The 115,343-nt window shown below is 63.0% G+C and carries 84 protein-coding genes, 1 tRNA gene and 3 riboswitches (2 of these 88 cut by a window edge); of the genes, 31 read left to right on the top strand and 54 right to left on the bottom strand.

The genetic code is table 11. The features are described from left to right. The 3 genes in view from treS to ACYVL5_RS02270 are tightly spaced (at most 43 nt apart) and all read left to right on the top strand, a layout consistent with a single transcriptional unit that may run on beyond the window. Nucleotides 1-576 carry the 3' portion of a maltose alpha-D-glucosyltransferase gene (gene treS / locus ACYVL5_RS02260; protein ID WP_460593925.1) on the top strand. Its footprint begins 1,176 nt before the window's first position, so 576 of the gene's 1,752 nt are visible here — the last part of the coding sequence; its start codon lies off the left edge, out of view; it ends in the stop codon at nucleotides 574-576. 3 nt (nucleotides 577-579) lie between these two features. Continuing rightward, on the top strand, nucleotides 580-2,163 hold the full coding sequence (locus ACYVL5_RS02265; protein WP_460593926.1) for a putative maltokinase: 1,584 nt from the start codon (nucleotides 580-582) through the stop codon (nucleotides 2,161-2,163). Nucleotides 2,164-2,206: 43 nt separating this feature from the next. Further along, a complete protein-coding gene (locus ACYVL5_RS02270; protein WP_460593927.1) occupies nucleotides 2,207-2,722 on the top strand; it encodes a CHRD domain-containing protein in 516 nt (171 codons plus the stop codon). 1 nt (nucleotide 2,723) lies between these two features. Here the strand turns inward: ACYVL5_RS02270 and ACYVL5_RS02275 are convergent, their stop codons facing one another. Beyond that, nucleotides 2,724-3,665 (bottom strand): YihY/virulence factor BrkB family protein, encoded by a 942-nt coding sequence (locus ACYVL5_RS02275; protein ID WP_460593928.1) that lies wholly within the window; start codon nucleotides 3,663-3,665, stop codon nucleotides 2,724-2,726. A gap of 267 nt (nucleotides 3,666-3,932) precedes the next feature. Here ACYVL5_RS02275 and ACYVL5_RS02280 point away from each other — a divergent pair, with 267 nt between their 5' ends. After that, entirely contained in the window at nucleotides 3,933-5,303 is a 1,371-nt protein-coding gene (locus tag ACYVL5_RS02280; protein ID WP_460593929.1) for an OmpA family protein, read from the top strand. 241 nt (nucleotides 5,304-5,544) lie between these two features. Here ACYVL5_RS02280 and ACYVL5_RS02285 read toward each other — a convergent pair whose 3' ends face one another. The 5 genes from ACYVL5_RS02285 to ku form a co-directional block, all read right to left on the bottom strand. Then, the gene (locus ACYVL5_RS02285; protein ID WP_460593930.1) at nucleotides 5,545-6,585 is read right to left on the bottom strand and encodes an SDR family NAD(P)-dependent oxidoreductase; all 1,041 of its coding nucleotides are present in this window, start codon (nucleotides 6,583-6,585) and stop codon (nucleotides 5,545-5,547) included. Between the two features lie 21 nt (nucleotides 6,586-6,606). Continuing rightward, complete coding sequence (locus tag ACYVL5_RS02290) at nucleotides 6,607-7,449, bottom strand: SDR family oxidoreductase (RefSeq protein ID WP_460593931.1); 843 nt, start codon at nucleotides 7,447-7,449, stop codon at nucleotides 6,607-6,609. Nucleotides 7,450-7,467: 18 nt separating this feature from the next. Then, a complete protein-coding gene (locus ACYVL5_RS02295) occupies nucleotides 7,468-8,658 on the bottom strand; it encodes a zinc-dependent alcohol dehydrogenase (RefSeq protein ID WP_460593932.1) in 1,191 nt (396 codons plus the stop codon). Nucleotides 8,659-8,715: 57 nt separating this feature from the next. Beyond that, the gene (locus tag ACYVL5_RS02300) at nucleotides 8,716-9,450 is read right to left on the bottom strand and encodes an SRPBCC family protein (protein ID WP_460593933.1); all 735 of its coding nucleotides are present in this window, start codon (nucleotides 9,448-9,450) and stop codon (nucleotides 8,716-8,718) included. A 239-nt stretch (nucleotides 9,451-9,689) separates the two neighbouring features. Further along, the gene (ku, locus tag ACYVL5_RS02305) at nucleotides 9,690-10,469 is read right to left on the bottom strand and encodes a Ku protein (protein ID WP_460593934.1); all 780 of its coding nucleotides are present in this window, start codon (nucleotides 10,467-10,469) and stop codon (nucleotides 9,690-9,692) included. Nucleotides 10,470-10,746: 277 nt separating this feature from the next. Here ku and ACYVL5_RS02310 point away from each other — a divergent pair, with 277 nt between their 5' ends. From ACYVL5_RS02310 to ACYVL5_RS02335, 6 genes are all read left to right on the top strand, one after another. Further along, nucleotides 10,747-12,369, top strand: a complete 1,623-nt coding sequence (locus ACYVL5_RS02310; RefSeq protein ID WP_460593935.1) for a DUF748 domain-containing protein — start codon at nucleotides 10,747-10,749, stop codon at nucleotides 12,367-12,369. Nucleotides 12,370-12,482: 113 nt separating this feature from the next. Continuing rightward, a complete protein-coding gene (locus ACYVL5_RS02315) occupies nucleotides 12,483-12,635 on the top strand; it encodes a DUF3309 family protein (protein WP_460593936.1) in 153 nt (50 codons plus the stop codon). A 70-nt stretch (nucleotides 12,636-12,705) separates the two neighbouring features. Next, nucleotides 12,706-12,888, top strand: coding sequence for a DUF6496 domain-containing protein (locus ACYVL5_RS02320; RefSeq protein WP_460593937.1), 183 nt, complete (start codon nucleotides 12,706-12,708; stop codon nucleotides 12,886-12,888). Nucleotides 12,889-12,922: 34 nt separating this feature from the next. Further along, entirely contained in the window at nucleotides 12,923-13,501 is a 579-nt protein-coding gene (locus tag ACYVL5_RS02325) for a DUF3341 domain-containing protein (protein ID WP_460593938.1), read from the top strand. A gap of 34 nt (nucleotides 13,502-13,535) precedes the next feature. Beyond that, a complete protein-coding gene (locus ACYVL5_RS02330; protein WP_460593939.1) occupies nucleotides 13,536-14,045 on the top strand; it encodes a hemerythrin domain-containing protein in 510 nt (169 codons plus the stop codon). Nucleotides 14,046-14,206: 161 nt separating this feature from the next. Beyond that, on the top strand, nucleotides 14,207-14,404 hold the full coding sequence (locus ACYVL5_RS02335) for a hypothetical protein (RefSeq protein WP_460593940.1): 198 nt from the start codon (nucleotides 14,207-14,209) through the stop codon (nucleotides 14,402-14,404). A gap of 170 nt (nucleotides 14,405-14,574) precedes the next feature. Here the strand turns inward: ACYVL5_RS02335 and ACYVL5_RS02340 are convergent, their stop codons facing one another. The 8 genes from ACYVL5_RS02340 to ACYVL5_RS02375 form a co-directional block, all read right to left on the bottom strand. After that, nucleotides 14,575-15,441: a response regulator gene (locus ACYVL5_RS02340; RefSeq protein ID WP_460593941.1), complete on the bottom strand. Its 867-nt coding sequence runs from the start codon at nucleotides 15,439-15,441 to the stop codon at nucleotides 14,575-14,577. A gap of 136 nt (nucleotides 15,442-15,577) precedes the next feature. Continuing rightward, nucleotides 15,578-16,276: a pirin family protein gene (locus tag ACYVL5_RS02345; RefSeq protein ID WP_460593942.1), complete on the bottom strand. Its 699-nt coding sequence runs from the start codon at nucleotides 16,274-16,276 to the stop codon at nucleotides 15,578-15,580. 169 nt (nucleotides 16,277-16,445) lie between these two features. After that, the gene (locus ACYVL5_RS02350; protein ID WP_460593943.1) at nucleotides 16,446-20,279 is read right to left on the bottom strand and encodes a CxxxxCH/CxxCH domain c-type cytochrome; all 3,834 of its coding nucleotides are present in this window, start codon (nucleotides 20,277-20,279) and stop codon (nucleotides 16,446-16,448) included. A 149-nt stretch (nucleotides 20,280-20,428) separates the two neighbouring features. Further along, nucleotides 20,429-23,086 carry a CxxxxCH/CxxCH domain c-type cytochrome gene (locus ACYVL5_RS02355; RefSeq protein WP_460593944.1) on the bottom strand — a complete coding sequence of 886 codons (2,658 nt, stop codon included), beginning with the start codon at nucleotides 23,084-23,086 and terminating at the stop codon, nucleotides 20,429-20,431. A gap of 59 nt (nucleotides 23,087-23,145) precedes the next feature. Next, on the bottom strand, nucleotides 23,146-26,175 hold the full coding sequence (locus tag ACYVL5_RS02360; protein ID WP_460593945.1) for a cytochrome c3 family protein: 3,030 nt from the start codon (nucleotides 26,173-26,175) through the stop codon (nucleotides 23,146-23,148). A gap of 214 nt (nucleotides 26,176-26,389) precedes the next feature. Beyond that, nucleotides 26,390-27,601, bottom strand: coding sequence for a hypothetical protein (locus ACYVL5_RS02365; protein WP_460593946.1), 1,212 nt, complete (start codon nucleotides 27,599-27,601; stop codon nucleotides 26,390-26,392). Between the two features lie 187 nt (nucleotides 27,602-27,788). After that, nucleotides 27,789-30,530 carry an Ig-like domain-containing protein gene (locus ACYVL5_RS02370; RefSeq protein ID WP_460594109.1) on the bottom strand — a complete coding sequence of 914 codons (2,742 nt, stop codon included), beginning with the start codon at nucleotides 30,528-30,530 and terminating at the stop codon, nucleotides 27,789-27,791. A gap of 103 nt (nucleotides 30,531-30,633) precedes the next feature. Continuing rightward, nucleotides 30,634-30,708, bottom strand: a riboswitch (cyclic di-GMP riboswitch). 131 nt (nucleotides 30,709-30,839) lie between these two features. Next, nucleotides 30,840-30,914, bottom strand: a riboswitch (cyclic di-GMP riboswitch). Between the two features lie 181 nt (nucleotides 30,915-31,095). Continuing rightward, nucleotides 31,096-32,382: a CxxxxCH/CxxCH domain c-type cytochrome gene (locus ACYVL5_RS02375; protein ID WP_460593947.1), complete on the bottom strand. Its 1,287-nt coding sequence runs from the start codon at nucleotides 32,380-32,382 to the stop codon at nucleotides 31,096-31,098. 440 nt (nucleotides 32,383-32,822) lie between these two features. Between ACYVL5_RS02375 and ACYVL5_RS02380 the strand changes: the two genes are divergently transcribed. Both ACYVL5_RS02380 and ACYVL5_RS02385 read left to right on the top strand, forming a co-directional pair. Further along, complete coding sequence (locus ACYVL5_RS02380) at nucleotides 32,823-34,127, top strand: hypothetical protein (protein ID WP_460593948.1); 1,305 nt, start codon at nucleotides 32,823-32,825, stop codon at nucleotides 34,125-34,127. After that, on the top strand, nucleotides 34,124-34,594 hold the full coding sequence (locus ACYVL5_RS02385; protein ID WP_460593949.1) for a cytochrome C: 471 nt from the start codon (nucleotides 34,124-34,126) through the stop codon (nucleotides 34,592-34,594). Before ACYVL5_RS02380 ends, ACYVL5_RS02385 begins: the two co-directional genes overlap by 4 nt. Nucleotides 34,595-34,814: 220 nt before the next feature. Here the strand turns inward: ACYVL5_RS02385 and ACYVL5_RS02390 are convergent, their stop codons facing one another. The 7 genes from ACYVL5_RS02390 to ACYVL5_RS02420 form a co-directional block, all read right to left on the bottom strand. After that, nucleotides 34,815-35,090, bottom strand: a complete 276-nt coding sequence (locus ACYVL5_RS02390) for a cytochrome c3 family protein (protein WP_460593950.1) — start codon at nucleotides 35,088-35,090, stop codon at nucleotides 34,815-34,817. Between the two features lie 229 nt (nucleotides 35,091-35,319). Further along, nucleotides 35,320-36,522 (bottom strand): RCC1 domain-containing protein, encoded by a 1,203-nt coding sequence (locus tag ACYVL5_RS02395; RefSeq protein ID WP_460593951.1) that lies wholly within the window; start codon nucleotides 36,520-36,522, stop codon nucleotides 35,320-35,322. An 81-nt stretch (nucleotides 36,523-36,603) separates the two neighbouring features. Continuing rightward, a riboswitch (cyclic di-GMP riboswitch) is annotated at nucleotides 36,604-36,680 on the bottom strand. A 551-nt stretch (nucleotides 36,681-37,231) separates the two neighbouring features. Next, on the bottom strand, nucleotides 37,232-40,948 hold the full coding sequence (gene nifJ / locus ACYVL5_RS02400; protein ID WP_460593952.1) for a pyruvate:ferredoxin (flavodoxin) oxidoreductase: 3,717 nt from the start codon (nucleotides 40,946-40,948) through the stop codon (nucleotides 37,232-37,234). A gap of 364 nt (nucleotides 40,949-41,312) precedes the next feature. Next, the gene (locus ACYVL5_RS02405; protein ID WP_460593953.1) at nucleotides 41,313-41,837 is read right to left on the bottom strand and encodes an HPP family protein; all 525 of its coding nucleotides are present in this window, start codon (nucleotides 41,835-41,837) and stop codon (nucleotides 41,313-41,315) included. A gap of 283 nt (nucleotides 41,838-42,120) precedes the next feature. Then, nucleotides 42,121-44,349 (bottom strand): hybrid sensor histidine kinase/response regulator, encoded by a 2,229-nt coding sequence (locus ACYVL5_RS02410; RefSeq protein ID WP_460593954.1) that lies wholly within the window; start codon nucleotides 44,347-44,349, stop codon nucleotides 42,121-42,123. Continuing rightward, nucleotides 44,346-44,534, bottom strand: coding sequence for a hypothetical protein (locus tag ACYVL5_RS02415; RefSeq protein ID WP_460593955.1), 189 nt, complete (start codon nucleotides 44,532-44,534; stop codon nucleotides 44,346-44,348). Before ACYVL5_RS02415 ends, ACYVL5_RS02410 begins: the two co-directional genes overlap by 4 nt. Before the next feature lie 11 nt (nucleotides 44,535-44,545). Then, entirely contained in the window at nucleotides 44,546-45,334 is a 789-nt protein-coding gene (locus tag ACYVL5_RS02420) for a substrate-binding periplasmic protein (RefSeq protein ID WP_460593956.1), read from the bottom strand. A gap of 297 nt (nucleotides 45,335-45,631) precedes the next feature. Between ACYVL5_RS02420 and ACYVL5_RS02425 the strand changes: the two genes are divergently transcribed. The 4 genes from ACYVL5_RS02425 (at nucleotide 45,632) to ACYVL5_RS02440 (ending at nucleotide 51,487) form a co-directional block, all read left to right on the top strand. Next, nucleotides 45,632-45,973, top strand: coding sequence for a hypothetical protein (locus ACYVL5_RS02425; protein WP_460593957.1), 342 nt, complete (start codon nucleotides 45,632-45,634; stop codon nucleotides 45,971-45,973). After that, nucleotides 45,963-46,838 carry an HDOD domain-containing protein gene (locus tag ACYVL5_RS02430; protein WP_460593958.1) on the top strand — a complete coding sequence of 292 codons (876 nt, stop codon included), beginning with the start codon at nucleotides 45,963-45,965 and terminating at the stop codon, nucleotides 46,836-46,838. Before ACYVL5_RS02425 ends, ACYVL5_RS02430 begins: the two co-directional genes overlap by 11 nt. Beyond that, nucleotides 46,828-49,128 carry an ATP-binding protein gene (locus ACYVL5_RS02435; protein WP_460593959.1) on the top strand — a complete coding sequence of 767 codons (2,301 nt, stop codon included), beginning with the start codon at nucleotides 46,828-46,830 and terminating at the stop codon, nucleotides 49,126-49,128. Before ACYVL5_RS02430 ends, ACYVL5_RS02435 begins: the two co-directional genes overlap by 11 nt. Nucleotides 49,129-49,387: 259 nt before the next feature. Then, nucleotides 49,388-51,487 (top strand): hybrid sensor histidine kinase/response regulator, encoded by a 2,100-nt coding sequence (locus tag ACYVL5_RS02440; RefSeq protein WP_460593960.1) that lies wholly within the window; start codon nucleotides 49,388-49,390, stop codon nucleotides 51,485-51,487. A 225-nt stretch (nucleotides 51,488-51,712) separates the two neighbouring features. Here the strand turns inward: ACYVL5_RS02440 and ACYVL5_RS02445 are convergent, their stop codons facing one another. The 4 genes from ACYVL5_RS02445 to ACYVL5_RS02460 all read right to left on the bottom strand — a co-directional run bounded on the left by ACYVL5_RS02445 (nucleotide 51,713) and on the right by ACYVL5_RS02460 (nucleotide 63,213). Continuing rightward, nucleotides 51,713-54,304 (bottom strand): hybrid sensor histidine kinase/response regulator, encoded by a 2,592-nt coding sequence (locus ACYVL5_RS02445; protein ID WP_460593961.1) that lies wholly within the window; start codon nucleotides 54,302-54,304, stop codon nucleotides 51,713-51,715. 282 nt (nucleotides 54,305-54,586) lie between these two features. Continuing rightward, nucleotides 54,587-55,324: an alpha/beta hydrolase gene (locus ACYVL5_RS02450; RefSeq protein WP_460593962.1), complete on the bottom strand. Its 738-nt coding sequence runs from the start codon at nucleotides 55,322-55,324 to the stop codon at nucleotides 54,587-54,589. A 67-nt stretch (nucleotides 55,325-55,391) separates the two neighbouring features. Next, entirely contained in the window at nucleotides 55,392-58,364 is a 2,973-nt protein-coding gene (locus tag ACYVL5_RS02455; RefSeq protein WP_460593963.1) for an ATP-binding protein, read from the bottom strand. After that, complete coding sequence (locus ACYVL5_RS02460) at nucleotides 58,345-63,213, bottom strand: chemotaxis protein CheB (RefSeq protein ID WP_460593964.1); 4,869 nt, start codon at nucleotides 63,211-63,213, stop codon at nucleotides 58,345-58,347. The genes ACYVL5_RS02455 and ACYVL5_RS02460 overlap by 20 nt, the downstream gene beginning before the upstream one ends. Before the next feature lie 336 nt (nucleotides 63,214-63,549). On the opposite strand from ACYVL5_RS02460, the gene ACYVL5_RS02465 reads away from it, so the two are divergent. Next, on the top strand, nucleotides 63,550-63,753 hold the full coding sequence (locus tag ACYVL5_RS02465) for a hypothetical protein (protein ID WP_460593965.1): 204 nt from the start codon (nucleotides 63,550-63,552) through the stop codon (nucleotides 63,751-63,753). 97 nt (nucleotides 63,754-63,850) lie between these two features. Here ACYVL5_RS02465 and hgcB read toward each other — a convergent pair whose 3' ends face one another. The 9 genes from hgcB to radA form a co-directional block, all read right to left on the bottom strand. After that, on the bottom strand, nucleotides 63,851-64,141 hold the full coding sequence (hgcB, locus tag ACYVL5_RS02470; protein ID WP_460593966.1) for a mercury methylation ferredoxin HgcB: 291 nt from the start codon (nucleotides 64,139-64,141) through the stop codon (nucleotides 63,851-63,853). 10 nt (nucleotides 64,142-64,151) lie between these two features. Then, nucleotides 64,152-65,291 carry a mercury methylation corrinoid protein HgcA gene (gene hgcA / locus ACYVL5_RS02475; protein WP_460593967.1) on the bottom strand — a complete coding sequence of 380 codons (1,140 nt, stop codon included), beginning with the start codon at nucleotides 65,289-65,291 and terminating at the stop codon, nucleotides 64,152-64,154. Next, nucleotides 65,288-66,367, bottom strand: a complete 1,080-nt coding sequence (arsB, locus tag ACYVL5_RS02480) for an arsenic resistance protein (RefSeq protein ID WP_460593968.1) — start codon at nucleotides 66,365-66,367, stop codon at nucleotides 65,288-65,290. The genes hgcA and arsB overlap by 4 nt, the downstream gene beginning before the upstream one ends. Continuing rightward, nucleotides 66,364-66,783, bottom strand: a complete 420-nt coding sequence (locus ACYVL5_RS02485) for an arsenate reductase ArsC (RefSeq protein ID WP_460593969.1) — start codon at nucleotides 66,781-66,783, stop codon at nucleotides 66,364-66,366. Before ACYVL5_RS02485 ends, arsB begins: the two co-directional genes overlap by 4 nt. Nucleotides 66,784-66,831: 48 nt before the next feature. Next, nucleotides 66,832-67,170: an ArsR/SmtB family transcription factor gene (locus tag ACYVL5_RS02490; protein ID WP_460593970.1), complete on the bottom strand. Its 339-nt coding sequence runs from the start codon at nucleotides 67,168-67,170 to the stop codon at nucleotides 66,832-66,834. A 96-nt stretch (nucleotides 67,171-67,266) separates the two neighbouring features. Next, nucleotides 67,267-67,342: transfer RNA gene (locus tag ACYVL5_RS02495), tRNA-Ala, on the bottom strand. Between the two features lie 92 nt (nucleotides 67,343-67,434). Beyond that, complete coding sequence (locus tag ACYVL5_RS02500) at nucleotides 67,435-69,732, bottom strand: ATP-binding protein (protein ID WP_460593971.1); 2,298 nt, start codon at nucleotides 69,730-69,732, stop codon at nucleotides 67,435-67,437. A gap of 37 nt (nucleotides 69,733-69,769) precedes the next feature. Next, nucleotides 69,770-70,126, bottom strand: a complete 357-nt coding sequence (dksA, locus tag ACYVL5_RS02505) for an RNA polymerase-binding protein DksA (protein WP_460593972.1) — start codon at nucleotides 70,124-70,126, stop codon at nucleotides 69,770-69,772. Nucleotides 70,127-70,222: 96 nt separating this feature from the next. After that, complete coding sequence (gene radA / locus ACYVL5_RS02510; RefSeq protein ID WP_460593973.1) at nucleotides 70,223-71,575, bottom strand: DNA repair protein RadA; 1,353 nt, start codon at nucleotides 71,573-71,575, stop codon at nucleotides 70,223-70,225. A gap of 145 nt (nucleotides 71,576-71,720) precedes the next feature. Between radA and ACYVL5_RS02515 the strand changes: the two genes are divergently transcribed. Next, a complete protein-coding gene (locus ACYVL5_RS02515; RefSeq protein ID WP_460593974.1) occupies nucleotides 71,721-73,337 on the top strand; it encodes a HEAT repeat domain-containing protein in 1,617 nt (538 codons plus the stop codon). Further along, nucleotides 73,330-74,646, top strand: a complete 1,317-nt coding sequence (locus tag ACYVL5_RS02520; RefSeq protein ID WP_460593975.1) for an HD-GYP domain-containing protein — start codon at nucleotides 73,330-73,332, stop codon at nucleotides 74,644-74,646. The genes ACYVL5_RS02515 and ACYVL5_RS02520 overlap by 8 nt, the downstream gene beginning before the upstream one ends. Here ACYVL5_RS02520 and ACYVL5_RS02525 read toward each other — a convergent pair. Next, entirely contained in the window at nucleotides 74,643-75,227 is a 585-nt protein-coding gene (locus ACYVL5_RS02525; RefSeq protein ID WP_460593976.1) for a HEAT repeat domain-containing protein, read from the bottom strand. The genes ACYVL5_RS02520 and ACYVL5_RS02525 overlap by 4 nt on opposite strands. A gap of 177 nt (nucleotides 75,228-75,404) precedes the next feature. Between ACYVL5_RS02525 and ACYVL5_RS02530 the strand changes: the two genes are divergently transcribed. Beyond that, on the top strand, nucleotides 75,405-75,716 hold the full coding sequence (locus tag ACYVL5_RS02530; protein WP_460593977.1) for a hypothetical protein: 312 nt from the start codon (nucleotides 75,405-75,407) through the stop codon (nucleotides 75,714-75,716). Nucleotides 75,717-75,792: 76 nt separating this feature from the next. Further along, nucleotides 75,793-76,773, top strand: coding sequence for a 3-oxoacyl-ACP synthase III family protein (locus ACYVL5_RS02535; protein WP_460593978.1), 981 nt, complete (start codon nucleotides 75,793-75,795; stop codon nucleotides 76,771-76,773). Nucleotides 76,774-76,794: 21 nt separating this feature from the next. On the opposite strand, the gene ACYVL5_RS02540 is transcribed toward ACYVL5_RS02535, so the two are convergent. From ACYVL5_RS02540 to ACYVL5_RS02570, 7 genes are all read right to left on the bottom strand, one after another. Beyond that, nucleotides 76,795-78,054, bottom strand: a complete 1,260-nt coding sequence (locus ACYVL5_RS02540) for a methyltransferase domain-containing protein (RefSeq protein WP_460593979.1) — start codon at nucleotides 78,052-78,054, stop codon at nucleotides 76,795-76,797. Nucleotides 78,055-78,056: 2 nt separating this feature from the next. Continuing rightward, nucleotides 78,057-79,403 (bottom strand): MATE family efflux transporter, encoded by a 1,347-nt coding sequence (locus tag ACYVL5_RS02545; RefSeq protein WP_460593980.1) that lies wholly within the window; start codon nucleotides 79,401-79,403, stop codon nucleotides 78,057-78,059. A 28-nt stretch (nucleotides 79,404-79,431) separates the two neighbouring features. Then, nucleotides 79,432-79,683 carry a GSU3128 family (seleno)protein gene (locus ACYVL5_RS02550; RefSeq protein ID WP_460593981.1) on the bottom strand — a complete coding sequence of 84 codons (252 nt, stop codon included), beginning with the start codon at nucleotides 79,681-79,683 and terminating at the stop codon, nucleotides 79,432-79,434. Between the two features lie 235 nt (nucleotides 79,684-79,918). Further along, nucleotides 79,919-80,290, bottom strand: a complete 372-nt coding sequence (locus tag ACYVL5_RS02555) for a Rossmann-fold NAD(P)-binding domain-containing protein (protein WP_460593982.1) — start codon at nucleotides 80,288-80,290, stop codon at nucleotides 79,919-79,921. A gap of 341 nt (nucleotides 80,291-80,631) precedes the next feature. Next, on the bottom strand, nucleotides 80,632-81,489 hold the full coding sequence (locus ACYVL5_RS02560) for an undecaprenyl-diphosphate phosphatase (protein WP_460593983.1): 858 nt from the start codon (nucleotides 81,487-81,489) through the stop codon (nucleotides 80,632-80,634). Between the two features lie 208 nt (nucleotides 81,490-81,697). Next, nucleotides 81,698-82,972 carry a B12-binding domain-containing radical SAM protein gene (locus tag ACYVL5_RS02565; protein WP_460593984.1) on the bottom strand — a complete coding sequence of 425 codons (1,275 nt, stop codon included), beginning with the start codon at nucleotides 82,970-82,972 and terminating at the stop codon, nucleotides 81,698-81,700. A gap of 207 nt (nucleotides 82,973-83,179) precedes the next feature. Beyond that, complete coding sequence (locus ACYVL5_RS02570) at nucleotides 83,180-83,869, bottom strand: MgtC/SapB family protein (RefSeq protein ID WP_460593985.1); 690 nt, start codon at nucleotides 83,867-83,869, stop codon at nucleotides 83,180-83,182. 345 nt (nucleotides 83,870-84,214) lie between these two features. Here ACYVL5_RS02570 and ACYVL5_RS02575 point away from each other — a divergent pair, with 345 nt between their 5' ends. The 6 genes from ACYVL5_RS02575 (at nucleotide 84,215) to ACYVL5_RS02600 (ending at nucleotide 90,383) form a co-directional block, all read left to right on the top strand. Further along, nucleotides 84,215-84,901 carry a PEP-CTERM sorting domain-containing protein gene (locus ACYVL5_RS02575; RefSeq protein WP_460593986.1) on the top strand — a complete coding sequence of 229 codons (687 nt, stop codon included), beginning with the start codon at nucleotides 84,215-84,217 and terminating at the stop codon, nucleotides 84,899-84,901. A 433-nt stretch (nucleotides 84,902-85,334) separates the two neighbouring features. Continuing rightward, nucleotides 85,335-86,027: a PEP-CTERM sorting domain-containing protein gene (locus ACYVL5_RS02580; RefSeq protein WP_460593987.1), complete on the top strand. Its 693-nt coding sequence runs from the start codon at nucleotides 85,335-85,337 to the stop codon at nucleotides 86,025-86,027. 358 nt (nucleotides 86,028-86,385) lie between these two features. Continuing rightward, nucleotides 86,386-87,444 (top strand): NAD(P)-dependent alcohol dehydrogenase, encoded by a 1,059-nt coding sequence (locus ACYVL5_RS02585; protein WP_460593988.1) that lies wholly within the window; start codon nucleotides 86,386-86,388, stop codon nucleotides 87,442-87,444. Nucleotides 87,445-87,874: 430 nt separating this feature from the next. Then, nucleotides 87,875-88,309, top strand: a complete 435-nt coding sequence (locus tag ACYVL5_RS02590; protein WP_460593989.1) for a DNA adenine methylase — start codon at nucleotides 87,875-87,877, stop codon at nucleotides 88,307-88,309. A gap of 22 nt (nucleotides 88,310-88,331) precedes the next feature. Further along, entirely contained in the window at nucleotides 88,332-89,732 is a 1,401-nt protein-coding gene (locus ACYVL5_RS02595) for an MFS transporter (RefSeq protein ID WP_460593990.1), read from the top strand. A 162-nt stretch (nucleotides 89,733-89,894) separates the two neighbouring features. Then, entirely contained in the window at nucleotides 89,895-90,383 is a 489-nt protein-coding gene (locus ACYVL5_RS02600) for a GNAT family N-acetyltransferase (RefSeq protein ID WP_460593991.1), read from the top strand. Between the two features lie 102 nt (nucleotides 90,384-90,485). On the opposite strand, the gene ACYVL5_RS02605 is transcribed toward ACYVL5_RS02600, so the two are convergent. From ACYVL5_RS02605 to ACYVL5_RS02625, 5 genes are all read right to left on the bottom strand, one after another. Continuing rightward, nucleotides 90,486-91,607 (bottom strand): ABC transporter permease, encoded by a 1,122-nt coding sequence (locus ACYVL5_RS02605; RefSeq protein WP_460593992.1) that lies wholly within the window; start codon nucleotides 91,605-91,607, stop codon nucleotides 90,486-90,488. Between the two features lies 1 nt (nucleotide 91,608). Further along, the gene (gene rbbA / locus ACYVL5_RS02610) at nucleotides 91,609-94,332 is read right to left on the bottom strand and encodes a ribosome-associated ATPase/putative transporter RbbA (protein ID WP_460593993.1); all 2,724 of its coding nucleotides are present in this window, start codon (nucleotides 94,330-94,332) and stop codon (nucleotides 91,609-91,611) included. A gap of 41 nt (nucleotides 94,333-94,373) precedes the next feature. Beyond that, nucleotides 94,374-95,447: an HlyD family secretion protein gene (locus ACYVL5_RS02615; protein WP_460593994.1), complete on the bottom strand. Its 1,074-nt coding sequence runs from the start codon at nucleotides 95,445-95,447 to the stop codon at nucleotides 94,374-94,376. Between the two features lie 2,088 nt (nucleotides 95,448-97,535). Then, entirely contained in the window at nucleotides 97,536-98,084 is a 549-nt protein-coding gene (locus tag ACYVL5_RS02620; protein ID WP_460593995.1) for a hypothetical protein, read from the bottom strand. A 116-nt stretch (nucleotides 98,085-98,200) separates the two neighbouring features. After that, nucleotides 98,201-98,806: a hypothetical protein gene (locus ACYVL5_RS02625; RefSeq protein ID WP_460593996.1), complete on the bottom strand. Its 606-nt coding sequence runs from the start codon at nucleotides 98,804-98,806 to the stop codon at nucleotides 98,201-98,203. Nucleotides 98,807-98,998: 192 nt separating this feature from the next. Here ACYVL5_RS02625 and ACYVL5_RS02630 point away from each other — a divergent pair, with 192 nt between their 5' ends. After that, nucleotides 98,999-100,045, top strand: a complete 1,047-nt coding sequence (locus tag ACYVL5_RS02630) for an IS110 family RNA-guided transposase (RefSeq protein WP_460593997.1) — start codon at nucleotides 98,999-99,001, stop codon at nucleotides 100,043-100,045. Nucleotides 100,046-101,000: 955 nt separating this feature from the next. Here the strand turns inward: ACYVL5_RS02630 and ACYVL5_RS02635 are convergent. The 7 genes from ACYVL5_RS02635 to ACYVL5_RS02665 form a co-directional block, all read right to left on the bottom strand. After that, nucleotides 101,001-103,130 (bottom strand): AAA family ATPase, encoded by a 2,130-nt coding sequence (locus ACYVL5_RS02635; protein WP_460593998.1) that lies wholly within the window; start codon nucleotides 103,128-103,130, stop codon nucleotides 101,001-101,003. Then, nucleotides 103,130-103,567, bottom strand: coding sequence for a hypothetical protein (locus ACYVL5_RS02640; protein ID WP_460593999.1), 438 nt, complete (start codon nucleotides 103,565-103,567; stop codon nucleotides 103,130-103,132). Before ACYVL5_RS02640 ends, ACYVL5_RS02635 begins: the two co-directional genes overlap by 1 nt. 44 nt (nucleotides 103,568-103,611) lie before the next feature. Further along, entirely contained in the window at nucleotides 103,612-104,094 is a 483-nt protein-coding gene (locus tag ACYVL5_RS02645) for a hypothetical protein (protein ID WP_460594000.1), read from the bottom strand. Between the two features lie 14 nt (nucleotides 104,095-104,108). After that, nucleotides 104,109-106,235: a hypothetical protein gene (locus ACYVL5_RS02650; RefSeq protein ID WP_460594001.1), complete on the bottom strand. Its 2,127-nt coding sequence runs from the start codon at nucleotides 106,233-106,235 to the stop codon at nucleotides 104,109-104,111. Then, entirely contained in the window at nucleotides 106,235-107,752 is a 1,518-nt protein-coding gene (locus tag ACYVL5_RS02655) for a site-specific integrase (RefSeq protein WP_460594002.1), read from the bottom strand. Before ACYVL5_RS02655 ends, ACYVL5_RS02650 begins: the two co-directional genes overlap by 1 nt. A 19-nt stretch (nucleotides 107,753-107,771) precedes the next feature. Continuing rightward, on the bottom strand, nucleotides 107,772-109,121 hold the full coding sequence (locus ACYVL5_RS02660; RefSeq protein WP_460594003.1) for a tyrosine-type recombinase/integrase: 1,350 nt from the start codon (nucleotides 109,119-109,121) through the stop codon (nucleotides 107,772-107,774). A 540-nt stretch (nucleotides 109,122-109,661) separates the two neighbouring features. Beyond that, nucleotides 109,662-110,111, bottom strand: coding sequence for a single-stranded DNA-binding protein (locus tag ACYVL5_RS02665; RefSeq protein WP_460594004.1), 450 nt, complete (start codon nucleotides 110,109-110,111; stop codon nucleotides 109,662-109,664). Nucleotides 110,112-110,390: 279 nt separating this feature from the next. Between ACYVL5_RS02665 and ACYVL5_RS02670 the strand changes: the two genes are divergently transcribed. The 3 genes from ACYVL5_RS02670 to ACYVL5_RS02680 all read left to right on the top strand — a co-directional run. Then, complete coding sequence (locus ACYVL5_RS02670; RefSeq protein ID WP_460594005.1) at nucleotides 110,391-112,199, top strand: transporter substrate-binding domain-containing protein; 1,809 nt, start codon at nucleotides 110,391-110,393, stop codon at nucleotides 112,197-112,199. A gap of 60 nt (nucleotides 112,200-112,259) precedes the next feature. After that, nucleotides 112,260-113,669 (top strand): sigma-54-dependent transcriptional regulator, encoded by a 1,410-nt coding sequence (locus tag ACYVL5_RS02675; RefSeq protein ID WP_460594006.1) that lies wholly within the window; start codon nucleotides 112,260-112,262, stop codon nucleotides 113,667-113,669. Nucleotides 113,670-113,918: 249 nt separating this feature from the next. Next, nucleotides 113,919-115,343 carry the start of an NAD-glutamate dehydrogenase gene (locus ACYVL5_RS02680; protein ID WP_460594007.1) on the top strand. 1,587 nt of this gene lie beyond the right edge of the window, so the window shows 1,425 of its 3,012 coding nt (coding positions 1-1,425); the start codon lies at nucleotides 113,919-113,921; the stop codon falls past the right edge of the window.

Consider the following 115,343-nt stretch of genomic DNA (forward strand, 5'->3'; position numbering starts at 1 on the left):
GACCGTAACGGCGTGCGCACCCCGATGCAGTGGAGCCCGGACCGTAACGCCGGCTTTTCGCCCTGCAACCCGCAGCGCCTCTACCTGCCGGTCATCATCGACCCCGAATACCACTACGAGGCGCTCAACGTCGAGCTGCAGGCCAGAAACCCCTCGTCCCTTCTTTGGTGGATGAAGCGGATCATCGACGTCCGCAAGCGCTACAAGGCCTTCGGCTGGGGGAGCGTGGAGTTCCTCCCGATGGAAAACCCCAAGATCCTCGCCCTCTTGCGCTCGTACGAGGAGGAGACCATCCTGGTTTTGGCCAACCTCTCACGCACCACCCAGTTCGTGCAGATCAACCACCCCCGCTTCATCGGGATGTACCTGGAGGACCTCTTCAGCCGTAACCGTTTCCCGGCCATCAAGGACTCCCCTTACGTGGTGCTGCTCGGACCCTACCAGTACCACCTGCTCCAGCTCACCGAGGGGGGGGAGAAGCTCAAGCCGCAGGAGGAGGGGGTGCTCGCCACGGTGCCGGTGGCCGGCCAGTGGGAGAACATCTTCAAGGGGAACGCCCTGAGGATGTTCGAGTAGTCCGTGCTCCCGGAGTACCTCCGGAAGGCCCGCTGGTTCCAGTCCAAAAGCCGCACCATCATGCGGACCGCGATCGCCGAGAGCTTCGAAATTCCCATCGACGCGGCCTCGGTGGTGCTGACCCTGGTCGAGGTCAGTTACAGCGAAGGAGCCCCCGAGACCTACGTGCTGCCGCTGCACTTCGTGGCCACCGAAGGGGCCGGCTCCGACCCGACCCTCGAGTTCCCGGAGGCGGTCGTCTGCCGGCTGAAGGTGGGGGAGAAGGAGGGGATTATCTACGACGGCCTCTACAATGCCCGTTTCCGCCAGACCATGCTGGACATGATCGCCCGCAGAAAGGGAATCAAGGGGGACGGCAGCCGGATCTACGGCCGCCCCGGCCCGGGATTCCAGGCGCTGCTCGGGGACCGGGAGCTGCCCCAGTCGTCGCAGGTGGGAAGGGCCGAGCAAAGCAACAGCTCCGTCGCCTACGAAAAGGCCTTCTTCCTGAAACTCTACCGTCGCATGGAGGAGGGGATACACCCGGAGCTGGAGCTCGGCCGCTTCCTCTCCGACCGCATCCACTTCAAGCACGTGGCACCGTTGGCGGGCGCGCTGGAGTATCGCCGCAGCGGTTACGAGCCGGTGGCGCTGGCCCTTCTCCAAGGCTTCGTTCCCAGCCAGGGCGATGCCTGGATCTTCACCTTGAGCGAGGTGCGGCAGTTCATGGACCGGGCCCTGGCGGGGCGGGAAGAGAACAAGGAGAACCCGCAGGTCCAGCCGGTCCCCCACGAGGCACCGGAGCTCTCCCCCGAGCTGGTGGAGATGATGACCGGCTTCTATCCGGAGATGGTGGCCCTTTTGGGGCGGCGCACGGCGGAGTTCCACCTGGCGCTGGCCTCCCGCAACGACGATCCCTCCTTCGCGCCGGAACCGTTCACCCTTCTCTACCAGCGATCGCTCTATCAGTCCATGCGCAGCCGGGCGAAGAAGGTGCTCGATCTGCTGCGCCGCAGCCTCCCGGCGCTCTCCGAACAGCACAAGGGAGAGGCCGAAAGCCTCCTGACCATGGAGCCGGAACTGCTCGCGGTCTTGCAGAAGGTCATGATCCGCAAGTTCTCCGCCATGAAGACCCGCGTTCACGGCGACTATCACCTCGGCCAGCTCCTTTTCACCGGCAACGACTTCGTCATCATCGACCTGGAAGGGGAGCCGGTCAAATCGCTCAGCGAACGGCGGCTCAAGCAGTCCCCCTTGAAGGACGTGGCGGGGATGGTCCGCTCCTTCTACTACGCGGCCAATGTGGTTCTCATGCAGCGGACCCACGTGCGGGCGGAGGATATCCCGTACCTGGTCCCGTGGGCCCGCGCCTGGTACCGGTACCACTCCAAGATATTTGTCACCTCCTACTTAAAGTGCGCGGCCGAAGCCCCCTTCATGCCGGGGGATGCCGAGGAGATCGAGATTCTCCTCCAGGCCTTCGTGCTCGACAAGGCGTTGTACGAACTCGGATACGAGCTCAACAACCGGCCGGATTGGATCTCGGTTCCGCTGAAGAGCGTCATCGAGCTGCTGGCTGAGGAGAAGAAAAAGGGGAAACCGGAATAACGGGGTCGAGACTGGGGAATCGAATAAAACGTGGAGGTGCGGAATGAGACTGCTTCAGCGTTTGGTGCTCACCGGCTTATTGATTCTCTCTTTGACCTCTTCGGCTGCGGCGGTCGACCTGGTCTTCAGGGCGGAGCTCTCGGGAAACAGCGAGATTCCGGCCGTGAAGACGCCGGCGACCGGCGCCGTCATGCTGCGGGTTTCCGATTCCGTCCTGAGCTTCGAGCTTCGGGTGGAGGATCTGGCCGCCCCCACCGCCGCCTACATTCATCTCGGCAGCCGAGGGGAGGACGGTCCCCCCATCGCCGGCCTTTTTGGCGGTCCCGCCAAGTACACCCGCTTCAGCGGTACCCTGGCCGGCGGCGAGATCACCGACCGCAACCTGCTCGGCGACCTGCAGGGAAAGAAGGTCGCCGACCTCATCAGCCTCATCAAGTCCGGCAAGACCTACGTTAACGTCATGACCGAGACCTTCCCCGCCGGCGAGATCCGCGGCCAGATCGAGCCGAGCTCCGGGGCCCCCCTCGCCAAAGGGGAGCTCGCCCGGAAAGAACGTTAGATCAGGCTGCGGCGCGGTGCTCGCCCGGTTCGGGAGCCTTCGCCGCCTTATCCTTCTCTCCCGGTACCTTTTCCCCCGGCGCCTTCCCCTCATTGGATGTGTGCTCGATCACCGAGTTGATCACGGCTCCTATCAGGATGATGAACCCGCTGAAATAAAGCCACAGGAGCAAGACGATCACTGCCCCGATGCTTCCGTAGGTCTTGTCGTAGGAGCCGAAGTTGTTGATGTAGTAGGAAAAGGCCAGCGACATCACGATCCACGCTGGAATGGCCACCACCGCACCCGGGGAGATCCATTTCCAGTTCTGCTTCACATCGGGCGTCAGGTAGTAGATGACCGCCACCGCCAGCATCAACAGGAACAGGATCACCGGCACCAGCAGGATGTCCCAGGTAACCCGGAAGACCTGCCCGAAGTCGATCTTGTCCGCCACCATGTTGCCAAGCTTGGTCCCGAACATCAAAAGCGCCAGCGCCGCCAGGAACAGGAAGGAAAGTGTTACCACCAAAAACAGGGCGACCAGCCGCTGTTTCCAGAAGGGGCGTCCTTCCTTCACCTCGTAGAGCTTGTTCATGGCGTCCATGATGGAGATGATGGCGTTGGACGAGGACCAGAGGGCGAGTGCGATGCCCAGGGAGAGCAGCCCCTCCTTCTTGTTCATGAACAGCGCGCGGATGTTGTCCTTGATCAGGTTGAAGGCCTCGCCCGGCATCATCCTCTCTGCACTGGTCAAGAGGTAGTCCAAAAGGTGGGGAATGGGAAGGTACCCGATGACAGTGGTGATAAAGAGGAAGAAGGGGAACAGGGCGAACAGGAAGTAGTACGCCATGGCCGCGGAATGTTCTGAACAATCATCGTCGACGATTCTTCGATAGGCCCTCTTTCCCAGTTCCAGATAGCTCGTGTTATCCAATCCGAAAAATCTTCGTAACGCTGACATATCAGTTTCTCCTGCCCGGCAAGTTTCAGCCAAGCTCCACGCTGAAGCAGATTCAATGCACACCCACATTATCAGGCCTGCCCGCCGCAGGTAGCCAGCCATTTTTTTCCCATCATTAGAAGCGTCGCCCCATGTCTATCACGAAGACCAGTAATGAACTCCGCTCATAGATTGACAATCATGAGAGGACTGATACTATTAAATTTGTTTAATAGTATCAGTGGGGCTGTCGAGACCGACAATAACTTACACAAAGGAGGCTGCCAGATGAGAAAGATGGCCGGCATCATCGTATTTGCCTTGGGGCTGCTGACATTAGCAGGCATAGCCCAGGCCGGAGAGAGAGCAGGCGCGTTTTCAGTCTCTCCCTATGTAGGGGGATACATCTTCGATGAGCATGACAGCTTCGGGCAGGTGACCTTGAAAAGGAACCGCCCGGTATTCGGTCTGCGCCTTGGCTATGATTTCACCGACAGTCTCGAGGCCGAGCTGGTCGGTACCTACATCCGGGCCCGCTATCGTGCGACCGACCAGCACTTCAACACCTGGGGGTACCGCGCCGACTTCCTCTACAACTTCATGCCGCACTCGGCGGTGGTTCCCTACCTGGCGGCAGGGGGCGGCGGTCTCTCCATCGAGTACCCGACCAACCGCAGCGTCACCGACGGGGTGGTCGATGCAGGCCTGGGGGTCAAGTTCTTCATGGGGGACTCGGTCGCCCTCAGGCTGGATGGCCGCCACATCTTCGACATCAGCTACAAGACCCTCCACAACTGGGAGTACTCCCTCGGTCTTACCTTCGTGATGGGGGGGAGGGAGGCGAGAGCGGAAAGGGCGGAGACCGCTGCCGAAGCCGGCGGCGAGCCTCAGCCGCAGGAGGTTCCCGCTACCGAACCGGAACAGGGGCACTACAAGTACTGCATTACGCTACGGACCCACTTCGACATCGACCGCGCCGTCATCCGGCCGGAGGACCGCGAGGAAGTGGCCAAGGTGGGTGACTTCATGAAACGCTTCCCGACCACCACCGCCATCATCGAGGGGCACACCGACAACGTCGGCAGCGCCGACCACAACATGGATCTCTCGCTGCGCCGGGCCCAGGCGGTGGTGAACTACCTGGTAGAAAACTACGGCATCAACCGCTCCCGGCTGACCGCCCGGGGGCACGGCTTCACCCGCCCGGTGGCCGACAACGCCACCGACGAAGGGAGGCAGCAAAACCGCCGCATCGAGGCCATCATCGACTGCGCCTTCGACGTCAAGCAGGTCACCCCGCCAGAACGGCTCTGCATGGGGCTGATCATCGACTTCGCCAGCGGCAGCGCGGACATACGTCCGGAATACCGGAACGAGATCGCCAAGGTGGCGGATTACATGAAGGCGTACCCCTCCACCACGGCGGTGATCGAGGGGCACACCGACAACATTGGGGGCTTCGACGAGAACATGCGGCTCTCCCAGCGGCGGGCCGAGAGCGTGGTCGACTACCTGGTCAACAACTTCGGCATCGATCGCTCGCGGCTGAGCGCCAAGGGGTACGGGTACACGAGGCGGGTCGCCTACGACGACACCTCGGAAGGGAGAAGGAAAAACCGCAGGATCAACGCCGTCATCGACTGTGTCATCAAGAAGTGACGGTGCCGTGAAGAGCTGACGGGAACCCCCGTCGCCAAGAACCACTTTAAAGCCCACTGCTTCGGCAGCTGGGCTTTTTTTGCAGTTTGGCGATCATCTTCCGCTGGGACCAACTCTCCCTCTCCTTGAAGGGGAAGGGACGTAGAGCGGAAGACCGTCGCTAACCTGCTTTTTTATGGTTACCGTTACGGTGGTTGGTGAAAGGACGTTGGACGGGGCGGCGAGCCGAGCGGCTGACGTATTACTCCTCGTTGTTCACCGAGACCATGCTATCGCTTGGCTTCGTGAGGAGGGAAGGTGCGAGTCGGGAGCTGCTCTGGCGGCCGGTGTGGCGCGCGTTGTCGCAGGCCGGGGCCGGGGGGGGGAGGAGACGGGCGGCCACGCCGGTGCCGAAGGCGACCAGCCCGGGGAAGAGCGCGTTGGCAAAATGGAGCAGTACGGCGGGAAGGGTGATGATCAGCCGGGCATCGCCGTAGCGGCAGGCTTCGACGATGCGGTGGGCCGCGCGGGCGGCGCTCGTGGAGAGAAGCGGGTTGGCTCCCGAAATGGCGAACCAGGCGAATTCCTTGCGGTGCTGCCCTTTGAAGACGGCGTTCACGTGGGAGCCGGTCCGCATGAGGCCGGGGATCACGGTGGTGACCAGCACGCCGTCCTTGGCGAGCTCGGCGCGGAAGCCTTCGGAGAGACCGGTGAGGGCGAACTTACCCATGCTGTAGGGGATGATGAGGTGGGGGACGCCGACTGCCCCGCCGATGGAGGAGATGTTGACGATCCTTCCACGTTTTCGCCCCTGCATGTGCGGTGCGACGGCGCGGCTCAGGTGCAGGGGACCCCAGGCGTGGATGTCGACCGACTCCTGGTAGTCGAAAAGGTCGAGGTTCTCGAAGGGGGCCACCTGGATGACCCCGGCGTTGTTGATCAGCACGTCGATGCTCCGGCGCTTCTCAAGGATAGTGGAGACCGTCTGCTCCACCATCTCCTTGTTGCGGACGTCGCAGACCAGGGTGAGCGGGGAAAGACCGAGGCGGGAGAGCTGGGCCGCGGCGCGGGAAAGCTCGTCGGCGTCGCGGGCGAGCAGCGTTACCCGGGCCCCTTCCTGGGTGAACAGGCGGGCGATCTCCAGTCCCAACCCGCGGGAACCGCCGGTGATGACGACGGAAAGCCCGCGGAAGTCGAGGCGCCGCAGCCGGCGCCTCGCTCCGCACAGCATCGCGATCCCGCCGATGGCGAGTAAAAGGAAGGGAAGCGTTCTGCTACGCTTTTCACCGTCTGCTCGATTCATGGCCATGGCTCCCCGCTTTCGTCAGCTCCCCACGATGGTGCCCCCGTTGGGGTGGAGCACCTGCCCGGTCATGTACGATCCCCCCTCGGAGGCAAGGAATACGTAGCTGTGGGAGACCTCGACCGGCTGGCCTGCCCTTTTCAAAAGGACCTGCTGGCCGAACTCCTCGACTTTTTCTTCCGGGAAGGTGGCGGGGATGAGGGGGGGCCAGATGGGGCCGGGGGCGACGGCGTTGACCAGGATGCCGCGCTCGGCCAGGGAGAGGGTGAAGGCGACGATGGCCCCCTTGGTGGAGGAGTAGTCCAGCAGGTTCGGGTTCCCCTTGAAGGCGGTCACCGAGGCGGTGTTGATGATGCGCGCCCCCTCCTTGAGGTGCTTGAGGGCGGCCTTCACCAGGAAGAACTGGGAGAAGATGTTGGTCCGGAAGGTCCTCTCCAGCTGCTCGGCCGAGATCTCCTCGATGGAATCCCGGTAGTGCTGTTCGCCGGCGTTGTTGACCAGGATGTCGAGCCTGCCGAAGGCACCGGCCGTCTTCTCGACGATGTCGCGGCAGAACTGCTCCTTGCCGACGTCCCCCTTGAAGGCCAGGCAGCGGACCCCTTCACGCTCGACCAGGTCGCGGGTCTCCCGGGCGTCCTGGTCCTCCTCGAGATAGGCGATGGCGACGTTGGCGCCTTCCTTGGCGAAGGCGAGCGCCACCGCCCTCCCTATCCCGCTGTCGCCGCCGGTGATGAGGGCAGCCTGCCCCTGCAGCCGCGCGGCCCCGTGGTACTCGAACTCCCCGCTTTGCGGCTTGGGTTTCATCTGGCTTTCCTTCCCGGGCTGCGACTGGCGCTGCGGGGGAAACTTGGATTTTTCGGGCATCTCATCCCTCCTGGGGCACTACGGGGTGTAGGCCGCCATCCGCGGCTTCATGACCACCTTGATGCAGCCGTTTTGCTTCTCCTTGAACATCTTGTAGGCGGCGGGCGCCTCGTCGAGGCCGATCCGGTGGCTGATGATAAAGGTGGCGTCGAGCTCGCGCTGCTCGATCAGGTTCAAGAGCTGGGGGATGTACTTCTGCACGTGGGTCTGCCCGGCACGCATGGTGAGCCCCTTGGCGAAGAAGGCACCGAGCGGCATCTTGTCGACGAAGCCGCCGTAGACACCGGGAACCGAGACCGTCCCCCCCTTGCGGCAGGCCTGGATCAGCTGGCGAAGTGCCATCGGGCGGTCGGTCTCCAGCCGCAGGGTCTGCTTCACCGCGTCGTAAGCCCCTTCCAGCCCCGGGGCGTGGGCCTCCATGCCTACCGCGTCGATGCAGGAGTCCGGGCCGCGTCCCCCGGTCAGGTTGTGGAGCCTTTCCACCACGCCCCCCTCCTCGTAGTTCACGATCTCCGCCCCGCACTCCTTCTTGGCCATGGCGAGCCGGTCCGGGAAGCGGTCGATGCCGATCACCTGCCCGGCCCCCATGTGGAGGGCGCATTTCATGGCCAAAAGACCCACCGGACCGCATCCCCAGACCGCCACGGTGTCGTCGGGCTGGATGTTGCAGTTGTCGGCCGCCTGGTAGCCGGTGGGGAGGATGTCGGTAAGGAAGATCACCTGCTCGTCGGTGAGATGGCTCGGGATCTTGTGGAGACCCACGTCCGCGTAGGGGACCCGCACGAATTCCGCCTGGCCGCCGGAGTAGCCGCCGTAGAGGTGGGAGTAGCCGAAGATCCCGGCACCGCTGTCGCCGTAGATCTTCTCCAGCATCCAGGAGTTCGGGTTCGAGTTGTCGCACAGGGCGTAGAGCTGTTTCTTGCAGTACCAGCACTCCCCGCAGGCGATCGGGAAGGGGACGATCACCCGATCGCCGGCGCTCAGGTTGGTGATCTTGCTCCCCACCTCGACTACCTCGCCGACGAATTCGTGGCCGAGGATGTCCCCCTTCTGCATGGTGGGGATCAGGCCGTCGTAGAGGTGGAGGTCGGAACCGCAGAGTCCGGTCAGGGTGACCCGGACGATGGCGTCCTGCGGGTTGAGGATGCGCGGGGCGGGTACCTCGTCGACCCGGACGTCATGTTTTCCATGCCAGACAACCGCCTTCATAGTTCCTCCTTTGCCGCCCGCGCTGCGGACGGTGGCAATGGCTGATCGGGGCGCCGTTTAGTGCAGGGTCCGCTCGGCGGTGGCCACCTCGCCGGTTTCCAGAAGCTGCTTCAGGCGTTTCAGATCCTCTTCCACCTGCTGGGCGGTGACCGCCCGCGCAAGCCTCGCGGCGGTGCGGCCGGCGACTCCGCCCGGGGGGTAGAGGTCGATGGAGATCTTCACCTCGGTGCCGCGGTCGCCCGGGGCGTCGCTGAACTCGACCAGGCCGCGGTTGGGGAGGTCGGCGTCGCCGGTGGAATGCCAGCTGATCTGCTGGCCGGGGTAATCGGCGGTCATCTCGGCGTCCCACTCCACGGTCAGGCCGCCGGGGCCCCGCGCCTTCCAGTGGGAGGTCCGGTCACCGGTGACCCGCACCGCGTCGAGGTGGCGCATGAAGCGGGGGAGATTTTCGAAGTTGCGCCAGAACTCGTAGACCTCCTGGCGGGGGCGGTTGATGGTCAGCACCTTCTCGAGCCTGATCCCCCCCTCGGAGTGGGCGGTGTCGACCCCCATGGCCTGGTAGAGGTCGCAGTGGCCGGTGGCCCCGCGGTAGAGAAACATCCCTCCCGCCGCCATCATGGCGAGCCCCGGGAGGTAGTGCTTCTTGGTGAGCGATCTGAGGCCCGACAGGGCGAGCGCCGCTCCCCCCATGACCGAGGCGGTCCGCTCCTTGTCGTTGACGTTCACTTCGGTTTGCCGCTGTTGTCTGCCGGGCCGGGATCTCTCTTCCCGCGCGGTCTGCGTGGTCTCCATAGCCGTCCTCCTTGCCGAAGTTAAATATTAAAAAACCATAATAAACTATCATGGGATGCCGGGATTGCAACAACGGGTGGGGTAGTTAGGCGGACCAAAGGAGGATGGAAAGCCAAAGCGCAGGAGGACGCGGGTCCCCCCTGCCAACGTGAAGCCGTGGGGGAGAAAAACGGGGAGGGGTGAAGGGAAGCGTGATGAGGCCGGTTGCAAAGGGGAGATGCCCCCGGCCTCGGTCCGGGTCAGGCGGCTTCTTTGCGCTTTTGCTTCAGGCTCTCCTTCAAAAGCGCCATCATGTCGGTCACCTTGGTCGGCTGGGGCGCCTTGCCCTCGGGTTTGGGCGCGAGTCCGTGCGCCTTGTCGTCGATGATCCGCCTGAGGTCGTCGATGTACTCGTCGTGGTACTTCCCCGGGTCGAAGGAAGTGGTCAGCTGGTCGATCAGCGACAGCGCGAGGGTGACCTCCTGCTCCCGCAGGTTCTCGTGGGAGGGGAGCTTCAGGTCCGAGGCGGCCCGTATCTCTTCGCTGTAGCGGATCTGGTTGAGGATCAGCAGATCGTCGAGCGGCTTGACGATCCCCATCGACCCGCGGTTTCTAAGCACGTAGCTCGCCACCCCGACCTTTCCGGACCTCTTGAGCGCCTCCCGCAAGAGGGCGTAGGCCTTGGCGCCGGTCTTGTCCGGTTCCAGGTAGTAGGGCTTTTCGAAGTACCTGGTATCGATCTCGCTCTCCTGCACGAAGTCGATGATGTCGATCAGGTGGGTTTTCTCGAGGCTCGCGTTTTCGAAATCCTTGTCGGTCAGCACGACGTACTCGCCGTCGCTGTACTCGTACCCCTTGACGATCTCCTCGTAGGGGACCTCCTTGTTGTCGCGCTTGCAGACCCGCAGGTACTTGATGGGACAGAGGTCCCCCTTGCGCAGCATGTCCAGGTCCAGCGAATCGCTCTGGGAACCGCTGAACAGTTTCACGGGGATGTTCACCAGCCCGAAGCTGATGGACCCCGACCAGATCGCTCTCATGCCTCAAACCTCCCGGTTCCCCGGCGGCCGCCGGGGAAAAAATGAAACCCGCCGCCACGCGCCCCTCATGTCCTCATGCTTGCATGGTAGCACATTAGAGGCGCGAACGGGGGGGGCGGCGGCGAAGCGACGTTGCCACCCCGGGAGGAAAGGTAGCACATCTGGTAGGTTAGCCGGGGGGGTGGCGGGATAAAATGGCGCGCGGGAGATTGACAACGGCCGGAGGGACCATACATTCTTAACATGCCCTAATAAATATGCCGTATCGGAGTCCTTCATGGTCGAAGAAAGTCGGGATGCCGCCGGGAGGGCGCCCAGGAAACTGCCGGTCCCGAGGTGGCTTATCTGGGTGCTGGGGATCTGCGTCGGGCTAGCGCTGGTCCTGTACATCGTCTCTTTCTTCATCGACGAACCGCTCAGGAGGCTGACCGAGAAGAAGGTCAACCGCGACCTGAAGGGGGCGTACATCGTCCACCTGAAGAAGATGCACCTGGCCCTCATCGGCCTCTCGGTCACCTTGAAGGACCTCACCGTCGTCCAGCAGGCCCACCCCGATCCGCCGGTGGCGCGCATCCCCTACCTCAAGGCGAGCGTCCACTGGCGGGAGATCCTCTCCGGCAAGCTGGTGGGTGAGCTCGACATCGACGACCCCAAGCTCCACGTCAACCTCTCCCAGCTAAAGAGCGAGGCGCAGAACAAGACCCCCGTGAAACAGAGGGGATGGCAGCAGGCGGTGGAGGACATCTACCCCTTGAAGATCAACCTCCTCTCCATCAAAAACGCCAGCATCACCTATATCGACCAGGATCCCAACCGGCCGCTGACCTTGACCCACCTGACCATCAGCGCCGACAATATCCGCAACATCCACCTCCCCGACAAGGTGTTCCCGTCCCCCTTCCGCCTGGAGACCGACGTCTTCGGTACCGGCCACGGCGTGGTCGAGGGAAAGGCCAACTTCCTGGCCGAGCCGACCCCGGCGGTGAAGGCCCATCTCGACTTCCGGAAGGTGCCGCTCGACTATGTCAAGCCGGTGCTCGCCCGCGAGAACGTCGCCATCGCCGGAGGGGTCATGCGGGCCACCGGCGACCTCGAGTACACGGCCAAGACCCAGATCGCCCACCTGAAGGAGGTCACGGTGAGCGGGCTGAAGGCGGATTACCTCCACACCGACCGGACGGCGGCCCAGGAGAAGGAGCGGGCGCAGAAGGTGAAGAAGACGGCCAAGGAAGTGAGCAACAAGCCCCAGGTCCTCATCTCGGTGGACCGCTTCAGCCTGACCGGGAGCAATCTCGGCATGGTCAACGATACCGGCGGCAAGCGCTACCGGGTCTTTCTCTCGGACCTTGACTTCGAGCTCACCAACTTCTCCAACCAGTTCTCCCGCGGTCCGGCTAAGGCGACCCTGCGCGGCAAATTCATGGGGAGCGGGGACACCTCGGCCACCGGGGACTTCCGGGCCGAGAAGAAGGCCCCCGACTTCGACCTCTACCTGAAGATCGACAACACCCAGCTCACCTCCATGAACGACCTCTTGCGGGCCTACGGCAACTTCGACGTGGCGGCGGGGACTTTCTCGCTGGTGACCGAGCTCCACGCGAAGCACAACCAGCTGACCGGCTACATCAAGCCCTTTTTCAAGGACATGAAGGTCTACGACAAGCGCAAGGACAAGGAGAAGAGCCTCTTTCACAAGCTGTACGAGATGCTGATCGGCGGGGTCGCCAAGCTTTTGGAGAACCGGCAGCGACAGCAGGTGGCCACCAAGGCGGAGCTTTCCGGCCCGCTGTCGAGCCCCCAGACGAGTACCCTGCAGATCATCGTCCAACTGGTGAAAAACGCCTTCTTCAAGGCCATCCTCCCCACCTTCGAGCGGCAGGTGACCACGGGGAGGCCTTGACCGGCTCGCCGTGACCGGGCGTATAATGGCCTAGGGTACGGGTAGGGTAGCGAAGCCCGGTCCGACATTAACACGCCTGTCACGACACACTCACGACCAGGAGGAACGACGCAATGAGGCTCATACTGTTCATCATTGTGATTCTGCTGCTGGTGGGAGCCCTCCCAACCTGGCCCTACAGTTCGGGCTGGGGATACTATCCGAGCGGAGGTCTCGGGCTGGTCCTGCTCATCCTGCTCATACTGGCCCTGATGGGGGTCTTCTAGCGACTCCCGAAAACCCTGCGATGAGTCCCGCGCCGCTCAACGGCAGGGGCAAGGGGGGAGAGGAGAGGTCATGGCCAAGTACGGCAAGAAGGCTCAGGACACCGTTCATGAGGTGATGGAAAAGTTCAAGCAGGGGGAGTTGAAAAGCGGAGGGAGCGGAAAGAAGGTTACCGACCGCAGGCAGGCAGTGGCCATCGGCCTGTCGGAGGCCCGTGAAAAGGGCGCCAAGGTGCCGGAACCTCCCAAGAAGTAGCGGATCAACTCTGTGAGGACAAGGAGAACACGTCATGGCAAAAAACATTGCTGTTTTTGGGATCTATCGCAGCCGTCAAAACGTGGAGGAGGCGGTGCAGGCCCTGAAAAACGCCGACTTCAGGAACACTGACATCTCGGTCCTCTTTTCGGAAAACGTGGGGACCAAGGACTTCGCCCACGAGAAACACACCAAGGCGCCGGAAGGGACCGCCACCGGTGCGGGAACCGGCGTGGTGATCGGCGGCATTCTCGGCTGGCTGACCGGGATCGGAGCCCTCGCCATTCCGGGAATCGGTCCTTTCATCGCCGCGGGACCGATCGTCTCGCTGTTGGCGGGTGCGGGAGCCGTCGGGGTATTGGGCGGTATCGCGGGCGCCCTGGTCGGCATGGGAATTCCTGAGTACGAGGCAAAGCGTTACGAAGGTCGCATCAAGGAGGGGGGGATCCTTATCTCGGTGCACTGCGACAACGCGGACTGGAAAAAACGCGCCATGGAGATTTTCCGGCAGACCGGCGCAAGCGACATAGGTTCGGAAGGTGAAGCCAAGGCGGATTTCGCCAGTTCGGAGAAACCCAGACCGAGGTCCACGGACGACGACCTGAACCGCTGATCAGGTGGTCGACGGCCTCAAAGGAGACGCGTCTATGCCCACACATGAAAAGACCGGCGAGAAGGGAAGCTCTGAAAGGAACATACTCGACCTCCTGAAACAGGACCATGAGAAGACCCGCTACCTCTTCGACCGCATCGAGAAGAGCGGTCGCAAGGCCACGGCTTCGCTGCAGAACCTGTACGCCGAGCTGGAAGAGGAGTTGATGCTCCACATGGAAGGCGAGGAGCGCTTCTTCTACACCGCCCTCGAGAAGCACGAGGAGGCCCGGGACAAGGTGCTCGAGGCCTACGAGGAGCACGAGGTCGCCAAGACGATGATCGGCACCTTCAAGGGACTGGCGGTCGACGACGAGCGGTGGGGCGCCAAGCTCAAAGTGCTCCACGAGATCGTCGAACATCACCTCAAGGAAGAGGAGAGCGAGGTCTTCAAGCTGGCCCGCAAGGCGCTCGAGAAAAACGAGATGGTCGAGATCGCGGTTCAATTCATGCGCAGCAAGCGCGAGGGGCGCAAGCCGTCACGGGGCGCTTCAGTGGAAGGATAGGGTGTGCCCCAACGAGAAAAAGGCACCGGGAACGGCAGGATCCCCGCCGGGGGAGCCTTTCCGCTACCGGTGCCTTTCCTACGGGCGGGGGGGTGCCCCCTGAATAGTTGGCAGGAAGAAGGAAACGGATTGCTTGGCGCGACCCTCGGAAGGAGGAAGTCATGCAAAAAAGCAAGACCTCTCAGCCCAGTGCGGGCAAACAGCAGCAGCAACAGCAACAACGCCCCGGCCAGGAACAGGTCCAGAGCGGAACCCACCTGCAGAAAGGACAACAGCAAGGTGAGAAGATCCAGCAACCCGGTGAGCAACTGAAGCAGAAACAACAGGGGCAAGCCGGCCAAGGCAAGAGCAAAAAGTAACCAACTGCAGCTAGCCAATGAGGGTCGCGCCCTCCCATAGCGGCCGGGACCCTGCCGCTTCCCTCCTCCCCCCTCCAGGGGGGGAGAGGGAGCCCGGCATCCCGGCCAGCAGTAAGCCTTCCAACGAGAGGCGGAAGGCGTTAAACCCACCACTGGAGCACCGGTTCAGGTCAAGCAAGGGGGATTTTAGGCCCCCCGTGCGAACTCCTCACCCGGTGCTCCAGTTCTTCTATCAGCGAGCGGATCTTCTCCTCCGCCCGTTTTCTCTCCGAGATGTCCTCCATCACGGCCACGAAGTTGCAAATGGCCCCCTCCGTCGTGGTGAGGGGCGAGACGATGACTTCCTCGTAGTAGCGTTCCCCCCCTTTTTTCAGGTTGACCAGTTCCCCACGCCATTCCTTTCCCTGGGTTATCTCCCCCCAGACGGTATCCGCATACTCGGAACCGGCCTCCCCGGCCAGCCGGGCGCGCATGTTCTGGCCGATGACGTCGCCCGGCAGGAAACCGGTGACCGCCGAGAATCGGGAATTGACGTACTGGATGTTGCCCGAGGCGTCGGAGATGATCACCATCCCCGGCCCCTGCTCGACCGCGTGGGAGAGCTGGCGGATCAGCCCGGTCTGCCGCTCCAGCCGGCGGCCCAGGGTGACCTGGGAGAGGATCTCCCCGATGGTGGCGAAGAGGAGCTTGAAGTCGAAAGGCTTCAGCACGTAGCGGCTCACTCCGGCCTGGATGGCGTCCAGCATGAAATGGGTGTCGCTGATGGCGGTGGCGGCGACGATCTTGGCGTCGGGATCGAGGCCCAGGATCTTCTCGGCCATCTTGATCCCGTCCATGATGGGCATGCAGATGTCCGTCAGCACCAGGTCAAAATGCTGATCCTGGTAAAGCCTCAACCCTTCTTCGCCATTTTCGGCAGTCACCAGTTGCAGGTGGGGCCACTTGCGGGCCAGGGCGGTGCAGACGAGTTCTCTGCTCAAAGGATCGTCTTCGACGTACAGCAGCGAGGCGGACAACGGGGTAAGCCAACTCTCCATCGAGGGTACCTCCGCAGGCGTGTAGTAGCAGGCGAAACGGATCGAAATACCCTAACAGAATACCTCAACATTGGCGTCTTCCAATGTTGAACGGCACTGACAAACCCAGTGGCCCGCCTCGGCGGTTCCTCAGCTGTCAAGCCAGGTCGAAAAGGAGCAGCTCGGCGCTCGTTAGCCCCTCCAGAGCCACCGTCGGCTCGTCGCTGATGGCGGCGCCGTCCCCGGCTGCGAGCTGCTGGCCGTTCAGGGTTACTTCGCCCCTCACTACCTGGAGCCAGGCGTGGCGCCCGGGGCGCAGTGAATGGCTGACCCTCTCCCCTTTTTCCAATAAGGAGGCGAAAAGGTGGGCATCCTGGTGGATGGTGACCGATCCCTCTCTCCCGTCCGGCGACGCGATCAGCCTCAGGCACCCTCGCTTCTCATCGGGAGCGAAGTACTTCTGCTGGTATCCCGGGGTGAGCCCGTTGTGGGCCGGGAGGATCCAGATCTGGAGAAAGTGCAGCCCCTCGCTCGCCGAGTGGTTGAACTCACTGTGGGTGATCCCGGTTCCCGCGGTCATCTGCTGCACTTCGCCGGGGCGGATGGTGGAGCCGTTATCCATGGAGTCCCGATGCTCCAGGGCACCCTCCAGCACGTAGGAGATGATCTCCATGTCGCGGTGGGGATGGGTCGGGAAGCCCATGGCGGGTTGCACCCGGTCCTCGTTGATGACCCTCAGGGCCCTGAACCCCATGTGGGCGGGGTCGTAGTAGTCGGCGAACGAAAAGGTGTGATAGGTGTTCAGCCAGCCGTGATCGGCATGGCCGCGCTGGCTTGCCTTGCGGATGCGTACCATGATGTTTCTCCTCGCGCCTTTGGGGGGCGCGCAATCGTCGATACCGATTGACGTCAGATGATTTAATATTAAATTAATATCTGCGAGGGAGATTGTCAAGGGGGGTAAGAGGTAGAAAAAAGGGGCAGGGCCTGAAGGCCCTGCCCCTTACGGGTGGAGGTGGTGACGGCTACCAGGTCTCGGAGCCGCCGGTGTGCTCGCTGCAGCCGACCCCGGTCCAGGAGCCGCGGCGGTTGGAGGTCTGGGTCCCCTTGGTGAACTTGCTGATCACCTGGGTGGTGGAGGTCCCCACCTCGTTGCCGTTGCCGTCCGGTGCGTAGCGGCCGAGCACCGCGGCGGTGCCGGGACGCATCAGGCGGGAGACCTTGCCGCCGTGGGGGATCCTGATGTGGCAGGAGACGCAGGCCGCTCGGGCGGTGGAGGCCCAGCTCGTGTGCTGGCCGGAGGTGGCCACCGCCTGGTGGACGCCGTTGGTGCCGACCACCTTGTGGCAGTTGAGGCAGAAGAGCTTGTTGGGGGCGGTGCCGGTCGAGGCGGTCCCGAGCATCCAGGGGGTCCCCGAGCTGGTGCCGTTGCCGGCCACGGTGGTGAACGGCCAGGCCTGGTTGGTGCCGGTCAGCATCCACTTAACGGTGGAGCCGTGCGGCCCCATGGCGCCGGTGCCGTTATTCCCGTGGCAGTCGGAGCAGGTCATGGTCTGGGTGCCGATGGCGGTCCAGGGGGCGACCATGTCGGTGGCCAAAAGCGCCTTGGGCGCCGTGCTCCCCGCGTAGTTGTTGAGGCTTGCCACCACCGGGTGCCCCGACTTGTTGTTGGGGTTGAATTCCAGCCCGAGGTCGGTCATCCGCAGCGCGCCGGTGGTGTAGCCGGTGGGGGCCGGGACGCTCCCGGCGTGGCACTTGAAGCAGATCTCGAACTCGTTGGTGGCGGCGGGTTTCGCGGTGTAGGTGACCGCCAGGGTGCCGGTGCCGTTCCAGGTGGTGGCGATGGCCGGGCTGGTGGCCGGCCAGCTCCCCACCCCGGCCACACCGTTCAATACCGGCGCGATCGGGGAGCTCGGTCCGATCACGTGGGTGCCGGGCTTGGCGGAGTGCTGGTCGTGGCAGGCCGAGCAGTTGGCGCTCTTGTGGCCGATGCTGGCCGAGAGGTTGACGGCTGCCTGGATGGACGGCGATACCACGCCGCCCGCCGTGGTGGTGCCGTGGCAGTTGTAGCAGAAGTTGGTGGTGGCCGTCATGGTGTCGGTGGCCGAGTAGGCGTGCTGGAGCATCTTGGCGGTGGCCGAGCCGTGAGCGTTGAAGGTCGGGTTCAGCGTGTTCCCCGCCACCCCGGCCGAGTTCCCGTGGCAGTTGAAGCAGGCCATCTGGGCGCTGTGCGCCTGTTTCCCGGTCGACCAGTCGATGAAGGGGGGCGCGGTGTTGTCGCCGGAGTCGGCGAACGGCTTCATGGCGTTGGCCCCCAGCCGCGGGGCGCCGTTGGCGTCGTGGCAGCTGTTGCAGGAGGTCTCCAGGTTGGAGGCGGTGGCGGTGGTGCCGTCGTAGGTGAGCGCCGCCCCGGTGTCCTGGTTGAACATCCCGACCGCCACGTCGCCCGCCACCTGGTGCCCGAAGGTCGCCTGCTCGTGGCAGACCGTGCAGGAGGCGGGATTCAGCGTGGTCCCGACCTGGATGTGGTGCGAGGCGAGCACGGTGTCGGTCCCCACCACCTGGCGGGTGCCGGTCCCCTGCTGGGATGCATGGCAGGTGGTGCAGTCGCCGCCGGTCGGGGTGAAGCCGGTGGCCGCCGTGCTGGTGGTATGCAGGTGGCACGAGGTGCAGACCGTGCCGGAGTTATGCCCGTCGCCTGCCGCGATCGTGTAGTGGCTCGTGGTGGTGTGGCAGACGTTGCAGATCCCGTTGAAGGGGGCCGCACTCTTGGCGAAGTCGGTGCCGGTCGGGGTGGCCGACAGGGTGAAGACCGCCGCGGTGGCGCTCAGGCTGGTGAGGGCCCCGGTGGTGGGATCGGAGGCGAGCGCCGGGTAGGGGCGCATCATGTACTGGTTGGTGGTGCCGGTCCCGTGCGGGTCGTGGCAGTCCCAGCAGAACTGGCCGCCGGAGAGCGAGGTCGAGTGCTTGGCTCCGTAGTGGTAGGAGCCGACCTTCTTGGCGCCGTTTCTGAGCTGCCCCCCCACGGTGACCCCGGCGGAAGCGGTCCCATGGCAGAGCATGCAGTTGCCGTTTTTACCCCAGGTGGCGTCCGCCCAGTTCCTGAGCCGGAACGGGTTGGTGGAGACGTTGTGGCCGATGGTCGAGTCGTGGCACCACTCGCAGTAGTTGGTGATCCCGGCAAAGTTGGCCGGCGGGTTGGCACTCCCCGGGTAGTTTCCGGAGGCGGTGGGACGGCCGTGGCCGGTGTCGGCGAAGGAGCCGGTGCCGGTCAGCTGGAACTTCGACATGGTCCCGTTGTTCCAGAAGGTGGCGCCGAAGTCCGCCACCGAGACGGAGGCGCCGTTGCCGTGGCAGTCCTGGCAGTTAAGGGTGGAGCCCCAGGTGACGCTGCTCCCGGTGCCGCCGTGGCAGGCGACGTTCGAGCAGGTGGCGCTCGCCTGGGTCCAGGTGGCGGTGGTGCCGGCCTTGGTGGCGTCGAAGTAGACGTTGGGGGTCCGGTTCAGGTGGTGCAGCGAGGCGGAGTAGTCCTTGAACCGGCCGCCCACGGTGGCGCTGGCGGTCCGCTGGTGGCAGGTCGCGCAGATGGTGGTGTCGGTGGCGCCGGAGACGTGCTTGGGGTGGCTGTTGGCGGTGGTGGTCCCGGCCCCGCCGTTCGCGTAGTCGGGGGCGCCGGTGGTGGCGTTGCTAGTCCCGTGGCAGCCGTTGCAGGCGAGGGTCGCCGTGGAGTTCCAGGCGGGGGGGGCCACGTAGACGAGTGAGGCCGCGTTGCCGTTGGAGTGGCAGTAGATGTTCGAGCAGACCTTGGTGGTGGCCGAGTAGCGCGCGCTTCCCCCGGCGCGGGCCCCGGAGTAGTCGACCATGCCGTTCACGTGGTTGGCCATGGTGGCGACCGCCCGGTTGGCCGATACGGTCTTGGCGTGGCACTCGATGCAGCCGAAGTTGTTGCCGGTGCCGAAGACGGCGGCGTTGTTGATGTGGGCGGTATGCTTGCCGCTGGCGATCACCGAGGCGGAGGTGGAGTCGTTGCCGTGGCAGCCGGTGCAGTCGGCCGCCAGGGTGCTCCCCCAGACCGGGACGGTGGTGGGAGCGCCTCCGGCGCCGTTACTGTGGCAGTAGAGCGAGCTGCAGCTCCCGTTACGGGTGGGATTCTGGCTCGGGAGGTAGTTCGGGTAGGCGACGTTCCCGGAGTAACTCCCCCCCGCGTTGGGGGCCGCGGTAAAGCGCACGACCAGCGAGCGCTTGCCGGCGCTGGTGGCGTGGGCGAAGGGCGCCGCCTCGGCGGTGTGGTCCGAGTGGCATTTCACGCAGGAGGCGGTCCCGGTCCCGTAGTAGTCGCCGTGTTTCTTGCCAGCCCCGGTGAGGGCCGGGTGGTTGCCGTCGGAAGGAGGCGCACCGTGGCAGGCGCCGCAGCTGGCCGGCGAGGTGAACGGGCTGTTCCCCCAGGCCGGCGTCACCGCCTCGAAGTGGCAGTTGACGTTGGAGCAGCTCCCCATTACCGGGATCGAGGTCTGGTTGAAGAAGGTCCCCTTGCTGTAGACCGCCGCCACCGGCGAGTTGTTCAGGTTGGAGGCGATCTTGACCACCCCGTCGCGATGGTCCACCGCGTAGCTGCTCGCCCCGGTGTGGCACGGCTCGCAGTTCCCGGCGGCGGCGGTGGCCGGGTTGTGGGTCATATGGCTCCCCTTGAAGCCACCGCTCGTGATGTTGCGGTAGGCGGCGTCGATCGGGGGCATCCCGTGGCAGTCCGAGCAGGTGGCGCCCTGCGCTCCCGAGGCGGCCAATACCATGACCAGCAGGGCCGGCAGAACCGTTACCCAGTGCCTCTCTGCATAATCCCTCAGTTTCGCCGTCGTCATTCGACACTCCTTCCTTTTCATTTCGGGGTCCGGTTCGCGGAGGTTCCCGTATCCAATCCAGTCTCTGTCTGCCGCGCCGGTACTTCGGGCGCCCCACCGGCGGTGGGAAAGCGGGAAAAGGGGGCTGCCTGGGCAGCCCCCTGGTCAGGTTACTTCTCGGTGCTCCACTTCTTGGAGGCCTTGAAGTGGCAGGCCACGTTCAGGCAGCTGCCGGTTGCGTTGGCGCCGCCGTCCACCAGCACGCCGTTGTACCACTGCGGCCCGGTGTGCAGCCCCGGGTTGAAGCGGAGCCGGTCGGAGACGTCCACGGTGATCTTGCTCGGGGAGACCGGGGTCACCATGGTGTGGGTGGCCGGGGAGAGCGAGCCGTGGCTGTGGCAGATCGCGCAGTTGGCCCAGCCGTCGGACGGCTTGGCGTTCGGGTTGATGTGGGCCGCGATCAGGTGGGCACCGGCGCCGCCCAGGTAGTCCTCGTTGCGGGCGCTCGAGTAGTTGCCGTGGGTCCCGACGAAGCCGGTCGGGGCCGGCGGGTAGCCGTGGCAGCTGTCGCAGTTGTTGGTCGGCTTGAAGGCGGTGGAGGCCGCGTCGCCGGTATGGTTGTGGCAGCTCGTGCAGCGCAGCCCCGCGTTGTGGGAATCCCCCGCCGTGGTGGTGTAGTGGCTGGTGGTGGTATGACAGACGTTGCAGATCCCGTTGAAGGGAGCGGTGCTCTTCGCGTAGTCGGTGCCGGTCGGGGTGGCCGACAGGGCGAAGACGACCGCGACCGCGCTCTGGCTGGTCGGCTGGCCGGTCACCGTGTCGGAGGTGAGCGCCGGGTACTGGCGGATCATGAACTGGTTGGCGGAGCCCGCCCCGTGCGGGTCGTGGCAGTCCCAGCAGAACTGGCCGCCGGCCAGGAGCGCGGTGTGCTTCGCGCCGTAGTGGAAGGAGCCGACCTTGCTCGTGGAGGAGCCGTTCCTGGTCACCCCGGAGACGGTGACCCCGGCCGAGCCGGTGGCGTGGCAGACCATGCAGGGGCCGTTAAGCCCCCAGGTCGGGTCGGCGAAGTTCCTGAGCCGGAAGGGGTTGGTTGCGGTGCCGTGGGCAATGGTGGAGTCGTGGCACCACTCGCAGTAGTTCGCGATGCCGGTGAAATCGGCCGCCGGGTTGCCGCTTCCCGGGTAGTTCCCCGAGGCGGCCGGGCGGCCGTGGCCGGTGTCGGCCCAGGAGCCGGTCCCGGTCATCTGGATGGTCGAGAGGGTCCCGTTATTCCAGAAGGTGCCGGAGAAGTCGGCCACCGAGGCGCTGGCGCCGCCGCCGTGGCAGTCCTGGCAGTTGGGGGCCGGGGCACCCCACTGGATGGAGCTCCCGCCGTGGCAGTAGATGTTCGAGCAGGTGGTGGTGGACTGGTTCCAGCTCGCGGTGGCGCCGGCGCGGGAGGCGAGGAAGGTGACGTCGGTCTTGCCGTTCAAGTGGTAGTTGGCCGCGGTGTAGTCCTTGAAGGCGAGCGAGTTGGTGGCGCTCACCGTTTTCGCGTGGCACGGGGCGCAGGCGGTGGTGGAGGTGGCGCCGGCCAGGTGCTTCGCGTGGCTGTTGGGGGTGGCCGAGGCGGACCCGCCGCTTGCGTAGTCGGGAGCGCCCACCGCCGAGCTCGTGCCGTGGCAGCCGTTGCAGGAAAGGGTGGCGGTCGAATTCCAGGCCGGCGGGTTCACGTAGACGAGCGAGGTCCGGTTGCCGTTGGAGTGGCAGTAGATGGAGGAGCAGCTCTTGGTGGCGGCATTGTAGCGGGCGCTCCCCCCCCCTTTGGCCGAGGAGTAATCCACCAGGCCGTTAATGTGGCGGCTCAGGGTGCCGATGGTCGTGTTGGAGCTCACCGTCTTCGCGTGGCAGTCGATGCAGTTGAACCCGTTGTTGACCCCGATCAGGGCGTTGTTGGCCGGGTTCATGTGGCGGTCGTGCTTCCCGGAGAGGGTGGTGGCCACCGCGGTGGTCCGCTTGGTGTCGTGGCAGCCGGAGCAGTCGGCCGGCAGCGTGCTCCCCCAGACCGGGGTGACCTTGGCCGCCCCCCCTGCACCGTTACTGTGGCAGTAGAGCGCCGTGCAGCTCCCGTTTCTGGGCGGGTTCTGGCTCGGGAGGTAGGCCGGGTAGGCGAGGTTCCCGGAGTAGGCCCCGCCGGAGTTGGGGGCGCTCAGGAAGCCGACCATGAGGGGGCGCTTGCCGGCGCTGGTCGCGTGGGCGAAGGGGGTGGCCTCCAGCGTGTGGTCGGAGTGGCACTTGACACAGGAGGCGGTGCCGGTCCCGTAGTAATCGCCATGCTTCTTGCCGGCGCCGAGGAGGGAGGGGTGGTTCCCGTCCGAGGGGGGCGCGCCGTGGCAGGTCCCGCACCCGGTGGGGGAGGTGAGCTTGGCGCTCCCCCAGCTGGGGGTGACCGCCTCGAAGTGGCAGTTGACGTTGGAGCAGCTCCCCATCACCGGGATGGAGGTCTGGTTGAAGAAGGTCCCCTTGCTGTAGGTGGCGGCGACCGGGGAGGCGTTCACGTTGGAGGAGATCTGGATCACCCCGTCGCGGTGACCGGTCAGGTAGCTGCTCGCGCCGCTGTGGCACGGCTCGCAGCTGGTAGCGGTGGCGACGGCGGGGTTGTGGGTGCTGTGGCTCCCGACGAACCCGCCGCTGGTGAGGTTACGATACGCCGCGTCGATGGGTGGCATGTTGTGACAGTCGGAGCACGTGGAGGAGGCGAAAGCCCTCCCCCCATTGAGACAGGCCAGGGCGGTGAGCGAGACCGCCAGGGCTAAACGACGAACTTTGACATGATTCAATCCAAACATTCATTTTCCTCGTGCTGATTAAAACAAGAGCCGACCGGCGCGCTCCAAGCCGCACCGTACTACCTAACCGTGCTCCACCTCTTGGAGGGTTTGAAATGACAACTCACGTTATTGCAGCTTCCCGTGGTATTGGCGCCGTTATCGAGCAGCTGTCCGCTGTAGGAGCCGGCTCCCAGCGGGAGGCCGGGGTTGAAGCGGAACCGGTCCGCCGGGTCGATGGTGATCTTGCTCGGGGTGACCGGGAGCACCATGGTGTGGGTGGCCGGTGAGAGCGAGCCGTTGCCGTGGCAGCCGGTGCAGTTGACCCAGCCGTCGGCGGGGCGGATGCCGGGCTTCAAGTGGAAGAGGTGGGCGCCGCCGCCGCCGGGGTAGTCCTCGGTACGGGCGCTCGAGTAGTTGCCGGAGGTCCCCGTGAAGCCGGCCGGGACCGGCGGATAGCCGTGGCAGGAGTCGCAGGCGGTGCTCGGCCGGAAGGCCGCGGAAGCCTTGTGGTTGTGGCAGTTGAGGCAGAATTTGGTCGGGTGGCCGTCGGGGGCGTTGCCGCTTCTCCAGTGGTTGGTCTGGGTGTGGCAGACCTGGCAAAGCCCCTGGTACGGTGCCTGAGTCTGGACGAAGCCCGAGGAGATGTTGGTGAAGGAGACCGCGACCCCGTTGATGGTGGTCTTGATCATGTGCAGGTTGACCGAGCCGTGTACGTCATGGCAGGACTTGCAGTCGCTGGTGGCGGCCCCACCCTTGACGGTCACGTGGGAGACCATGTTCTGGCGCGCCACCGTGGTCACCTTGGTCGGATCGTTGTGGCAGGAGGCGCAGAGGTTGTTGTCGTTGGTCAAGAGGAGCCTGGTGTTGACCCCGAGCGTCCCGGCGATGTGGGGGGCGTTCTGGTCGTGGCAGGCGGTGCATGCGCTGGACGCGGCGAACTGGCCGTGGCCGGCGCCGGCGAAGGAGGCGAAGTAGGGGGCCTGTACCCCGTTGGGAAGCTGCGACGGGGTGGCCGCGTGGCACGAGGTGCAGGCAAGCCGCCCGCTACCCCAGGTGGGGATGGTCCCCGGGTGGCAGAGGGCGCAGGCGGAGCCGGCGGCGCTCACGACGTCCACCGTCCCGTTCACGTGGGTGGCGGCGGTGTCGGTGGTGTAGACGTGGCAGCTCTGGCAGGCGTTCACCGCGCTCCCGAGCTGGGGGCCGTAGACGCCGTTGAAATGGGTCGGGTGCGAGAGGGTGGCCGGGGCCTGGGCGTGGCACGACCCGCAGGCGCCGGTGGTGGGATCCAGCCAGTTGGGGACGGTGGCCGGGGCGCCGCCGCGGCCGTCCGAGTGGCACTTGCCGCCCAGGCAGGTGGCGCTCCCCTGGATCCAGGCGAGCGAAGCGGTGAGCGGCTGGGTGCTGGCGAAGGAGACCGTCTTCACCCCGTCGGCGTGCTGGGTGGGGTCGAGGATGGCGGTATCGGAGCTGACCGTGGCGGCGTGGCAGGTCGCGCAGGCGTAGCCGCGGGTCAGGTGCTTGCCGTGGGCGTTGGTGGTGGGGCGTGCGTCGTGGCAGGCCGAGCATTCCCCGGCGCTCCCCACGATGGTCCCCCTGCCGTTGGTCCAGGTGACGGGCTTGTAGACGGTGCTCCCGTTTCTGGGCGCGCCGTTGGAGTGGCAGTAGACCGAGTTGCAGGTGGCGCCCGCCGCGCTGTAGGAGGCGGCGCTCCCGGCCAAAAGGCCGGTGGTGTCGACGAAGACGTCCTGGAAGGTGCCGGTGGCGTGGCTGTTACCCTGGTGGCACTGGCCGCAGGCGTAGTTCCCGGGGGCCCCCCCGGCGTGGGAGACGTGCGGGGTAAGCGACTCGTCCTTGAAGGCGGGGGAGTTCGCGTAGTTGGCCGCGTAGCCGTCCGGGCCGCCCGCGTGGTTCGCCCGCGGGGGATAGCCGTGGCAGGCCGAGCAGCCGGCGGTGGAGAAGGTGAAGGCGCCCGCCGGGTTCGCGTGCGAGTGGCACGGGTTGCAGGTCGCCGCGGTGGCGGTGGCGAGCGTGTGCTCGGGCGGATAGTTGGGGCCGGTGGGGACCTGGTGGCACCCCTGGCAGACCCCGGTGCCGTTGGCGTCCTTGTAGTTGCCGACCGGCTGGGTGTACCCCTGGAAGATGACCTTGGCACCCCGGACCGCGCCGGCCGCCGTGGAGACGTTCATGTAGCGGCGGATGAGGAAGGTGTTGGGGGCGCTCCCGTCGCCGACATCCACGTGGGCGCCGTGGCAGTCCACGCACTGTACGTTCTGGTTCTTGCCGTTGTGGTTTTTCTTCACGTGGCAGTTGGTGCAGATGTTGAGCGAGGCCGCGGTCGCCCCCTTCAGGTCGGTCCGCAGGAGGTACCCAGCGGACGGGGTGAGGGTGCGGTACGAGGAGAAGCCGTCGAAGGTGGCGCTATTGGAGTCGGCGAAGTGGACCCCGTGGCAGCTCGAGCAAAGGAGCGTTCCCCCCTTGAACTGGATGGCCGAGGTCGGGTTGGCCGGGTTGGCGTTCAGGGGCGGGTTGTTGTACAGGGCCGGGTAGAGCTTGGCCTTGGAGGTGGCGCTCGTGTAGTTGAAGTTGATCGGGTGGCTCCCCAGCCGGTGGTCCTGGACGTTTCTCGCGCGGTGGCAGTCCAGGCAGAGCTGGTCGCGGTCGTTGGGAAGCCTCAGGTACGGGGGATTGGCCTGGGTGTGGGGATCGTGGCAGCGGGTGCAGGCAAGCATCCCGGTCGCCTTGCTGGCGTTGAGCTCGGGGGAAGAGGGGGCCTGCGCCCCGGCCGCCGGGACGTTGTCCGGTCCCGACCAGGAGTGGGAGATCTGGTAGGCGGTGCCGGCGAAGGTGGTGGTCAGGTTCCCGAAGGGATTGGCCTGGTCGCTCGGCGCGAACGGCAGCCTCCCCCCGCGCGGCATCCCCAGCCGGTGACAGCTCAGGCAGACGTTGACGTAGGAGTCCGCCCCGGTGATCCCCTGGGCGGTATGGCAGTTCACGCACTGGATGCCGTTGCTCGCGTCATGGGGAGGATCGTTGGCCAGCGCCACGCCGATCCCCAGCATGGTGAGGATGACGCCCCCCAGAATACCTGCCGCTACTCGCTTCTTCATTCCCCCTCCCGGTTCGTCCGCCGCGCGGACCTCACAGCTTTGATGCTTTTCAAACCGCCCTCTCGGGCCCGGTCCCGGCCGTAGCCGCGGGTTTCCGGATAGCGGGCCGGCCTCCGCGCTGTCGCGAAAGGCGGCCGTTTGATCGGGGAGAGCCCTCCCTGGCGGGAGGGGACCCCGTTGGTGTCGATGTTGCGGTCGAAGGTCTGCTCCCGCGCTACTGCACCTGGAGCGAGATACCGATGACGTTCTGGTTCTTGTTGAGGTCGGCAGTGTTCGTATCGACCACCTTGAAGCTCTGGATCGCGAACTGGTCAGCGGTCGGCGGCGTCGCCCCCGCCGGATAGTCGCAGACCAAGGTGGCGAACTGGCCGGCTGCGAAGCCGGTGGCCTGCTCCACCAGTACCGTTACCGTCGCCGGCGCGCTCCCCTGGGCGGCCACGTACCTCCCGGTCTCGAGGAGGTTCCCGCTGGCGCTTAAGACCCCCGAAGGGGTGAGGACGCCTGACAAGATCGCGCCGTTGGAAGGGTCGGCCTTGACGGTGACCCCGGCAGGAAGCGCCAGGGTGAGCGATATCCCGCCGATCAGCGATCTTGCCGGGAGAGTCCCGGTGGTGGAGAGTTTGACGGAGACGATTTCTCCCCCGACGTTGACCAGGTTGGTCTGGGTGATGCTGGTCACCGGGGTGGTGTTGTTCGCGGAAGCGAGATAGTTGGAGAGGGCGCCGGTCACCTGCTGGGCGGTGGCTGGCGGGAGGGTGGTCCCGGCCCCGAGGGCCGAGGCGAGCGTGCTGACGGTCTGGTTGACCCCGCCGGAGGTGGTGGCCATCTCGGAGAGGGCGGCCAGCGCCAGCGCGTAGTCACGCTGCGGTTGGGTGGTGCCCTGTGCGGTGAAGGCGGCCTGGGTGGGGGCCACCGGCTGGACGCCGATGATGTCCACCTTGAAGAGCTCGCTGACCAGTTGGTTGGCGGCCGTGATGTTGACCGGGGTGAGGGTGGCGGCCTTTTGCACCGCGAGGTCGGTGAGCGGGGTCACCGCTACCGCCACGGTTCCGGTGGCCGAGGCCAGGGCCGCCCGCAGTGGGGTGGCCGGGTCGATGGTCTTGGTGAGCCCGGTCGCCTCGTCGAGGTAGCTTCCGCTCGCCTCCAGGTAGATGGGGCCCGTGTAGTTGATGGTGGCGCTGTAAGAGCCGTCCGCCCCGGTGGAAACGGAGGCCAGAAGGCCCTTGGAGCCGTCGGGATTGATGGCGAAGATCTTCACCGTGCCGTTGGCGATCGGCCCCTTGGAGGCGACGCCGGTCACCGTCGTGGTGACGCCGGAGGCCGGGGCTGCGCCGGAGCCTCCTCCGCCGCAGCCGGCCAAGGCTAAAAGGGAAATGGTCAGCCCGCAGAAGGCAATCAGTTTGTTGGGGAACAGTCTCTTGCTCATTGGTGTCCTCTCACAAGCATCTTGTCTCAACCCGCTTTCTCTCAGGACGGGGTCGGACAAGAGAGGGGATTATCAAAATGCTAACATGGATTTTAAATCTGTCAGCCGAGGTCAATAATTTCAGTGGACTAGGTCACCTTGATCCAGTGGCCCCGGCACCTGTTACAGTGCCGGGGGCGTCTAGTAGTTACCAGGTGACGAGCCCGACCGCCTTCCTGAGGATGGCGACCACGTCGGCGATGTCGATGACGCCGTCCGGCGACGGCTTGCCGTTGGCCAGCGGGGCCACGTCGCCGTGGGCGATGTCGCGGGTTGTCGGGGTGATGAAGCCGGCGGCGATCTGCATCGCCCTCATGGCGTCGGCGATGTCGACCTTGCCGTCGCCGGTCAGGTCGCCGTCGGGGACGCTCTGGACGAGGCTCGGGCTCTTGGTGGTCACGTTCCCGGCGGCGTCGCGGGCGCTCACCGTGATGGTGGCGCTGTCGTAGCCGGCCGAGAGGTCGAGCGTCCAGCTTCCGTCCGCGGCGACCGTCATGATCCCCACCGGGCCGTTCTTGTCCGAGGCGGAGAGTAACGCCCCCGGCTCGGCGGTTCCGGAGAGCTGGGTGGCCGCTGCCGAGGCGACCGGGTCGATGGTGAGCTGGGGCGCCACGGTGTCCACCACGATGGTGCGGACCGAGCTGGCGGTCAGGCCGGTTGAGTCGGTGGCAGTCACCATCACGCGGTAGCTGCCGTCGGCCAGCCCGCTCAGGGCGAGGCTGTAGCTTCCGTTGGCCAGGGTGAGCGGAGTGCTCGTTCCGTTCACGGTGGCGGTCATGGAGGCCGCGGCCGTCGAGCTCGCGCTCACCGTCAGGGCGGTCTGGTTGGTGGCGGTATCCTGGCCCGGCTGCCCGACGGAGAGATCCGGCCCCTGCTGCTGGTAGTCGATCGAGCGCTTGAGGGCGGTCAGCTTTCCATTGGCGTCGGTGCCGGCCACCACGATGGTGTTCAGCCCGGGCTGGAGGGCGACCGTGGTCGAGAAGCTCCCGTTGGAGAGCTGGACCGGGGTCCCCGCCACGGTGACCGTGGTCCCCGCGGAGGCGGCGCCGGTGACGGTGAGCGAGGAGGCGGTGACCACCGCGTTGTCGGCCGGCGCGGTCAGCGCGAGCTGGGGAGCCAGCGCGGCGAGCTTGACGCTGCGCAGGTCGCGGCTCTGGTTCCCGGCCAGGTCGTTGGCCGTCACGGTGACGTTGTTGGTGCCGGCCACCAGCGGGAGCTGGCAGGTGAAGATCCCGTTCACAACCGGGACGGCGGTTCCGTTGACGGTCACCTTGTCGAGGTTCGGATCGGATACGGTTCCTTCCACGTTCTGCATCGGGATACCGGTGACGCTGCCGTCGGTGAGGGCCGAGACCGCGAGGGCCGGCGGGATGCTGTCGACCACCACGTTCTCGCTAGCCTGCGAGGAGGCACCGTTGGCGGCGGTGGCGGTGGCCACTACCTGGTTGCTTCCCTGGGCGAGCGAGACGAGGTCGCAGGCCCAGCTGGAGGCGGTCGGGTAGCGGACCGGGCCGGCCAGCACGTTACCCGAGACGGTCACCGTGACGGTGGCCCCCTGCGACATGGTGCCGGAGATGGTCTGGCTGGTCTGGTTGATGAGGACGGTGGCCTTGGCGACGGTGATGACCGGCGCGGCCGGGTTGTAGGAGACGGTAGCCCCCTGCGCCACGTGGTTGCCGGCGCTGTCGGAGGCGGTCACCGTCAGCTGGTTGCTCCCGGTGGCGAGCCCGAAGAGGGTCGCGCTCCAGTTCCCGCCGGTGACGGTGGCGCTGACGGGGGCGCCGTTCCCCACGGTGACCTGGACGGTGGCGCCGGCGGTGACGGTGCCGGAGATGGTGAGCGTGGAGCTGGCGGTGGTGGACGGGACCGGGGTGAGGGTCAGTACGAGCGCCCCCGGCGTGGTCGAGCCGCCGCCCGTCGAGGTCGGAGGATCGGTGATGGAGAATACCGCCAGCTTGGCGGTGGAGTTGACTACGAAGAGCTTGCCGCTGGCGGGATCGAAGACGGCGTCCGAGGGGGAGGTCACCTTGCCGGTGCCCGAGCCGTAGCTTCCGAGCGTGCTCAGGAAGCTGCCGTTCCCGGCGGGATCGATGGCCTGCAGGTTGTTCTGGAAGCAGTCGACCACGTACATCCGCTTGAGGTTGCCGCCGCCGTACTCGAAGACGGTGGCCTGGGGGGCGGTGAAGCGTAGCGGACCGGACCCGAGGGTGCCGATGGTCTTTTGGTAGGTGCCGGAGAGATCGAAGAACTGGACCCGCCCGTTTAAGGTGTCGGCCACCGCCAGCTGCTTCGAGCTCTTCTCGTAGCTGATGCCGGTCGGGGTGGCGAACTGCCCGTTGCCGTTGCCGGAGCTTCCGAAGCTGTTGGCGGGCTTGCCGGGGGAGGCGTTGGGCTGGGTGATGGGGGTACCCTGGGAGGAGAAGACCTGGACGCAGTCGTTGAGGCTGTCGACCACGTAGATGAGGCCGTCGGCGTCGACCGCCACCCCGTTGGCCATCTTGAACTGGCCGGTGGCGGCCCCGAGCCTGGCGACCTCCTGGCCGCTTAAGTCGACGATGCTTGCGTGGTCGCCGACGGTGACCACCAGGTTTCCGGAGAGGGTGACGGCGATCCCCTGGGGGTTGCCGGCGGTGGGGATGACCTTCACCAGCGCCCCGGCGGCGGAGAACTCCAGCACCCCTCCCCCCCGCGGATCGGTGAGGAAGAGGTTACCGTTGCCGTCGGTCGCCACCTTCACCGGGGTGGAGAGCCCTCCCGAAAGCGAGGGGAGCGGGGTCACCACCGGGACGGGGACCGCACCGGCCACTACCGCCAGCCCAAACAGCTGAAAAAGGACGCTGAAGAAGGTGGCCACCGCTCGGGCGCCGCCGCATTTCCTGCCGAATACCATTGTCTGCAAACCTCCCGCCCGACTGGAACCGGACGTCTCTGAAACTCTCAAACTGCCGACATTGAGACAAAAAAAGAATTGACGAAAAAATATCAAACGATATTTCGGCAACCCGGCTGTCTCGTGGAGACCCTAGGCTTTCCGCCCCATTCTCGCGAATGGTTGAGTATTGTCGTCTATCGAATTGTGAGTTTCGAGCCGGACTGGAGGTCGCGACACGAATCGGTTTCTGCACCGATTTAAAACGCTATTATGTCATTTTGTCGTGGGCAACAAAAAACCGGGTTGCCTGCAAATATCCTGCGATATTTCGGCAACCCGGCTGTCTCGTGGAGACCCTAGGCTTTCCGTCCCACCCTCGCGGATGGTTTAGTATTGTCGTGTATCAGCTGCGTTTTTTTCGATGCTAACTGAAGTCGCCGAAAAATGTCAAAACTTTTTTTGTCAAGGATCGACGAGTTCTACCGAAAGTCTCGGAATTATTTTCTGTTGTCACAGCAGGAGTTAGCCCGGCTGCCCCTTTGGCATAAGGCTCTCGCTGTGAGTGTGAGCCGTTTCGTCTATGTCATTGCCACGTCCTCGTGCCATGGCAGGCTGTGAATGAGAAGTTCGTCCCGTTGTTCTGCGGTGAGCAGGTATGCTGGACCGCGTTGTAGTTGACGACGCTCCTGATGGTCGCCGACGGTGCCAGTTCGAAGGCGGCGGTCTTCAGCCCGCTGAAGTGCCCAGGCGTAGTCGGCGCCGTGAGGATGGCGGCGTCGTGGCAGTCGGTGCAGACGAGCCCAACCTGCTGCGGGCTGAGGTGGAAATTATGGAGCCCGGAGAAGTAGCTGTTGTTCTGCGGCACCCCCTGCGAGGTCCCGGCCGCGTGGCAGCTCGTGCACTGGGTGGCGACGTCGATCTGCCCGCTCTGCCAGTTGGGGGTCTGGATGCCGCCGTGGCAGCTGATATTTGCGCAGGTCCCGCTGGCGGCGATGTAGGTGGCGGTTCCCCCGTTCGCGTTATAGGTGGCGAGTACCGCCAGGGTGACCGTCCCGGAGCCGTGGTTGGCGGTGCCGCTCCCCCCGCCGGTATGGCAGCTGCTGCAGACGTTGGCGACCTCCGCCAGCGCGTTGTGCGCGAGGTGGGCTCCCGCCACGTTGGGGGACGAGCTCCCGCTGGGGGGCGCGCTGTGGCAGGAGACGCATGCTCCGAGCACCGGGACCGCCCCGGCCGTGAGCGAGGTATGGCAGCTCGCGCAGGCCGGACCCGCCCCGCCCGCCAGCGCCACCCCGTGGCAAAGCGTGCAGGCGTTGGCCAGGTTCCCGGCGGTGGCGTGCCCCTTGCTGTTGGCGACCGCCCCGAGCTGCCACGGCTTGGGATGGGCCATGTTGGGGAGGTGGCAGCCGGAACCCTCGCACCCGGTGGTGAGCGAGCCGATCGGGAGGTTGAAGCGGGGGTTGGTCCCCGGTCCGGTCTGGGCGGCATGGCAGACCTGGCAGAAAGTCAGGTCCTGCTTGGCCAAGGGGCCGTGCTGGGTCGGGTCGGTGAAGGGGACCGGGTGGGGGGCCAACCGGGGGGCGTGCCCTCCGGCATGGCAGGTGAGCGCCCCGAAACTGGTGGAGAAGCAGCTGACCTGCGCGATCCCGCCGCTTACCGCGGGGGAGGTGTCGAATCCAGGTCCTCCGTGGCACTGGCCGCAGCTGCTCGGGGACGCCTGGTAGGCGGCGCGGTGTGCCACCACCCAGTTGGCCGGATGCTGCCCCGATTCGGTCAGGGCGGGGGCGCTGGCGTTGTCACTGGCGCAGCCGCCGAAGACGAGCAGGGATACGAAGAGGGCAGACCAGTAAAGGCGCAGGTTTGTCTTGGGCATGTTCAACTCCATCAGGGCAAGGATTTGACCGGTTCGTCCGGGCCTTAGGCGATGCTGGACAGTCTCAGACTGCACCTTATCCGGTGCCGATGGGGACATTATACGGTATGTCCTGAATCCCGCAAATTTCGTGCACTTTCAGCGCCTGCTGGTGCAGTCATAACCTACCGATAAGACAGTTACTTTATTAAATAGTCAAAGAACAAGGGTGGACCTGATACTGTAATTATATTAATGATATCTAACAGTATCGGCTAGCCTTCGAAAACAAGCCCGACAGGTATGTCAAATCCTGTTTCCACTCCTGCAACTGCATTTTTCCCTTTGAATCAAGCATGTTATAGATCCAGCTAACCCCAATTTTTTGACAGTCGCTGTTTGTCCGTTACAATTTCTCAAACCCTTCCAACCGCGATTCCTTCAGTCCAAGGAGCAACAAGATGAAGAAAAAGGGGCTAACCTCGGCGCTGGCACTCACTACGCTTGTACCCTCGCTTGCCTTCGCGGTCGACTTCCAGGCCGACGGCACCTCCATCTTCCGCCTCGAGCAGCGGGCCACCCCCGGCTTCGAGAAACAGACCGTGGCACCGTTCACCCAGTTCGCCGGGATTGACGTCGACAAGCTCGCCGACGGCAACCTTTCCCTGCACCTGTACGGGTGGGAGCGGGTGGACCTGGGCGATCCGAGCACCGGCGAAAAGAGAAACGACGGCGAGCTCTCCTATGGCTATCTCCGCTACCGCTTCGCCAAGGCCAACGGCGACCTCAAGGCGGGGCGCTTCGTGGTCAACGAGGGGATCGCCTCCGAACAGTTGGACGGGGTGGCGGGGCGCACCGACCTCGCCAAGGGGTTCGCCCTCTCCGCCTTTGCCGGGGCGCCGGTGAAGCTCGATCGTGGGAGTAACACCAAGGGGAGCTTCATCGCCGGCGGCAGGGGGAGCTACGCGTACGGCTCGCTTTTGGAGGTCGGGATCTCCGGCGTGCACGAGAAGGGTGGCATCTACGAGCCCCTTACCGGCAACAAGTACGACCGCGAGCTCGTGGGAGGAGACTTCTGGCTCCGCCCGGAGAAGCACGTGGAGGTGAACGGCCGCGGCTCCTATGACGTCTCCACCGACGGTATGGCCGAGCAGAGCTACCAGCTGAAGATCTTCCCGATGAAGAGCGTTACCGTGTCGGGGCTTTACAACGACGCCGATCTCACCCATTATTTCTCCGCCTCCAACCTGCGGTCGCTCTTCAACCCGGACCTCGGCGGGAAGGTGAAGTCCTACGGCGGGGCGGTTACCTGGAACGTGGCGGCACCCGTCGACGTCACCGGCGACTTCCGGCACATCAAGCGAAGCGACTCGATCGACCAGAACCTGAACGGCGACTCGAACCGTTACGGTGCCGACCTCCGGCTGAACTTCCTGGACAAGAAGGTCCGCCCCGGAGTTTCCTACCATCGCGTAGAGGGGGCCACCGGGTTCAACTCGTACCACGAGATCCGCGGATACTGCATGTACGACGACGGGCGCTACCAGGGGAGCGTGGACGGGATCGCCCAGCTCTTCAAGTCGAGCCTCTACCAGGTCAAGAACGCCTACGAAGCGATCGCCTCGGCCGGCTGGCGGATCATCCCGGCGCTGGCACTGTCCGGCGAAGTCAGCTACAGCAGGAACCCGTGGGTTACCGACGATGTCCGCGGGCTCGTGCGGTTGACCTTCAACTATATTTCAGAGAGCAAAGGAGCGAACAAATGACCGGCGCAAAGCTCTTCGGCATCGTAGTGGCGGTGAGCGGCATGCTCACCATCGGCGCCTGCGCCGTTGTCTCCAAGCAGGAAAGCCTCCCCGCCTGGCATCCCGAGGCCTTGGGCGAAGGGCGACCCGACTGCGTGGAGTGCCACGAGGACCAGATCAAGGGGGTGGCCAAGGGGCCTTCCACCTTCAAGCACACCACCGAGTTCATCCGCCAGCACCGGCTCTACGCGGCCCAGGACGAGAAGCTCTGCGAGATCTGTCACAAGGCCTCCTTCTGCAACGCCTGCCACGCCAACGAGCGCGAGATCAAGCCCTCCGTCTTCCTCGGGAACCGGCCGGACCGGGAGCTCATCCACCGGGGCGACTACCTTTCCGTCCACATGATCGACGGGAAAGTGGACCCGACCAGCTGCTACCGCTGCCACGGCCGGGCCAACAACGAGAAGTGCGTCAGGTGCCATAGGTAACGAAACAAGTAACGAAACAGGTTCTAGGTTCTAGGTTCTAGGTTCTACGTTGTGAAACCAGCGGATCTATCTGGCCCAGCTGGTTCAGACAACGGTTAAGGCCCCTCGTGACCACGCGGCTCTGCCAGGGACTGGTGGGCAGAGGGCTGCCCACCCTACGGAAACCAGGGTCGATTCAGTATTTAACCTAGAACCTAGAACCTAGAACCTAGAACGGTTTCTAGTCCTTATGGTGGCACCCGCCGCAGGCGGTCGGCCCTCTTCCGAGCTCCGTGTGGCATCCCCGGCAGGTCTTGTGGGCCCACTTCTGGCCAAGATCGGCAATCTTACCCGGCCCCTTCTCGTGGCACTTCGTGCAGTCCCTCAGCATCTCCTGGTGCTTCTTGTGCGGGAAGATCACCTTCCCCTTGGAGGCCGGGAATTCCATCACCTCCGCGGCGTGAGCCGCTCCTGCCATCACCAGCGCCGCTATCACCAAGAAAACTTCCCTTTTCATGTTCGCTTCTCCTTTTTTGGGTAACCGAGATTCGCAGACGGCTTGCCCTCGCGGCCGATTCCCTCACCCGGCCTTCGGCCACCCTCTCCCGGAGGGAGAGGGGGTAAGGGGGGTCACCCTCCCGGAGGAAGAGGGCATCGGGGCCATTCCCTCTCCCCCCGGGAGAGGGGGAGGAGTGAGGGAAGTTTCCCCCCTCCCGGTTGATACCGCTCCGGGAGGGGGCGCATCTTCACTTCGCTTCGATGGAGCCCAGGAACATGGCCACCAGGTCACCCTTGACGGTGGTATCTTCCTTGGCGAAGGCGGTGTCCGATTCCTGCTCCTGCAGGTGGGCGAGGAAGGTGGCGGAAGGGGCGGTGACGGTGGAGGGATTCACCACGGCGGCGACCTTGGTCGCCCCGCTCACGCCGTGCATCCGTACCGGGACGTCGCTGCCGCTCATCGAGTTGCCGTTCCCCCATTCGCCGGCCCCCCTGTCACCCCAGGCCCAGACCGAGCCGTCTTCGCGAAGCGCGATGGTGTGGTTGGCCTTGGCGGTAATGTCGACCACGTTGTCGATCCCGGCTACCACCACCGGGCGGGCGCTGGCCGTCACGGTCCCGGCTTCGCCGAGCTGGCTCGCCTCGTTGCTCCCCCAGGCATAGGCCCTGCCGTCCTTGGCGAGCGCCACGCTATGGTGCAGGCCTGCGGCGATCGACTTGATGCCGGAAAGGCCGCTCACCATGGTGGGGACGGCGGTGCCGCTGTCGGCCACCCGGCCGGTACCGAGGGCACCTTCGGCGCTGTAGCCCCAGCTCCAGACCGAGCCGTCCGCCTTGAGCGCCATGGTGTGGAACCCGCCGGCGGCGATGGCGATCACGTCATGGAGGCCGCTCGCCATCACCGGAACCCGCGACCGGTCCTTGGAGCCGTCGCCAAGCTGCCCGATCCGGTTGTTCCCGAGCGACCAGACGGTGCCGTCGTCTTTGAGGGCCACGATGTGGCTCTGGCCTGCGGCGATGGCCTTGACGTGGGAGAGTCCGAGCACCTGCACGGGGACGCTGCTGTTGCCTTCGCACCCCTGGCCGAGCTGGCCGGCGCCGTTATACCCCCAGCCCCAGACGGTCCCGTCTTTTTTGAGGGCCACCGAATGGCCGCCGCCAGCCGCCACGGCGACCACGTCCTTGAGCCCTTTCACCTGCTGCGGGTCCTGGGTCTTCCACCAGCTGGTGGTGCCGTTGCCGAGCTGGCCGTAGGTGTTCTTTCCGACCGCCCAGACGGTGCCGTCGGCTTTGAGTACCAGGGTGTGATTGCTCCCGGCGGCGTACCAGGCGGTTGCCGCACGGGCGTGGCCGGAGCCGGCCAAGAAGGCACCGGCGGTCAGGGCGACCATGGCCGCGAATTTGAGGAAACGGTTTCTTGCCTGCGGGGTTTTCCCATTGATTCTCAACATGACTCACTCCTTAATGATTGATTTAGGGGCTCGTGCACCAACGAAAAAGCCGGGTGCCGCAAAATCATCACAAGGCGATAATTCGGCATCCCGGCTGTCTCTGAGAGACCCAATGGGCTTTCCGTCCCATCCTCGCGGATGGTTTAGTAGTATCGTTATCACACTGCTTTCCCCGCCCTCCCACAGCCAGCGGGTTGCTTCCCTCTTAAGGAAGCGGAACAACTGGTCCTCTCTTCACCTCCTCATCGCTATTCTCCGGCTTGCCGGGGTGTTTGCCTGCCTTAGCCCGGGGTCCCTTGACAGTGGAAATAACGGTTGTCAGTTCGGGTGCCACCTGGTTGGCTCGTTACTGTCAAAACATGTTTCTACAAAAATCCTTTGACAGATAGGCAAGCTTTTCGGTTGTAGTTGCAAGACCTTTAACAGTTTTTCCCTGTTCTGGTTAGAGCAACTATGATGCCGGTTGAAAAATTTAAACAAGTGTTTGATTTTATTTGAGCGGGCGATGAGGAAAAATCGTGTCGATAATCAAGGAATGATCAGGCGCTGGGCAGGGGGTGTTCAAGGGGTGAACAGGGGGGCTGCGGGAACCCCATCCTCACCCCAGCCCTCCCCTTGAAGGGGAGGGGGGGCGGAAGGAAGGAGGTGGAAGGAGATGAACTGGCAACGGAAAGGAACGGGAAACGGGCAACGGGAAACGAACGGCAGGCTACTCTTCGAGCTTCTTGTCGATGCCGGCGCGGCCGTCGTCGCACATCTCTTCAGGCTCGGTGGGCCTGCTGTAGCGCGGGTCGCTGGTGGCGGTGACACAGACCGGTGCCGGCTCCTCGGTGGCGCCGGCGGCTGCCGGTACGTGCTCGTGGCTGCGCCCCCCCTTGGGAGGGTCGTCCCCCTTGGTCGGCTGCCAGTCGGCCATCTCCCTCAGGATGCGGAACCGCTCGTTGACCTCCCGCGCGAGTTGCCGGCGGTAGGCGGCCGCCCCCTCCGGGTTCATCTGGGCGAGCATGGAGTAGCGGACCTCGCCGGAGAGGAAATCCTCCAGCGACCCGTCCGGCTCCTTGGATTCCAGGATGAAGGGGTTTTTTCCCTGCTCGCGCAACTGCGGGTTGTAGCGGTAAAGCGGCCAGTAGCCGGATTTCACCGCCAGCAGGGACTCTTCGATCGATTTCCCCATGCCGCGGCGAAGCCCCTGGTTGATGCAGGTGGAATAGGCGATCACCAGCGACGGCCCCGGGTAGGCCTCCGCCTCCATGAGCGCCTTGAGGGTCTGGTTCTTGTCGGCGCCGATGGCCACCGAGGCGACGTAGACGTAGCCGTAGCTGATCGCCATCCTCCCGAGGTCCTTCTTGGCGGTCCTCTTCCCGGCGGCGGCGAAGCGGGCCACCGCGCCGGTCTGGGTCGCCTTCGAGCACTGGCCGCCGGTGTTGGAGTAGAGCTCCGTGTCCATCACGAGCAGGTTGACGTCCTCGCCCATGGCGAGCACGTGGTCGAGCCCGCCGAAACCGATGTCGTAGGCCCAGCCGTCCCCGCCGTACACCCAGATCGATTTCTTGGCGAGGAGGTCGGCCGCCTGGGCGATCTCCTCGAGCACCGGCTCCTTCGCCCCGGCCTTGGCGAGCAGCGGCTTGAGGGTCGCGGCATGGCCACGGGATAGCTCGAGGTCGTCCATGTGCTGAAGCCAGGCGTGAAAACCCTCTTTGAGCGGTTTGGGCAGGTCCTTCGACGATGCCGCCCGTATTAGCGACGCGAGCCTTTCCCTGCGCTGGGAGATCGCCATGTGGTAGCCGTAGCCGAATTCGGCGGCGTCCTCGAAGAGGGAGTTGTTCCAGGCCGGGCCGTGCCCCTCGTGATTGGTGCAGTAGGGGCTGACCGGCGCCGAGGCGCCCCAGATCGAGGTGCACCCGGTGGCGTTGGCGATCATCATCTGCGCCCCGAAGAGCTGGGTGACGAGACGCGCGTAGGGGGTCTCGCCGCACCCGGAACAGGCGCCGGAGAACTCGATCAGCGGCTGCTGGAACTGGCTCCCGATCACTGTCCCCCTCTTCACCAGGTGCCCCTTCGGGGAAAGCGCCTCGGCGAACTTGCGGTTATCCTCCTGGACCAGCTGGGTCTCGATCGGCTTCATGACCAGCGCGGACTGCTTGGCGGGGCAGATGTCCGCACAGTTGCCGCATCCCATGCAGTCCAGCGGATAGACCTGGATCCGGAACTGCTCCCCCCTCACCTCGCGGGCGATGGCGGCTATGGTCTGGTAGCTTTCCGGTGCGGCGGCCATCTCCTCGTCGGTGGCCAGGAATGGGCGGATGGTCGCGTGGGGGCAGATGTAGCTGCACTGGTTGCACTGGATGCAGTTCTCCTTGATCCACTCCGGCACGTTGATGGCCACCCCGCGCTTCTCGTAGCGGGCGGTGGAAACGGGGAAGGCGCCGTCCGGCTCGAAGGCGGAGACCGGGACGTCGTCACCCTTCTGGCGGAGGATCGGGAAGATCACCTTCCTCATGTACTCCGGCATCTCCTGCTCGAGCCGGAAGTCGAGCCCCCGCCGGTCGTCGGCCTTTTTCCAGGCATCGGGGTAGCGGATCTCGACCAGGCTTTCCACCGCCAGGTCCACCGCGTCGAGGTTCATCTGGACCACCTGTCCCCCCTTGCGGCCGTACTCCTTGCGGATGGAGTCCTTGAGGAGATCGACCGCCTGCTGGAAGGGGAGCACGCCGGAGAGCTTGAAGAAGGCGGTCTGCATGATCATGTTGATGCGCCCGCCGAGGCCGGCCTTGGCGGCGATGGCGATGGCGTCCACGTTGTAGAGGCGGATCTTGCCTGCGGCGATGGTGCGCCGCATGGCGGCCGGAAGGTTCTCCTCCAGCTGTTCCACCGTGTTCCACGGCGAGTTGAGCAGGAAGGTCCCCCCTTCCTTGATCCCCTCCAGGACGTCGTAGACCTGCACGTAGGGAGCTTTCTGGCAGGAGATGAAGTCGGCGGCGTCGACCAGGTAGGTGGACTGGATGGGATGCTTGCCGAAGCGCAGGTGGGAGACGGTGATCCCTCCCGATTTCTTGGAATCGTAGGCGAAGTAGGCCTGGGCGAAGAGGTCGGTGTTGTCGCCGATGATCTTGATGGCCGCCTTGTTGGCCCCCACCGTGCCGTCGGCCCCCATCCCCCAGAACCGGCACTGGATGGTCCCCTCCGGGGTGGTGGAGACGGTCCCTCGGACCGGCAGGGAGAGGTTGGTGACGTCGTCGTCGATGCCGACCGTGAAGTGCCGCTTACCGTCGGGGGCGGCCATGTTGTCGAAAACGCTCTTCACGTGCACGGGGCGGAACTCCTTCGACCCCAGCCCGTAGCGCCCCGCGTAGAGGTCGGGTATCTTCCCACCCCGCTCGAGAAACGCGGTGCAGACGTCGAGGTAGAGCGGCTCCGCGAGCGCACCGGGCTCCTTGGTCCGGTCGAGCACGGTGATCTTCCTGGCCGAGGCCGGGATGGCCTCCAGCAGGGCCTTGGCGTCGAAGGGGCGGTAGAGGCGCACCTTGACCAGCCCGATCTTCTCCCCCTGCCGCTGATAGAAGCGGACCACCTCCTCCACCGTCTCGCAGGAGGAGCCCATGGTGACGATCACCCGCTCGGCCTTGGGATCGCCGACGTAGTCGAAGAGGCGGTAGCGCCGCCCGGTCAGCTCCCCCACCTTCTCCATGCAGGCGGTCACCACCCCCGGGAGTGCCAGGTAGTACGGGTTGGAGCGCTCCCGTCCCTGGAAGTAGATGTCCGGGTTCTGGGCGGTACCCCTGAGCTCGGGATGCTCGGGGTTCATCGCCTTGGCGCGGAACTGGGCGATCTTCTCCCAGTCGACCAGCCCGGCCATCTGCTGGTAATCGATCACCTCGATCTTCTGCACCTCGTGCGAGGTACGGAAGCCGTCGAAGAAATGGACGAAGGGGACGCTCCCGTCCAGGGCGGCCAGGTGGGCCACCAGCCCGAGGTCCATGCATTCCTGGACCGAGGAGGAGCAGAGGAGGGCGAAGCCGGTGGCGCGGGCCGCCATCACGTCCTGGTGATCGCCGAAGATGGAGAGCGCGTGGGTGGCGAGCGCGCGGGCGGAGACGTGGAAGACGCCGGGGAGGAGCTCGCCGGCTATCTTGTACATGTTGGGGAGCATCAGCAAGAGCCCCTGGGAAGCGGTGAAGGTGGTGGTGAGCGCGCCCGCCACCAGCGAGCCGTGCACCGAACCGGCGGCACCCGCCTCCGACTGCATCTCCCGGATCAGGAGGGTCTGCCCGAAGATGTTCTTGCGCCCCTCGACCGCCCACTCGTCCGCCACCTCGGCCATGGTGGAGGATGGGGTGATGGGGTAGATGGCCGCCGTCTCGCTCATTGCGTAGGCTACGTGGGCCGCCGCGGTGTTGCCGTCCATCGTTTTTATTCTGGCTGTCATGGAACTCCCCCTTTGCAGGCATTAAAAGAAGGATTAATTATATTTAATATTTATTCGATGTCAACGCCCGGCTCGGGACCGCGGCCGCGCGTTCCGGGGGGGCGGCAGCGGTTGCCCGTAAGAAGGGATCCGGCGTGATATGGGGAGGACGCTCGGTGAACGGACAGACCGATAGCGCGCGGGCTCGGCTGGTTCAGCAGCGGGTTGGGGCCGGCGGAGGTCTTGGTCAACAAGAAGGTGTCGAAGCCGGTGAGAATGGAGACCGGCGCGGACTGATCCGGATGGTCGGTTGCCGGGAGATCGGGACCGGGCTGGGATGCCCGCCAGCTCCCCTGGGATCCGCTGGCGGGCGGCAAGCTGCCGGTTACAGCCAGTTCTTCGGGTACTGGCGGTGGTACACCACGTTGTTGGTGAAAAGGGCCACCGCCAGCAGCACTAGCGACCCGGAAAGAACCGGGACCAGGACGAAATGGGCGGTCGCGTGGCTCTGGACGCCGATGAGGGCGGTCGCCCCTCCCGGGGGATGGATGGTGCGGGTGAGATACATGACGAAGATGGCGACGCCGACCGCGAAGGCGATCGCCTCCGGAGTGGAGCCGAAGAGCGAGACGATGGCGACCGCGACCAGGGCCGAAAGGAGGTGGCCGCCCACCAGGTTCCGGGGCTGAGCCAGCGGCGACTCGACGGCACCGAACAAGAGGACGGCGGAGGCGCCGAAGGATCCGATCAGGAGCGGGTACCCGGCCATGCGGGTCATGGCGAAGATGGCCATGATGGAGCTCATCCCGCTCACCAGCCCCCAGACCGCGTATTTCATCGACACCGGTTCGGGAGCCCCCCGCAGACTCCCTTTCATCTTGATGGGAACGTTTATCAGCCGATTCTTCATCTTCCCTCCTCATTGCCACAAGTGAACCATTCCTGCCGTCCGGTGGCACCGGGGGGCCGCCCCCCAGATAATCGCCATCGGCTCGCGTATCCCCGCAGGGCGGGTATCACCCGTCCCGCCCGGCGCGCATGACGGAAGGACTCGGCGGGAGGTCGAGGAGAGCGCCATCCGTAACCGTTAGCTGGGGAAGGGGATCATACGGGAAGGAGAGGGGGGGAAACCTTGACTTTAGTCAAGGATTGGAGAAGGTCGGAAAGATTTCTTGAGTCGATGGTGCAAAAAACTACTGCAGCAATTCACGCAGTATCTCGCTCAGCTTTTGCAGGTCGAGCGGTTTCGATATGAAGTGCATCCCCTCCTCGATGATGCCGCGCTGGGCGACGAGGTCGGAGGTGTAGCCGGACATGAAGAGCACCTTCACCTCGGGCCTCATCTGCCTGATCCGCTCCGCCATCTCACGGCCGTTGATCCCCGGCATCACCACGTCGGTCAGCACGAGGTCGAAACCGATCCCTTCTTGGCAGAGCTTCAGCGCATCGCCAGGGGTGTTGGCCTGCAACACCAGGTAGCCGAGGTCCTCCAGCATCCTGGTGGTCGCCCACAAAAGCATCTCCTCGTCCTCCACCAGCAAGATGGTGCCGCTCCCGGTACGGGGGACCGGCAAGGGGGGGCGGTCGTCGACGACCTCCTGCCGCAGGCGGGGGAAGTACAGCTTGAAGACGCTCCCCTGCCCCGGTTCGCTGTAGCAGTTGATGAAGCCGTTGTTCTGGGTCACGATCCCGTACACCATGGCGAGTCCTAGGCCGGTCCCCTTCCCGACCCCCTTGGTGGTGAAGAACGGCTCGAAGATGTGCTTCCGGGTCTCCTCGTCCATCCCGCAGCCGGTGTCGCTGATGCTGAGCTGGATGTAGTCGCCGGGGGCGGCGTCGGGGTGGACGTGGCTGTAATCCCCGTCGATCCGGATGTTGGCGGTCTCCATGGTCAGGGTCCCCCCGTTGGGCATGGCGTCGCGGGCGTTGACCGAAAGGTTCATCAGGATCTGGTCCACCTGGGAGGGGTCGATCAGCACGTTCCAGAGATCCACCGAGGGGCGGAAGACGAGCTTGACGTCCTCGCCGATGAGCCGCCCCAGGTTCTTGACCGATTCCAGGATCAGTGCGTTCAGGTTGACCGGCTTGGGGACGATGACCTGCTTGCGGGAGAAGGCCAAAAGCTGCCTGGTGATGTTGCTCGAGCGTTCGGCGGCCTGCTGGATCATCATCAGGTTGTTCCTGATATCCCCCTCCGCCCCCTTGGCGAGCGAAAGGTGGACGGCACCGAGGATGACCCCGAGCATGTTGTTGAAGTCGTGGGCAACCCCTCCGGCGAGCCTCCCCACCGATTCCATCTTCTGGGCGTGCTGGAGCTGTTCTTCGAGCTGCTTCCTCTCGGTGACGTCGATCTCGATGCCGTCGAAGACGACATGGCCGCGCCGGTCGCGGTGCGGTGTGCTGGTGAGAAGAAGCCAGCGGCTCGCCCCGTCGGGGGAGTGCAACCGGATCTCCACCTTGAAGGTTTGCAGGGTGGCGATGGCCTCCGCCTCGGCCTTGGCGATCTTCTCCCGGTCTCCCTCGTGGATCTGGCGGTAGAGGATCCCGGGGTCGGCCATGACCGCCTCGGCGCTCACCCCGTGGAGTCGCTCGATCCCCGCGCTCAGGTAGGTGAACTGGCGCATCTCGCCCCCGACGCCGCAGTCTACCTGGTAGACCACGCTGTCCGATAGGTTGTCGCTCAACTGCTGAAGCCGGTTCTCGCTCTCCCTCAGGGCCTCTTCGGCGCGCTGCTTCTCGAGGTAACGGGTGGCGAGGGTGTCGACCATGGTGACCAGCGAGTTGCGCAGGTTCCCGAGCTCCCCATGGAACTTTCCCTGGGGGAGGACCGAGCGGTGGTCGCCGCCGGCGATGACGGTGCCGGCGAACTGGTCGAGCAGCGCCAGCGGGGTGAGGATCCATCGGGAGAGGATGATATAGAGGCTCGCGCAGATGGCGAGATCGAGGACGAGGATGGCCGCCAGCATGATGGCGGTGTTGCGAAAGAGCGCTTCCCGGATGTAGCGCCGGGTGTAGGCGATCCGGATGTGGCCGATCTCCTTCCCGCTGTAGACCACCGGCCGCCGCGCCTCGACGATGTGGTTGGCGGTGGCGGGGATGGCGCGGATCATCTCCCACCTTTCGCCGCGCCCCCGCACGAACCGCCGGTTTTCCGTTTCGAGCTCGAGGTAGGCCACGGTGGCATCGTGCATGAAACCGTCGAGGAAGACGTCGATCTGGTAGTCGTCGAAGTTCCAGACCGGCACCGCCAGCCCGGAAGCGAGCTGGTCGGCGGCCCCCTTGAGCTCCTTTTGGAGGCGCTCGTACTGGACGTCGCGCTCCCTCACGAAGTAGACGCAGCTGGCGGCGGTCATGGTGACGGTGACCACCGTGAGCACCATCATCATGATGGAGAACGATATGGATCGGGAGAAGCGGCTCATTTGATCTGGCGGTCACCCCCCCGCCCCTGGGGAGGAGTTTCCCCCGGGTAATTGACAGGGAGGACCCGGGGGGGGGCCGGATAGCCGAGGGTGGTGCAGGCGGGCGCGGGGCGCTCGGCGGCCCGGGAGGCGGGGGGGAGAAAGGCGAGCGTCAGCAAGGCGAAGAGGGGGGGCGTCCTGCGCATGTCCGTTGTCCTTACTTGAAGGTGGTGCCGGGCTGCATCCGGTACCGCTTGAGGTGCTTCTGGAGAAGCTTCTCGGGGACCCCCCTGCGGTCGAGCTCGGCGAGGCGCCTGCTGAAGTAGTCGAGCTGGGAGAGGCAGGCGGACTTCTTGCTGAACCCGAAGTGGATGTCCAGGGTGGAGATCGGCGGATCGAGGTGAACGACCGGATGCCTCATCGGCGTCTTGGCGACGTAGGCCTCGCCGAGGTAGTGGCTGGTGACGAAATAGTCGATCCTCCCCTCGTCCAGCTTGCGGAAGTTCTCCAGCATGCTCGGGGCCTCTTCCACCGACAGTTCCTGGCGCCAGTAGTTGTCGAACCCGGCTCCGAAGGTGTCCCCGAGGCTCACCCCGCCGCGGCGCCCCTTGAGGTCCTGCCACTGCCGGTAGGGGAAGGCGCGGTCCTTGCGGACGAAGATGACGATGGGGTTGGGGAAGGCCCGGTGGCTGGTGAAGGCGAGATACTGCGACCTTTCCGGGGTGATCCTCAGGCTGACCAGGAGGTCGATCTCGCCGCCCGCGGCCATCGACAGGGCGCGCTTCCAGGGGACCACCACCGGGGAGAGCTGCACCCCGGGAGGGGCGGCCATCCGCAGGAGCTCGATGCTGGCCCCGTCGAAGCCCGCGCCGGTTTCCCAGTCATAGGGGGGATACTGGGGGTTGGTGGAGTAGCGAATGGTGCCGCAGGTGGACGGAGGGGAGGCGGCGGCCGCCCCCGAACAAAGTATCAAGGCCGCGAGGAGCGCGCATGCCATCCCTCTCATAGATCCTCTTTTCTCCCCTTGGGCCCGGCGGTACTGTCACGGCCCGGCATCTTTGCCCTGCTTCACAGACATAAGGAGGAAATAATTATATCATGGGAGTCTCTGCCGGTTTAGGAATGAGAATTTCTCTTACCGCGGGTAGGAGTTTATCTTGGCCTGGCGACAGCCGTGCCGACCGCAGAGCCTGGAGCCCCTGCCCGGGAACCAGGGAGGAAGCCATCGGTTCCGGAATAACTACTCAAGCTCCACACCCGCCTGCCGATACGGTGACCAGAATACCAACAGGCATGAAACGGAGTGCACTTGGCCTTCATAGCCATTGACAAACTGCAGCCCGGCATGGTGCTCGGCGGAAACGTCTGCGACCGCAGCGGCAGGATCCTCCTCCCCGCCGGGGCCGAACTGGGGGAGAAGCATCTCTCCATCCTGCGCATGTGGGGGGTGATGGAGGCGGAGATCGTCTGCGAGCAGGAGGAGGAGCCGGAGGACGGCGAGCCGCTCGCGGAGTGCGACCCGGAGCTGGCCGCCGCCGCCCGCCAGGAGGTCGAGGCGCTCTTCGTCCACAACGACCACGCCCATCCGGCGATCAAGGAGCTGATGCGCGTCTGCATCCAGAGGAAGACCGACCATGTCGCGTGACCGCCAGCTGACGGTGGAGTACATGGTCCAGGACATCTCCACCATCCATTCCCTCCCCATGTTCTACACTAGGCTCTCCGAGGTGATCAGCCACCCCCGGAGCTCGATCGGGGACATCGGCAAGATCGTCTCCGAGGACCAGGGGCTGACCGCGCGCATCCTCAAGGTCGCCAACAGCCCCCTGTTCGGCTACTTCTCCAAGATCGACACCATCACCAAGGCGATCACCATCATCGGGGTGGACCAGGTGCGCGACCTGGCGCTGGCGCTCTCGGTGATGGACGTCTTCAAGGGGATCCCGGAAGACCTGGTCAACATGGAGCAGTTCTGGCGGCACTCGATCGCCACCGGGCTCGCCGCCCGCACCCTGGCCACCTCCCAGCGGGCCGCCAACCTCGAGCGCTTCTTCGTGGCCGGCATCCTCCACGACGTGGGGAGGCTCGTCATGTACGTGAGGATCCCGGAGATCTGCCGCGAGCTCCTGGAACAGTGCCAGCGCAGCGGGCAGCTTCTTTACCGCGCCGAACGCCACCGGCTGGGGTTCGACCACGCCGAGGTGGGGGGGTGCCTGATGAGGCACTGGAGGATCCCGTTGAGCATCGCCGAGCCGGTCGGCCTCCATCACGCCTGCCGCGGCGCCCACCAGTACCCGGCCGAGACCGCCGTCTTGCATGTCGCCGACGTCATCGCCCACGCCATGCAGATCGGCAACAGCGGCGAGCACTTCGTCCCCCCCCTCGACGGGGCCACCTGGGACGGGCTGAAGATTTCGAGCTTCTTCCTCCCCACGCTCGTGAAGCAGGTCGACGCCATGTTCGAGGAGATCATCTCCATTCTCTTCGGGGGGGAGTCCGGTGCCAGGTAACGAGGGTCAGGAAAAGATCAACGTACTGAAGGAGCGGGTCGACTTCCTCGAACAGGCGAACCTCAACTACCTGAGGACCCTGGACGTGCTGACCGCCTGTTCCGACTTCCAGTCCGACATGTACCGCAGCCAGGAGCCCTCCTTCGTGATCCGGGCGGTCTTCGGGCAGTTGCGCCGCCTGGCCCCCTTCGTCACCATGGCCATGTACAGCGTCGATCCGGACGCCTTCTTCACCCTCTCGGTCTGCGAGCCGGCGGGGGACGAGGAGGCGGTCAGGGCCGAGATAGACGCGAGGATCGCCGACGGGACCTTCGCCTGGGCGCTCAACCAGAACCACCCCCTGGTGGTCCCCACCCTGGACGGAAACGATACCCTGGTCCTCCACGTGCTGGCCACCAACTCGCGCATCCGCGGCATGTTCGTGGGGCTATTGGCCGGCAGCCACCTCAACGCCGAGCTCTGGACCCTCAACGCCCTCTCCATCGTCCTTATCAACACCGCCTACGCGGTGGAAAACTCCGAGCTCTACGACATGCTCCGCGAGCACATGCAGAACCTGGAGCACAAGGTCCAGCAGCGGACCACCGAGCTGGAGGCGGCGCTCGTCAAGGCGGAGGAGGCCACCGCCGCCAAGAGCGTTTTCCTCGCCAACATGAGCCACGAGATCCGCACCCCGATGAACGGTATCGTCGGCCTGGCCCGGCTGCTGATGGACACCCGCCTCGACAGCGAGCAGCTCCACTACCTGAAGTCGCTCATCGATTCGGCCGACGACCTCCTGAGCATCATCAACGAGATCCTCGACCTCTCCAAGGTGGAGTCCGGCAAGATCACCCTGGAGTCGGTCCCCTTCGAGCTGGAGCCGTTCCTGGAGCGCTGCCTGCAGCCGTTCGAGGTCCGGGGGCGTGAGAAGGGGGTGGAGGTGCACCTGGAGCTTTCCGCCGGCCTTCCTGCCTGGGTGGCGGGAGACCCGGTGCGGATCGGGCAGGTGCTGAGAAATCTGACCGGCAACGCGCTGAAATTCACCGAGAAGGGGAGCATCGTGCTCGGCTGCTCCGTCGAAGCGTCTGCCGGCCTCCAGGATCACCCGGGACCGGATTCCCCCTGCCCCCTCCCTGGCGCTGCCGATGGTACGGCCCCCGGCGCCGCGTCCCCCCCTTGTCAAAGGGGGGACAGGGGGGATTTTTACCCTCCCGGCCACGCCGTCGCTATCCGCTTCTCGGTGGCCGATTCCGGCATCGGCATCAGCCCCGAATCGCTCGACCGGATCTTCGAAAAATTCGTCCAGGCCGACAACTCCACCACCCGTCTCTACGGCGGCACCGGTCTCGGGCTCCCCATCAGCAGGGGGCTCGTGGAGCTCATGGGAGGGAAGATGGAGGTCGAGAGCACGCCCGGGGAGGGGAGTGTCTTCTCCTTCACGGTCACCCTCGCCATTCCGGACGCCTCCAAGCTTCCGGCCGCCAAGCCGGCCGAAGGGGGCGGAGCCACCCTGGTGCGCGCCAAGCGGCCACTGCGGGTGCTCCTGGTGGACGACGTCCCGCTCAACCGGCTGATCACCGCCAAGCTTTTGGCCAAGACCGGCGAGCACACGGTGGTCGAGGCATCCAACGGCAAGGAGGCGGTGGAGAAATGGGAGCGCGAGCCGTTCGACCTGATCTTCATGGACGTGCAGATGCCGATCATGGACGGCATGGAAGCCACCCGGGTCATCCGCGCCAGGGAAGGCGGGGTGGGGCGGCAGTCCCACATCTGTGCCATGACCGCCAACGCCATGAAGGAAGATGCAGCCGCCTGCCGCGCGGCCGGCATGGACAGCTACGTCTCCAAGCCGGTGCGTGAGGAGGACCTCTGGGAGGTGATCGGGGCGGTGGCCGGCCTCGCGGAGAGCGGCGAAGGGAGATCCGGGGGCGGAGATGCCTCGCCGGCGGCTCCCGGGGCGGGGGCGCCCCCGCTGACCGATTTCGATTACGCCGCCTTCGTGGAGAGGCTCGGAGGCGAGGAGGAACTGGCCGTCCAGCTGATCGGGATGTTCATCTCGAGCGTGGGAGAGCACCTGGCCGCCCTGGAGGCGGCCATCGCGGAGGGCGACAGCTCTCAGGTGAGGTACCGCTCCCACACCGTGCGCGGAAGCGCCGCCAACCTCGGGGCCGCCACCATGCAGGAGCTCTCGGGCCGCATCGAGGCCCTGGCGGCGGCCGGCCAGCTGGCGGAAGTCCCCTCCCTCCAGCGCCAACTGGTCCACATCTTCGAAAACTTCCGGAGCGCGGTCTCCTCCTTGGTGCCGTAGGCCCTTCCTCCCTTCCCGCCGTAACCACCTGCTTGCCGCCGAACCGCTACGCCCCCCGGCGATCCCCGACTGTCCCCACCGGGAACAACTGTCCCGATGCGGGACACCCCCGTCCTTCTGGTTTGATGCTAACCAGTTGAAACCATTGCCCAAATGAATTGGCAGGCAATCTGCTTGTTCAAAGGTAGCTCTGCGTGAGGCTGCCCCTTCGCGGAACACTAAAGAAGAGGCGGCCGCAGAGCGAGAAAGAGGTTTTTCCATGGAAGCGCTCAACCGCCCCAGCCAGGTTTTTGTCCGTCTCCTCATCGTGATGGCGGTGATTGAAGCGGGCATCATGTATCTCCTCATCCCCTTCGTTCCCGATTCCGTTCCCAAAGTTCTCCTGGACGCGCTCCTTCTTCCCGCCCTGGCGGCCCCCTTCGTCTGGTCCGTCATCGTCCATCCCCTCCGGTCGGTGGCGGCCACGGAGATGGATCGCAACCGGATGAGCGAAGAGCGGTACCGCTCCCTCTTCGTCCACATGCTGGGTGGCTTCGCCTTCTGCCGGATGATCTATGACGAAGGCGGCAAGCCGGTCGACTTCCTTCACCTGGCGGTCAACGACTCCTTCCGCCGCATCCTAAACGCCCCGGAGGTGGTGGGGAAAAAGGTCAGCGAGGTTTATCCGGAGCTGGTAAAGGCCCATCCGGAGCTGATCGCCACCTACGGAAGGGTGGTATCGACCGGGACCCCCGAGTCCTTCGAGTTCGACCTCACCCTGTTCGGCCTCTGGCTCTCCATCTCGGTCTACTGTCCCGAGCCGGGGCACTTCGTGGCGGTATTCGAGGACATCACCGCCCGCAAGAAAGCGGAAGGGGAGATGGTGGCGGCCAGGGAGGAGTGGGAGCGGACCTTCGACGCCATCGTCGACCCGGTCATGATCCTCGGGCTCCAGCACGAGATCGTGAGGGCCAACAAGGCGATGGCGGCCCTCATCGGCGGGACCGCGGCCCAGGGAGGTGAGCTCCTCTGCAACCACTGCTACCACGGCGCGGGACCTTACCCTCATTTCTGTCCCCACACCAAACTACTGCAGGACGCCCGGCCCCACTCCGAGGCGGTCCATCTTCCCGAGCTCGGCATGCACCTCCAGGTGGTGGTCTCACCGCTTTTCGACCGGGAAGGGAACCTCCAGGGGTCGATCCATTACGCCCGTGACATCACCGAGCAAAAGAAGCTCGAGCAGCAGCTGCAGCAGTCCCAGAAACTGGAGGCCATCGGCACCCTCGCCGGCGGGGTGGCCCACGATTTCAACAACATCCTCACCGCCATCATCGGTTACGGCGCCCTGCTCGACCAGCACGTGGAGCAGGGGAGCGAGGCGGGGAGCCAGCTCAAGGGGATCATGAAGGCGGCGGAGCGGGCGGCGGGCCTCACCCGTTCGCTCCTCTCCTTCAGCCGCAAGAGGGAGCTGGAGCTCAAGCCGGTGGACTTAAACCAGGTGATCGCCGAGGCCAGCGAGTTCCTCAGGAGGCTCGTGCGGGGGGACATCGTGGTGAGCTGCGACCTGGCCCGCTACGACCTCCCGGTCATGGGGGACCTGGGGCAACTGGAGCAGGTGCTGATGAACCTGATCTCCAACGCCCAGGACGCCATCGAGGGGGCGGGGACGGTGACCATCGCCACCGAGAGGGTCACCATCGATGACGCGTTCATAAGCCACAACGGGTTCGGCACCCCCGGAAGGTACGCGCTGGTGACCTGCACGGACACCGGCACCGGCATGGAGGAAGCGGTCGCCCAGCGTGTCTTCGAGCCGTTTTTCACCACCAAGACGGTGGGGAAGGGGACCGGGCTTGGGCTTTCCATGGTGTATGGCATCGTGAAACAGCACAACGGGTTCATCTCCTGCGTCTCCCGGCCACGGATGGGGACCACCTTCCGGATCTATATCCCCTTGGTCAAGGCCGTGGCGGGGGAGATGGCGCTCCCTCGTCCGGGCGACTGGGTCACCGGGAGCGAGACCATCCTCCTTGCCGAGGACGACGACCAGATCAGGCTCCTCCTTTCCCAGGTGCTCAGGCGCTCCGGATACCGGGTCATCTCCGCCAACCATGGCAAGGACGCGGTCGCCCAGTTCATCCGGAATAACGGCGAGGTAGACCTCCTCGTGTCGGACGTGGTCATGCCCGGGATGAACGGGATCGAGGCGTTCCGGCAGATGCAGGCGATCCGGCCGGAGCTGAAGGCGGTCTTCATGAGCGGCTACAACGCGGACGACCTTCCGGTGGCGGAGGCGCTGGCCGGTAACGGCGCCTTCCTGCCCAAGCCCCTTCCCCCCCAGACCCTGCTGGCCGAGGTCCGTAGATGGCTGCGGTGAAACCCGGCCCTCACCCGGCCTTCGGCCACCCTTTCCCCCAAGGGGGGCGAGGGTATATTAACGGTGGCCTGCGGCCACAAGCAGCAAGGGGGGTAGGGTGTAAATCCCCTCGCCCCTTTAGGGGAGAGGGGGGCCGAAGGCCGGGTGAGGTAGGTTTTTGACCCAGGGAGGTCGTCGTGGGCGAGGAGTACGAGCGTCACGCGGTGTTGAGGAACGAGGATACGGCTATCCTTCCTGCTTGAGGACCCTCCCGAGCACCTCTTTGAGGTCGGAGAGCATGTACGGTTTCTGAAGGAACGCGGCCAGCCCCTTCCCCTTGAACTTCCCGGCGATCTCGGCCTCGTGGTAGCCGCTGCAGATGACCACCTGCAGCGCGGGGGCGATCTCGCGGATCCGGTTGAAGCACTGCTCCCCGTCGAGGTTGGGCATGGTCAGATCGAGGAGCACCAGCAAGAGGTCGGGGGTCTCCCGCACCACCCCCAACGCTTCCTCACCGTCGGAGCCGGTGATCACCGTGAATCCCAGCTCCCGTAAAAGTTCCGCCCCGGTCAGGCGGACCTCCTCCTCGTCGTCCACCAGGAGCACCTTCCCTTGCAGGAGCCAGTTGTTCCGGGTGCCGCGGGGCTCCTCCTCCACCGGCTGCCCGGTGGCGGGCAGCAGGATGGTGAAGGTGGTCCCTCTCCCCTCCTCGCTCTCGAGCCTGATGGCTCCGCGGTGGCTGCGGATGATCCCCAGTACGGCAGCCATCCCCAACCCGCGGCCGGTGAACTTGGTGCTGAAGAAGGGGTCGAAGATCCTCGACTGGACCTCCCGAGGCATCCCGCAGCCGTCATCGGCGACCTCCAAAAGGATGTATCCCCCCTCCTCGAGCTCTCCAGCCTTCTGAAAGCCGGCCAGGAAACTCCTGCCGCAGTCGCGGTACTCGGTCCTCACCCGGATGGTACCCCCCGCATCCCCGATCGCCTCGGAGGCGTTGATCACCAGGTTGAGGATGATCTGCCGCAGCTGGGTGGGGTCGGCCTCCACCGCCGGCAGACCGTGGGCCAACTCGACCTGGAGCCGGGCCTTCTTCGAGATGGAGACCTCGAGCAGGTGGTGCATCTCGACGAGGATGGCGTCGACCTGCACCTGCTCGATCCGGAAACTTCCCTTCCCCGAATAGGCCAGCATCTGCTTGGCGAGATCGGCCGCCCTGGTGGCCGCGCTGATGATCCGCCTGAGGTTTTCGGCCACCGGCGACTGCTCGTCGCTCCGCCCCAGGGCCAGGTCGGCGTTGCCGACGATGGCGGTCAGTATGTTGTTGAAATCGTGGGCGATCCCCCCCGCCAGCACGCCGAGACTCTCCAGCTTCTGCGAATGCAGCACCTGCCGCTCGAGGTTGAGGCGTTCCTCCTCTCCCTTCTTGTTTTCGGTGATGTCGTGGATGAAACCGACCACCCTCTCCGGGGTCCCGGCGGCGGAAGTTTCCAGCTTCCCCTCCAGGTGGAGCCAGCGGACGGTGCCGTCCCGCCAGACGATGCGGAACTGCAGCGCCTGGGGCAGTGCGCTCTGGGCGGCGAGCTCCAGGGAGGTGGCGAGGGATTGGTGATCGTCGGGATGGGCGACCGCCATCAGGAGGTTTTCAGCGGGAGCGGCGGCGGAGGGGTCGATCCCCGAGATCCGGTAGACCTCGTCCGACCAGATGTAGGTCCCGCTGCGGAGATCCTTGATCCAGCTGCCGATGCGGGCGAGCTTGCGGGCCGACTGCAGCCGCTCCTCGGTCTCCCGGACCACGATCTCGCTCAAGCGCCGCCTGCTGAACTTCCAGTAGCGGTAGACCTGCCAGGCGCTGACCAGGGAGATGGCGGCGAAAAGGAGGGCGATCAGCTCGGTTTCCCTGATCTCGCGGTGCCACGGAGCGAGGTAGTCCGCCTCGGCCAGGCCGACGATGACCCAGAGCGGGAAGTCCCCGACCTTGTTGATGAAGTAGGTCTTGCGCACCCCGTCGGTGGGGGCGGTGGCCCGGTAGAGGGCGGCCTTGGTCCTGGAATCGAGCAGCGCCTTCAGTTGACGCGACGGTTTGCTGGTCCCGATGGTGCTCCGCTCCTTCACCATCTCGGGGTGGCGGGCGAGGGTGGTGGTCTCGTTCCACATGCTGACCACGCCGCGGGGCCCGAGGTTGAGGGAGGAAAACATCCTGCTGAAGGTCCCCAGCGCGATCGAGGCATGGACCTCGCCGCCGAAGCTGCCGTCCGGGTGGGAGAGGCGGCGGGAGATGGGGAGCACCCACTGTTTGGAGACCCGCCCGAGCACCGGCTTGCCGATCACCAGTCCCGGGTTTTCCCGCTCCCGCACCCTGGTGAAGTGATCGCGGTCGCCGATGTAGGGGTTGCGGGCGGCCACCGCCCCGGTGGAGTAGATCACTCTCCCTTCCCGGCTGGCGACCCGCAGGCCGAGGATGGTGGGGAGCCGGCCGGATTGCCGCTCCATGAAGGCCTGGAAGCGGCTGTCGACCCCTTTCCCGGAGGAGGCCTCCTTCTGCCAGGCATCGGCGATGGTCTGCAGCGTCAGGTCGACCTCGCGGATCAGGGTGTAGACGTTTTGTTCCAGGGCCTTGGACAGGTTGGTGACCTGGATCTCCGAGTCCCGCTCGTAGCGCTCTTTGCTGCGGCTGATTTTCCAGAAAAGCAGGGCGTCGAAACAGAGGTTCACCAGCAGGAAGGCGGTGACGGTCAGGGTGAGGGCGCGACGGTGGGAGAGGGGGGAGGAAGGATCCGCACGCTGGCAGCGATCGCCGGCCGATATCAGGTCTCTGCGGTTGCCTGAGTTGTCGGGCATATCGAGGCTCCTCCACGCTCATTACTATATTTGAAAATTAAACTCTGTAGCAATGGGCAATTATCGACAGCGATCTCTCTCAAAGGGCCGGGCGTAATGACTGTCCGCGCAACCCACGCATAGAAGGGGGGGCCGGCAATGCCTATCCCTTCAACCTGCGGTAGCCTTCCAGGAAGTAGTTGAGGTTGGCGACCCGTGCCTCGATGTCCCTTTTCCATTCCTCCAGCCTCTCCGTTCCCGCCTCGGTGATCTGGCGATCTCGATGGCGGGGCCCTCCTTCGTTCAGGGGTTCCTGATGCGGACCTTGGAGCCGAGCGACCAGTCGTTGTGGTCGCCGGGGATCTCGTGGAATACGATGGAGGGATGTGCGGCGGCCAGCGCCCGGGCAAAGCGCGGGGGGATGACCGAGTCGTCGCGGGCGGCGAAGATCTCGACCCTGCCGGAAAACTTCTCCAGCGCCTTCACGTTGTTCCAGTTGTCGAGCAACAGCAGCCGGGCGGGGAGGTAGGGGAAGTGGTAGGCCGCGACGTGGGCGAGCTGGTCGAAGGGGGTGATGAGGACGATCTTGTCCGGGGGATGGGGGAGCGTCGCCAGCGTCGAGGCCGGACCGGTCCCCAGCGATTCGCCCGCCACGCAGACGGGGGTGGCCGGGAACTTCGAGCGGAGCAGCCGGTACCCTTCCGCGGCCGCCCGGTTGATGGAGGAGATGGAGGGAGCCCCCGGCCGGCCGCCGTACCCGGGATACTCGAGGATATACACGGAATCGTCCCTGGAGAAGGAGTCCAGGGCGTACTGCCGGTCGCCGGCCTCTCCGGCGTTGCCGTGCAGCATCAGCCAGACGTTGCGCGGTGCCGCCACCTCCCGGCCGTACCCGATCACCTTCCCCTGGTGGCTCCAGAGGGTCAACCCCTCCCCGCGGTCGTGGTGGGTCGGGTAGTAGAGGAGCTTTCGCTGGAAGAAGGCGCAACCGACGAGGAAGAGGACGATGGCGAAGGCGACGATAATCAGTAACCGCATCATGCGGAGCTCCCGGATTCGCGGAGATGGCGGCGCAGGGCCGGCAGGGAAGGCTCTCAAGGGGGCACCATCAGGGTACCCGTGGCCGCACCATCTCCTTGATCATCTGCAGGGTGGCCTTGAAATCGATCGGCTTGGCGATGTGGGCATCCATCCCGGCGGCCAGGCAGCGCTCATGGTCCTCCTTCAGCGCGTGTGCCGTCATGGCGATGATCGGGATGCGTCCGCCTCGCTCCGCCTCCTTTTGGCGAATCAGGCCGGTCGCCTCGAAGCCGTTGAGGCCGGGCATCTGCACGTCCATCAGGATGAGGTCGTATTCGGTCGCCTCCCACCTGTCCACCGCCTGCCGCCCGTTTTCCGCCAGGTCCACCTGGTACTGGTAGATGGTGAGCATCCTCAAAAGCGTCTTGCTGATGATGGGATCGTCCTCGGCGAGGAGAAGCCGGACCGGTGCGGCGGCCTCGGCGGCCAGGGAGACGGCCGGGGCGGCTACCGGATCCGCGGCGGTCGGTTTCCCGGCCGCCTGACCGAGCGGGACGGAGAAGGTGAAGCTGCTCCCTTTTCCCGGTTCGCTGGCGAGGGTGATGCTTCCCCCCATCCGTTCCACGATCTCCTTGCTGATGGCCAGGCCGAGCCCGGTGCCGCCGTGACGGCGGCTGTGCGATTCGTCGAGCTGGCTGAATTCGCGGAAGAGGAGGCTTCTCTTGTCGTCGGGGATGCCGATGCCGGTGTCGGTCACGGTGAAGGTGACGAGCCGCCTCCCGGCGCCGCTCCCTTCCCCGCCGCCGACCTCGATGGTCACCTTCCCCTTTTCGGTGAATTTCACGGCGTTGCCGGCCAGGTTGGTCAGCACCTGGCTGATCCTGGTATGGTCGCCGGAGAGGTCGTCCGGCAGGTCTTCGGCCACCCGCGTCTCGAGGTGGAGCCCCTTGCCGCGGGCCGCCGGCAGGAGGACGTCGAAGGTGTCCTTCACGCAGCTGCGCAGGGAAAAGGGGCGCTCCTCGATGACCAGCTTTCCGGCCTCGATCTTGGTCATGTCGAGGATGTCGTTGAGGATGCGCACCAGGGAGTGGGCCGCCCGGTGGGCGGTGACGATGCATTCCCGCTGCTCGGCGGTCAGTTCGTCCATCAGCACGAGGTCGAGCATCCCGATCACCCCGGTCATCGGCGTCCTGAGCTCGTGGCTCATGTTGGCGAGGAACTGGCTCTTGGCGCGGGTGGCCGAGTCCGCCAGCTCCTTCGCCTTGAGAAGATCGCTCTCCCCCTGCTTGCGCTCCATGGCGATGGCGACCTGGTCGGTGACCGCCTTCATGAGCGCCAGGTCCTCGTTGGAGAAGTGGGTACGGCTGCGGGTGCCGAAGGAAAGGGTCCCGAGGAGCTCTCCGTGGGCGATCAGGGGATGGCAGGCGTAGGCCTGCACCCCGTAGGACTTGACGAGCTCGGTGCGCGGGTCGGGGACGTTGGGGATGTCCTCGGCGACGATGCGGCAGGCGTCGCGCGCGGCGCAGCCGCAGACCGCCACCCCGTAGTCGAGCCACTCGATCTTGGCCCGCTCCTCCGCGGGTATCCCGGCGCAGGCGTTCAGGCGGAGGCAGTCGGTCTGCTGGTCGACCAGGAAATTGAAGAAGACGTGGCAGTCGAGGAAGGCCATGACCTTCGTGCAGAGCTCCTCGACGATTTCCTGGGGGGAGGCGCTCGCCAGGAGGTTGCCGGCCACCTCGGCCAAGAGGTTCAGCCGGGCGGCGGTCCGCGCCTGCTCCCGGCCGAGCTCCTCGGCCCTGCGCTGGGCGAGGACGGCATCCTCCATCATGCTGAGCGCGGCGCTTCTGGACTGGCGCATGCTCGCGTTGGCCGCCTCCAGCTGGGCGCTCCGTTCGGCCAGCCTCTCCATCGCCTGCTTGCGCTCGGTGACGTCGCGGGCGCTCCCGAACCATTCGACGATCTCCCCCTCGGCGTCGTAAAGCGGCACCGCCCGCGAAAAGGTCCACCCGAGCGTGCCGTCCACCCTCACGACCCGGTGTTCCAGCTGGAAGATGCTCCTGTTCGCGATGGCCTCGTCGATGGCTGCAAGGACCTGCGGCTGGTCGGAAGGGGGGATGTACTTCCCGAGCCAGTCGCGGTCGGGGGCATCGGTGTCGGGGAGGAAATTCTGCCCGATGAGCTGCCGCATCTCGCCCCAGTCCGGGCTCATGCTGTAGATCACCTCCGAGCTCGCCGTGATCAGCGCCCGGAGGCGGTCCTTGGTCTTGCCCAGGGCGATCTCGGCTTCTTTGCGCCGGGTGATGTCGATCACGATCCCCAGGTAACGGATGGCCTCCCCGTCCGGGTCGCAGAAGGGGCGGCCGACGGCCAAAAGCCAGTGCACCGCGCCGTCCAGCCCGTTGACCCGCCATTCCGCGCAAAGCTCGCGGCGCTCCTTCGCGGTCGCCTTCACCTCCTGCGAGAGCGCCTCCCGGTCCTCGCGGTGCACCGTTTTAAGCCACTCCTCGAAGGAGGGGACGACGCTGTGGGGCTCGAGCCCGTAGAGCTTCCAAACCTCGTCGGACCAGACGTTCGTCCCGTTTTGCAGGTCCCATTCCCAGGAACCGGCGTTGGCGGCGTCCAGGGCCAATCCCAGCCGCTCCACGCTCCAGGAGAGCTCCGCGTTGACGGCGGAGAGCTGTTCCCGCTGGCGCAGCTCCCGCAGGCGGGCGGCTCGCTGCATGCCGGCCAGCAGGCTCACCCCGATGCTGGCGACCACCCAGATGAATTGCCTCATCATCGAGCCGGAGTCGTGGATGTCGAAGCGGCCGAAGACGAAATTGACCAGCAGCAGCGACGCGAAGGTCGAGAAGAGGCCGGGGCCGACCCCTCCCAGGGCGGCGGAGATGACCACCGCCGGGTAGAAGCCGAGATAGGGGGCGGGAGAAAGGGCCCAGGGGAGGAGCCAGCGGACCAGGGCCGAGAGCATAGTGGCCGCCACGGCCAGCAGGTACCCCACCGGCGGTGTCACCGGGCTCCCCTTGGGGGACTTCGGGTGATCGTCACGGGCGGTCAGGTTCAATGCTCACCTCCTCGTCCAGACCTTGCGTGTAGCGGGGGGGAAGGCCGGCCTGTGCACAGAGTTCGTTCACTTCCTTCTTGATCTGGATGACGCGGAGCTCGCGGCCGACCGAGGCGGCGTTGAAGCGCTCCAGCTCGTGGACCCGCTCGAGCACCTCGCCGGCGGCCTCGCAGTGCTCGATGGCGAGCGACCCGATGACCGAGAGCTGCTTGAGGGTCGCTTCGTCGTCCCCGGTGAAGTCGCCGCCGTTGGACTTGTCGGTGATCAGGATGACCCCCCTGGGCGCCCCGGCGGTGTCGGTGAGCCTGGCCGCCAGCAGGCCGCGCACCGGGACATGGCCGTCCGGAAGCCCCCACCAGGCGGGGTGGGCCCGCATCTCGGCGTCGTTCAGCCGCAGCGTCTCGACCTTTTCGAGCAGATCGAGATAGACCCCCCCTCTCTCCACCGCGAAAAGGTCCCACGACGGACAGCTCTCGGCATCTTCGGCCCGTGCCGTTCCGCCGGTGGAGAAGCTCCCCGCGAGGTAGCCGTGCCCGGCCACCGCGTGGCGCCCCCCGGTGAGGGAGAGGGCGGCTTGGGCGATGGCGTCGAGGGTCCCCTGCAGCTCGGCCTGGTTGGAGATCCGCAGCGAGGCCTCCAGGAGCTTTTGCTGGCGGTCGAGCAGCTCCTGCGTCGCCTGTTCGGCCCGCTTCCGGAGGAAGGCCTCCATCACGGCGGGGGCGATCGAGGCGAGGAGGTCGAGCTCCTCCTGCCGGTATCCCCCGGGACGGTTGCCGACGGCTATCATGCCGGTCACCGCTCCGTCGTTGATCAGCGGGACCCCGAGGAAGGCCTCCAGCGGAGGGTGCCCGGGAGGGAGGCCGATGCGGTCGGGGTGCTCATCGGGCCGGTTGGTGAAGAAGGCCTTGCCGTCTTTGAGCACCCGCCCGTAGATGCCGTGGACCGGGAAGTTGCCGGGGGGGCGGGGGACCCCGTTGCGGCCGGGCATGCGGCACGCTTCCCAGCCGGGGTTGCTGATGGCGATGTCGTGCAACAGGCCGTCGGCGCCGATCTCCCCGATGAAACCGATACGGCTGCCGGTGATCTTTTCGGCCACCGCCAGGCAGGTCTCACCCAGACGCTCCTCCGACAGCGAAGCCAGGGCGGCCTCGAAGATCTCGTTGATCCCCTGCACCACCGCGCTCTGCTGGCGGATCTTCTCCTCGTCGCGCCTGCGGCCGGTTATGTCGCGGGCGATCTTGGAGATCCCGATCACCCTCCCCTCGGCGTTTCTCACCGGGGAGACGGTGAGCGACACGTCGATCGCCCGCCCGTCCCGGGTGAGCCGCCGTGACTCGAAATGGTCGACCGCCTCGCCCGCCAATAGCCGCTTCAGGATATCCTCTTCCTCCGCCTGGAGATCGGGGGGGATCAGCAGGGAGATCGGCCGGCCGACCATCTCGCCGGCCCGGTAGCCGAACATCCTCTCGGCGCCGTCGTTCCAGGTCAGGATGGTGCCGTCGAGGTCCTTGGCAATGATGGCGTCATCGGAGGAGGCGACGATGGCGGCCAGCCGGGCGTGGGCCTCCTCGGTCCTCTTGCGCTCGGTGATGTCGCGGGCGACGTGGACGGTCCCGGTCATCACCCCCTCTTCGTTGAAAAGCGGGGTGGTGGAGACCAGGAAGTATCCCCCCAGGCGCTCCTCGTAGATCTCGGCCTGGTGCTCACGTCCGTCCACCAACGACAGCGCGTGCGGGCAGTTGCCCGGCGGGTGCTCGGTGCCGTGCACGGAGTGGTAGCAGACCTGGCCGATGCACTCCCTGGGGGAGACCCCGAGCCGCTCCGCCATGGCGCGGTTGGCCCGCACGATGCGGTGCCGGCCGTCCATGATGGCGATCAGGTCGGGAACGCTGTCGAAGGTCCGCTCCCATTGCTCCTTGCCGCGCCGGATGGCCTCCTCGGTCCGCTTGAGGTCGGTGAGCTCGAAGGCGTAGATGCGGGCCAGGTTGAACCGACGCGAAAGGAAGATGGTCTCCCCGAATACCCGTTCCCTGAGGGTCACCTCGCGATAATGGACGGCGTCTCCCACCCGGTCCCAGCGTTCCACGATGGCGGCGAGGTCCTCCGGCACGAAGGGGGCGAAAGCGTCCCCCATCCCGAGCGTCTCCAGGATGCGGATGGTGGCGGGGTTGGCAAAGGTGACCTGGCCGGAAAGGTCGGCCTCCAGCACCGGGTTCGGGTTGAGCTCGGGGAAGGAGGCGAGGTGAACGGTCTCCTCCTCCAGGCGCTTGTGGTCGGTGATGTCGACCAGGGTGACCACGATGCCGTCGATCCCGCCGCCGGCGCTCCGGTAGGGAAGGACCCCCATCAGGTAGGAGCGCCGGGTGGCCACCGCGGCCACCTCGCGCTCGATGGAGGTCGCGCTCTCCAGCACGGCGGCCGCGTCGGCGGGGAGCCCGGACCAGTCGATGGTGCCGGCCAGGTGCCGGAAGGGGCGGCCGATGTCGGCGGGGATGAGGTTGAAGATCTCGGCGGCGGCCTGGGTGAAGCGCTTGATGTTGAGCTCGCGGTCGAGGAAGAGGGTGGCGATTGCGGAGCTGGCGAGGAGGTTCTCCATGTCGGAGTTGGTCTGGTCGAGCTCCTCCACCTTCCCCTGCAGCTCGGCGTTGACGGTGACCAGCTCCTCGTTGAGGGCCTGCAGCTCCTCCCGCGAGGTTTCCAGCTCCTCGTTGGTGGAATGGAGCTCCTCGTTGGCCGACTGGAACTCCTCGTTGATGGACATGAGCTCCTCGTTGGCCGACATGAAGCCGTCCCGCGAGGTCTCCAGCTGTTCGGTGGTGGCCTGCAACTGCTCATGGGTGACGCGGAGCTGCTCCTCGAGCTGCCTGATCAGTTGATCCCTGGACGCCTCGTCTTCCGGGTGCCTGCGCGCTTCCCCCCCGGCCTCGACCGGGGCGGCGGGGTGGGCCGTCTCGACCACCACGAGCGCGAGCTCTTCGCCGAGGGGGGTCGAGAACGGCTTCACCAGCACGTTGACCGCGGCTTCCTCACCGCCGGTGGCCATCCTGAGGCCGCGGAAGGCCACCGGAGCCTTCTCGCTGAAGCTCTTGAACATGGCCGCACGCAGGGCGGGGCGCAGCTCCTCGCGGGCGAGCTTGAGAAGCTCCAGCGTGGCGCCGCCGACCGGAAGGTCGAGGAAGCGGTTGGCGCCGGCGCAGATGTGCACCACCTCGTACCGGCTGTTCACCACTACGGTTGGGGGGGCGTAAAGCTCGGCCAGCAGCCGGTCGGCCATTTCCCCGGTCGCCGGCAGCGGGGCCCGGGCACCCCTCCCCGTCTTGGCAACTCCCGCCACCCGGCGGACCGCGGAGGTGAGCGGAAAGGCCTGTTCGTCGCGGCGGCCGCTTTCCCGGCGCTCGTAGAGCTTCCACTTCTTGTCGAGGGGGAAGAAGAGGTCGGAACCGGTCCCCACCGTCTCCGAGGCCCCCAGAAAGAGGATCCCCCCAGGCTTCAGCACGAGGTGGAAAAGCGATATGAGGCGCTTCTGCATGTCGGGGTTGAGGTAGATGAGGAAGTTCCGGCAGACCAGGAGGTCGATGCGGGAGAAGGGGGCATCCTTGATGAGGCTGTGGTGGGCGAAGACGATCATCTCCCTGAGACGCTTGGAGACCTGCCAGCGGCCGTTGATCCTCGTGAAGAAGCGGTCGATCCGCTCCTGTCCCACCTCGCCCGCGACGTCCCGGTCGTAGACGCCGGCCCTGGCGACGCTGATGGCGGTCTCGTCGAGGTCGGTGGCGAAAAACTGCACCTTGGCGTCGAGCCTTTGCTCGTCCAGGTACTCGCGGATCAGCATGGCGGCGGAGTAGACCTCCTCGCCGGTCGCGCAGCAGGCGTGCCAGATGCGGACCGGGTCCTCGGGGTCCCGCCCCGCGAAGAGCCGCGGGATGACCTCCTTGCCCAAGACAGCGAAGGCCTCCTCGTCGCGGAAAAACCGGGTCACCCCGATCAGGATCTCCTGCCCCAGCGCCTCGGCCTCGCCTTGGTTGTTCTCGAGCAGATCGAGGTACTTCTTGACGGTGGCGACCTCGTTGATGGCCATCCGGCGCTCGATCCGGCGGGTGACGGTGTTTCTCTTGTAGGAGCTGAAGTCGTGGCCGGTCTTGGCGCGGACGATGCGGAAGACCGCCTGGAGTTCGTCTTCGAGGGTGGTGGTGTGGCAGGCCTGGGAGGGGAGCGGGCAGGCGCCGCGGGCGAGGTCGGCGATCCGTACCGGCAGCTCTTCGGCGGGAAGCACGAACTCCGCACTCCCCGAGGTGATGGCGTTTTGGGGCATGGAGGGCTTGATCGCGGAGGAGGGATCCTGGACCAGCACCACCCCGCCTCTCTCCTTGACCGCCCGCGCGCCGCTCCCGCCGTCGAGGCCGGAGCCGGAGAGCACCACGGCGACCGCCCGCTCCCCGAGATCGGCGGCCATCGACTCGAAGAAGCGGTCGACGGGGTGGCGCACCTCGCGGGTCCCCTCGGGAGCCTCCAGGCAAAGAAGCCCGTTGGAGACCGAGAGATACCTTCCGGCGGGAATGACGTAGACGGTGTCGGCCTCGAGCGCCATGTTGTTCTCGGCGGTCACTACCGCCATGGCGGTGAGCCGGCCGAGCGTCTCCGCCAGGAAGGACGGGCCGTCCGGCGGGATGTGCATGATCACCACGTAGGAGAGTTGGCAATTGTCGGGGATGGCGGCGAAGAACTGCTCAAGGGCCGGCAAACCTCCTTCGGAGGCGCCGATGGCAACCACGAGACAAGGGGGCGGGTCGGGGCGTTCTGCGGTGGCCGGACCGCACGCTTGAGGGGAAAGGTGCTGATCGGAAGTCATCGAGGCTCCGGGTGGTGGCAGGGAAGGTATGTCCAAAGCGGGAACAGCGGGGATTATAGGATTAAATACCAACAAATCAAGGAAATTGCCTTACGGCGGCAGAAAAAACCGCAGGAGTAAAAGAGTCTTTTAGTCCTTTCGTACGGTAACGACCCTGCGCAAATCGGATCTCGCTGATCCATTTATTGCACCCCTTCGGGTGAACATAAGGACGGCGCTCCCTTTCAGGTTGTTGATAGCAAAGGAGGTTTTGGAAAAAAGAGAAGTTGGCACGTCTTCTGCCTAATAACGTGTCATGTGCATATCGGAACCCTTCTGCCAACTTCAGGAGCATCTATGACGGTCACGGTTAAGATGGTACTGGACGCGAAGAGATCCCTCGGCAACGAGGCCATGATCTGCGTGAACAAGGAGGGATTCTGTTGCCTGTACCAGGATTGGAGGGCGATGCGTGAGGGGATCGCGCTCTTCAGCCTGAAGTTGAGCGAGGAAGAACAGACCTTGCTGAAGAAGAAAGCGCGGGTGATCACCCTGAACTGACGGCCGCGATGAAGTGGCAGGGTGGGGAGCCCCCTCCCCACCATGGACAAGGCACCTGGGGGTGGGAGGCCTGCTGCCCGCCGACCACCAGGCCTCGTCACGAGCAGCACTCCCCGCTCCACCCCCGGATGTTGTGCTCCCGCAACCATTCGTTGATCATCCCCGAGGCGCACCCGACCCCGGCATCGACCGCTATCGCCTCCACCGGGCAGTTCTTCGCGCAGGCCCCGCACTCCATGCAGGCATCCTTCTTTTCGATCGCGGCGGTCCGGCCGGCAAGGGAGAAGACCTGGTGGGGGCAGACCTCGAGGCACCTCCCGCATCCCACGCACTTTTCCCGGTTCAACTCCAGCGTCGCCACGTCCTTCAGGTAAGCGAAACCTTTCATGACTGTCTCCTTAAAGCAGGCGGCTTACCGCCAGTATCACCAGGCTGGCCGCGACGGCGGCGCCCATGGCCGGCAGCCCGATCCGCATCTCTTTTTTCACCCCCGAGCGGGAGGTGAAGGTGGTGCATCCGGTAAAGTTGAGGGCGTAGAACGCGCTGACCGGGGGGAGCCCGATCAGGAGCGCCGCCGTCACCAGGGGGGAGGGATGCGCCAGCAGGGTGAGGGCGACCACCCAGAGTATCCCGACGACGGTACCCTTTACCGAGAAGCTCCTTCCGGGGAGCCAGGGGAGCAGGGCCGGGGCGACCGCGACGCCGGCCAGCACGGCTCCCAGGTAGGCGGCCATGGCGACAAGCCCCGCCCGCCATCCTCCCGCCAGGGCGAAGACCCCTCCCAAAACCGCCATGATGACCGCCGTCTGCCGGGCGGCCATCACCAGCTCGACCGGCACCAGCACGAGGCGCTCGTAGAAGGTGAAGGTCAGCTCCCGCATCGCCTCGGTGCTCCTCATCCCGTGGTCCAGGTATTCGGGAAGGTCTTCGGCCCTGATGGCGGCGTAGCGGACCGAGAAGCCGGTCTGCTTCGCCACCTCGTGGGCGGCCACCCCGGGTGCCCCCAGGATCGGCAGGATCAGCTGGCGGTGATTGACCACCCGGCCGAGGCCCGAGAGCCTGATACGCCTCACCAGCTCGTCGGTGCCGAAGGTTCCCTTCCCGGCCGCACACCAGACGTTGATCCCGAAGGTCTCCAGCACGAGGAGCCAGACGTTGCGCCCGGGAAGGTTCCGGCGCACCTCGTCGAAGCTCATCTTGTAGTTGGCCGTCACCAGCACGGGATCGTCGGGGGTCGGGGTCCCGATGGCGTAGAGGCCGGGGGGGACCATGTAGTTCATGCGGTCGATCCCCCAGCGCGCCTTGCAGGCTCCCAGGTGGTCCTTCATGGTGAGGGTGGTCGCGATCCTGGGGACCCGGCCGGCCCCGCTTTGGGTCCACTCCACGAACCCCGGCACCTTTTCATCGATGCTTCCGCCGCCGGCGGAGGTGGGAGGGCCTCAGCAGGGGGGCTTGTCGGTGCCGTCACCCGGCGTCGGGGCGCAGGTGGTGCGGGGGGCACCGGACTGCTCGATCTTTCTTATGGAGTGGATCTTCATCGTGGAACCTCCCGGGAGAGGGAGGGATCCCCCTCTGCGAACATACGTTTCTGGAACCAAAATGCGACGTTGACCAGGGCGATCATCACCGGGACCTCCACCAGGGGGCCGATGACCGCCGCGAAGGCCGCGCCGGAGTTGAGACCGAAGACCGCCACCGCGACGGCGATGGCGAGCTCGAAGTTGTTGCTTGCGGCGGTGAAGGCGAGGGTGGTCGTCTTGCTGTAGTCGGCGCCCAGCCGCCGCCCCATCCAGAAGGAGATCAGGAACATGACGATGAAGTAGACGAGCATCGGGAGGGCGATCCGCACGACGTCCAGGGGGAGCTGCACGATCAGCTGCCCCTTGAGGCTGAACATCACGACGATGGTGAAGAGGAGGGCGATCAGGGTGATCGGCCCTACCCGGGGAACGAACTCCCGGTGGTAGCGCTCCTTCCCCATGAGCTTCACGCCGAGGAGCCTGGTAAGCGCACCGGCGATGCAGGGGATCCCCAGGTAGATGAAAACGCTCTGGGCGATCTGGCGGATGCTGACATCCACCACCATCCCCTTGAGGCCGAGCAGGGGAGGGAGGACGGTGATGAAGAACCAGGCGTACACGCTGTAGAAGAGGACCTGGAAGATACTGTTGAAGGCGACCAGCCCCGCCGCGTACTCGGTGTTCCCCTTGGCGAGTTCGTTCCAGACCACCACCATGGCGATACAGCGGGCGAGGCCGATCATGATGAGCCCCACCATGTACTCCGGCCGGTCGGGCAGGAAGATCACCGCGAGGATGAACATGAGCAGCGGACCGATGACCCAGTTCTGGACCAGCGACAGCCCCAGCACCTTCTTGTTGCGGAAGACCTCGGGCATCTCCTCGTAGCGGACCTTGGCGAAGGGGGGGTACATCATGAGGATAAGGCCGCAGGCGATCGGGATGTTGGTGGTGCCGACCTGGAAACGGTTCACGAAGGACTCCACGCCGGGAACCAGGCAGCCCAGGGCAACCCCCGCGGCCATGGCGGCGAAGATCCAGAGGGTCAGCCAGCGGTCCAGGAAAGAGAGTTTACGGGAAAGGTGCTCGCTCACGGGGTCCCTCCAAAGTAGTCGATGATCCACCCCTTGATCTCGTCCCGTACCCGCCTGAACTCGGGGATTACCTCCTCTTCGGTTCCGGGCAGGCGGGAGGGGTCGTCGAATCCCCGGTGGACGCGCCGGGCGCCACCGATGAAGAGGGGGCATTTGTCGTTGGCGTCCCCGCACAGGGTGACGGCATGGTCGAGGCTCTCACCGGCGAACTCGTCGAGCGTCTTGGAGCGCTGGCTGGAGATGTCGATACCGAGCTCCGCCAGTACCTTCACTGCCAGGGGATTGACCCGGGTCGCCTCGGTGCCGGCCGAGAAAGCCTCCACCCGGTCGCCCAGGTAGTGGTTGGCGAGCCCCTCGGCCATCTGGGAGCGGCAGGAATTGTGGGTGCAGAGAAAGAGGACCTTCGTTTTCGCCATCGTGGGCTCCTATATCCGTGAAAACGGATATTGCGGGGTAAATTTTTTTTAGGCGCAGTCGTTTCCGCAGCCAAAGCTCGCCAGCACCTCGCGGTCGGCGAGCGAGGTCTTGGTGGCGATCAGCTGCTGTTTCAGAAGGGGGATCATTTCCTTCTGGGGGGAGTCGTTCTCCCGGATCGAGTAGTAGATCCAGAGGCCGCGGCGGCGGTCGTTGACCCAGCCGGCCTTCCTGAGGATGGCGAGGTGCCGGGAGATGGTGGACTGGGGCTGTTTGAGCGCGGCGATGATGTCGCAGACGCAGAGCTCCCCCTCCCCGAGCAGCAGCGCCAGGATGCGGAGCCGGGTTTCGTCGGCCAGAGCTTTATAGACAGGCAAGATCGCGCGCATGCCGCCAACTATATCCGCTTTTGTGGATTTAGTCAAGGTGGGCGACGGGTGGGAACAAAAAAAAGGGTTAGCCGCTTCGGCTAACCCCTTAGTTATTGGTGGAGATGAAGGGGCTCGAACCCTCGACCTATGCGTTGCGAACGCATCGCTCTCCCCGCTGAGCTACACCCCCGGATTGATTGGTGAATGGCGAAACTTGATTAGAGGGAGCCAAAATACGAATTCTTTATACCGCAAGAGGTCCGCTTTTCAAAGAGAAAAAAATTACCAGTGCTTGGGGAGGACCACCCGGAACTCGACGCCGACCCCGGGGTTATTGTGGATGTGGATCTTGCCGCCGTGGTTGGTGATGATCCGGTTGGCGATCGGGAGCCCCAGCCCGGTCCCCCGCTCCTTGGTGGTGTAGAAGGGGGTGAAGATGCTGTTGAGCGCCTCCAGCGGGATACCCCCGCCGGTGTCGGAGATCTTCACCCAGAAGGCCTCCTTCCCTTCCAGTTCGGTGGTGCCGAGCGAGATCCCGAGCTTGCCTCCCTCCCCCATGGCGTCCAGCGCGTTGAGCAGGATGTTGATGAAGACCTGCTTCAGCTGCTGGGCATCGCCGAGCAGGACCAGCTTGTGGCGCGGGAACTTCGTACTCACCTCGATCCCCCTTTCCTCGATGGGAGGGGCCACCACCGCGAGCGACTCGCTGACGATGTCGGAGAGGTTGCAGCGGGTGTAGCAGATGGTGGTCTTCTTGGAGAAGAGGAGGATCTCGGAGAGGATCCCTTCCAGGCGGACCACCTCGCGCACGATCAGGTCGGCGTGGGCCCACTCGGCGGAGTCCTGCGGGAGCTTCTTGGTGAGCCGGCCGGCGAAGCCGCCGATGGAGACCAGCGGCCCCTTGAGCTCGTGGGCGATGCCGGCCGCCATCTCGCCGATGGTGGCCAGCCGCTCCTTCTGCAGGAGGTTGTCCTGGGCCTCGCTCAGCTGCTGGTGGGCGTCCTCGATCTGGCGGTAGAGCATGGCGTTCTCGATGGCCATCCCCGCCTGGTTGGCGAAGAGCTGGAGAAAGCGGAGCTTTTCCTGGCTCATCGGGGTCTTGGTCAGCGCGTTGTCCACCAGCACCGCCCCCACCACCTCGCCGTGGGCGATCAGCGGGGAGGCCGCCAGCGCGGGGCCGCGCGCCTGCAGAAGGTCCTTGTCTCCCAGCTCGGCCGGGACGTAGATGAGCCGTTTCTCGAGGACCGCCTGGGAGACGACGTTGAGCGAGCCGTCGAGCTCCAGCCGTTTCCCCATCACCTGCCGGCAGAACTCGGTCTCCTTCTGGGCCGCCATCTCCTCGTCCGAGATGTCCCAGCGGCTGGCCAGCAGATCGTCGCTTCCCCCCTGCGGCAAAGGAAGGCTCGCAGAGGTCTCGCTGGTCACCCCGAGCATCCCGGCCAGCATTCCCGAGCGCTGGTTGACCAGGAAGAGCATGGCGCGGTCGAAGAAGGGGGTGGGGCCGGAGGTGAGCGCGGTCAGGGTGAGATGGATCAGCTTGTTGAGCTTCAACGTGGAGAGCATGGTGTTGCTCATCCGGTACAGCAGGGAGAGCTCGTTGAGCTTTTGGTCGTTTTCCCTGACGAAGTCGGTCAGCCGGGCCGAACAGACCGCCTCGGCCAGGGCGCAGCTCAAGAGCCTGGTGACCGTCTCGGCGAGCTCCACCTCCTCGGCGGAGGTGATCTCGGGCCTCCCGAAGAAGGTGGCCGCTCCGAGGATCCGTCCGCTGAAGCAGAGCGGGGTCGAGAGCGCGGGGCCGGCCGGGTCGCACGAGTTGCTGTTGTCGCAGTAGGTAGCGCCGGCGGCCAGCGCGCGGGCGGAGAGGGTGGGCTCGGCGAGGAGCATGGCGGGAAGCGACGGGCGCTCCTCGGCACGGCAGCTCTGGAAAAGGGTCGGCCCCCCCTCCTCGTCGGTCAGGCGGACGATCGCGCACCGGGTGAAGCCGCTCCCGGTGAAGAGCTTCAGTGCCTGGGGGAGCAGGGTCTGCGGTGCGTGGGGGGCGCTGAAGAGCTCGCCCAGCGAGGAGATGAGGGTGGCGTTTCTCTGCTGCCGATCGGCCTTCTCCGCCGCGCAGAGGTCGCCAATCAAAAGCTTCAGCACCGGGGCGAGCTCGCGCGAGACCCGGGTGGCGAGGCCGGCGTCGAGCTTGAGCGGGCTTCCCAGGGTGAGGACCGCGGCGAGCCGCCGGCGGTCGAGCAGGGGGAGCGACAAGAAAAAGGAGTCGTCCTCGGCGGACGGTTCGTCGCGGTGCAGGTCGTGCCGGGAAGCGCTGTGTGCAGTGAGGGAGAAGGCAGCTTGGCCGGCGCAGCCGAAACCGAACGGAATCTGGCAGTGGAAATCGGCCGGGGGGACGAGGGTGCTCAAACGCCTGGTGAGGGCATGGGCATTATGATCGGGGAGGTACAACGAGGCGGAGGAGAGATCGAGGCTGCGCACCGCCAGACGGAGCAGCAGGGAGACCAGCGCCTGTGGTGAACGGCCGGTCCCCTGGGCTATCCGTAGCGCTTGCTCCAGGAGGTTTTGTCCCTTCCGGGCAGCCATGGAAACTCCGAAGGATGAAGCTAGCGGGAAGTCTTGGTTAGCGCAGTCTTTCCTTCTTTTCCTGCTCCATCTTGCAGTCGATGCAGAGGGTGGTCACCGGTCGAGCCTTGAGGCGGGCCTCGCTGATCTCCTCTTCGCAGACCTCACAGATCCCGAAGGTGCCGTTGTCGATGCGGGCCAGTGCCTCCTGAATCTTGTTGATCAGCTTGCGCTCGCGGTCCCTGATCCTGAGCTCGAAGGTCCGGTCCGACTCCTGGGTGGCGCGGTCGGTGGGATCGGGAAAGTTGGTGGTGTCGGAAGTCATCTCGGAGACGGTTCTGCCTGCCTCCTCGAGGAGCATGCGCTTTTCTTCCTGCAGGATACCTCTGAAATATTCGAGTTTTTCCGTATTCATGACACCTTTTCCTTTGCGGAAATCAAGTCGATATTAAAGAGGATTTTTGATCATTAGTAAAGTAAAAAAATTGACACCCTTGCGGCGACATATCTCTCAGATGGCATCGAGCGCCTCCAGGAGATTGGAGACCCCCACGATCTCGAGGCCGGGGATTTCCTTCCTCGGCGCGTTCCCCTTGGGGACGATGGCGCGGGTGAAGCCGTGCTTGGCCCCCTCCCGAAGCCGCGACTCGCCGTTGGAGACCGGGCGGATCTCCCCGGAAAGCCCGACCTCACCGAAGACGAGCAGTTCCTGGGGAAGCACGCTGTTGCGAAGCGAGGAGACGATGGCGAGCGCCACCGCCAGGTCGGCGCTGGTCTCCGGGACCCGGATCCCCCCCACCACGTTCACGAAGACGTCCTGGTCGGAGAGGACGAGGCCGCCGTGCTTGGTGATGACGGCGAGGATCATGGCGATCCGGTTGCCGTCCAGACCGATGCCGAGCCGCCGCGGAGAGCCGTACTGGGCGTCCACCACCAGCGACTGGATCTCCACCAGGAGGGGCCGGGTCCCCTCCCACAGCACGCTGATCACGCTCCCGGGGGCGGCGGTGTCGGTGCGGGAGAGGAAGATGGCGGAGGGATTCTTCACCTCGCGCAGCCCCCGCTCGGTCATGGCGAAGACCCCGAGCTCGTTGACCGGGCCGAAGCGGTTCTTGGTGGTCCTCATGAGGCGATAGCGGGCGTCCTCGGTGGAGGAGAGCATGATCTGGGTGTCCACCATGTGGGAAAGGGTCATGGGACCGGCGAGCGCCTGGTCCTTGGTGACGTGGCCTACCATGATGAGGACCACGCCGGAGGTCTTGGCGTAGCAGGTCAGGGTGGCGGCGCTCTCGCGGACCTGGGAGACGCCGCCGGGGGCCGCCTCCACGCCCGCCACCTGCATGACCTGGATGGAGTCGATGACGACCACCTGCGGGTTCTCGGCGGACGCCGCCTCCAGGACCCGCTCCACCGACGACTCGGCCAGCATCTTGACCCGGTCGAGCGGGAGCTGCAGCCGGCGCGCCCGGGCGGCGATCTGCTGCAGCGACTCCTCGCCGGAGACGTAGAGGACGCTCCGCTCCCGGGCGGCGAAGCACATGGTCTGCAGCAGGATGGTGCTCTTCCCGGCGCCGGGATCCCCCCCGATCAGGATGACCGAGCCGGGGACGAAGCCTCCCCCCAGCACGCGGTCGAACTCCTCGCTCCCGCTGGAGAAGCGGGGCTGCTCCTCCAGCTCCACCTCGGCCAGCAGGGTCACCGCGCTCTTGGCCCCGGCAAACCCCTCCCGGCGGGTGGGGGGCTCCAGGCGCACCTCCTTCACGCTGTTCCACGCGCCGCAGGCGCCGCAATGCCCCTGCCATTTCGGATAGTTCGCGCCGCACTCCGCGCAGACGAAGCCGCTCTTCACTTTTTGCTTGGCCATCATTCCCCCCGGGTGAATTCCGTGAATAGTAAGCCGTGTCAAAACCGCTGTCAACGGGAGGCTGGACGGGGGTATTCGTTTGACAACATTTCGTTCCATAAGTTAAGATCTCTTGCATCTCTCATGGGAAAAACTGGGGTTGTTTGTGACGGGTTCCGACAACAGACAGTTGCGGCTGGTGACTTCGGACAAGGGCTCCCTCCTGGGCCAGGGGCTGGTCGACCTCTACAAGGCGGTCAAGGGGGCGAGCTTCTATCCGCAGGGGCACCCCTACCGGGTCGAGCCGCTCCAGCGGGCCTACGAGGCCCTGCTCGAGCTGACCTCCGAGCGCGAGCTCGCGCTGACGGTCAACCGCCAGGGGTTCGTCCCGGGCGGGGAGGGGGTCGACGGCAACGCCAGCGTCCAACAGCTCGCCTATGAGTGCTTCATCCGCCGCATCGCCAACATCACCTTCATGAATGACCTCTCCCTCACCGACCTGGAGCACTTCGTCGACCTCTTGGCCACCGATCCGTACAAGGCGGCGGCGGCCGGCGGGGTGGCCGCCCAGCTGGAGGAGGCCGGGTCGCGCACGGTGTGGGTCAACGAAAAGGACCTGGCCGCCATCTGGGCCAAGCGCGGCGTCGCCGGCAACCCGGGCGAGGAGGGTGAGCAACGTGCCGCCGGCCCCGGCGAGGAGTCGGCGGGATGGGAAGGGATCTCCGCTTTGGCGGCGGTCGAGCAGGTGCTCGGGGCCCTCAACGAGGGGCCGGGGGTGCAGGAGATCCTCAGGATGATGGCGGTGGAGCGCCACGACCGCCGCTACCAGGAACTCGGCCGCCAGTTGGTCGAGCGTTTCCGGGCTACCCCTGACGAGGTCGCCGTGATGCTGGTGTTGCAGGAACTCCTCCGCCAGCGCCAGGACCACCGCCGGAGCCTTCCCCAGAGGGAGTACGCCCTCTTCACCCTGGAACGGATCGCCGATCTCTCCACCGACACCCTGCTCGATCACCTCGAGAGCCGGGAGTGGACCGACAAGGAGGGGCTGCAGCGGGTCTTCTCCGCCCTGGGGGTGAAAGGGGCCTACTGGATCATCCAGAGGCTTTGCCTCGCCGAGGGTGTCTACGAAAGGAAGGCACTGGCCACCGCCCTCGTGAGGCTGGGCTCCGCCGCGGTCGCGCCGGTCACCGCCATGCTCAAGGACAAACGATGGTTCGTGGTCCGCAACATGGTCACCATCCTCGGCGAGCTGCGCAACCGCGACTCGATTCCCGCCCTCAAGGGGGCGCTCTACCATCCCGACCAGCGGGTCCGCAAGGAGGCGATCAGAAGCCTCATGAAGATCGGCGGCGAACAGGCCGAGTCGATGCTCACCGTGGCGCTCGAGGCCGAGGACGACGAGGCCATCGCCCGTCACCTGATCCTCTCCCTGGGGCTCATGAAGAGCCGTCACGCGGTGCCGCTATTGCTGAGGCTTTTGGAGCGGCGCGATTTCCTGCTGAAGAGCCTGCCGGTCAAGAAGGAGGTCGCCGCCTCGCTCGGTAGGATCGGGGACCGCCGGGCGACCCAGCCCCTCATGAAGATCCTGAGGTCCCTGGGGTTTCCGGTTTTCGGGCGCTGGCAGGAGCTCAAGGTGGCCGCGGTGACGGCGCTCGGCCAGCTGGGGGACGAGGCGGCACTGCCGCTGGTGGCCGAGCTGGCCGGGAGAAGCGGTCCGGTCTCCGAGGCCGCCCGCGAGGCGGTGGACGCCATAGAAAGGGTTTCGGGAGGGGACGATGAGTAGCGACGAAGGGCTCCAGCACGCCCACCGGCTGGCCACGCTCCTCTCCGGCGGGATCCGGGGGGGCGGATACTACCCGCCCGGGCACCCGGCCTCCCGGCAGCCGTTCATCGAGATGGCCCAGCTCGCCTCCCTTTTGCACCGCGAGGAGGGGGAGATCCGGGTGGCCGTGGTGGACGGGGTGCTGGCGGTAGGGGAGCATCTCTTCTTCGCCCCGACGCCGCCGCTCCAGGAGCTCTGCCGCCGGCTGGAGGAGAAGGAACTCCTCGGGATCAACATCAAGAAGGGGGTCAGCGCCGACGACCTGACGGTACTGGCCAAGCTCCTCGGGCAGCCGGGTGGCGGGGTCGAGCAGCTCAGGGACGGGCTGAAGGCGGCCTCGGTGGCCACCATCGAGGTGCGGGAAGAGGAGGCGCTCTCCCAGACCTATGCCGAGGCGGTGGGGGCCATCGCCGAGATCTTCAACGAGATCGGCAACGGCCGCATCCCCAACAGCCGCAAGATGATCACCGTGGTGACGAGCCTGGCCGCCACCGCGGTCAAGGAGCCCGCCACCCTCATCGGCCTCACCATGATCAAGCAGTACGACAACTACACCTTCCAGCACAGCGTCAACGTCGGGGTCCTTGCCATGGCGATCTCGGCCTCCATGGGGCTTTCCCCCCAGGAGGTGGAGGTGGCGGGGATGGCCGGTTTTCTCCATGACGTCGGCAAGACCCGCATCAACAAGGGTATCCTCAACAAGCCGGGGAAGCTGAGCAGCGAGGAGTTCCGGGAGATGCAGCGCCACCCCGAGCTGGGGGCGGAGATCGTGCGCCAGATGGAAGGGGTGCCGGAGCAGGTGGCCGAAGGGGTGCTGGGGCACCACGTCCGGCATGACCGGACCGGGTACCCGGAGTGGGCGAGGTCCCTTCCCCTGGGCGTGGCCGGCGCCATCGTCGCGGTGGCCGACTGCTACGACGCGACCACGACCCTCAGGGCCTATCAGCCGCCTTTGGCTCCCAAGCAGGCGGTGGAGAGGATCCGGAGCATGACCGGCACGGGGCTCGATCCGGAGATCGTCGACCGGTTCCTGGAACTGACCGGCAAGTTCCCGACCGGGAGCCTGGTGCGCCTGGACTCCAACGAGATCGCGGTGGTGATGACCCCGAGCCGGGAGGAGCGGGGGGCCTCGGTGGTGAAGATCCTGATCGACAGCGACGGCAAGCCGCTCGCCGATCCGCTGGTGAAGAACCTGGCCCTGACCGGGGAATCGGTGGTGGATCTGGTGGATCCGCTTTTGAAGGGGATTGACGTTTCGGCTTACTTCTAGCGGGGGGGAAGGGGGAGCCGCGCCAAGGCAGTGGCGGCCGCCGCCCGGGTCTTCTCGTAGGGGGAGTCCAAAAGATTGATGATGGCTTCGGCCACGGAGGCGTCCCCCAGTTCGCCGAGGGCCAGCGCGGCCTCGGCGTCCAGCATCCCGTCCCTGGCGGAGAGAAAGGGGACCAGCCGGGGAGCCAGCGAGGGGTCCCGGTAGTGGGAAAGGGCCTCGATCGCCAGGGCGCAGACCGCCTGGGAGGGGTCCGCGAGCCGCTCCAAAAGGATGGGGAGCGCCCCCGGCAGCGCCAGTTCACCGAGCACCTTGATCGCCGCGCACCTGATGTCCTCTTCGTTTCGCCCCGCGCAGTACAAAAGTGGCGGAAGGACCTTCTCCCCGCCGATTTTCCCCAGGGCAAAGATGGCTCCCACCTTGGCACCGCGGTCTCCCCGCTTGAGGGTGGTGAGCACCTCGTCGAGACTCTGGGCGGCCTCCAGCGCCTCGAGCGCACGCGAGGCGGCCAGACGGACCTCGGGGTCGGGATCCTTGAGGAGCGGGGCGATGGCCTGCCTTCTTCTGGTGCGGTCATTTTCCATGGTCGGGAAAACTAGCAAAAAATAGGTCGTTCGACAAGTGGTAAGTTAGAATCCTCTTGGATTTCCAGGGGGTTTCCCGCCACTCGCTCCCTCAGGCGCTCGGTTGCCGAAGGCTCCCCCACCCCTGCCCCTCTCCCGGAGGCGAGGGTACTCAATCATCAAGGAGAAAACAGGAACATGGTAAGCAGACTTAAGTGCGTGGCGCTTTCGGCCCTGGTGCTTCCGGGGCTTGGGCAGCTTTTACGGGGAGAGCGGGTGAAGGGGGGAGTCATGCTCCTTTTGGACAACGTTTTTCTCCTGGGTGCCCTCTTCGTCGCCTTGAGGAGCGTCAGCAAACTGGTGGTGACCGGGAAGAGCATGGACCCCCAGCAGGTGCTGGCCGCCATCCAGACCGATGCGCCGGTCGCCCGCTGGCTTTTGGGAGCCTTCATGGTGCTCTGGGTGTACGGGGTGGTCGATGCGGCCTTCTCCCGTACCCCGCGCGAATAATTTGACAAACATTATTTTACTGTGAGATAACCGACGAGGCTTCACCCGTATACGGAATGGAAAGGGGAACGGCAGGATGCTGCAATCAGAGATATTGGGGACCGGCGGTTTCGTGCCGGCCAAGGTGGTCGGTAACGGCTTTTTTGAATACCTGGTGGAGGACGCCGACGCCTGGATCCACTCCCGCACCGGCATCCGCGAGCGCCGCTTCGTGGAGCCCGAGCAGTCCTGCTCCGATCTCGCCACCGAGGCGGCCAAGCTGGCCCTGGAAGATGCCGGGCTCACCCCGCTCGACATCGACTGCATCATCGTCGCCACCTCGACTCCGGACATGATCCTCCCGGCCACCGCCTGCATGGTCCAGAAGAACATCGGGGCCGAAAACGCCTTCGCCTTCGACATGAACGCCGTCTGCTCGAGCTTCATCTACGGGGTGGAGATCGCCGACAACCTGATCCGCTCCGGGAAGTACCGGAAGGTCCTGCTGATCGGGGCCGACACCTACTCGAAGATCCTCGACTTCCAGGACAAGGGGACCTCCCCGCTCTTCGGCGACGGCGCCGGTGCGGTCATCCTCGGGGCCGGGACCTCCGGCAAGGGAATCCTCCACTCCATGATGAAGAGCGACGGGAAGGGGTGGGAGCTCATCCAGGTCCCCTCCTCCGGTTCCCGCAAACCGGTCACCGCCGAGACCATCGCTGCCAAGGAAAACACCTTCAAGATGGCCGGCAAGAGCGTCTTCACCTTCGCCACCGACGTCATCCCCCGCATCATCACCGAGCTCTCCGAGCGGCAGGGGATCACCCCGGACCAGATCGACCACATCATCCCCCACCAGGCCAACGTGAGGATCATCGACTTCATCTCCAGGAAGACCGGCATCCCCAAGGAGAAATTCCTCCTCAACCTGGACCGCTACGGCAACACCGCGGCGGCGTCGGTCGGCCTCGCCCTGGACGAAAACCGCCGCAACGGCACCATCAAGCCGGGGCAGCTCGTGCTCATGATGGGCTTTGGCGGCGGCCTCTCCTGGGGCGGCGTCCTGATGCGGTTCTAGCACGACCAAGCGGCGGGCGGATCACCTCTTCCGCCTGCCGCCTATCCCTTCCTTCACCTCCATTAGTTCCAGCCCTTCCTTAACCAGCATCCCCTTCAGCATCTCCAAAGGCACCTGCCGACGCCATCCCGCGTGGAAGCGGTCGGCCGCGAGGAGCACTCCGCCGGGGGCGACCCGTTCGGCCAGGCCGTGAACGGCACGAGCGAGCTCGTTTTCCTCATGAAGAAGCGGCCCTCCCAGTAGCCCGTTGCAGACCACCACGTCGAACGCTCCCCGGTCGGCGAGCATCCCCACCTCCTCGAGCCTGAACTCCATGACCAGCCCGCTTTGGTTGATGATCGGGGCCACCCGGGCCCGGTACTCACGCTCCCGCTGGCGGTCGTGCGGCAGAAAACCGTGGGCCCCGGCGAAGAGCTCGAACTCTTCCAGCGTGGAGGCGGTCACCAGGGAGGCTTCCGGCCGGTACCCTGCGGCGAGCACGGCTTCGGCCAGGCAGTAGCTCCCCTCGCCGCTCCCGCATGCGCTGTCCAGCAGCCGGACTCTCCCCCCCAGCCGTCCCCGTTCCTCGCGGAGCCAGCCGGTCACCCACGCCCTCTGCAGGGGGTAGCGGTCGAAGCTCCCGCCGAAGTGGCGGGGGAGGAAGAGGGCGAAGAGGAGCTCCCGGCGGAAGTTCTCGTCCCGGACGAGCGCCGTGAGTGCCGGGGCGGGGTCGGCAGTAGGGCGGGCACCCCGTGCCCAGGCGGGTCCGGCGCCTGACGGGGGGGAGAGGGCGCCCCACCCTACGGTCTTGGCTCCCTGGTCCCTTGAGCCGGCTTCCCCCACCCCCTCGCCCCCTCCCGGAAGGGGAAAAGACGGAGCCAGACCCTCCTGGAGGAGCCCGGCCGCCGGTGCCTTCCCCTTCATGGGGAGGGTCAGGGTGAGGATGGGGTTCGCGTCGGTGATGCGCCCTAAAAGGTCCGGCCAGCTCGGCGAGCTGGCCAGGTAGGTCGCCGGGAAGAGGGGGGGAAAGCGGCACCCGCGCCTGAGCACCGCAGCAAAGAGCTGGGCCACCCCCTCCACCGGAAAATACGCCTCCCACATCGACCTCATTTCCCCGGTGATGACCAGCCCCGGCGCCCACATAGGCAGCGGAAAGGACGCGGCGAATCGCTGGAACTCCCGCTCCAGCCGCCCAATCCGCCGAAGGAGAGCCGGATCCTCTATGGGACCCGGGATCAGGAGCTTCGAAAGCCGGCGCTCGATCCCGTCCCGGTCCAGGGTGGGGCGGTAGCAAAGCTCCATGGTCAGATCACGACGCCGTGCAGGTCGCGGCGGCGGTAACGCCAGGCGAAGGCGGCGGCCCGGAAGAACCAGTCGATCAAAAAGACGCTCCAGACCATGTAGAGGGAGAGGTGGAGCGGGACGGCGGCCAGGTAGGAGAGGAAGACCCGGATCCCCCACATGGCGACCAGGGTGACCAGGAAGACGTAGTGGGTATCGCCGGTCCCCCTAAGGCTCCCGGCGTAGACGAAGGCGATGGCAAGCGGCACCTGGGAGAAGGCGACCAGCCGCAGGAAGACAGATCCCTTCTCGATGACCGCCGGGTCGGAGGTGAAGAGGGCGATCAACTGGTGGGGGATGGCGAAGAAGATCACCCCCATCACCGCCATCACCCAGACGGCGAGCCTGAGCGCCTCGGTGTGCCCCAGGTGGGCGCGGCGTATCTTGCGGGCCCCCAGCGACTGCCCCATCAGGGTGGCCGCGGCGATCCCCATCCCGGCGCCCGGCATGAAGGAGAGCGATTCGATGGAGACCCCGATCTGGTGGGCGGCGTAGGCGGCGGTGCCGAAGCCGATGATGAATTTCGAATAGAAGAGCTGTCCCGACTGCTGGGCCACCCGTTCCAGTGCCACCGGGTAGCCGACCTTCCAGACCTTCTTCAATAGCTCCAGGTCGGGGGAGCCGATCTTGAGGTAGTTGAGCCGCACGGCCTGGACCAGGAGGTAGAGGAAACCGCACGCCTCGGAGATGTTGATGGCGCAGGCGGCGCCGACCACCCCGAGCCGCGGGAAGCCGAAGTGGCCGTAGATCAGCGGGTAGGCGATCACCACGTGCAGGATGTTGACCAGGATCACCCCCTGCATCGGGGTCTTGGTGTTGCCGGTCCCCTGCATGATGGCGGACAGGATGTTCAGCCCGGCGGTGAAGGCGAAGTACTGGAAGACCAGCCGGATGTAATCGGAAGAGTAGGAGAGGACCTGGGCTTCGGCCCCGAGGAAGCGGGCAACCTCCTTGCCGAGGAGGCTCCCCACCAACGTCGCGCAGGTCGCCATCAGGGCGCAGAGGAGCAACGACGCGAAAGCCGCGCGGCGGGCATCGAGCCGGCGGCCCGCCCCCCAGAGGTGGGCGATCACCACCGTGGCGCCGGTGGAGAGCCCCCAGAAAACGGTCATGGTGACGAAGATGAGGAGCTGCCCCAGTCCGGTGGCGGCGATGGCCGCGGCCCCCAGTCCCCCGACCATGAAGATGTCGACGATGGAGACCAGCCGCTGGAAGAGCGATGAAAGGAGAACGGGCATCGAAAGCGCCGCGACGTTACGGCGGATCGATACCCGTTTCCCGGTCCTGGAAATGGTGCGTAGTCTCAACAATACATGCCTTTACCGTGTGATCTCCCCGTCAGAGCCCGAGCTCCTCTTCCATCCCGAGCGCGAAATTCTTGGCCCGCCCGGAGGGGGCGATGATGCCGTAGGCGATGGCCTCTCTCAGTTCCGCTTCGGTTGCTCCCGCTTCCTTCGCGACCGCGAAGTGTTTCTTGAGTCAGACCGGGCAGCCGACGGCTACCGCGCATCCTACCCGGATCAGCTCGCGGTATTTGGTCTCCAGCACCTCCTCGTACTCGTAATCCAGGATCTTCTTGCGAATCTTCATGGGTTCCTCCCGTTGAGGGTGGCACGTGTGGGGGAATGATGGCCGGGCGGCCACTGTCAGTAAGCTTCATAGCACAAAGCTCGGGAGGTGAAAACAGTTAACGTGAAGGAGGGAAGGGGAGCGGGGGGGGGCAACCGATATCCCCTCGCCCGGAAGGCGAGGGGAGGGGTGAGCGAGGGTGTGAAAATCCGCCCTCACCCGGGCTTCGGCCACCCTCTCCCGGATGGCGAGGGGGTCACAATAGAAAGGGGGTGGGTTCCTGGCCGGCGGCGCGCCCGGCGGTGAGCTTTTTCACCTTGGCGGTCATGCCGCGAACCTGCGTCTCGAACTCCGCGTAGGCCACCGCGATTTCGTGTTCGGCCGCCTGCACGGTGGCGTTGAGCTTGCGCTCTGCCTGTTCGAGCTCCCGGCGGTACACGTCCAGTTGCTCGTCGATCTCGAACAGCATCGACTCGAGGATCCACCGCCGGTTGGCGGGGGAGAGCGAATAGTCGCTCATGATGGCCTCGACGTCGAGGGCAAGTCCGTCGGGGTTTCTATCGGCAACCGGGGCCGGGGTCTCCGCGGCGGGGCGCCTGAACCTTGTGAATTCCAGTATCTTTGCCATGTCGCACTCCCAAAATGCCGGCCCTGAACCAGCTGGGCCGAAGGGGGCACTGCCGGCGCGGGATGAAGATGAGGTCGCCACGCCTTTTGGCGTGACCGGGTGCCATCATATATTGATCGGGAGGCGGATGTAAATGGCTAAAATAGAGGGAAAAACTAAGAAAGGCGGGGCGGGGCGGGGGCGGGATGGTGCCGTGGGGGGTGGCGCTATGACGGGCTACTCCCTTCGCGTGAAAGTCTCCCTCACCCCTGCCCCTCCGGGAGAGGGTGCCGGAGGCCGGGTGAGGGTAGATTTTAGACTGGGCGAGGGATGAGGGATGGTGGGCGGTCGCCGGGCGGCGATCAGAAGCCGATGCGGTAAAGGGAGAAGACGATGGCGGAGACGACCAGGCAGTAGTAGCCGAAGTAGTGCCAGCGCCCCTGCTCGAGCCAGCTGGAAAGCCAGCGGAGCGCCCCCAGGCCGGCCAGGAAGCTCAGCACCATCCCGGCCAGGCTGGGCCAGAAGAGCTGGACGAGGTGCCCCCCTCCCGCCGCAGCGGCCGACTGGGCCTTCATCAGCCTGAGGACCTCGCGGGCGATCACGGGAGGGGTCAACACCACCGCCAACGCGAAGCTGAACTCCTCGACCCGCTGGCGCGCGAGGCCGAGCAGCAGCCCGGCGGAGATGGTGGCGCCGGAGCGGGAGAAGCCGCGGAAGGGGAGGCAGACTCCCTGGAGGGCGCCGATCCCGCAGGCCTCCTTCATGGTGATCTCCTCCCTCTCTCCCCCCTTGCGGCGCAGGCCGGCGATGACGATGAGGATCCCCGCCGCGGCCAGGGCCGCCGAAATGAGGCCGAGATTGCCGAAGAGGAGCTCGATCTCCCCCTTGGACTTCCCGCCGAAGGCAACCCTTTCGACGACACCCTTCAGCCCGAGCCCCACTACCCCGGTCAGCGCGGTGGCCGCCACTACCTGCTTGATGGTCTCGATCAGCCGGCTACGGGAGGAGAAGAAGCTTTTCTTCCACCCCTTCCAGAAGAAGAGGATGACGGCGAACATGGTGCCGGTATGGAGCATGACCAGGAGGAGGGTCATCTCGGGCGTGGTCGGGTCGAGCCCCATGAGTTTGGCGGTGACGATGACATGGGCGGAGCTGGAAACGGGGAGAAGTTCGGCGGCGCCCTGCACGGCAGCCAGCACGATGATCTGCAGAATGGTCACGTGGGTCCTCACTGGAATATGCGTGCTGTCACTGGGGGGGAGGGGCTGACAGCCGGGTGTCGGGTGGCGACGGCGGGAGAAGGTACCATCTTTGGGGTGAGCTGCCAAGTACCTTTTGGGGAAGGGAGGAGGCGGGGAAGTGGCGAGGGGGAGGCGAGCGAGGCGGTCTGGATCATTGTGCGTCGAGGGTGCCGCGGCGGCGCCGGGGTTACCTCGTGCAGTAAGGGCGCTCCTTGACCCACTGGTCGATGGTCTGCTCAAGCCACCCCTCCAGCCCCCTGGCCAGGTAGAAGCGGGGGTGAAGGAGGTCGTCGCCCTCGGCGATAATCCCCTCCTGGCGGGCGGCCTTTTCGAGGCGGGTCCCGGGATAGATCCGGATGCCGACGGTGACCTTGAGCGCGTCGAGGTGCAGGGCGTCGGCAAAGGCAAGGCTTTCGAGGACGGTTTCCCTGGTCTCGCCCGGCCCCCCCAGCAGCAGAAATCCCATGGTACGTATGCCGTGGCCCATCAGCAGTTCCGCCGAGGTCCGCACCTCCGCCACGCTGAACTTCTTGTTGAGGTTGCCGAGGATGTCGGGGCTCCCGCTCTCGAAGCCGAGGCTGGCCTCCACGCACCCCGCCTCGGCCATCAGGCGAACGAGCTCCTGATCGATGAAACCGGGGTAGAGGATGCAGTGCCAGCTGATTCCCAATTCGGCGGAGCGGATGGCGTGGCAGAGTTCCTTGGCGTAGACGGCGGGGATGTTGAAGGTGTTGTCCACGAAGTAGAAACGGCGAAATCCGGCCGCGGCGTGGGCGGCCAGTGCCTCGAGCACCTGGTCGGTCGGGTGCTTCCGGAGCCTGATCCCTTCCAGGGTAGGGGTCGAGCAGTAACTGCACTCCATCGGGCAGCCGCGCCTGGTCTGGAAGGGGACCCACGCCTCGCCCCGTAACTCCTTCGGTACGGTCCAGAAATCCGGAGACGGGAGCGAGAGCCCCTCGAGCCTCCCCCGGACCGCGTAGCGGCTGGGGGTGCTGGCCCCGCGGATGCAGAGGCCGGCGATCCCCGACAGATCGTCTCCGCGCTCGAGGGCGGAGAGGAGGGCGGGAAAGGCCAGCTCGCCTTCGCCGCAGATCCCGAGATCGGCGTCGACGTAGCGGAGGGTGGCTTCGGGAAAGATGCTGAACCCGGCACCCCCCAGCACGACCGGCGCCTTTGAATAGCTCCGGCAGCTCGCGACGGTCTCCCGAACCGGATCCAGCAGGAAGCGGGGGTTGGCCATGCACTGGTTGTCGATATTCCTGACGGAGATCCCGATCACCGCCGGTTCAAACTGGGTGATGGCGTCACGGATAAGGAATCTATTGCCATCCTGACCCATGAGATCAAGCAAGCGCACCGCGTGTCCCGCTCTTTGGAGGGTGACCGCCATCAGGTTGAGTCCCAAGGGAAGCGGAACCATCAGGGACGTCTCAGTGTTGGCTGAAACGAGGAGCACTTTCATACAGTATCCTCCTCCCCGCAATTGAGGAACGGTCAGGATTCGGGATGCTCAGAGACAGCGCGGCGTGAAATGGCAAAGTGGAGGGAGTGCGGAATAGTATAGCGCAGGATCGACAGATAGGGGAGGGATGAAAAAGTAATCATAGGTAAAAATTTATGTCACAGCTGGTGACGACACAAAAGCAGGGCGGAGAGAGCCGCCGGCCCCTCACCCCGAAAGAGAGATGGTGAACTCCACCACGTCCGGGGATTTGAGCAGCCGCTCCTTCAGCCGTTCGATATTGGTCTTGTCGGTGGTCCGGATGGTCATCCGGCATTCCAGGTGTTCACCCCGGTCCTGCAGCGTGTAGCTGATGTTGGCCGCCGTGAAGCCGCTGGAGGCGAGGAACTCGCGGATCTCCGGCTCGGGGGGGACGTGGTCACGCTTGAATAGGAGGGTGTGGTGGGCATAAACCTGGGCCCGCATCCTGCTCTCAATCCTTCGGAAGATGGCGAGCACACCCAGCGTCAGGGTGGTGGCCATCAAGACGGCGCTGTTGAAGCCGACTCCGGCGAGGATGCCGATGGCGGCGGTGATCCAGATCGAACCGGCGGTGGTGAGCCCCCTCACGGTGAGCCCTTCCCTCATGATTACGCCGGCCCCGAGGAAACCGATGCCGGTCATGACCCCCTGGGCCATCCTGGTGGGGTCGATCCGCACGGTCTCGTGGGCGGCGACGGCGAACCACCGCTCGTGGTACACGGTCAGGAGCATGAGCACGCAGGAGGCCAGGGAGACCAGGGTGTGGGTCCGGAAACCGGCGGGCCGGCCATGGTAGCTCCTCTCCAGCCCGATGGAGCCGCCGGCGATGACCGCTACGACAAGATGTACCAATATGGCGGACCAATCACTTTCCATGGTGCTCCTCCCGATGCTGCTCGCTTCCCGCCTAACAAGTATCGTCATTTCTATCAATTTCTACAGGGTAAGGAAAGCTTCCTTTGCAGGGGGGCTCACCGGGCGGCCAAACTCAGAGCAAGGAAGAAGGGTATGTTCTGAGAGTGGACCAGCACAGAAGGTACATAGTGGAAACGGAAAGCGGGAGGAAAGTTCATCGACAGTAGGTCGGGGATCTTTACAGATTCACGCGTAATTCAGGGGCGGAAATTTTAGGTAAAACCACGTATTGCGCGCTTCTACTGAAAGGCACTGTAATTGCTAAATCATCATGCAGCGTTTTCCTATGCCATAAAGGAGGCCTCTATGAGAAAGTTTATGGTGATCCTCGCATTGGTCATCGTTGGGCTGATGACCACCCATGCCTCTGCGTCACTGATCTCAGCAGACGATCCCAGGTTCGGAGTGGGGTCCTGCACCCTCGACACGGGCACCGGGCTGGAGTGGCTGGACCTGACGCAGACCTTCGGCAAGTCGATGGACAGCATCAACGCCGATTCCGGGGTCGGTGGAACCTTTTACGGATGGCGGTACGCGACGGCGGACGAGCTGCAGACTTTCTACACCAATGCCGGCCTGTACAGCTCTCCGGGACTTTCTTCCAACCTTTTCTATGCGGAATGGAACCTTATGGGGCTGATCGGTTTTGCGCCGGGGTACTCAAACGAGACCGCCTACTATGGCAGCAGGTATGTCTGGGGCATCACCGGTACCCCCGTGCCGCCGCAAACGGGATTGCCGGCTGGGCGGCTCATCGGGTCAGCTCTCTATGCAGCGGCCGACTATCCGGTGGGAACCGGCTTTATGAGGACCTATGTCAACATCGGAGCCAACGTTGATGACGTCACCTTCCGTAGCACCGACACATGGTCGGCCGAGGGGAGCTTCCTCGTCAGGGACGACCCGTCGCCCGTCCCCGAGCCGTCGACCCTGGTGCTCCTCACGGCCGGCCTTGCCGCAGCGATGTGGTGCAGGCGCCGGAAAAGAGGATGAGAAAAAAGGTGTGAAAAAAAGGAGAGCCCGCCAAACGGGCTCTCACTCCCAACTGTTTCCCAGGTCGCTTCCTCACCACCTCGGCGCAATGATCCGGTATTCATTCACCGCACCTTTCCCTCCTGCAGCCGGTCATCTCCCGGCGCGGTACTCATTTTCCCGTGTCACCCTCCCCGTCCGGGCGGAACCGTTCAAGCCCGTCGACATCTTCGGGGTCCAATAGGCCCTGAATACCGCCTTGAAATGGTGATCCAGATCACCTCCTGCCTCGGCCTCTTTGGTGTCGATGGAGTCGGATACCCTGATCAAAAATATCCGTACCCGAGGATATTAGCTATGCTAAGGTGTGGTTAATAATAAATAATAAATAAAAAGGTGGTGATTGTGCCGATGCGGGAGTGGTGTGTCAATTCGTGACAAAAGGAGGAAGACCATGAAAAAGCACCTTCTGTTCATCGCCTTATTCCTTGTCGTGTTGACGGTATCGCCGGCCCGGGCGACCCTCATCTCGGCAGATGACGTCATCTTCGGCGCCGGTTCCTTCACCGTCGATACCTCCACCGGTCTGGAGTGGCTTGACCTCTCCCAGACCTTCGGCCAGTCCATGGACAGCATCCTCGCGGCCTCCGGCGTGGGAGAGAGGTACCAAGGATTGCGGTATGCCACGGCAGACGAGTTGCGGACCTTCTACACCGATGCCGGGCTGTATGCCCACCCGCAGTACACGGTGGAAACCTTCCAGGCCGAATACAACCTGATGAGCCTCATAGGCTATGCCCCTGGGTTCTCGAACGAAAACCAGTACTTCGTCAACCGGTACCTCTGGGGGATCACCGGCACGCTCGCGCCTCGTCCGCCGGGAGTCCTCGAGAACAGGTATATCGGCTCCGCTCTCTACGCGTCCGCCGACTATCCGCTGGGGAGCGGCTTTTTAAGGGCCTATGTCAACATCGGAGCCAACGTCGATGACGTCACCTTCCGCAGTACCGACACCTGGTCGGCCGAGGGGAGCTTCCTCGTCCGGGAAGAAGGTGGAGCTCCGTCGGTGCCCGAGCCCTCCACCTTCCTGTTGCTGACCGTTGGGCTTGCCGGCGTGGGGTGGCTGAAAAGGAAAATAAGGGGCTGACTTCGCGGCAGCCTGCGTTGACAGAGGGAGACCGCCCACCGGTCTCCCTGACATGCCGGCTAGCCCAAGCCTGTTGTCTACTGCGCGGCGATCTGACGCAGTTCGGTCTCGTAGCGGCGTGGCACCGGAGAGCCAGGTTGGATTGACGCGAGGATTTCGCAGGATTGGGCAATAATCCAGGAGAATCAGTCTACCTGCCTTTTCCAGGCCGGGATTACCATAGTCAGTAAAGGCCGACAGATCACCGCCCTTCGACAAGCTCGTGCCCTTTTTCACCACCTACCTGAAATAGCGATACCATTGAGAATCGGAAGCCAACGTCATGGCCATGACTACTACCAAATAAAGGAGCGAAAGCATGTACAAAGCCAAAGCCTATTCTGTTGCCAGCGCCACCTCCCCCTTTACCTCGACCACCATCCAGCGCCGGGAGGCGACCGAGCGCGACGTTCAGATCGAGATCCTTTACTGCGGCATCTGCCACTCCGACCTGCACACCGTACGCGACGAGTGGAAAAGCATCATGCCGACCGTCTATCCCTGCGTTCCCGGTCACGAGATCGTCGGCAGGGTCACCAAGGTAGGCCCGGCCGTCACCAAGTTCAAAGCAGGTGATGTGGTCGGGGTCGGCTGCCTGGTCGATTCCGATCACGACTGCCCGAGCTGCCGGGTAGACCTCGAGCAGTTCTGCCACAACGCGACTTTCACCTACAACTCTCCGGACAAGCACGGAGCGGGTCCCGTCACCTACGGCGGCTATTCCGAGAGCATAGTGGTCGACGAGCATTTCGTCCTTCGCGTGCCGGGGAATCTCAACCTGGCCGGCGTCGCCCCGCTCCTTTGCGCAGGGATCACCACCTATTCCCCGATCCGCCGCTGGGGCGACCTGAAAGGGAAGAAGGTCGGCATCGTCGGTCTCGGCGGGCTCGGGCACATGGGTGTCAAATTCGCCCGCGCCTTCGGCGCCCACGTGGTGGTCTTCACCACCTCGCCGAAAAAGCGGGAGGATGCCCTGCGGCTGGGAGCCCATGAGGTCATCGTATCCACCAACCAGGACGAGATGAACCAGCAGGCGGGGACCTTTAACTTCATCCTGGACACCATCGCGGCGGATCACGACATCAACGCCTACATCAACATGCTGGGGCTTGAGGGGAACATCACCCTGGTCGGTGCGCCGGAGAAACCGCTCCCGCTCCTCTCCTTTGCGCTGTTGTTCGGGCGTAAGAGCATCTCAGGCTCCCTCATCGGAGGCCTCAAGGAGACCCAGGAGATGCTCGATTTCTGCGGAGAGCACAACATCACCTCGGACGTGGAAGTGATCCCCATCCAGAAGGTCAACGAAGCCTACGAGCGGCTCGTCAAATCGGACGTGAAGTACCGCTTCTCCATCGACATGGCCTCCCTCAAAGGCTGATAACCGCAGGTGCCGGCACATTCCCACTCTGTGAAGGTGGGACAGGGGAATGTGCCGGCTTCCCCCACCCCTCGCCCCCTCCCTCCCCGGGCGAGGTAACTTACTCCGCGCGCGAAGTGAATTACTCCGGGCAAAAATTAAATTACATCACGCAAAAAGTAAATCACTCCGAGGTCGAAGTAAATTACTTCGAGCGTGAAGTAAATTACTCCGCCGCTGAAGGGGCGTGTAGGGATGTGTAAGGATTTTGTGTAAATGCCCCTTCGGCCACATCACTGGCATTCTTCATTCTCGCCCCCGGCGGTCGGCTCCCCCCCCCTTGACGTGCTGTTCAGTGGCAGGAACCTGCGGCCGTGACAGGCCCCGGCTCCTGCGATTGGTTTGACTTGGAATGGGGGATGGCTAATCACGCGCCGAACCTGGAGAAGCTATGTCAAACCCTATCGTAAAACCATTCACTATCCTTCCGGATATGCCGGAAAGGGCTCTTCAATACCCGCAACTGCGTTTCATGGGAAGCAAGTTCAGGCTCCTTCCCTGGATCCACGATATCGTTTCCCGCCTGGAGTTCGACTCGGTCGTCGACGCCTTTTCGGGAAGCGGCTGCGTGTCCTATCTCTTCAAGACGATGGGGAAGGAGATCATCAGCAACGACTTCCTTGCCTTTACCCACCAACTGGCTTTGGCAACCATCGAAAATCCCGGCGTCGCCGTAACCGACGCTGCATCGACCTCCTGCTGGAAAATACCGACAGCGGCAGGCGCTTCATCGCGGAGACCTTCTCAGGTATCTTCTTTAACCCTGATGATCTCGACTTCCTGGATCTCGTCTGGTCGAATCTCTCCCGTCTCGATAGTGCCATAAAAGGGCGGTGGTAATCTCGGCCTTGGTACGGTCGTGTGCGAAAAAGCAGCCGCGCGGCGTCTTCACCGTCTCGGGCGACCTTTCCAACTACGATGACGGCCGCCGCGACCTGCGCCTTAGCATGCAGGAGCATTTCCGGGAGTCCCTTAAGATCTACAACGGGGTAGTCTTCGACAACGGCAGGGCAAACCGCGCGATCAGGGGCGACGCGCTTGAGCTCGATGCTGCCGCCGATCTCGTTTACATGGACCCCCCTTACGTGCCGCGCGCGGACGAGATTTTCTACGCCTTCATGGTCCCCATCTTCGGTGGCCGCACCTGGACCACCCTCACCACCGCCTCACTTCTGATCCCCGCCGTTGGCATCGGCTTCGCCGTCAGAAATCCCCATACCAGCTACGCGACCATGCTGACCCTGGCGCTATTGTGCGGGCTGGGGGGCGGGAACTTCGCCTCCAGCATGTCCAACATCAGCTTCTTTTTCCCGAAATCGCAGAAGGGGACCGCCCTGGGGCTGAACGCGGGGCTCGGGAACCTGGGGGTGAGCGTCATGCAGTTCCTGGTGCCGCTGGTGATCAGCACCGGCATGTTCGGCGCGCTCTGTGGCGACCCGCAGTCCTGCGTGATCAAGGGGGCGACCCGGCCGGTCTGGATGCAGAACGCCGGCTTCGTCTGGGTCCCCTTCATCCTGGCCGCGACAATCGCCGCCTGGTTCGGCATGAACGACCTCGCCAACGTCCGCGCCTCCTTCCGGGAGCAGGCGGTGATCTTCCGCCGCAAGCACAACTGGATCATGTGCTGGCTCTACCTCGGGACCTTCGGCTCCTTCATCGGCTACTCCGCCGGACTGCCGCTCCTCATCAAGTCGGAGTTCCCGGCCCTCGATCCCGTCAAGTACGCCTTCCTCGGCCCCCTGGTGGGAGCGGCGATCCGGCCGGTGGGAGGATGGCTCGCCGACCGGTTGGGCGGGGCGCGGGTGACCTTCTGGAACTTCTTCGTCATGGCGGCGGCAGCGCTCGGGGCGCTCCACTACATGCCGCACGGCGGCTCGGCCGGTAACTTCGCCGGATTCCTGACCATGTTCATCCTGATCTTCGTCGCCACCGGGATCGGCAACGGCTCCACCTTCCGGATGATCCCCATCATCTTCCTGACCGAGCATCAGCAGGCTGCGGCCGGAAAGGGGGAAGAGGCGCAGCGCCAGGCGCAGGCAGCGGCGGGGAAGGAGGCGGCCGCGGTGCTCGGTTTCAGCTCCGCCTTCGCAGCCTACGGCGCCTTCTTCATCCCCAAGAGCTTCGGCACCTCGCTCGTGCTGACGGGAACCCCGGCGGCGGCCCTTTACGGCTTCGTAGCCTTTTACCTTAGCTGCATCGTCCTCACCTGGTGGTTCTACTCCCGCAAGAACGCCCCCATGCCCTGCTGATCGCCCCCCTGCAGTGTCCCTGCATTTTTCTTATTGCCCCGCCGGCAGGACCATGCCCATCACCTCTTGAGTCTCGCGTCGATCTCATGTACAAGGTGGGGACGAGGTGCCCATCAGGTGATTGCGGGCACAGCCGGAGCAACTTCATGACGGGAGGGGCAGGTGATTCGAAGCGTAACGAGAGACGATGCCGAGGCGATCTGCCGTATCTACAACCACTACATCTTGAACACACCCATCACCTTCGAGGAGGAGGCCCTCACCGTCTCGGAGATGGCGGCCCGCATCGATGAGTACACGCGGGAGTATCCGTGGGTGGTCTACGAGGACGAGGGGGGTATCCGTGGCTATGCCTATGCCGGCAAGTGGAAAGGGCGTTCAGCCTACCGTTTCACGGTGGAGAGCAGCATCTATCTCGATGCTTCGGCAACCGGGCGCGGCTTGGGATCGCTCCTGTACGGAGAGCTGCTGGCGCAGCTGAAATCGTCGCCGGTTCACGCCGTCATCGCCGGTATCACCGTTCCCAATCAAGCGAGCGTCGCCCTGCATGAAAAGGTCGGTTTCAAGAAGATAGGTGAGTTTCGCGAAGTTGGTTGGAAATTTGGCCGGTGGCTGGATGTAGGGTATTGGCAACTGCTGCTGCCGCGGTAGGGAACCACGGATTCATCAACAAATGTGAAAAGGCCGAGAGCTCGTGACTCTCGGCCTTTTTCGTTGAAGCGTTTCGCGTCGAGCGGCACAGCTTACGAAGCGTCACACCATCGTGGCGATGGTTTTTCGGAATCGCGCCAGGGCGAGGGAGAAGAGGACCGTCCCGATTCCCGCCAGCGCGGCGAACTGTGGCCACACCACCTCAAAACCCGCACCCCGGTAGAGGATGGCCTGTGCCAGGAGCACGAAGTGAGTGTTGGGCGCGGCGAGCATGATGAACTGGATGAACGGGGGCATGCTCTCCCGCGGAGTGACGCTCCCGGAAAGGATCTGCAGCGGCAAAAGAACCAGCATCAGCAAAAGGCCGAACTGCGGCATCGAGCGGGCGACGGTGCCGAGGAAAATCCCGAGCGCGGTGGTGGCGAAAAGGTGCAGCGCCGTTCCGGTAACGAAAAGCGGAATGGACCCTTCGATGGGCACCCCGATCACCCCGTGAACCACCAGGAGAAGCGACAGCACCGACCCAACCAGAACCACCAGGGCCATGGCCCACACCTTTCCCGCCATGATCTCGAACGGAGTCACCGGCATCACGAGGAGATGTTCCACGGTCCCGTGCTCCCGTTCCCGGATCAGCGCCGCTCCGGTCAGCACGATGGAGAGCAGGGTGATGTTGTTGATGAGCTCCATCACCGCGCTGAACCATGACTTGTTCGCCTGGGGGTTGAAGCGCACCCGCAGGGCCAGATCGACCGGATTGGGGGCCACGGATCGGTGCCGCTGCACGAAAGCCCGTATCTCGCTGTTTACGATCTCCTGGATGTAGACGCTTCCGGCAAAGGCCTGGGTCATCCGGGTGGCGTCCACGTTGAGCAGCAGAGCGGGGCTCCTCCCGGCCAGGACGTCGCGCTCGAAGTCGGGAGGAATGAGAAGCGCGAAGGTGTCCAGGCCGGCATCCATCCGGGCATCCATCTCGGCGAAGGTGGTTATCCTCGGGGGAAGAAACAGCGGCGGATAGAACGCATCGGTGAGCTCGGCGGAGAGCTGGGAACGATCTTCGTCCACGATGGCGAGGGGTGCCTTGTGCAGGGTGTCCGGCATGGCGGAGGCAAAGGCATAGATCGCCACGGTGAACATATAGACGATGAGCACGGCCATCATCGGATCGCGCATCATGCTCCGCAGCTCCTTAACCCCGAGATGTACGACGTTCGCGGCGCTCATGTCACCGGTCCTGTTTTTTGAGAAGTGCCACGCCCAAAACGATCAGCAGTGGCCCGGAGAACAACAGAGGGAGAAATGCCGCCTGCAGCTCGGTAAAGCCCAGCCCTTTGGAAAAAACGCCCCGCACTACGACGAGGAAATGCGTGGTGGGATACCACCGGCCGATAAAGGCACCGGCCCCCTCCAGCGAAGAGACCGGCTCGATCATGCCGGAGAACTGGATGGCCGGGAGGATGCTCAAAACGGCGGTCCCGAAGAGCGCGGCGACCTGGGTCCGCATGAAGGCGGAGACTACCAGGCCGAACGCGGTGGCAACGACGGCATACAGAAGGGCGGCGACGGTAAGGGTGCCGAGGCTCCCCTTGAGCGGGATCTCGAAAACAAAAACGGCGAGGGCAACCAGGAGCGTGAAGTTGAGCATGGTGATCGCGAGGTACGGGACCTGCTTGCCGAGGAGGAATTCCAGCCGGCTGACCGGCGTCACATAGAGATTGATGATGGAGCCGAGCTCCTTCTCGCGCACCACCGAGAGGGCGGTCAGCATCGCCGGAATCAGCATCAACAGGAGCGGGATCATCCCCGGTGCCATGGCGGGGAGGCTTTTGACGTCCGGGTTGTAGCGGAAGCGGGTCTCGATGACGGCCAAGGGAGAGGCCGCGGCGGCGGTCCCCTGCCGGGCCTGGGTCGCGAGCCAGTGGGCGTGCATCCCCTGCACGTAGCCGCGCACCGTTTCCCCCCGGGTCGGCATGGCGCCGTCGATCCAGGCCCCCACCGAGACGGGGGTGCCGCGCTTTAGGTCCCGGGCGAATCCGGGCGGAATCTCGATCCCCAGACTGATCTCGCCTGACCGCATGCGGCGGTCCAGGTCGGCGTAGTCCTTTATCGGGGGGTGTGCGCTGAAGTAGCGCGAGCCGCCGATGTTGTCGAGGTAGTCGCGGCTCAGCGTGGTCCGGTCCAAGTCCAGCGAGGCGAAGGCGAGCTTTTCCACGTCGAGGTTGATTCCGTATCCCATCACCAGCATCAGTATCATGCTCCCGAGCAGGGCGAGGGTGAGCCGGATAGGATCGCGGCGCAGCTCCAGCGTTTCGCGGCGGGTGTAGCCGTAGAGCCGGCGGAGGCTGAAGCTCCTTGGTGCCGGAGCGGCCTCCGCCGCGGGCTCCGGAGCCGGGGCCCATTCCCCGCCCTCACTCGCCGGTGCTCTCCCGGCGGCGGTCGCCTCTTCAAGATAGCCGATGAACGCCTGTTCCAACGTTTCGGTCCCTCGCGAGGCAATCAATGCCCGCGGCGTGTCGCTCACCAGCACGCGGCTGGCGTGCATCAGGGAGATCCGGTCGCAGCGCTCCGCTTCATTCATGAAATGGGTTGAAATGAAGATGGTGACCCGGTCCCGGCGCGCCAGGTCGATCATGATCTGCCAGAAGGCGTCCCGCGCCACCGGGTCCACCCCCGAGGTCGGCTCGTCAAGTATGAGCATCTCAGGGCCATGGATCATAGCCACCGCGAGCGACAGGCGCTGGCGCTGCCCCAGCGGAAGCGACTCGGGAAGGGCATCCATGACCCTTTCGAGGCCGAAGCGCTCGGCCATCTCCCGCACCCTCGACTTGATCCGCTCCTCGGGAATCCGGAACAGGCGGGCGTGCAGCACCAGGTTCTGGCGCACCGTGAGCTCGGTGTAGAGGGAAAAGGACTGGGACATGTAACCGACGCGGCGGCGGGTGTCGAGGTCGTGGGGATCGACCGGCCGGCCGAAGAGGGAGGCGCTCCCCTCGCTTGCTTCGAGCAGGCCGGTGAGCATCTTCATGGTGGTGGTCTTGCCGCAGCCGTTGGAGCCGAGGAAGCCGAAGATCTCCCCCCGTGCGATGCGGAAGCTGACGTGGTCGACGGCGACGAAGTCGCCGAAGCGCATGGTGAGGTCGTGCGCCTCGATGACCGTGGTGCCGCTGGGGTCCTCCGGACGGGGCGGAATGCTGAGGGGCTCGTGTCCCTCGCGCTGGGCGGCGGGCAGGAGGGCGATGAACGCCTCTTCCAGGGAGGAGGCGCCGGTCCGCTCCAGGAGCCCGCGCGGTGTCCCGGTGGCGAGGATCCCTCCTGCGTTCATCGCCACCAGCCAGTCGAAGCGGGCAGCCTCTTCCATGTACGCGGTGGCGACGACAACGCTCATACCCTGGCGCCCCCCCCGGATCCGGTCGACCAGTTCCCAGAACTGCCGACGCGAGAGCGGGTCGACGCCGGTGGTGGGCTCGTCCAGGACCAGCAGGTCGGGGGCGTGGATCAGCGCGCAGCAAAGCCCCAGTTTCTGCTTCATTCCTCCGGAGAGCTTGCCGGCCGGGCGGCCGGCGAAGGGGGCGAGCCCGGTTGCGACGAGGAGTTCGCCGATGCGCCGCTCCCGTTCCCGACGGCCCTGGCCGAAGAGCCGTGCGAAGAAATCGACGTTTTCGAAGACGGAAAGGGTCGGGTAGAGGTTCTTGCCGAGCCCCTGCGGCATGTAGGCGATCCGGGGGCATACCGAGCCTCGGTGCCGGCCGTCGGCCATATCCCCCCCGAGCACCTCGACCCGCCCCCCCTGCACCGCACGAGAGCCGGCGATAAGCGACAAGAGGGTCGACTTGCCAACCCCATCCGGCCCGATGATGCCGACCATGCAGCCGGAGGGGATCTCCAGTTCGACCGAGCCGAGGGCGACGGTATCGCCGTAGCGCAGGGAGACGCCGGCAAGGCATGCCACCAGGGGGCGCGATCTCCCCGTATCTGTGGGGGCCTCCGCGTTCATTGCGGGACCTTCACCTGCAGGCGGGCGGGCCACGGGGCGGCGGGATCGAGCTTGACGAAGGCGACTCCGGGGAGCCCGGTCTTAACCCGGGTGATGTTCTTCTGGAGGAGGTCGACGGGGATGTGGGCCCGCACCCGGAACATGAGCTTTTCGCGCTCGGAGGCGGTCTCCACGGTCTTCGGGGTGAACTGGGCGACGTCGGCCACGAAGGAGACCCGGGCCGGAATCACGTAGCCGGGGGCGGCATCGAGGGTGAGCCGCACCTCGCTGCCGAGCGGAATCCGTCCCGCCGCACTGGTGGGAAGGAAGAAGGTCATGTAGACGTCGGTCAGGTCGACCAGACTCAGCACCCGGCCTCCCGCGCCGACCACCTCGCCCGGCTGCGCTACCAGGTACTGCACCCGTCCGCTGCGGGGGGCCCTGAGGGCGCTGTCCTTGAGATCGGCCTCGATTCCCGCGACTACCGCCCGGGCCGCATCCACCTCGGACTCGACCCCGGCGATCTGGCTCTTCGCCGTAGTCACGGCCGCCTCGGCGGCGGCGACCTGGGCTCGGGCGGCAGCGACGGCCGCTTCAACGCTGGCCAGACGCGAGGCGTCGTCGTCGGCCGCCTGCCGGGATGCTGCTCCTTTCGCGGCCAGGGCTGCGGAACGGGAGGCGTGTTGGCGGGCATTCGCCAGCTCCGCCTCGCGCTGCTGGACCAGTGCCAGCACTGCATGTTTCTCGCTCTCCCTCTGGGCGAGCTGGCTCCGCGCGGTCACCACCGCATGTTCGGCAAGCTTCAGTTGCGCCTTGGCCTGGCGGAGGTGGGCCTCCAAGTTTTCGGTGTCCATGGATGCAATCACCTGCCCAGCCACGACCAGATCGCCTTCCCGGGCGACGACCTCCCGGACCCGGCCGGCGATCTTGGCTGCCACCTCGATCTCAGTCGCCTCGATCCGCCCGTTGCCGCTGACCAGGCCGTTGCTGTCGCCCCGCATGCCGAACTTCTGCCAGGCGATCCACCCGGCGAGGCAGCCGATCACCACCGCCGAGATGGCGAGCACCGTTTTCTTTTGTCGAGCAGTCATAGCGCAATCCTCCAAACAACATCCAAACCCTGCCACACCCCACCGGTCCGGTCCCCTTCAAGGGCCGGTTGAGCGCACCAGGTACCCCTCCGGAAGAGGCAGACAGACATCTGCCACCGTTACGCCGTAGGAGATGCACGGTCTCGTCGGCGATCGGGGCCATCTTCTTCAGGCTCTCTTTCAGGGCATTCTCAGCTCGATCTTCGCTGGGATGTAGTAGATGATGGCGACCGGTCCGACGACCTTCCCTGCTAGGTCAAGGAGCCGTGCCGTCTAAAAGTTGATGGGGAGGCGCCGTCGACCACTTCCTCTTCCCGCCATCCTTTGATTGACTCGGCGGCCTGGTCCACTGTCAGATGAAGCGCTCGGCGTACTCAGAAAGTCTAACTCTAACCGGATGGATTGCAGCATGAGTTTGCCCGTGAGACTGTTAAGAATGGTAAGTTCTAATCTTTTGCCTGGGCGCTGTGAGTGGAATCGAGTGGTGAGAGCAAAAAAAAGCCGCAACCTTGGCTCGGTTGCGGCTTTTCAATTTAATTGGTCTCTCCGGGTTAAAATACTTATGGTTGCCGAGAAAGTGTATAAGCGTGTGTCACTTACCCGCGAGGACAAGGAAACCTGACTGTAAAGCTTGGCAGCAGCGAGGAAAGGTCGTATCTCCACCTGGGTGGCGCGCCGAAACATGATGGAGAAAGGGCAAAGTTTCTGGAAGGAGGCCGCAGGTAACATGGGTACGTCACCCCTTACTTGGATAGCTCGTCAGACCATCATGGAATCAAGCTCCTGTGCTGTGGGTGGAGGGGCATGTTGACAGCAGACCGGCATCCCTTGTTTGGATAGCGGATCGAGATGGCATGAAAAGAGGCTCACGCGTCGCGGGTGGAGCCCACATTAACATAGCCACGTGCACCCATAACATCGTTGAGACGTCAACGTATAGCGGGAAGAGGTTCAAGTGTTGCGGGAAGAGGTTCAAGTGTTGTGGGAGGAGGTTCAAGTGTTGTGGGAGGAGGTTCACGCAAAATGTTAATGGGCACCCCTTACTTGAGCACCGCATCAGCACGTCACCAGAGGAGACTCCCGTGTCGTGGGAGTAGGCCACCTTGACATATTAACCGGCACCCTCTACTTGGTAACGCGCCAACATGCGATGGGAAGAGGCTCCACTGTTACAGGAAGGGATGCACGTTACACGGTCACGGGCACCTCTATTCAGGTGACACGTCAACATCCCATGGGAGGGAGATCCAAGTGCCGTTTTTTAGGAGGGAAGGTCCGGGTTGGCAGGCGGATTTTGCAGTTAGGTCATGGCCAACGAAAAAATAGTCGGCGTCAAGATCAACCAGGACCCCCTGTGTCAGGATAGTTGTCGCCTCTGAGGGGCCGTTTGGTTTTGGTTTTGTGACGATGTGAGGCGGTGAGCGAAGCGAGCTCGCCGGGTGGCCTGGGGGGCAAGTCTTGTTTGTTGATTCCCAGCGCGGCCTAGGGTGCCCTTTTCATCCCCAGAGCGGATATCAGGCGTAGCAACACAAAAAAAGGCCGGGAGCTTGTGACTCTCGGCCTTTTTCGTTGAAGGGTTTGCTTAGAAAGGTTATATATGTAAAAAATGTGTAAACTGTGTGTGATAGTCAAGTTATTTCGAATGGTTATCGTTGGTGTTGAGTCCGAAATTCTCATGTGTTTGTTAACTTTGCCTTTCTCCCCCTGAATTTTACCCAAAAAAGATTACATTTTTGTGGGTGGTTTGTCCAGTTAATCCACCTCTGCGCTCTCTCGACTGATCTCAAGGAGTTAATTACAACTCGCTCCAAAAAGGGTTCTCCAGGGTTTTCCGTGGGTAGTTGAGTACAGGTCCAACCTGTGAAGAGACGCCCCTTTGTGCAGCGGTCTAGCTTCTGCCCCATGTCATCCCAAGCTTTATCGCCAAAAGCCTCAATAAATGGGATTCAAAACCGCCCCGATCCGACCGCCGGGGACGAAGAACGCCATAACCCATCATTACGTCGACGGTTAAGGCGTCTCAGTGAATGCCAACATTTTAACAAAAGTTAAGATCGGGGTAGCGGGTTGCCGCTGAGGCCGCCGGCCTTAGCGGGACGGCCCAGGTGGCGCGTTGGACATCCGTTGATCAACATCTGCTTGCAACGCCTTCAGGTCTTTTAGAAGGTTCTCTTCGAGGACATTGAATATCTCAGCATGCTTTTCGTACTCCGCGTTTCGAATCCTAGTAAGGTCTTTTTTTCGCTTCCACGCCGCTTTCTTTGCCAGGAAATCCTCGCGCAAGGCCCGGTAAGCCGGATCTTCGGCTGCTAACTTTTCTTGCTCCTTGGTTCCCATGTCCCTGCCGCCTGCCCAGTTCCAGATACTGGCCCAGTTGATGGTTTCCGGATTTTGCCTGAGATGCTTCAGAAATGCATACCGCCTCATTTTTCGCTCGGCATCTTGGCATGGAAGAAAAACGGCATAAAAATCAGCGATCTTAGGATCATACTGTGTTAACAGCGCAGCCTCTTTTTTGTCGAAGGCAGTGAAGAGGGCTTCAGCTTTATCAAAGGACGCCACCTGCCAACCTTCGACGGCTTCGGAGGTGGAAGCAAAGAAGAAAAGAAGCAGAACAGCAACTGCCTTAAGTTTCATTTTCTTTCCCTGTCCAACTTGGAGATATCGAATATCAACTTTTTGGTAAAAGTTGGCATTCGACAGTGAAAGGCGCACCGCCGGAGCAAGGACCGTGTGTCGCCATTTAGTTATGGCTATTCCTTTACGAAGAATAGGAGGTAGAGCCTTACGGCAAGGGCTATAAGCGCGATTGATACTAAAATTAAAAAATAAAGTTTAGAAATAAACTTGTTTTTGCTGCTTATCATAACAGCGAATAAGCTGCCAGCAATGAAAAGATATAAGCTGGCTCTAAATGGGTGACTGGTTCTTTCTTTTAAAAGATTTACCAAAGAATCTCTAGACATAATTATCTTGTCATTTACTGCAATTTGCCAAATTTCAGAATCATTTGAACCATCAACCCATACATCTATTTGAGCACCAGGAGTCAAGCTATTTTTAATCGGCTTTATGAAATCGGCTTTATCAAAGATAAAGGTATCTCCTGTCATTAGCCTCATTGTAATCCTACGGTTATTACGGCTGTCGACTACAGAAAATTCTTTCAACCCCCCAGTAAAGTGTGTGAGTTCGGAAATTTCTGGATAATGTCTATTTGCAAATTTGGCATCAACACAGAAAAGTGCGACAGATAAGGAGTAACAAAATATTACGATCATCCACTTTTCGAAGAAAATTTGTATCGGCCCCTTCGCCCGTTGAGGCTCATTCGACACATTTTCAAAAAGTTCGCTCATTTGCCTCTCCCAAATCAGATATTTAGCGGCCACTTTAGATCAATACGCTAGGGATCGACAAGTTTAAAATCGACTCCTTCCGTGAATCCCAACAAATGGAGCAAAGACACTATGTAAGGCCCCCCTTGGGCATACGTTCTTTTGACGTATGCTGGACTTTGCGAGAACCCATTCTCCAAAGGAGGCCTTACCATGAGATTCTACACAAAACAGCACGAACACTACTGCGGAATCGACCTGCACGCCAAAAAGATGTTCCTCTGTATCCTCGATGCATCGGGCAACGTGGTTTTGCACCGCAATGTCGCCGCCTCACCCGAGGCTTTTCTCAAAGCCGTAGCCCCTTTTCGGGACGGTCTGGTAGTCGGCGTAGAATGCATGTTCGCCTGGTACTGGCTTGCGGATCTCTGCAGCAAAGAGGGAATCGACTTTGCCCTCGGCCATGCCCTCTTCATGAAAGCGATCCACGGTGGGAAAGCTAAGAACGACAAAATCGACTCTCATAAGATCGCCGTCCTTCTGCGCGGAGGGTCCTTCCCGGTGGCTTACGTATATCCTCCCAAGATGCGGGCCACACGCGATCTCTTAAGACGCAGAAACTATCTGGCGCGAAAGAGAGCTGAACTTCTGGCACATATCCAGAATACGGCGATCCAGTACAACCTCCCTGAGATCACTATCAACCTTTCCTGCGAGAGCAACCGCATAGATGCTGATCAGCACTTTCCAGACCCGCAGGTACGGAAGATCGTCCAGGTCGACCTGGCCATGATCGATGCCTACGATGACGTACTGAAAGTTTTGGAGCGGGACATCGAAAAGACCGCCCACCACCACGACTGGCACGCTCTCATGCTGCTGCGCTCGATCCGTGGTATAGGCCAGATTCTGGGCCTGGTGATGCTATATGAAATCCACGACATAAAGCGCTTTGAAACCGTCCAGGACTTCGCTTCCTATAGTCGGCTGGTGAAGTGCAGCCACGAATCTGCGGGCAAGAAACAGGGGACCGGTGGTGCCAAGATCGGCAATGCCCACCTGAAGTGGGCGTTCTCGGAGGCTGCTGCTCTCTTCGTGCTGCACAATCCCGCTGCAAGAAAGCTATTGGACGACTTGACCAAGATACATGGCAAAGGGAAGGCACTCTCGATCCTTGCCCACAAGCTGGCTCGGGCGATCTACTACATGCTAAAGAGGAACGTGCCTTTTAGCCTGGAGAAGTTCCTGGCGACGGCATAGGGCTGGAGGGGACGGGAGCAGCCTGCAAATTCCAACTGGAGCCGCCAGGGGCGAGCACCATCACGACCGCGAAAAGCATGTGCAGTGCGTGCGTCTTGGAGCGCGGGCGGCCAATATGCCAAATAGCCCCGGCTCCTGAACAGCAAAGATTAGAGCCCCGTCCTGCTCCTCATATACATGAATCGACTTTTGCCGGTATTAGCGTGTTCTGCCCCTCGCCAGAGCCCCGCTACCAACTGCGGATATCGTCAGGATAGATCGCGCCTTTAGAATGGGACGGAATGAGGGTACGGTATGGTTTCCAGGTCGCACAGGCAATGCCTGTGCAACCGCTGCAGGTGGCCTCATATCGCAGCGGTGTGAACCTCGATAAGAGTTTGGTGCAGGACCTTCCCTTCTAGGGAGGGACTTGACCCAGGTAGTTTAGAAATGAAGACGGAACAGCGACACCGCTCGGCAGATTCATCGGAAAAAGCGATTCAGGATCGCCAGGGCACTTTATTGCCTGTTGACAGACGGGGGCCTTATAAGAGTTGGCATTCACTCTCCGCAATGAGAGGTCCGCCCCCCTCGGGGGACCGGAAAAAACCTTACCCACGGAAAAACCTGGAGAGCCTGAGATGAGAGTGTCCGCTATTGACTGGACACCTCAGGGCTATGATCTACCAGGAACAAACCGAGTGGGTATCCAGCGCCGCCTTGGGCCTAATTACATTAGTGGCACTTTAGGTCGAGCCCGCCTATAAGGCAAGTAAAACATTTGGCTTATCTCCTCGACAGCACAAAGGCTCCAGGTTGAGAGAAACGTATCACCTCAGGCTGGCCTAGGTGACCCAGTATGTCGGCGCGTTGCAGAGCAATCTTAAATTATTGTGGAGTAATAACTGTTTGGCAGTAATCGTTGTAACTATCAGACCTTTAGGGTGAATTTAATATGTAGGGGCGCTCACGCCCCTCATTGGGGCAAAATTGTAAGGTGAGCTTCTGGTGTTGTCCCCCCCCTGAGGTGCGTCGCAATACCTGTTTCCCGCCGGGAAGAAGCCGGTGGCTCAATAATTGCCTTCTCGAAAGCGGAGCGGTCTCCGATGAGCACGACTTGCTCTTTTGCCCGCGTGATTGCTGTGTAGAGCAGCGTCCGGTCGAGGATCCTGCTTTGGAAAATGGGGATGACAACACGCTCAAATTGGGAACCTTGGGACTTGTGGACCGTAATTGCGTAGGCATGTTCCAAGTTCTTGACTTCAGGGTATGAAATAGCATGTTGGACACCATCGAATTCAACCAGCAGGCCATTCTCAACGCTTATGACCACTCCCAATGATCCATTGAGCAGGCCAAGTTGGTAGTCATTCACCGTCCAGATCACCGGCTCGCCTTCGGCAAAACCATGCAGAGTGGGACGGCCAACTGCCAGTAGTGAATGAAACTCCTGGTTGATCGTCCTTACGCCGGCAGCCCATCTCTTAACTGCTCCTATTACCTGACAGCCGCCTGCTATGCCAAGATCATGTACGACATCCAGCAGGGAATCGAGGATCTGGTCTCTAGGGGTGTCGATGAAGCTAACTCCCTGGCCCCTCCCGGTGTAGTTGTTTAGTTTAGGAACGATCCCATTCCGGATGTCGACACTGATCTGCGGTATACCGGTGGCCGCGGCTTGACGATGGATCTCGGTCAACTCGACAGTGGGTATTTGGGGGTAGTCAACTAATGCATGGAACGTTAATCCGAAGCCGATCGGTGGCAACTGGGCGGCATCACCAACAAGGAGGAGACGGGCTCCAGGGGGCATCCTGCGCATGATGCGGTAGCAAAGTGAGAGGTCGAGCATGGAAGCTTCGTCAATGATGAGAAGCGGCCCTCGGGTCAGATCAAGCTTTCCAGAATCGAAGGCCTGTAAAAACCCGGCAATCGTATACGCCTTGCGATTAGTAGCCTCCTCCATCCGCTTTGCGGCCCTCCCGGAGAGGGCCATTTGGTAGACGCCACCGAATCCGAGGACATCGGTGGAAAGGTGCACGGCATTGAGGACTGTGGTTTTTCCAACTCCTGCGCCACCGACGATACAGGCAATGGGGCTGGTTACGCCAACCAGGACGGATTCACGCTGCTGTTTGTTCAGGACAAGACCTGTCCTCTTGGTAAACTTCGCAAAGATACCTTCGAGCTGGTCCACCGTTGGAGTCTGTCGGATAGTATGATTTTCGGGCTGATCAAATGAGCCCGAGACCATCTCAGCAACTCTGGAAGAAATAAAGCGCTCCATTGAGAAGCAGCCCAGACCTTGGACCTCGCCCACCAACTCTATTGCCTTGGCTTGTAGACCTAATTTCGTCGCTTCTACGGCTATATTCAGAGTACAGCCGAGCAGCTTCCTGAGGCGAGTCACGAAAGTGTCGAAGGGAGTTACTGTATGGGAGTGGTTTAGGCGAAGATAGACCAAGGCGTCGACAGCTCCCACGAGCCGTCTTGGGTCATCGGCGCTTACCCCCAGACACCTTCCGACCAGGTCTGTTTGTTTCCAGGAAACGAAAGAGACAAGACGGTATGGGTTTTCTACTAGCAGGTCAACGACATCCTTCCGGTAGGTACGCAGTAGTGTCTTTGCCAGTCCGACGGGTAATCCATGATTGTCGAGCCAACGGTAGGTCTCGGCTTCCATGTCAAGCTCTTTCCAGCCATTTACCAGAACTTGTGAGAGCGCTGGACCGAGAATCTCAACGAAGGGTTCAGGCTTCCCCTCGGCAAGGTAGCCATAAAGGCTTTCTCCAAGATGCTCCCAGAGATCCTTGGCGCCTTTTTTGCCGATATCAGGGAAAAGGTTGGAACCCGAGATCGTCCTGATAATGAGACGGCCGGAAGGCTTGCACAGAATCGCTTTATCGGCGATGACTTGAGGACCGTGTGAAGCGTCAAGCCTGATGACGCCGTTTATGTCCCATATTTCGCCGGTTCTCGGTGACCTCGGCATAACTTGGGCATTTGCAACGATGCGGTGTTTTTTGCCGTCAGCTGCGGTGGCATTGAAGATGGCCCCTCCTCTGGGCCCCTCCCAGAGAATGTTTTCGATAACGACACTTTGCATCAGAAGACCCTTTTACCCTGTGCTATCAGCATCTCATCGATATATTGATATTGAGCCAGCCTCTGCCGAAGTGCACAGACCTCGGCGTAGAGCTCAGCGTTCTGGTTCTCCAGGCTGGTGACACGACGTTCAAGCGCGACCTTTTCATTATCAACCTGGTCATCACGACTTTCGACCCCACGGAGGCCTAATTCTCTCACTGCGTCCTTGAGGAGAACCTTGCTCCGTGGATGATTGTACAGGCTTTGCCGGTCCACGTTGCGTTTCATTATCTGTGAGAGCGCCGTTGCTACGGCGGTTACATTTACCTTGCCATTACGACTTGGAAGGCATTTGCCGTTCTCGCGCAGATTATTGATAAATATTTGAAGATGATCGGCAATTTTGTCGCCAGTTTCTTTACCACTTTCTTTCTTCGGTACACTCAGTTCTTCCATCCTGAAAGTCCCCACTTTTTACATGCTAGGATCAAACTGCGGCATTAAGGCGTGGATAATACTTTGAAGAACTTGTGTTCTTTGTTTTTCTTTTTTTCTTTGTTTTTTGCAGTCATAGGCTTTTCTAGCATGGCTTCAGTCATCCCATGATTTACAGCGTTGTACTGCCATAGTGCAAATTTTTCGTGAAGTAAATCGTTTTCTGTCTCTAGGTGAGAAACCTTGGCTTCCAAAGATTTAATGCGTTCGTGCAGATCTCGTTCCCTAGGCGGTAGATCCTCATCAACCATCCTCTGATACTTGCTTTTATTCTGACGAATCTGGTTTTTTTTGACATTATAGGCACTCTTGACATTAGGGTATTTTTGAAGCTGTTGTCGCGACCAAACAGCAGAAACGTTAGAGAAATTAAGCGGAGTTTGGATCTCCAGCCGAATCTCTTCCCATCCGAAATCTTTCCAAAGTGGCCACTTTAAAATCACTTCAACAATCTTCTCGGTGTCGGAATCTGATATCCATCTAGCCACGTATCGCTCCTTTCCTAAGCTACGGTCTCAGATAACATAAGGTTACGTGTCTCAATTGTAGGCCTGATACGGGAGGCTGCCGCCAAAAGGTTCCCGTCTGTGCCCCCAAGGGCTATACGGTTCACAACAGCAATGTCGAGAGATGTATCAGCACCAATATCCATTTGGATTCGAGTGCCAGTTTCCAAATTCCGATCATCGAGTAATTTGACTAATTGTTTGCGAACACTGACAGTTTTTGTCAAAAATTTATGCAATTTAGTGCCAGCTACATGCTCTCCATCAGCGATACCCTTTTCAAGGTGTTCCAAACTGTTCTCCGCAACAGAAAGTTCAGTTCTTACGCGGTCGTTTTTGGTGCACTCACCCTTTACGCAAAGATGATCAGTACATTCCAAGCATTGCATTCGCCGCTCACATGGGGTCCGGCTGTAATCATGTACGCAGTAGCCGTATTGCGTTTCGTGTACAAACTGATACTGCAATTCCAAGACGGTTCGAATGTCACCGAACAATAGACCACATTCCGGGTCGTTTACATCAAACCCGATTAACCCGAGACTTTCAGCAACATCGACACCGCCCTCTCTCAAAATTTTGGTCTTTTCAGCGGTTAAGAGGTCGCCATAATTCTTGTTTTCAGATATATTTTTTCGTCCCGACCAAAGAGCGAGTACCAATTGATCGACCCCTTTTCTCTTGGCTAGATAGCTCAGATAATGCCTGAAATCATTAGAGTCAAGGTTGATCGGAGTATCGTTGTCGTCCTCCTCGTTGTAGCCGTTTCGGGAGAAAATGCTGCTTTTGCCATGTTTCGAACCACTCCCGAGCTGGTCATTGAAAGTGTCAATATCAACTTCCTCGAACATGCATAGCCAAGGACTGCGGACACTGTGAAAAAAACTCTTTGGCACAAGAAACAACGCCTTTCCATAGGTGAGGCCGGTCTTGGCGTCGTAAACTGGAAATTTAACAGGTAGCATGCTGCAGACGACCCTTTCGATATCCTCAAATCGATAGGCGTTTGAAGGTGCTCCCTTGCCCTTATCATTCGGGACTTTGATGGCAGTCAAGCCCTTTTCGCCGGCCCAACGACAGACTTTCCCCCCATCAGCCTGCCCCAAAAGCTCGGGTAATTCTGAGGCCAAGACATATTCTTTTTCTCGCAGATGTTCAAAACCCTTTGGAAGATAAAGCTTGTCTGGATTGGCTTCGTACCACTGAGCCATTTTGCGAGCTTCCTTCGTCACCTCTCGCAATTTTTTGACAGCATCCTTACAGATGCCTTCCATGGTTTTTATGATTTTTAATATTTCTGGTGTGCCACCCTTCGAGACGTACCTTCGCAGTCCATAGATCTCAGAGCCATCCGGCCGAGTGTCTTTGTGTTCACATCGTTCTGGGAGTGCGAAGATTTCGTTGAAACGCCCAGGTGCGCAAAACAAAAGAGCCGATACCGAACTGACCAGGATATCCCGAGGGTCGCTTGCGTTGGCGAATAATTGTGGCAATGCCTTGATTGCTGCCATCGAGGGAATATTTTGGAGCCTGTAGTCATCGGCCTCTGGGCTGATCTTGTCCAGAAGCTCTTCCCTCTTACTGATCGTATTTTTCCACTGAAACGGTACACGTGTCATCTGCTGTTTGACCATCCACGTGGCAATCCGTTCCAGGTGGCATCCGGACGCGTAGCAACCGGCAGGGTTTTCTTCCTCAAGGTAGTTGGCTGCCAAATTGAGGACATGCATGTTGACATTCTCGGCTCTTGGAATCCTGTCGGAAGCACTCTCGACTAAGGCCTTTTCCAAGGCCCTAATCGCAGCCATTTTGGGATTGTGGCTTTCATTGGGTTTCTTCCCGAAATCGTAACGCATCTTCGCCTTGGCGAAGCTCAGGAAGGGCTCGGACATTGGTACCCAACTTGTCCTGCTACCAGAGGAGTCGAAATTGCTGAAGGTAAAGGTTACGCGACCGGATTTTGAGCGTTTGGTGATATATTTTGATATGTCCCACTGGTTGAGCTTGAAATCTAGGTCGCGCCCGAAGGTATGAAGCAGGCCCATGCATCCAGCTACGAATCCCTCGACGTTTTTTACGGCCTCAACCCCCTGCCGAGGAGTGAATACGAAAACTCCGCTCATTACCTACCCTCCTGACACTTTTGAATGACTGCACGGCAAGCGGCGATCGGCTCGTCCATTTCTCTCGCAACGTCAATGTTGCCGAGTTCGAGTTCCTTTTCCTTCTCGGCAAGCATCAGTTCCAGAACCTTTTCATGGGGAGCCTCCTTAAATGCGAAGAAATATGGGCAGGAATAACAGAAAATAGGTGGAACATCGCCGCATTCGCCACCACATTTGCATTTGCCTGTGTAGGTGTCCTTTTTGATGTCGAGGCCAGGGTAGGAAATGAGGTTGCCGGGGTCGGAAAGGAATCCTTTGTCAAATAGAATAATTTCCCCTCTAAAGGCTTGGGCCAACGGTGCGAGATCATCAGCTAATTCGGCGTTCAGTTCTTCGATCAGTTCATCGCTGAACTTGATATATACAAGTACATTCTGGGTGTCGCTATGGTCAAGGAGTTCTGCGACGGTGCCAGCTCCAGCTCCATGAATTACGGCACGGGTCCCTAAGGTATAGCGAAAACGCTGGGGTGTGACCTTCATGGGTTCACCAGTTCGCGGTGAGATGACAGGGTGCTTTTGGAAAAAGTAGGAAACCTCTCCGTGGAGAATTTGGGAGTCGGTATGAAATTGGAATCCAGGGTCGGCCTTTGCGGTCTTGGCCAGTCTGTCGCAAGGGAAGATAGGCAAATCCTCAGCACAAGAAATTTTGCTTCCGTATTCGCGCCTAACCTGACGGCACCATGCGTCAACGATCGTTCCGACTTTGGACTCAAGTACACGTTTTTTTAATTCTGCCCTACGTCCCTGGTTCCTTTGCTTTACTCGCGGAACGTGAAGAACATATTTCCCGCCTTCTGTTTGTAGGTCCTTAATTTTAAGGTCGGTAATTTGCGCGGAGCGAGCTCCAAGCTGCATATACAACAAAACTAAGGCACAAGAGCGGAGGCTCATGGTTCCCTCACCGAAGGACTTGGAGACTTCGCCCTGGATAAGCCGGAGTTCCACTTGCGTGAAGGGGCCTTCAGTTTCGTCCATAGTGAGGACTGCCCAGCCTTTTTTGTTTCCAGTAAGAGTGATTTCTTCCAACAGAGCAAATGCATTGGTGGTGACACCGGAATATCCCAGAGCCCCTAATTTGAGAAAAAAACCACGTAGGCTGGCTAAATACCATTCAGTGCCCTTTTCGAGGATTTCCCTGTAATTCTGAATCATATGTTCGTCGATTTCACTGATGACTAAATCAGGGGTTGATTGCATCATGGACATGAAATGTAAAAGCCGCCAGTACAAATTATAAGCATGCGGTATTGATCTGTTTTCTAAATACCAACAAATAGTTAACCAGAGGTTACTAGCAAGATCATGATTGAATCCTGCAAGAAGTCTGGAATATTCAAAGTATTTTAAGCCGCCATTGGTACTAAACTGCAGATGGTTATTGCTTTGCTCAAACGTTGTACCGTTTCTGGTAACTCTAGTTTGGCTTTGAACGGCAGGATCAAATTCATTAATCAATTTTTGTTTTGCTTGCATTTCATTCCTTATGCTCAGATTATTTTAGAAGCTTTGAAGGGTCAATAATCAAAAAGTCTTGCATGATGTCATCTTGCATTTGGATACTTAGTGCATTCGCTTTTTCTTCAATGTGGCGCCGTGTATATCTTTCAGGCATAAGCGAATCATCCATCCAGCCCTGGTGCCACCTGCGAATCCTTTTCTCATCGTCAACAGTCCATTTGCCCGAGGCGATCATCTGATCAGCCTTCTCAGAAAACATATCGTTCCAGGTATATCTTAATAGGTGGGCGGATAGATCATCAGGAAGGCCTTCAAATGTACTCAGTTCCAGAAAGATTGAATCTAATGAGCTTATTGACAGGGGCTTCCCGTCTCGGGCAACTATGAGATACCCATGGTTTTTCGCTCCGGGGATCCTGTCACGAAGCCTAGTGTAATTATTTAGTAATCTCGCAATGTTGCGACTAACTGGGAGCTGGCGTTCTTTTGTCTTGAATTGGGGGCGCACTCTTCTGGTGTCGGTGGGGTCAAACGGATGATCCCTAAGATTTAAGCGCGGATAATCGCCACCAAGGTTCCAATCAATGTCTTCCTTTTTTATGAGAAGGGTCTCCCCTCTACGAGGGCCAAAGTTAAATAAAATCTGGCAGATAAGTTGGTTGCGTAGTTTAATAAAATCGGATTTAAATGGATTGTCGTCGTATTCGGGATTAATTATCTGAAGAAACCTTGCTCTTTCCTCTCGCTTCAAGCCTCGACGAAGCTCAGCAGTACTACTGCCTGGTGAATGTGCAGCAATTGCATCGATCATGATCTTCTTGGCTTGAAGCATCGACGCGTGAGAAGATTCACGACCACTGGTTCGCAAGATAAACTCATTAGCCAACCAATCTAGATATAATCTCACATAAATGAATCTAATAGTAGTGGTGCCTTCTTTATTATTGACTACTATATTAGACTTTCTCTTCGGTCTGTTACGGCGATAGTTGGACGATGATTTTTGTATTGTTGTGGACTTACCGACGATTGATTCGAATGGATCTTCAAGATAATATTTGAAGTCGTATCTTATGTCACGATTAAGACACTCGATTTGATCTAAATTAAGAAATACTCCTTCTGCAAATGATTTTTCCAAGTGGATTTTGTTACGTTCGCACCAGACATAAAGAAAATGGATTGCGCCAAGGTGGCTTATTTGAGTGTTATATTCTGAACCTGTCAAATAAACCTGTGTAGTGAGGTACAGGGTTGGATAGAAAACAGGAAAACCAGTAATGCGTTCACAGAGCATCGCACGTCTAGAACCGTTGGACATTTTAATTGTTCTGACACGGTATCTCGAATCCATAGCCAAGGCCTTTCCTTTGATGGCGGGCATTCAGCAAAATGTTCATTTCAAAAACCCAAACCCGCCTGGAAAGAAAAAACTGGGAAACCTTATCCGAGCAACGGTTTTGGCATAGGTTCTGCCCCTGCAATGCTGGTTTTTGAACAGACCCCCGTGAATCCTGAATAGCTACTTTAGGCCACCAATGATGGGTAGCACACTTTGGTAGGGTCATAACACATGGCCATGACAGAATATGTCGCGCATCTTCGAGGCGTCTTCACCTTAGGCTACCGTCCGGTGACACGAGCGCTATACGCCCAACACATACAGGTCGCGATCTCCGCCGTTGGTTTTAAACCCAGTTTTTTCTTCCAGGAGGTTTTTAGGTTTTTCCCGCCTCTCCAAACCCAGGGAGCCTCTTCTTGGATGCGACCGATCAGCAGTGTAAAAGTTAACAAAATAAAAACATGGTATCTTAGTTAAAGCTGCTAATTAGAGGATAGCACAAAATTTAGGTTTGTAAATAAAAAAAGCCGTGAATACAGGTATTCACGGCTCAAAGTTTACAAAAACAAAAAAACCTGACTATTAGAAAGGAATCTCGTCGTCCGGGTTGAAGACGGGCTCCTCGTAGCCGCCCTGCTCCTGCTGGCCGTAGCTGCCGCGGGAGCCGGAGGAGCGCTGGCCGCCGCCCTGGCCGCCTTCGCCTTTGCCGGAGAGCATCTGCATCTTCTCGCCGACGATCTCGGTGGTGTAGCGGTCCTTGCCGTCACGGTCCTGCCACTTGCGGGTCTGCAGCCGTCCCTCGATGTAGATGGTCTTGCCTTTGGAGAGGTACTCGCCGGCGATCTCGGCGGTCCTTCCCCAGAGGGTGATGTTGTGCCACTCGGTCTTCTCTTCCCACTCGCCGCTCTTGTTCTTGATCCGGTCGGAGGTTGCCAGCGAGAAGGAGGCGACCGCGGTGCCGCTGGGGGTGTAACGGACTTCCGGATCCTTCCCGAGGTTGCCGATGAGCATCACCTTGTTGAGACTTGCCATGTGGTTGTTCTCCTTGCGTAGATATTTAAACGATAGCGTTTGAAGTGGAAGTTTTCCGGCTGCGGATCGGATAGGAAAACTACCATGAAGCTACCCTCCACGCAACAGAAATGCTGGGGAGCTGCCGGTGCGGGAGGATTAAAAGAGCCTTCATGCCCGGAATGGCATAAGGCTGACGGTGAAGGGCCACGACTGGTAGCTGTTGACTTTGCAAAGCCATCTATGTCATTAATTTGCCAAGTTTCCAGCTGGTGTCGCACCTCTCTCAGGGTATTTGCTGTGGCCGTTTTCTCAAAACGTTTCCCTTTTCAGTGTTCCGGGGCGCTCCGGTCGAAGCCGCTCCGCGTCCGGCCGGCATGGCTCAAGGGGCTTCCCCTCCTCATTTTCTCGCTTCTCCTCCTGACGGGCTTCTTCGTCGTCCCCCCTTCCGCCCTGGCCCAGGGGGGCTCCTCCCAGAAAAAAACCGTCTGCGTCGGGGGAGACTTCAACTACCCCCCTTACGAGTTCATCGACAAGGATGGCAAGCCTGCCGGTTTCAACGTCGATTTGACGCGGGCCATCGCCGACGTGATGGGGCTGAATGTGAAGATCCGCCTCGGCCACTGGAGCGACATGCGCAAAGGGCTGGAAACCGGGGAGATCGACATCGTCCAGGGGATGGCGTATTCCCCCGAGCGCACCAGCGAGGTGGACTTCTCTTCTCCGCACGCGCAGCTGTACCAGTCGATCTGGGTCAGGAAGGATCAGCGGGGGATCAGGTCGGTCGAGGACCTGCACGGCAAGACCGTGATCGTGATGCGCAACTCGATCATGCACGATTTCATGAACAGGTTCGATCCCGACGCAAGCCTCGTCCTGACCGACACCCTGGCGGAGGCGCTCAAGCTCCTCAATGACGGCAAGTACGACTGCGCGCTGGTATCCAGGCTGACCGGCAAGTACCTGCAAAAGGAGCTCGGCCTCAAGCGGATAACGCCGGTGCCGCAGCCGATCATGGTGCATCCCTACGGCTTCGCCGTGAAAAAGGGGAACCTGGAGCTGCTCGGCAAGTTCAACGAGGGGCTCGCCATCCTCAAGCGGACCGGGCAGTTCAAGGATATTCAGGCGAGATGGCTGGGGGTGCTCGAGCCCCAGCCGGTTTCCTGGCAACGGGTGGTCCGTTACGTAGCGCTGGTGGCGGGCCCGCTGCTGCTGATCCTACTGGGGACGGTGGGATGGTCGCGGACGCTGCAAAAGCGGGTGTCACAGCGGACTAACGAGCTGGCGCGCGAGGTCGCGGAGAAGCAGCGCGCGCTGGAGGAGCTCAAGCTGCAGCAGGACAAGCTGGTCCAGGCCGACAAGATGGCCTCGCTGGGGATCCTGGTGGCGGGGGTCGCGCACGAGATCAACAACCCCAACGGCCTCATCCTCCTCAACGTCCCCAGGTTCGAAGAGATCTTCGAGGGGGCGCTCCCGGTCCTGGAGGAGTATTACCGGGAGAACGGCGATTTCAGGCTCGGGCGCTACCGCTACTCGAGGCTGCGCGAGGAACTGTCGCATATGCTGGGGGAAACGCACGACGCGGCCAAGCGGATCAAGAGGATCGTCACCGAGCTGAAGGACTTCGCCCGCCCCGGCAGCGAGGAGATGTCGCAGGTGATCGACTTCAACCAGGTGGTCCAGGCAGCCGAGCGGCTGGTGGGTAAGTCCATCGAGAAGAGCTCGCACCACATCTCGGCAAGCTATGCCCCCGCGCTTCCTCCCGTCAAGGGGAACGGGCAGCGGATGGAGCAGGTGGTGGTGAATCTCCTGCTCAACGCCTTCCAGTCGCTGGAAGGGAAGGGAAAGCGGATCGCGCTCGGCACCTTCTTTGACGCGGAGCGGGGGGTGATGCTGACCGTGCAGGACGAGGGGCGGGGGATCGTTTCGGGAGATCTCCCCCGGCTGACCGACCCGTTCTTCACGACCAAGAGGGAGGAAGGGGGTACCGGCCTCGGGCTCTCGATCTCGGCCGGGATCGTAAAGGAGCACGGCGGGACGCTCGATTTCCACTCGGAGCCCGGTCGGGGGACGACGGTGACCCTGATCCTGCCGGCTTCCGTGGCTTGAAGATAGTTCCCTCTCCCCTAAAGGGGCGAGGGGAGAATTGAGAAGGAGACAGAGGTAACGATGAAGGAAGCTCTCTACCCCGAATTCGGGGTGCTGTTGGTGGACGACGAGCCCCCCTGGCTGCGGAGCCTGAGCATGACGCTGGAGGGGCCGGGCGGCATCACCAACCTCACCCAGATCAGCGACAGCCGCGAGGTCATGCCGCGGCTCTCCCGCAAGGATATCGGCCTGGTCCTCTTGGATCTCACCATGCCGCACCTCTCCGGCGAGGAGCTCCTCTCCATGATCGCCGAGGAGCACCCTGGCATCTCGGTAGTCATCCTCTCCGGCATGAACCAGATCGAGACGGCCGTACGCTGCATGCGGGTGGGGGCCTTCGACTACCTGGTGAAGACCGACGAGGAGGACCGCATCCTCGACGCGGTGCGGCGCGCCATACGCATGCAGGAGCTCGAGCGGGAGAACAAGGAGATGCGCCGCCGCTTCCTCAACGACCGGCTGGAATGTCCCGAGGCCTTCGCCGGGATCGTCACCGAGAACAAGGCGATGCGCTCCATCTTCCAGTACATCGAGGCGGTGGCCAAGAGCACCCAGCCGATCCTGATCACCGGAGAGAGCGGCGTCGGGAAAGAGCTGGTGGCCCGTGCGGTACACCGGCTAAGCCGCGCGGACGGGCCGCTGGTCGCGGTGAACGTGGCGGGTCTTGAGGACAACGTCTTCACCGACACCCTCTTCGGGCATCGCAAGGGCGCCTTTACCGGGGCGGACGAAACCCGCAGCGGGATGGTGGAGCAGGCCGCCGAAGGGACCCTCTTCCTGGACGAGATCGGCGACCTCTCGCTCTCCTGCCAGGTGAAGCTGCTGCGCCTTCTCCAGGAGGGGGAGTACTACCCCTTGGGGAGCGACATCTCCAAACAGATGAAGGCGAGGATCGTGGTGGCGACCCACCAGGATCTCGGCGCGAAAAGGAACGCCGGGGCCTTCAGGAAGGACCTCTTCTACCGGTTGCGCGCCCACCACGTGCACATTCCCCCGCTGCGCGAGCGCAAGGACGACATCCCGTTGCTGCTCGATTACTTCCTGCAGGAAGCGGCCGACGCCTTCGGAAAGAAGGTGCCGACCTACCCGAAGGAGCTTCCGGTGCTCCTCTCCACCTACAGCTTCCCGGGGAACCTGCGGGAGCTGCGGTCGATGGTCTTCGACGCCATGAGCATCCACTCCTCGTGCATGCTCTCCATGGGCTCCTTTCTCACCGCGATGGAGTTCCAGGGGGAGGGGATTGCCGCGTCCTCGGCGGAGAAGGAGCAGAACATGTTTTTAAGCTCCCCCGACCTCCCCACCTTAAGCGACGCCGTGGAGCAGCTGATAAACGAGGCGATGCGCAGAAGCGACAACAACCAGTCCCTCGCCTCCCGTTTGCTCGGCATCTCCCAGCCAGCCCTCTGCAAGCGGCTCCAGCGCCGCAATTAGGCCGCCCAAGGGGGTATAACTTTCTTTATCGCGATAAGGAAGGTTATACCTCCAGGCAACCTCCCGTTTAACCGGCAGTTTTCCCTTGCCCCCTCCGTCCGGTCCGGACAAAAGTTATACCCCCTTCTTGCAGCCAGAACATTGTTTATTGTTTACGAGTTAGCCACTTAGCGTCCCGTACACCCCCTTGGCATCCGCCTTGCTCTTGCACCCCGTACCTGATTCCAGCCGCAGGGGAGGGGACGCTCGATGGGGAAGAAAGAAGCTAAGGTTGCCGCCACCGGTTCGACCGGCGACCGCCTGGTCGCCAAGATCGGCACCATCGTCAAAGCCGGGCGCAAACGGGCCAACGAGAACCTTGACTGGCTGCGCGGGCAGATGCACTCCTACTTCCTGCCGGCCATGCAGGAGGAACCTGCTGCCGTGGCAGCCCTCGCCGCCGGTCTGCAGGGGCTGGGGGAGAACCGCCGGCTGCTCCTCGCCGACCGGGAGAAGAGGCTGATCGTCGCCTGCCTGAATCACCCCGGCTCCTTGTATGACACGCTGAAGACCCTCCCCGAGCGGGACATCTCCTTCGCCTACTTCGCCCACTCCCACGCCAAGGTCCCGGGGCTGGAGAGGGAGCTGGAGATCCAGCGCTTCGACTTCGACCGCAAGTCGAACCAGGAGATCAAGGCGGCCGGAGCCCCCCGGATCCCGGCGTCCATCAAGGCTGCGGTGATGCGGGAGCTCAAGGAGAAGTATCCCGGCTCCCAAAAGAAGAACATGGAGCGCCTGCTCGGGATCCTCTGGCTCAACAACGAGAACTACCTCCGCCTCTCCCCGGTGCGCCGCATCGCCCAGCTCGTGTGGCTCTTCTCCCAGGGGAACGCGGGCGGCGGCCTCTTCCTCGACGTGGAGGAGCCGGACCACTCGGGGGAGTCGCGGGTGCTCTTCGCGGTGGGAAACCCTCCCCAGAAGGATTTCCTCCAGCAGACCATGGAGGTCTTCAACCGCCTGGAGATCGGCGTCAGGCGCGCCTACTGCCTGACCATCACCAACGGCACCCATCCCTATTTCCTGGGGACCTTCTTCGTGAGAAGGAGGGACGGGCTGCCGCTCAATAAGGGGGACGAGCTCTTCACCGTCCTCAAGCGGGAGCTCTACGCGACCCAGATGCTGGCGACCAACTCCCCGCTGTACCGGGAGCTGGTGACCGGTGGCCTCGCCGGTGGGGAGGAGGCCGCCCTCTTAAACGCCATGATCGGCTTTTGCCACACGAACCTCGCCCACAACCAGCCCGACCGCTTCGGGCGCGAGGACGTGCAGGGGGCCTTCCTCTCCAATCCGGAGTTCGCGCTCAGGCTGATCGAGCTCTTCCGCAGCCGCTTCGATCCCTCCCTGGAGAAGCGGGAGGAGCTGTACGGCGAGCGGCTGGCCGAGGCGTCGCGTGCCATCGAGCACTACAACACGGGACACCGCCATCTGGACGAGGTGCGCCGCGCCATCTTCAGCTGCGCGCTCCTCTTCATCCGGCACACCCTGAAGACCAACTTCTTCGTCCCGGGTAAGCAGGCGCTCGCCTTCCGGTTGGACCCGGCCTACCTGGCCGAGCTCGGGGAGGAATTCACCGCCGATCTTCCCAAGGCGGTGCCGTTTCGGATCACCTTCTTCTTCGGGCGCCACGGCGCGGGG

It is taken from the genome of Geomonas sp. Red276, assembly GCF_054784495.1.

What these genes read in the sequence shown, in the direction of transcription:
- ACYVL5_RS02270 (WP_460593927.1), top strand. Translation starts at nt 2,207, where the DNA reads ATGAGACTGCTTCAGCGTTTGGTGCTCACCGGCTTATTGATTCTCTCT.
- ACYVL5_RS02275 (WP_460593928.1), bottom strand. Translation starts at nt 3,665, where the DNA reads ATGTCAGCGTTACGAAGATTTTTCGGATTGGATAACACGAGCTATCTG.
- ACYVL5_RS02280 (WP_460593929.1), top strand. Translation starts at nt 3,933, where the DNA reads ATGAGAAAGATGGCCGGCATCATCGTATTTGCCTTGGGGCTGCTGACA.
- ACYVL5_RS02285 (WP_460593930.1), bottom strand. Translation starts at nt 6,585, where the DNA reads ATGAATCGAGCAGACGGTGAAAAGCGTAGCAGAACGCTTCCCTTCCTT.
- ACYVL5_RS02290 (WP_460593931.1), bottom strand. Translation starts at nt 7,449, where the DNA reads ATGCCCGAAAAATCCAAGTTTCCCCCGCAGCGCCAGTCGCAGCCCGGG.
- ACYVL5_RS02295 (WP_460593932.1), bottom strand. Translation starts at nt 8,658, where the DNA reads ATGAAGGCGGTTGTCTGGCATGGAAAACATGACGTCCGGGTCGACGAG.
- ACYVL5_RS02300 (WP_460593933.1), bottom strand. Translation starts at nt 9,450, where the DNA reads ATGGAGACCACGCAGACCGCGCGGGAAGAGAGATCCCGGCCCGGCAGA.
- ku (WP_460593934.1), bottom strand. Translation starts at nt 10,469, where the DNA reads ATGAGAGCGATCTGGTCGGGGTCCATCAGCTTCGGGCTGGTGAACATC.
- ACYVL5_RS02310 (WP_460593935.1), top strand. Translation starts at nt 10,747, where the DNA reads ATGGTCGAAGAAAGTCGGGATGCCGCCGGGAGGGCGCCCAGGAAACTG.
- ACYVL5_RS02315 (WP_460593936.1), top strand. Translation starts at nt 12,483, where the DNA reads ATGAGGCTCATACTGTTCATCATTGTGATTCTGCTGCTGGTGGGAGCC.
- ACYVL5_RS02320 (WP_460593937.1), top strand. Translation starts at nt 12,706, where the DNA reads ATGGCCAAGTACGGCAAGAAGGCTCAGGACACCGTTCATGAGGTGATG.
- ACYVL5_RS02325 (WP_460593938.1), top strand. Translation starts at nt 12,923, where the DNA reads ATGGCAAAAAACATTGCTGTTTTTGGGATCTATCGCAGCCGTCAAAAC.
- ACYVL5_RS02330 (WP_460593939.1), top strand. Translation starts at nt 13,536, where the DNA reads ATGCCCACACATGAAAAGACCGGCGAGAAGGGAAGCTCTGAAAGGAAC.
- ACYVL5_RS02335 (WP_460593940.1), top strand. Translation starts at nt 14,207, where the DNA reads ATGCAAAAAAGCAAGACCTCTCAGCCCAGTGCGGGCAAACAGCAGCAG.
- ACYVL5_RS02340 (WP_460593941.1), bottom strand. Translation starts at nt 15,441, where the DNA reads ATGGAGAGTTGGCTTACCCCGTTGTCCGCCTCGCTGCTGTACGTCGAA.
- ACYVL5_RS02345 (WP_460593942.1), bottom strand. Translation starts at nt 16,276, where the DNA reads ATGGTACGCATCCGCAAGGCAAGCCAGCGCGGCCATGCCGATCACGGC.
- ACYVL5_RS02350 (WP_460593943.1), bottom strand. Translation starts at nt 20,279, where the DNA reads ATGACGACGGCGAAACTGAGGGATTATGCAGAGAGGCACTGGGTAACG.
- ACYVL5_RS02355 (WP_460593944.1), bottom strand. Translation starts at nt 23,086, where the DNA reads ATGTTTGGATTGAATCATGTCAAAGTTCGTCGTTTAGCCCTGGCGGTC.
- ACYVL5_RS02360 (WP_460593945.1), bottom strand. Translation starts at nt 26,175, where the DNA reads ATGAAGAAGCGAGTAGCGGCAGGTATTCTGGGGGGCGTCATCCTCACC.
- ACYVL5_RS02365 (WP_460593946.1), bottom strand. Translation starts at nt 27,601, where the DNA reads ATGAGCAAGAGACTGTTCCCCAACAAACTGATTGCCTTCTGCGGGCTG.
- ACYVL5_RS02370 (WP_460594109.1), bottom strand. Translation starts at nt 30,530, where the DNA reads ATGGTATTCGGCAGGAAATGCGGCGGCGCCCGAGCGGTGGCCACCTTC.
- ACYVL5_RS02375 (WP_460593947.1), bottom strand. Translation starts at nt 32,382, where the DNA reads ATGCCCAAGACAAACCTGCGCCTTTACTGGTCTGCCCTCTTCGTATCC.
- ACYVL5_RS02380 (WP_460593948.1), top strand. Translation starts at nt 32,823, where the DNA reads ATGAAGAAAAAGGGGCTAACCTCGGCGCTGGCACTCACTACGCTTGTA.
- ACYVL5_RS02385 (WP_460593949.1), top strand. Translation starts at nt 34,124, where the DNA reads ATGACCGGCGCAAAGCTCTTCGGCATCGTAGTGGCGGTGAGCGGCATG.
- ACYVL5_RS02390 (WP_460593950.1), bottom strand. Translation starts at nt 35,090, where the DNA reads ATGAAAAGGGAAGTTTTCTTGGTGATAGCGGCGCTGGTGATGGCAGGA.
- ACYVL5_RS02395 (WP_460593951.1), bottom strand. Translation starts at nt 36,522, where the DNA reads ATGTTGAGAATCAATGGGAAAACCCCGCAGGCAAGAAACCGTTTCCTC.
- nifJ (WP_460593952.1), bottom strand. Translation starts at nt 40,948, where the DNA reads ATGACAGCCAGAATAAAAACGATGGACGGCAACACCGCGGCGGCCCAC.
- ACYVL5_RS02405 (WP_460593953.1), bottom strand. Translation starts at nt 41,837, where the DNA reads ATGAAGAATCGGCTGATAAACGTTCCCATCAAGATGAAAGGGAGTCTG.
- ACYVL5_RS02410 (WP_460593954.1), bottom strand. Translation starts at nt 44,349, where the DNA reads ATGAGCCGCTTCTCCCGATCCATATCGTTCTCCATCATGATGATGGTG.
- ACYVL5_RS02415 (WP_460593955.1), bottom strand. Translation starts at nt 44,534, where the DNA reads ATGCGCAGGACGCCCCCCCTCTTCGCCTTGCTGACGCTCGCCTTTCTC.
- ACYVL5_RS02420 (WP_460593956.1), bottom strand. Translation starts at nt 45,334, where the DNA reads ATGAGAGGGATGGCATGCGCGCTCCTCGCGGCCTTGATACTTTGTTCG.
- ACYVL5_RS02430 (WP_460593958.1), top strand. Translation starts at nt 45,963, where the DNA reads ATGTCGCGTGACCGCCAGCTGACGGTGGAGTACATGGTCCAGGACATC.
- ACYVL5_RS02440 (WP_460593960.1), top strand. Translation starts at nt 49,388, where the DNA reads ATGGAAGCGCTCAACCGCCCCAGCCAGGTTTTTGTCCGTCTCCTCATC.
- ACYVL5_RS02445 (WP_460593961.1), bottom strand. Translation starts at nt 54,304, where the DNA reads ATGCCCGACAACTCAGGCAACCGCAGAGACCTGATATCGGCCGGCGAT.
- ACYVL5_RS02450 (WP_460593962.1), bottom strand. Translation starts at nt 55,324, where the DNA reads ATGATGCGGTTACTGATTATCGTCGCCTTCGCCATCGTCCTCTTCCTC.
- ACYVL5_RS02460 (WP_460593964.1), bottom strand. Translation starts at nt 63,213, where the DNA reads ATGACTTCCGATCAGCACCTTTCCCCTCAAGCGTGCGGTCCGGCCACC.
- ACYVL5_RS02465 (WP_460593965.1), top strand. Translation starts at nt 63,550, where the DNA reads ATGACGGTCACGGTTAAGATGGTACTGGACGCGAAGAGATCCCTCGGC.
- hgcB (WP_460593966.1), bottom strand. Translation starts at nt 64,141, where the DNA reads ATGAAAGGTTTCGCTTACCTGAAGGACGTGGCGACGCTGGAGTTGAAC.
- ACYVL5_RS02485 (WP_460593969.1), bottom strand. Translation starts at nt 66,783, where the DNA reads ATGGCGAAAACGAAGGTCCTCTTTCTCTGCACCCACAATTCCTGCCGC.
- ACYVL5_RS02490 (WP_460593970.1), bottom strand. Translation starts at nt 67,170, where the DNA reads ATGCGCGCGATCTTGCCTGTCTATAAAGCTCTGGCCGACGAAACCCGG.
- ACYVL5_RS02500 (WP_460593971.1), bottom strand. Translation starts at nt 69,732, where the DNA reads ATGGCTGCCCGGAAGGGACAAAACCTCCTGGAGCAAGCGCTACGGATA.
- dksA (WP_460593972.1), bottom strand. Translation starts at nt 70,126, where the DNA reads ATGAATACGGAAAAACTCGAATATTTCAGAGGTATCCTGCAGGAAGAA.
- radA (WP_460593973.1), bottom strand. Translation starts at nt 71,575, where the DNA reads ATGGCCAAGCAAAAAGTGAAGAGCGGCTTCGTCTGCGCGGAGTGCGGC.
- ACYVL5_RS02520 (WP_460593975.1), top strand. Translation starts at nt 73,330, where the DNA reads ATGAGTAGCGACGAAGGGCTCCAGCACGCCCACCGGCTGGCCACGCTC.
- ACYVL5_RS02525 (WP_460593976.1), bottom strand. Translation starts at nt 75,227, where the DNA reads ATGGAAAATGACCGCACCAGAAGAAGGCAGGCCATCGCCCCGCTCCTC.
- ACYVL5_RS02530 (WP_460593977.1), top strand. Translation starts at nt 75,405, where the DNA reads ATGGTAAGCAGACTTAAGTGCGTGGCGCTTTCGGCCCTGGTGCTTCCG.
- ACYVL5_RS02535 (WP_460593978.1), top strand. Translation starts at nt 75,793, where the DNA reads ATGCTGCAATCAGAGATATTGGGGACCGGCGGTTTCGTGCCGGCCAAG.
- ACYVL5_RS02540 (WP_460593979.1), bottom strand. Translation starts at nt 78,054, where the DNA reads ATGGAGCTTTGCTACCGCCCCACCCTGGACCGGGACGGGATCGAGCGC.
- ACYVL5_RS02555 (WP_460593982.1), bottom strand. Translation starts at nt 80,290, where the DNA reads ATGGCAAAGATACTGGAATTCACAAGGTTCAGGCGCCCCGCCGCGGAG.
- ACYVL5_RS02565 (WP_460593984.1), bottom strand. Translation starts at nt 82,972, where the DNA reads ATGAAAGTGCTCCTCGTTTCAGCCAACACTGAGACGTCCCTGATGGTT.
- ACYVL5_RS02570 (WP_460593985.1), bottom strand. Translation starts at nt 83,869, where the DNA reads ATGGAAAGTGATTGGTCCGCCATATTGGTACATCTTGTCGTAGCGGTC.
- ACYVL5_RS02575 (WP_460593986.1), top strand. Translation starts at nt 84,215, where the DNA reads ATGAGAAAGTTTATGGTGATCCTCGCATTGGTCATCGTTGGGCTGATG.
- ACYVL5_RS02580 (WP_460593987.1), top strand. Translation starts at nt 85,335, where the DNA reads ATGAAAAAGCACCTTCTGTTCATCGCCTTATTCCTTGTCGTGTTGACG.
- ACYVL5_RS02585 (WP_460593988.1), top strand. Translation starts at nt 86,386, where the DNA reads ATGTACAAAGCCAAAGCCTATTCTGTTGCCAGCGCCACCTCCCCCTTT.
- ACYVL5_RS02590 (WP_460593989.1), top strand. Translation starts at nt 87,875, where the DNA reads ATGTCAAACCCTATCGTAAAACCATTCACTATCCTTCCGGATATGCCG.
- ACYVL5_RS02605 (WP_460593992.1), bottom strand. Translation starts at nt 91,607, where the DNA reads ATGAGCGCCGCGAACGTCGTACATCTCGGGGTTAAGGAGCTGCGGAGC.
- ACYVL5_RS02615 (WP_460593994.1), bottom strand. Translation starts at nt 95,447, where the DNA reads ATGACTGCTCGACAAAAGAAAACGGTGCTCGCCATCTCGGCGGTGGTG.
- ACYVL5_RS02620 (WP_460593995.1), bottom strand. Translation starts at nt 98,084, where the DNA reads ATGAAACTTAAGGCAGTTGCTGTTCTGCTTCTTTTCTTCTTTGCTTCC.
- ACYVL5_RS02625 (WP_460593996.1), bottom strand. Translation starts at nt 98,806, where the DNA reads ATGAGCGAACTTTTTGAAAATGTGTCGAATGAGCCTCAACGGGCGAAG.
- ACYVL5_RS02630 (WP_460593997.1), top strand. Translation starts at nt 98,999, where the DNA reads ATGAGATTCTACACAAAACAGCACGAACACTACTGCGGAATCGACCTG.
- ACYVL5_RS02635 (WP_460593998.1), bottom strand. Translation starts at nt 103,130, where the DNA reads ATGCAAAGTGTCGTTATCGAAAACATTCTCTGGGAGGGGCCCAGAGGA.
- ACYVL5_RS02640 (WP_460593999.1), bottom strand. Translation starts at nt 103,567, where the DNA reads ATGGAAGAACTGAGTGTACCGAAGAAAGAAAGTGGTAAAGAAACTGGC.
- ACYVL5_RS02650 (WP_460594001.1), bottom strand. Translation starts at nt 106,235, where the DNA reads ATGAGCGGAGTTTTCGTATTCACTCCTCGGCAGGGGGTTGAGGCCGTA.
- ACYVL5_RS02655 (WP_460594002.1), bottom strand. Translation starts at nt 107,752, where the DNA reads ATGCAAGCAAAACAAAAATTGATTAATGAATTTGATCCTGCCGTTCAA.
- ACYVL5_RS02660 (WP_460594003.1), bottom strand. Translation starts at nt 109,121, where the DNA reads ATGCCCGCCATCAAAGGAAAGGCCTTGGCTATGGATTCGAGATACCGT.
- ACYVL5_RS02665 (WP_460594004.1), bottom strand. Translation starts at nt 110,111, where the DNA reads ATGGCAAGTCTCAACAAGGTGATGCTCATCGGCAACCTCGGGAAGGAT.
- ACYVL5_RS02675 (WP_460594006.1), top strand. Translation starts at nt 112,260, where the DNA reads ATGAAGGAAGCTCTCTACCCCGAATTCGGGGTGCTGTTGGTGGACGAC.